The 115,343-nt window shown below is 67.3% G+C and carries 97 protein-coding genes and 4 pseudogenes (2 of these 101 running past the window's edge); 45 read left to right on the top strand and 56 right to left on the bottom strand.

Annotated elements, in window-relative coordinates:
* The 3 genes in view from MKAN_RS11640 to MKAN_RS11630 are tightly spaced (at most 44 nt apart) and all read right to left on the bottom strand, a layout consistent with a single transcriptional unit that may run on beyond the window.
* Positions 1–490: the 5' portion of an MBL fold metallo-hydrolase gene (locus MKAN_RS11640; protein WP_023368484.1), read on the bottom strand. It extends 431 nt beyond the left edge of the window; the window shows 490 of its 921 coding nt (coding positions 1–490); its start codon is at positions 488–490; the stop codon falls past the left edge of the window.
* Positions 490–1,248, bottom strand: a complete 759-nt coding sequence (locus MKAN_RS11635; protein WP_023368483.1) for a LamB/YcsF family protein — start codon at positions 1,246–1,248, stop codon at positions 490–492. Before MKAN_RS11635 ends, MKAN_RS11640 begins: the two co-directional genes overlap by 1 nt.
* A gap of 44 nt (positions 1,249–1,292) precedes the next feature.
* Positions 1,293–1,991 carry a sensor domain-containing protein gene (locus MKAN_RS11630; RefSeq protein WP_371686088.1) on the bottom strand — a complete coding sequence of 233 codons (699 nt, stop codon included), beginning with the start codon at positions 1,989–1,991 and terminating at the stop codon, positions 1,293–1,295.
* 185 nt (positions 1,992–2,176) lie between these two features.
* Here MKAN_RS11630 and MKAN_RS11625 point away from each other — a divergent pair, with 185 nt between their 5' ends.
* The gene (locus MKAN_RS11625) at positions 2,177–3,256 is read left to right on the top strand and encodes an Rv3575c family transcriptional regulator (RefSeq protein ID WP_023368481.1); all 1,080 of its coding nucleotides are present in this window, start codon (positions 2,177–2,179) and stop codon (positions 3,254–3,256) included.
* 2 nt (positions 3,257–3,258) lie between these two features.
* Here the strand turns inward: MKAN_RS11625 and kstR are convergent, their stop codons facing one another.
* Positions 3,259–3,858 (bottom strand): cholesterol catabolism transcriptional regulator KstR, encoded by a 600-nt coding sequence (kstR, locus tag MKAN_RS11620; protein WP_160937500.1) that lies wholly within the window; start codon positions 3,856–3,858, stop codon positions 3,259–3,261.
* Between the two features lie 281 nt (positions 3,859–4,139).
* On the opposite strand from kstR, the gene MKAN_RS11615 reads away from it, so the two are divergent.
* The 4 genes from MKAN_RS11615 (at position 4,140) to MKAN_RS11600 (ending at position 9,602) form a co-directional block, all read left to right on the top strand.
* Positions 4,140–6,281, top strand: a complete 2,142-nt coding sequence (locus tag MKAN_RS11615; RefSeq protein WP_023368479.1) for an acyl-CoA dehydrogenase family protein — start codon at positions 4,140–4,142, stop codon at positions 6,279–6,281.
* Between the two features lie 128 nt (positions 6,282–6,409).
* Positions 6,410–7,075, top strand: a complete 666-nt coding sequence (locus tag MKAN_RS11610; protein ID WP_023368478.1) for a fasciclin domain-containing protein — start codon at positions 6,410–6,412, stop codon at positions 7,073–7,075.
* Between the two features lie 91 nt (positions 7,076–7,166).
* On the top strand, positions 7,167–8,921 hold the full coding sequence (locus MKAN_RS11605; RefSeq protein WP_023368477.1) for a cytochrome c biogenesis protein DipZ: 1,755 nt from the start codon (positions 7,167–7,169) through the stop codon (positions 8,919–8,921).
* Positions 8,922–9,026: 105 nt separating this feature from the next.
* Positions 9,027–9,602: a fasciclin domain-containing protein gene (locus MKAN_RS11600; protein ID WP_036394478.1), complete on the top strand. Its 576-nt coding sequence runs from the start codon at positions 9,027–9,029 to the stop codon at positions 9,600–9,602.
* Between the two features lie 247 nt (positions 9,603–9,849).
* Here MKAN_RS11600 and MKAN_RS11595 read toward each other — a convergent pair.
* The 3 genes and pseudogenes from MKAN_RS11595 to MKAN_RS11585 form a co-directional block, all read right to left on the bottom strand.
* Positions 9,850–10,122, bottom strand: a pseudogene (locus tag MKAN_RS11595) (flavin monoamine oxidase family protein).
* A 218-nt stretch (positions 10,123–10,340) separates the two neighbouring features.
* A complete protein-coding gene (locus tag MKAN_RS11590; protein WP_023368474.1) occupies positions 10,341–11,210 on the bottom strand; it encodes a phytanoyl-CoA dioxygenase family protein in 870 nt (289 codons plus the stop codon).
* On the bottom strand, positions 11,179–11,814 hold the full coding sequence (locus MKAN_RS11585; protein WP_042313598.1) for a TetR/AcrR family transcriptional regulator: 636 nt from the start codon (positions 11,812–11,814) through the stop codon (positions 11,179–11,181). Before MKAN_RS11585 ends, MKAN_RS11590 begins: the two co-directional genes overlap by 32 nt.
* A gap of 153 nt (positions 11,815–11,967) precedes the next feature.
* Here MKAN_RS11585 and MKAN_RS11580 point away from each other — a divergent pair, with 153 nt between their 5' ends.
* Both MKAN_RS11580 and MKAN_RS11575 read left to right on the top strand, forming a co-directional pair.
* On the top strand, positions 11,968–13,464 hold the full coding sequence (locus MKAN_RS11580) for an NADP-dependent isocitrate dehydrogenase (RefSeq protein ID WP_023368472.1): 1,497 nt from the start codon (positions 11,968–11,970) through the stop codon (positions 13,462–13,464).
* A complete protein-coding gene (locus tag MKAN_RS11575; protein WP_023368471.1) occupies positions 13,461–13,748 on the top strand; it encodes a hypothetical protein in 288 nt (95 codons plus the stop codon). Before MKAN_RS11580 ends, MKAN_RS11575 begins: the two co-directional genes overlap by 4 nt.
* A 443-nt stretch (positions 13,749–14,191) precedes the next feature.
* On the opposite strand, the gene MKAN_RS11570 is transcribed toward MKAN_RS11575, so the two are convergent.
* Positions 14,192–14,734 (bottom strand): hypothetical protein, encoded by a 543-nt coding sequence (locus MKAN_RS11570; protein WP_023368470.1) that lies wholly within the window; start codon positions 14,732–14,734, stop codon positions 14,192–14,194.
* Between the two features lie 39 nt (positions 14,735–14,773).
* Positions 14,774–15,859, bottom strand: a complete 1,086-nt coding sequence (locus MKAN_RS11565; protein WP_023368469.1) for a ferredoxin--NADP reductase — start codon at positions 15,857–15,859, stop codon at positions 14,774–14,776.
* Positions 15,860–16,038: 179 nt separating this feature from the next.
* Between MKAN_RS11565 and hsaA the strand changes: the two genes are divergently transcribed.
* From hsaA to MKAN_RS11530, 7 genes are all read left to right on the top strand, one after another.
* Positions 16,039–17,223 (top strand): 3-hydroxy-9,10-secoandrosta-1,3,5(10)-triene-9,17-dione monooxygenase oxygenase subunit, encoded by a 1,185-nt coding sequence (gene hsaA, locus MKAN_RS11560; RefSeq protein WP_023368468.1) that lies wholly within the window; start codon positions 16,039–16,041, stop codon positions 17,221–17,223.
* Positions 17,223–18,101, top strand: a complete 879-nt coding sequence (hsaD, locus tag MKAN_RS11555) for a 4,5:9,10-diseco-3-hydroxy-5,9,17-trioxoandrosta-1(10),2-diene-4-oate hydrolase (RefSeq protein WP_023368467.1) — start codon at positions 17,223–17,225, stop codon at positions 18,099–18,101. Before hsaA ends, hsaD begins: the two co-directional genes overlap by 1 nt.
* Positions 18,098–19,000 (top strand): iron-dependent extradiol dioxygenase HsaC, encoded by a 903-nt coding sequence (gene hsaC / locus MKAN_RS11550; RefSeq protein WP_023368466.1) that lies wholly within the window; start codon positions 18,098–18,100, stop codon positions 18,998–19,000. The genes hsaD and hsaC overlap by 4 nt, the downstream gene beginning before the upstream one ends.
* A gap of 2 nt (positions 19,001–19,002) precedes the next feature.
* A complete protein-coding gene (gene hsaB / locus MKAN_RS11545) occupies positions 19,003–19,566 on the top strand; it encodes a 3-hydroxy-9,10-secoandrosta-1,3,5(10)-triene-9,17-dione monooxygenase reductase subunit (RefSeq protein ID WP_023368465.1) in 564 nt (187 codons plus the stop codon).
* Between the two features lie 381 nt (positions 19,567–19,947).
* Positions 19,948–21,129 carry an EspA/EspE family type VII secretion system effector gene (locus MKAN_RS11540; RefSeq protein WP_036394481.1) on the top strand — a complete coding sequence of 394 codons (1,182 nt, stop codon included), beginning with the start codon at positions 19,948–19,950 and terminating at the stop codon, positions 21,127–21,129.
* A gap of 80 nt (positions 21,130–21,209) precedes the next feature.
* Positions 21,210–21,527 carry an ESX-1 secretion-associated protein gene (locus MKAN_RS11535; RefSeq protein WP_023368463.1) on the top strand — a complete coding sequence of 106 codons (318 nt, stop codon included), beginning with the start codon at positions 21,210–21,212 and terminating at the stop codon, positions 21,525–21,527.
* Positions 21,528–21,602: 75 nt separating this feature from the next.
* A complete protein-coding gene (locus tag MKAN_RS11530; RefSeq protein ID WP_051404531.1) occupies positions 21,603–22,229 on the top strand; it encodes a hypothetical protein in 627 nt (208 codons plus the stop codon).
* A gap of 561 nt (positions 22,230–22,790) precedes the next feature.
* Here MKAN_RS11530 and MKAN_RS11525 read toward each other — a convergent pair.
* Complete coding sequence (locus MKAN_RS11525; RefSeq protein WP_036394621.1) at positions 22,791–26,039, bottom strand: Kelch repeat-containing protein; 3,249 nt, start codon at positions 26,037–26,039, stop codon at positions 22,791–22,793.
* A 313-nt stretch (positions 26,040–26,352) separates the two neighbouring features.
* Here MKAN_RS11525 and MKAN_RS11520 point away from each other — a divergent pair, with 313 nt between their 5' ends.
* Entirely contained in the window at positions 26,353–26,727 is a 375-nt protein-coding gene (locus tag MKAN_RS11520; RefSeq protein ID WP_023368460.1) for a BlaI/MecI/CopY family transcriptional regulator, read from the top strand.
* A gap of 212 nt (positions 26,728–26,939) precedes the next feature.
* Positions 26,940–27,668 (top strand): M56 family metallopeptidase, encoded by a 729-nt coding sequence (locus MKAN_RS11515; protein ID WP_225722887.1) that lies wholly within the window; start codon positions 26,940–26,942, stop codon positions 27,666–27,668.
* Here the strand turns inward: MKAN_RS11515 and MKAN_RS11510 are convergent.
* The 3 genes from MKAN_RS11510 to MKAN_RS11500 form a co-directional block, all read right to left on the bottom strand.
* Entirely contained in the window at positions 27,631–28,533 is a 903-nt protein-coding gene (locus tag MKAN_RS11510) for a cytochrome c biogenesis CcdA family protein (RefSeq protein WP_023368458.1), read from the bottom strand. The genes MKAN_RS11515 and MKAN_RS11510 overlap by 38 nt on opposite strands.
* Entirely contained in the window at positions 28,530–29,081 is a 552-nt protein-coding gene (locus MKAN_RS11505) for a redoxin domain-containing protein (protein WP_023368457.1), read from the bottom strand. The genes MKAN_RS11510 and MKAN_RS11505 overlap by 4 nt, the downstream gene beginning before the upstream one ends.
* A 263-nt stretch (positions 29,082–29,344) precedes the next feature.
* Positions 29,345–29,953, bottom strand: coding sequence for a mycothiol-dependent nitroreductase Rv2466c family protein (locus MKAN_RS11500; protein WP_023368456.1), 609 nt, complete (start codon positions 29,951–29,953; stop codon positions 29,345–29,347).
* 104 nt (positions 29,954–30,057) lie between these two features.
* Between MKAN_RS11500 and MKAN_RS11495 the strand changes: the two genes are divergently transcribed.
* The gene (locus MKAN_RS11495; RefSeq protein ID WP_036394484.1) at positions 30,058–30,909 is read left to right on the top strand and encodes an arylamine N-acetyltransferase family protein; all 852 of its coding nucleotides are present in this window, start codon (positions 30,058–30,060) and stop codon (positions 30,907–30,909) included.
* A gap of 92 nt (positions 30,910–31,001) precedes the next feature.
* Here MKAN_RS11495 and MKAN_RS11490 read toward each other — a convergent pair whose 3' ends face one another.
* From MKAN_RS11490 to fadD3, 5 genes are all read right to left on the bottom strand, one after another.
* A complete protein-coding gene (locus MKAN_RS11490) occupies positions 31,002–32,168 on the bottom strand; it encodes a pyridoxal phosphate-dependent aminotransferase (RefSeq protein WP_023368454.1) in 1,167 nt (388 codons plus the stop codon).
* Positions 32,165–33,115: an acyl-CoA dehydrogenase IpdE2 gene (gene ipdE2, locus MKAN_RS11485; RefSeq protein ID WP_023368453.1), complete on the bottom strand. Its 951-nt coding sequence runs from the start codon at positions 33,113–33,115 to the stop codon at positions 32,165–32,167. Before ipdE2 ends, MKAN_RS11490 begins: the two co-directional genes overlap by 4 nt.
* Before the next feature lie 61 nt (positions 33,116–33,176).
* Positions 33,177–34,136, bottom strand: coding sequence for an acyl-CoA dehydrogenase family protein (locus MKAN_RS11480; RefSeq protein WP_023368452.1), 960 nt, complete (start codon positions 34,134–34,136; stop codon positions 33,177–33,179).
* Positions 34,133–35,266 (bottom strand): acyl-CoA dehydrogenase family protein, encoded by a 1,134-nt coding sequence (locus MKAN_RS11475; protein ID WP_023368451.1) that lies wholly within the window; start codon positions 35,264–35,266, stop codon positions 34,133–34,135. The genes MKAN_RS11480 and MKAN_RS11475 overlap by 4 nt, the downstream gene beginning before the upstream one ends.
* Positions 35,267–36,817, bottom strand: a complete 1,551-nt coding sequence (gene fadD3 / locus MKAN_RS11470; protein ID WP_023368450.1) for a 3-((3aS,4S,7aS)-7a-methyl-1,5-dioxo-octahydro-1H-inden-4-yl)propanoate--CoA ligase FadD3 — start codon at positions 36,815–36,817, stop codon at positions 35,267–35,269. It abuts the gene before it with no gap.
* 81 nt (positions 36,818–36,898) lie between these two features.
* Between fadD3 and ipdE1 the strand changes: the two genes are divergently transcribed.
* Together ipdE1 and ipdF are read left to right on the top strand one after the other, a co-directional pair.
* On the top strand, positions 36,899–38,056 hold the full coding sequence (ipdE1, locus tag MKAN_RS11465) for an acyl-CoA dehydrogenase IpdE1 (protein WP_023368449.1): 1,158 nt from the start codon (positions 36,899–36,901) through the stop codon (positions 38,054–38,056).
* Positions 38,053–38,841, top strand: a complete 789-nt coding sequence (gene ipdF / locus MKAN_RS11460) for a (5R,7aS)-5-hydroxy-7a-methyl-1-oxo-2,3,5,6,7,7a-hexahydro-1H-indene-carboxyl-CoA reductase (RefSeq protein WP_023368448.1) — start codon at positions 38,053–38,055, stop codon at positions 38,839–38,841. The genes ipdE1 and ipdF overlap by 4 nt, the downstream gene beginning before the upstream one ends.
* 496 nt (positions 38,842–39,337) lie before the next feature.
* Here ipdF and MKAN_RS11455 read toward each other — a convergent pair whose 3' ends face one another.
* Together MKAN_RS11455 and MKAN_RS11450 are read right to left on the bottom strand one after the other, a co-directional pair.
* On the bottom strand, positions 39,338–40,993 hold the full coding sequence (locus MKAN_RS11455; RefSeq protein WP_036396062.1) for a PPE family protein: 1,656 nt from the start codon (positions 40,991–40,993) through the stop codon (positions 39,338–39,340).
* A gap of 277 nt (positions 40,994–41,270) precedes the next feature.
* A complete protein-coding gene (locus MKAN_RS11450; protein ID WP_023368445.1) occupies positions 41,271–42,923 on the bottom strand; it encodes a PPE family protein in 1,653 nt (550 codons plus the stop codon).
* Between the two features lie 197 nt (positions 42,924–43,120).
* On the opposite strand from MKAN_RS11450, the gene kstR2 reads away from it, so the two are divergent.
* Positions 43,121–43,723, top strand: a complete 603-nt coding sequence (kstR2, locus tag MKAN_RS11445) for a TetR family transcriptional regulator KstR2 (RefSeq protein ID WP_023368444.1) — start codon at positions 43,121–43,123, stop codon at positions 43,721–43,723.
* 1 nt (position 43,724) lies between these two features.
* Positions 43,725–44,873: a steroid 3-ketoacyl-CoA thiolase FadA6 gene (gene fadA6, locus MKAN_RS11440; protein ID WP_023368443.1), complete on the top strand. Its 1,149-nt coding sequence runs from the start codon at positions 43,725–43,727 to the stop codon at positions 44,871–44,873.
* A gap of 257 nt (positions 44,874–45,130) precedes the next feature.
* Here the strand turns inward: fadA6 and MKAN_RS11435 are convergent.
* A pseudogene (locus MKAN_RS11435) lies at positions 45,131–46,219 on the bottom strand (PPE family protein); the annotation flags it as partial.
* 349 nt (positions 46,220–46,568) lie between these two features.
* On the opposite strand from MKAN_RS11435, the pseudogene MKAN_RS29620 reads away from it, so the two are divergent.
* Positions 46,569–46,793: pseudogene (locus MKAN_RS29620) on the top strand (DUF559 domain-containing protein); the annotation flags it as partial.
* A gap of 49 nt (positions 46,794–46,842) precedes the next feature.
* On the opposite strand, the gene MKAN_RS11425 reads toward MKAN_RS29620, so the two are convergent.
* The 10 genes from MKAN_RS11425 to echA20 all read right to left on the bottom strand — a co-directional run bounded on the left by MKAN_RS11425 (position 46,843) and on the right by echA20 (position 55,976).
* Positions 46,843–47,583 carry a hypothetical protein gene (locus MKAN_RS11425; RefSeq protein WP_023368440.1) on the bottom strand — a complete coding sequence of 247 codons (741 nt, stop codon included), beginning with the start codon at positions 47,581–47,583 and terminating at the stop codon, positions 46,843–46,845.
* Positions 47,580–48,227 carry a SatD family protein gene (locus MKAN_RS11420; RefSeq protein WP_023368439.1) on the bottom strand — a complete coding sequence of 216 codons (648 nt, stop codon included), beginning with the start codon at positions 48,225–48,227 and terminating at the stop codon, positions 47,580–47,582. Before MKAN_RS11420 ends, MKAN_RS11425 begins: the two co-directional genes overlap by 4 nt.
* Positions 48,228–48,291: 64 nt before the next feature.
* Entirely contained in the window at positions 48,292–50,325 is a 2,034-nt protein-coding gene (locus MKAN_RS11415) for a fatty acid desaturase (protein WP_023368438.1), read from the bottom strand.
* Between the two features lie 107 nt (positions 50,326–50,432).
* Positions 50,433–50,792, bottom strand: coding sequence for a DoxX family protein (locus MKAN_RS11410; RefSeq protein WP_023368437.1), 360 nt, complete (start codon positions 50,790–50,792; stop codon positions 50,433–50,435).
* An 18-nt stretch (positions 50,793–50,810) separates the two neighbouring features.
* Positions 50,811–51,449: an NAD(P)-dependent oxidoreductase gene (locus MKAN_RS11405; protein WP_023368436.1), complete on the bottom strand. Its 639-nt coding sequence runs from the start codon at positions 51,447–51,449 to the stop codon at positions 50,811–50,813.
* 441 nt (positions 51,450–51,890) lie between these two features.
* Positions 51,891–52,373 (bottom strand): MarR family winged helix-turn-helix transcriptional regulator, encoded by a 483-nt coding sequence (locus tag MKAN_RS11400; RefSeq protein ID WP_023368434.1) that lies wholly within the window; start codon positions 52,371–52,373, stop codon positions 51,891–51,893.
* A gap of 81 nt (positions 52,374–52,454) precedes the next feature.
* Positions 52,455–53,525 carry a (3aS,4S,5R,7aS)-5-hydroxy-7a-methyl-1-oxo-octahydro-1H-indene-4-carboxyl-CoA dehydrogenase gene (gene ipdC / locus MKAN_RS11395; RefSeq protein WP_023368433.1) on the bottom strand — a complete coding sequence of 357 codons (1,071 nt, stop codon included), beginning with the start codon at positions 53,523–53,525 and terminating at the stop codon, positions 52,455–52,457.
* Positions 53,522–54,277 carry a cholesterol ring-cleaving hydrolase subunit IpdB gene (gene ipdB, locus MKAN_RS11390; protein WP_023368432.1) on the bottom strand — a complete coding sequence of 252 codons (756 nt, stop codon included), beginning with the start codon at positions 54,275–54,277 and terminating at the stop codon, positions 53,522–53,524. The genes ipdC and ipdB overlap by 4 nt, the downstream gene beginning before the upstream one ends.
* Entirely contained in the window at positions 54,274–55,152 is an 879-nt protein-coding gene (gene ipdA / locus MKAN_RS11385) for a cholesterol ring-cleaving hydrolase subunit IpdA (protein WP_023368431.1), read from the bottom strand. The genes ipdB and ipdA overlap by 4 nt, the downstream gene beginning before the upstream one ends.
* Before the next feature lie 71 nt (positions 55,153–55,223).
* Entirely contained in the window at positions 55,224–55,976 is a 753-nt protein-coding gene (echA20, locus tag MKAN_RS11380; RefSeq protein ID WP_023368430.1) for a (7aS)-7a-methyl-1,5-dioxo-2,3,5,6,7,7a-hexahydro-1H-indene-carboxyl-CoA hydrolase, read from the bottom strand.
* A gap of 85 nt (positions 55,977–56,061) precedes the next feature.
* On the opposite strand from echA20, the gene MKAN_RS11375 reads away from it, so the two are divergent.
* From MKAN_RS11375 to MKAN_RS11360, 4 genes are all read left to right on the top strand, one after another.
* Positions 56,062–56,829, top strand: coding sequence for an SDR family oxidoreductase (locus tag MKAN_RS11375; RefSeq protein ID WP_225722936.1), 768 nt, complete (start codon positions 56,062–56,064; stop codon positions 56,827–56,829).
* Between the two features lie 18 nt (positions 56,830–56,847).
* Complete coding sequence (locus tag MKAN_RS11370; RefSeq protein ID WP_023368427.1) at positions 56,848–57,753, top strand: SDR family oxidoreductase; 906 nt, start codon at positions 56,848–56,850, stop codon at positions 57,751–57,753.
* A 53-nt stretch (positions 57,754–57,806) separates the two neighbouring features.
* Positions 57,807–58,472: a hypothetical protein gene (locus tag MKAN_RS11365; RefSeq protein WP_023368425.1), complete on the top strand. Its 666-nt coding sequence runs from the start codon at positions 57,807–57,809 to the stop codon at positions 58,470–58,472.
* Between the two features lie 152 nt (positions 58,473–58,624).
* A complete protein-coding gene (locus tag MKAN_RS11360; protein WP_023368423.1) occupies positions 58,625–61,222 on the top strand; it encodes a PE family protein in 2,598 nt (865 codons plus the stop codon).
* A gap of 261 nt (positions 61,223–61,483) precedes the next feature.
* Here the strand turns inward: MKAN_RS11360 and MKAN_RS11355 are convergent, their stop codons facing one another.
* Genes MKAN_RS11355 through MKAN_RS11345 form a run of 3 tightly spaced genes read right to left on the bottom strand, consistent with a single transcriptional unit; the run spans position 61,484 to position 63,506 of the window.
* Positions 61,484–61,939: a nitroreductase family deazaflavin-dependent oxidoreductase gene (locus MKAN_RS11355; protein ID WP_023368421.1), complete on the bottom strand. Its 456-nt coding sequence runs from the start codon at positions 61,937–61,939 to the stop codon at positions 61,484–61,486.
* A gap of 20 nt (positions 61,940–61,959) precedes the next feature.
* Positions 61,960–62,346 carry a DUF8021 domain-containing protein gene (locus MKAN_RS11350; RefSeq protein ID WP_023368419.1) on the bottom strand — a complete coding sequence of 129 codons (387 nt, stop codon included), beginning with the start codon at positions 62,344–62,346 and terminating at the stop codon, positions 61,960–61,962.
* A complete protein-coding gene (locus tag MKAN_RS11345; protein ID WP_023368417.1) occupies positions 62,346–63,506 on the bottom strand; it encodes a steroid 3-ketoacyl-CoA thiolase in 1,161 nt (386 codons plus the stop codon). The genes MKAN_RS11350 and MKAN_RS11345 overlap by 1 nt, the downstream gene beginning before the upstream one ends.
* A gap of 220 nt (positions 63,507–63,726) precedes the next feature.
* On the opposite strand from MKAN_RS11345, the gene MKAN_RS11340 reads away from it, so the two are divergent.
* From MKAN_RS11340 to MKAN_RS11315, 6 genes and pseudogenes are all read left to right on the top strand, one after another.
* Positions 63,727–65,028, top strand: coding sequence for a cytochrome P450 (locus tag MKAN_RS11340; RefSeq protein WP_023368415.1), 1,302 nt, complete (start codon positions 63,727–63,729; stop codon positions 65,026–65,028).
* Positions 65,028–66,023, top strand: a pseudogene (locus MKAN_RS11335) (acyl-CoA dehydrogenase family protein); the annotation flags it as partial. The gene MKAN_RS11340 and the pseudogene MKAN_RS11335, both read left to right, overlap by 1 nt.
* A gap of 233 nt (positions 66,024–66,256) precedes the next feature.
* Complete coding sequence (fadE29, locus tag MKAN_RS11330) at positions 66,257–67,420, top strand: acyl-CoA dehydrogenase FadE29 (RefSeq protein WP_023368411.1); 1,164 nt, start codon at positions 66,257–66,259, stop codon at positions 67,418–67,420.
* Positions 67,417–68,364 (top strand): bifunctional MaoC family dehydratase N-terminal/OB-fold nucleic acid binding domain-containing protein, encoded by a 948-nt coding sequence (locus tag MKAN_RS11325; RefSeq protein WP_023368409.1) that lies wholly within the window; start codon positions 67,417–67,419, stop codon positions 68,362–68,364. The genes fadE29 and MKAN_RS11325 overlap by 4 nt, the downstream gene beginning before the upstream one ends.
* On the top strand, positions 68,361–68,762 hold the full coding sequence (locus MKAN_RS11320) for a MaoC family dehydratase (protein WP_023368407.1): 402 nt from the start codon (positions 68,361–68,363) through the stop codon (positions 68,760–68,762). The genes MKAN_RS11325 and MKAN_RS11320 overlap by 4 nt, the downstream gene beginning before the upstream one ends.
* Positions 68,762–69,922: a lipid-transfer protein gene (locus MKAN_RS11315; RefSeq protein WP_023368405.1), complete on the top strand. Its 1,161-nt coding sequence runs from the start codon at positions 68,762–68,764 to the stop codon at positions 69,920–69,922. The genes MKAN_RS11320 and MKAN_RS11315 overlap by 1 nt, the downstream gene beginning before the upstream one ends.
* Positions 69,923–69,951: 29 nt before the next feature.
* Here the strand turns inward: MKAN_RS11315 and MKAN_RS11310 are convergent, their stop codons facing one another.
* On the bottom strand, positions 69,952–71,658 hold the full coding sequence (locus MKAN_RS11310) for a PE family protein (RefSeq protein ID WP_023368403.1): 1,707 nt from the start codon (positions 71,656–71,658) through the stop codon (positions 69,952–69,954).
* Positions 71,659–71,669: 11 nt separating this feature from the next.
* On the opposite strand from MKAN_RS11310, the gene MKAN_RS11305 reads away from it, so the two are divergent.
* A complete protein-coding gene (locus MKAN_RS11305) occupies positions 71,670–72,509 on the top strand; it encodes a hypothetical protein (protein ID WP_023368402.1) in 840 nt (279 codons plus the stop codon).
* Positions 72,510–72,572: 63 nt separating this feature from the next.
* Here the strand turns inward: MKAN_RS11305 and MKAN_RS11300 are convergent, their stop codons facing one another.
* Together MKAN_RS11300 and kstD are read right to left on the bottom strand one after the other, a co-directional pair.
* Positions 72,573–73,433 carry a MaoC/PaaZ C-terminal domain-containing protein gene (locus MKAN_RS11300; RefSeq protein WP_023368398.1) on the bottom strand — a complete coding sequence of 287 codons (861 nt, stop codon included), beginning with the start codon at positions 73,431–73,433 and terminating at the stop codon, positions 72,573–72,575.
* Between the two features lies 1 nt (position 73,434).
* The gene (kstD, locus tag MKAN_RS11295) at positions 73,435–75,129 is read right to left on the bottom strand and encodes a 3-oxosteroid 1-dehydrogenase (RefSeq protein WP_036396071.1); all 1,695 of its coding nucleotides are present in this window, start codon (positions 75,127–75,129) and stop codon (positions 73,435–73,437) included.
* Between the two features lie 83 nt (positions 75,130–75,212).
* Here kstD and MKAN_RS11290 point away from each other — a divergent pair, with 83 nt between their 5' ends.
* The 3 genes from MKAN_RS11290 to dmpG all read left to right on the top strand — a co-directional run bounded on the left by MKAN_RS11290 (position 75,213) and on the right by dmpG (position 78,313).
* Positions 75,213–75,998, top strand: a complete 786-nt coding sequence (locus MKAN_RS11290; RefSeq protein ID WP_023368394.1) for a 2-keto-4-pentenoate hydratase — start codon at positions 75,213–75,215, stop codon at positions 75,996–75,998.
* A gap of 339 nt (positions 75,999–76,337) precedes the next feature.
* A complete protein-coding gene (locus MKAN_RS11285) occupies positions 76,338–77,276 on the top strand; it encodes an acetaldehyde dehydrogenase (acetylating) (protein ID WP_023368393.1) in 939 nt (312 codons plus the stop codon).
* Complete coding sequence (dmpG, locus tag MKAN_RS11280) at positions 77,273–78,313, top strand: 4-hydroxy-2-oxovalerate aldolase (RefSeq protein WP_023368391.1); 1,041 nt, start codon at positions 77,273–77,275, stop codon at positions 78,311–78,313. Before MKAN_RS11285 ends, dmpG begins: the two co-directional genes overlap by 4 nt.
* On the opposite strand, the gene MKAN_RS30435 is transcribed toward dmpG, so the two are convergent.
* Positions 78,303–78,581: a hypothetical protein gene (locus MKAN_RS30435; RefSeq protein ID WP_133163558.1), complete on the bottom strand. Its 279-nt coding sequence runs from the start codon at positions 78,579–78,581 to the stop codon at positions 78,303–78,305. The genes dmpG and MKAN_RS30435 overlap by 11 nt on opposite strands.
* Before the next feature lie 347 nt (positions 78,582–78,928).
* Between MKAN_RS30435 and MKAN_RS11275 the strand changes: the two genes are divergently transcribed.
* Genes MKAN_RS11275 through MKAN_RS11265 form a run of 3 tightly spaced genes read left to right on the top strand, consistent with a single transcriptional unit; the run spans position 78,929 to position 81,998 of the window.
* Positions 78,929–80,068: a hypothetical protein gene (locus tag MKAN_RS11275; protein WP_023368387.1), complete on the top strand. Its 1,140-nt coding sequence runs from the start codon at positions 78,929–78,931 to the stop codon at positions 80,066–80,068.
* A 2-nt stretch (positions 80,069–80,070) separates the two neighbouring features.
* Positions 80,071–80,853, top strand: coding sequence for an SDR family oxidoreductase (locus MKAN_RS11270; protein ID WP_023368385.1), 783 nt, complete (start codon positions 80,071–80,073; stop codon positions 80,851–80,853).
* Positions 80,853–81,998, top strand: a complete 1,146-nt coding sequence (locus MKAN_RS11265; RefSeq protein ID WP_023368383.1) for a sulfotransferase family protein — start codon at positions 80,853–80,855, stop codon at positions 81,996–81,998. The genes MKAN_RS11270 and MKAN_RS11265 overlap by 1 nt, the downstream gene beginning before the upstream one ends.
* A 212-nt stretch (positions 81,999–82,210) precedes the next feature.
* Here MKAN_RS11265 and MKAN_RS11260 read toward each other — a convergent pair whose 3' ends face one another.
* On the bottom strand, positions 82,211–82,660 hold the full coding sequence (locus MKAN_RS11260; protein WP_023368381.1) for a hypothetical protein: 450 nt from the start codon (positions 82,658–82,660) through the stop codon (positions 82,211–82,213).
* 5 nt (positions 82,661–82,665) lie between these two features.
* Positions 82,666–83,826 carry a 3-ketosteroid-9-alpha-monooxygenase, oxygenase component gene (locus tag MKAN_RS11255; RefSeq protein ID WP_023368378.1) on the bottom strand — a complete coding sequence of 387 codons (1,161 nt, stop codon included), beginning with the start codon at positions 83,824–83,826 and terminating at the stop codon, positions 82,666–82,668.
* Positions 83,827–83,941: 115 nt separating this feature from the next.
* On the opposite strand from MKAN_RS11255, the gene MKAN_RS11250 reads away from it, so the two are divergent.
* Positions 83,942–84,466 carry a gamma carbonic anhydrase family protein gene (locus MKAN_RS11250; RefSeq protein WP_023368376.1) on the top strand — a complete coding sequence of 175 codons (525 nt, stop codon included), beginning with the start codon at positions 83,942–83,944 and terminating at the stop codon, positions 84,464–84,466.
* A gap of 107 nt (positions 84,467–84,573) precedes the next feature.
* Here the strand turns inward: MKAN_RS11250 and MKAN_RS11245 are convergent, their stop codons facing one another.
* From MKAN_RS11245 to MKAN_RS11215, 7 genes are all read right to left on the bottom strand, one after another.
* Complete coding sequence (locus MKAN_RS11245; RefSeq protein WP_023368374.1) at positions 84,574–85,422, bottom strand: NHL repeat-containing protein; 849 nt, start codon at positions 85,420–85,422, stop codon at positions 84,574–84,576.
* Between the two features lie 227 nt (positions 85,423–85,649).
* The gene (locus MKAN_RS11240; RefSeq protein WP_023368372.1) at positions 85,650–86,021 is read right to left on the bottom strand and encodes a hypothetical protein; all 372 of its coding nucleotides are present in this window, start codon (positions 86,019–86,021) and stop codon (positions 85,650–85,652) included.
* A 34-nt stretch (positions 86,022–86,055) separates the two neighbouring features.
* The gene (locus MKAN_RS11235; RefSeq protein WP_036396057.1) at positions 86,056–86,466 is read right to left on the bottom strand and encodes a nuclear transport factor 2 family protein; all 411 of its coding nucleotides are present in this window, start codon (positions 86,464–86,466) and stop codon (positions 86,056–86,058) included.
* On the bottom strand, positions 86,463–87,344 hold the full coding sequence (locus tag MKAN_RS11230) for a TIGR03619 family F420-dependent LLM class oxidoreductase (RefSeq protein ID WP_036396074.1): 882 nt from the start codon (positions 87,342–87,344) through the stop codon (positions 86,463–86,465). The genes MKAN_RS11235 and MKAN_RS11230 overlap by 4 nt, the downstream gene beginning before the upstream one ends.
* Before the next feature lie 5 nt (positions 87,345–87,349).
* On the bottom strand, positions 87,350–88,537 hold the full coding sequence (locus MKAN_RS11225) for a thiolase domain-containing protein (protein WP_023368366.1): 1,188 nt from the start codon (positions 88,535–88,537) through the stop codon (positions 87,350–87,352).
* Positions 88,537–89,601, bottom strand: coding sequence for a thiolase domain-containing protein (locus MKAN_RS11220; protein ID WP_023368364.1), 1,065 nt, complete (start codon positions 89,599–89,601; stop codon positions 88,537–88,539). The genes MKAN_RS11225 and MKAN_RS11220 overlap by 1 nt, the downstream gene beginning before the upstream one ends.
* Positions 89,602–89,616: 15 nt before the next feature.
* A complete protein-coding gene (locus MKAN_RS11215) occupies positions 89,617–90,609 on the bottom strand; it encodes a Zn-ribbon domain-containing OB-fold protein (RefSeq protein WP_023368363.1) in 993 nt (330 codons plus the stop codon).
* Positions 90,610–90,655: 46 nt separating this feature from the next.
* Between MKAN_RS11215 and MKAN_RS11210 the strand changes: the two genes are divergently transcribed.
* Positions 90,656–91,687 carry an LLM class F420-dependent oxidoreductase gene (locus MKAN_RS11210; protein WP_023368360.1) on the top strand — a complete coding sequence of 344 codons (1,032 nt, stop codon included), beginning with the start codon at positions 90,656–90,658 and terminating at the stop codon, positions 91,685–91,687.
* Positions 91,688–91,738: 51 nt separating this feature from the next.
* Here MKAN_RS11210 and MKAN_RS11205 read toward each other — a convergent pair whose 3' ends face one another.
* A complete protein-coding gene (locus tag MKAN_RS11205) occupies positions 91,739–92,458 on the bottom strand; it encodes an acetoacetate decarboxylase family protein (RefSeq protein WP_023368358.1) in 720 nt (239 codons plus the stop codon).
* Positions 92,459–92,486: 28 nt separating this feature from the next.
* Between MKAN_RS11205 and MKAN_RS11200 the strand changes: the two genes are divergently transcribed.
* The gene (locus tag MKAN_RS11200) at positions 92,487–93,692 is read left to right on the top strand and encodes a cytochrome P450 (protein ID WP_023368356.1); all 1,206 of its coding nucleotides are present in this window, start codon (positions 92,487–92,489) and stop codon (positions 93,690–93,692) included.
* A gap of 70 nt (positions 93,693–93,762) precedes the next feature.
* On the opposite strand, the gene MKAN_RS11195 is transcribed toward MKAN_RS11200, so the two are convergent.
* Both MKAN_RS11195 and MKAN_RS11190 read right to left on the bottom strand, forming a co-directional pair.
* A complete protein-coding gene (locus MKAN_RS11195) occupies positions 93,763–94,602 on the bottom strand; it encodes a hypothetical protein (RefSeq protein WP_023368354.1) in 840 nt (279 codons plus the stop codon).
* Between the two features lie 104 nt (positions 94,603–94,706).
* Positions 94,707–95,441: a crotonase/enoyl-CoA hydratase family protein gene (locus tag MKAN_RS11190; RefSeq protein WP_230589257.1), complete on the bottom strand. Its 735-nt coding sequence runs from the start codon at positions 95,439–95,441 to the stop codon at positions 94,707–94,709.
* A gap of 100 nt (positions 95,442–95,541) precedes the next feature.
* Here MKAN_RS11190 and MKAN_RS11185 point away from each other — a divergent pair, with 100 nt between their 5' ends.
* Entirely contained in the window at positions 95,542–97,230 is a 1,689-nt protein-coding gene (locus MKAN_RS11185) for an acyl-CoA synthetase (RefSeq protein WP_042312186.1), read from the top strand.
* A gap of 277 nt (positions 97,231–97,507) precedes the next feature.
* Here the strand turns inward: MKAN_RS11185 and MKAN_RS32565 are convergent, their stop codons facing one another.
* On the bottom strand, positions 97,508–100,159 hold the full coding sequence (locus MKAN_RS32565) for a hypothetical protein (protein ID WP_051404530.1): 2,652 nt from the start codon (positions 100,157–100,159) through the stop codon (positions 97,508–97,510).
* 602 nt (positions 100,160–100,761) lie between these two features.
* Positions 100,762–108,603: a PE family protein gene (locus MKAN_RS11170; protein WP_023368346.1), complete on the bottom strand. Its 7,842-nt coding sequence runs from the start codon at positions 108,601–108,603 to the stop codon at positions 100,762–100,764.
* A 341-nt stretch (positions 108,604–108,944) separates the two neighbouring features.
* Between MKAN_RS11170 and MKAN_RS11165 the strand changes: the two genes are divergently transcribed.
* Together MKAN_RS11165 and MKAN_RS11160 are read left to right on the top strand one after the other, a co-directional pair.
* Positions 108,945–109,784, top strand: coding sequence for an amidohydrolase family protein (locus MKAN_RS11165; RefSeq protein WP_023368344.1), 840 nt, complete (start codon positions 108,945–108,947; stop codon positions 109,782–109,784).
* Complete coding sequence (locus MKAN_RS11160; protein WP_023368342.1) at positions 109,781–111,328, top strand: acetolactate synthase large subunit; 1,548 nt, start codon at positions 109,781–109,783, stop codon at positions 111,326–111,328. The genes MKAN_RS11165 and MKAN_RS11160 overlap by 4 nt, the downstream gene beginning before the upstream one ends.
* Before the next feature lie 27 nt (positions 111,329–111,355).
* Here the strand turns inward: MKAN_RS11160 and MKAN_RS11155 are convergent, their stop codons facing one another.
* From MKAN_RS11155 to MKAN_RS11140, 4 genes are all read right to left on the bottom strand, one after another.
* Complete coding sequence (locus MKAN_RS11155) at positions 111,356–112,066, bottom strand: serine hydrolase (protein ID WP_036395460.1); 711 nt, start codon at positions 112,064–112,066, stop codon at positions 111,356–111,358.
* Positions 112,067–112,118: 52 nt separating this feature from the next.
* Positions 112,119–113,624 carry a long-chain-fatty-acid--CoA ligase FadD17 gene (fadD17, locus tag MKAN_RS11150; protein ID WP_023368338.1) on the bottom strand — a complete coding sequence of 502 codons (1,506 nt, stop codon included), beginning with the start codon at positions 113,622–113,624 and terminating at the stop codon, positions 112,119–112,121.
* 72 nt (positions 113,625–113,696) lie between these two features.
* The gene (locus MKAN_RS11145) at positions 113,697–114,794 is read right to left on the bottom strand and encodes an acyl-CoA dehydrogenase family protein (protein ID WP_023368335.1); all 1,098 of its coding nucleotides are present in this window, start codon (positions 114,792–114,794) and stop codon (positions 113,697–113,699) included.
* A gap of 16 nt (positions 114,795–114,810) precedes the next feature.
* A protein-coding gene (locus MKAN_RS11140; protein ID WP_023368333.1) for an acyl-CoA dehydrogenase crosses the window boundary here: on the bottom strand, positions 114,811–115,343 show its final stretch. It continues 649 nt past the right edge of the window; only the last 533 of its 1,182 coding nucleotides appear in the window; its start codon lies off the right edge, out of view; the stop codon is at positions 114,811–114,813.

The following is a 115,343-nucleotide window of genomic DNA, read 5'->3' as shown; positions in this document are numbered from 1 at the left end:
CCCCGGGAAATCGGTCCGGCGGGCAATGGTGCGACTCGACCAGCGTGACGTCGTAGGCGCCCAGCTCGATCGGCTGCCCGGGGATCGCCACCACCAGCCGGTCCTCGGCGAGCCCGTAGCCGCGCCCGACGTTGGCCGCCGACTCGCCCCCGACCAGCTGCGCGCCGGTGCGGTCGGCTACGAGTGCGGAATCCATCGCGTGGTCGATGTGGGTGTGCACCGGGATGACGGCCGCAAGCCGCGACACCTTGGCGCGGGCCAGGCAGCCGTCCACCCGCGCCGGCGACGGCGCCACCTTGGCCGCGGCCACCTGCGCCAGCCCGGGCCGGGAGAAGTAGCCGTCGGTCAGCAACGCCGACGAGCCGTCGTCGAGCAGCAGCGTGCTCACACCCATCCAGAGCACCGACAACGGCGAATCCGGCTGGGCCGCAGGGACGCTGAACCGGCTGGAATAGCTGGTCAGGTCGGGACGACCGAGTTTCAGCCGCATCAGCAGAACGCCTTGATCTCGGCGCCCGCTGCCGCCAACCGGTCTCGCACCGCGGTCGCAATCTGCACCGCGCCCGGCGAATCTCCGTGCACACAAAGCGATTCCACGGTGATGGGCAGGGGTGTGCCGTCGACCGCGGTGACTGCGCCGGTGGCCACCATGGCGACCGCGCGCTCGGCGATCGCCGTGGGGTCGGCCAGCACCGCGCCGGGTTCGCGGCGGGAAAGCAGCTGCCCGCCAGGCGTATACGCGCGATCGGCGAACGCCTCGGCAACAGTGCGCAGGCCGAGGCGGCCGGCCTCTTCGAAAAACACCGAACCCGTCATACCCAGTACCGGCAGCGCCGGGTCGACCATCCGCACCGCAGCCGCCACGGCGGCCGCCTGCTCGCGGTGGGTGACGATCGTGTTGTACAGGGCGCCATGGGGTTTGACGTAGGACACCGTTGAGCCGCCGGCTTGGGCGATGGCCTGCAGCGCGCCGATCTGATACACGACTTCGGCAAGCAGGTCCTCGGGGTCGACGTCGATAAAACGCCTGCCGAACCCGGACAGGTCGTGGTAGCCGACCTGGGCTCCGATCCGCACGCCGCGCTCGGCGGCCGACCGGCAGACCCGCAGCAGTCCGGCCGGGTCTCCGGCGTGGAAGCCGCACGCCACGTTGGCGCTGGTGACGATCTCGAGCATGGCGTCGTCGTCACCCAGCTGCCAGGCGCCGAATCCTTCACCGAGGTCGGCGTTGAGGTCGATGGAAGCCACCCACCCAGCTTATTGCGGGATGGCGGCGACCGAGCGGGGCCCGGTCAGTGCCGAGCCGCCTTCGCCGCGATCTGCTCGGCGATGTGGACTGCCGCCGAATCCTTTTGACTGTAGGCGCACGTCGCCACGTCGACGGAGACGTTGTTGCGGATGGTCAGAGCACGCTGGCAGGCCCAGCCGTCGCCGCCTTCCTGCAGTTGCGAGGCGCTGAGCGTGTCGTTTTCGGTGACGACGTCAGTGACCGTCCACACGGTGGTGGGCTCACCCGGAGCGACATCGTCGAACCGGCGATTCGAGCAGCTTTTCCAGCTCTGCACCGACGTGTTGTAAAACGCGGCGGCATCGTGAGCGGTGGGGAAAGCGACGACCGCCTGAATGGCGTAGTGCTGGCGATTCTTCGAATCGTCGACGCTGTCGTCGAGCCGCTGGCCGCGCACCGCGGTCCAGCCGCTGCCGGCGTACACGGTGTCCTGCGCCGGACCGTCCACCGCGAGGCAATTCTTGTCGGTGACGTTCTGGCTCCAATCCCACATCGCCTTGGCCCGGTACCACACCTTCATCGACGTCGCACCCAGCTCGGTGTTGACCTGGCTCACGTCGAGCAGCAGCTCGTCAAGCGCGTTCACCGATATCGGGGTCTGAATCGGTCCCGACGTGTCGGCCGCCACGGCGTTGCCGTCGACGATGCTGGTGCAACCGGCGACGAATATGCACGCACCGGCCAGCGCGGCGAGCGCGACCATCTGTTGGCGCACTGTTTCTCCCCCTCGGGAACCTTGCGACGCCTGAACCCGGCTGCGCCGGCGCCGCGCCGACCGCCTCCGGACCAGGTGCGACCAGCATAAAGGCCGGGACGTCGAGGCCGCGCGAGCCCTCGGCGAAACGGCCGCGTGGCCGCGCCGACGGAGCCGCTGTAGCCTCACCGGACGTGGGCCCCTCACCTCGCCGGCGGGCGACTCTGGCGTCGCTTGCTGCTGAGCTCCAGGTGTCGCGCACCACCATTTCGAATGCGTTCAACCGGCCGGATCAGCTTTCCACCGAACTGCGGGAGCGGGTGCTGGCCACGGCTAAACGGATGGGTTACGCCGGACCCGACCCGGTGGCGCGATCGCTGCGGACCCGCAAAGCCGGAGCCGTCGGCTTGGTGATGGCGGAGCCGTTGACCTACTTCTTCAGCGACCCGGCGGCGCGCGATTTCGTGGCCGGGGTCGCGCAATCGTGCGAGGAACCGGGGCAGGGCCTGCTGCTGGTCGCCGTCGGCGCCAGCCGCAGCCTGGAGGACGGCACGACCGCCGTGCTCAACGCCGGGGTGGACGGCTTCGTCGTGTATTCGGTGTGTGACGACGATCCCTACCTGCAGGTGGTTCTGCAGCGGCGGTTGCCGGTTGTGGTGGTCGACCAGCCGAAGGATCTGGCGGGAGTGTCCCGGGTCGGCATCGACGACCGGGCGGCGATGCGCAAGGTCGCCGACTATGTGCTCGGGCTGGGGCATCGCGACATCGGGCTGCTGACCATGCGGCTGGGCCATGACCGGCGCCAGGGCCTGGTCGACGCGGAGCGGCTGCAGTCGCCGGCTTTCGACGTGCAGCGCGAGCGCATCATGGGCGTATGGGATGCGATGACGGCCGCCGGCGCCGACCCGGATTCGCTGACCGTGGTGGAAAGCTACGAACACCTGCCGACCTCGGGCGGTGCCGCCGCCAAGGTGGCGCTGACCGCCAACCCGCGGATCACCGCGCTGATGTGCACCGCCGACATCTTGGCGCTGTCGGCCATGGATTACCTTCGCGGACACGGCATTTACGTGCCGGGGCAGATGACCGTCACCGGATTCGACGGCGTGCCGGAAGCGATCAGCCGCGGGCTCACCACGGTGTCGCAGCCGAGCCTGCAGAAGGGTCGACGGGCCGGTGAACTGCTGCATCAGCCACCGCGGTCCGGTCTGCCCGTCGTCGAACTGCTCGCCACCGAGCTGATCCGGGGCCGTACCTGCGGGCCCCCCGCTTAGGCTTAGGCGCTCTCCTGGCCACCGAGCAATAACCGCACGGCGAGGTCCAGCCGCTTGCTGACGTCGGTGGCCGACGCGCGGCGGGTCAGCCACGCAAGCAGATTCGACAACCACACATCCGAGATCACCCGGGCGATGTGGTACTGATCCTCGGTCGGTTCACCGTCGGCCATGGCGCGGGCGAACATGGAATCGATGAGCTTCTCCACGTGGTCGACCTCGCTGGCCGCCGAAGCGTCGGCGAAGACGTAGGCACGCGTCATTGCCTCGGTCAGCAACGGATTGCGCTGCATCGCGCGATTGAGCTTGCCGACCATGAAGCTCAGCCGCTGATATGAAGTGCCGCCGGCCAGCGCCGAGCGGTCGGTCTTGGCGTCGATGCGGCTGAATTCGCGGCCCAGCGCGGACACCAGCAGATGCACCTTCGACGGGAAGTAGCGGTACAACGTGCCGACTGCGACATCGGCGCGATCGGCGACCGCGCGCATCTGCACCGCCTCGTAACCGCCCTTCGACGCGATGGCCATGGTGGCATCCAGGATGCGCTTGCGACGCTCTCGCTGTGCCTCCGAACCCAACTCGGACTCAGCCAATACCGCCACGTTCATGACCTCGCGTGGTTGCGTGTCAGAAACGCGGCCCGGACTGGTGTTCGCTGCAGACATGTAACGCGCAACTCCTCTCCCGGGCGGTTCGTCGCCAAACGATACGCATGCTGTGCGTGAATTTCCCACCTCCCGGTCGCGGGGACAACGTCGTGTACTGGCCTAATAGGTGTCGACTTGACGGTTGATCATTTTCACTATTAGAACACGTTCTAGTGGCTTTGAATGTTCCTCGGACGTTTCCGGCCGAGTGATTTTCACGACGGGAAGGGCTGAAGGTGGTAGCGACCGTCACCGACGAACAATTCGCGGCTCGCGAGTTGGTGCGCGACTGGGCTCGCACTTCGGCTTCCGGAGAGGCTGCGACGGCGGCGAGCCGCGCCATGGAAGCCACCGAGCACGGCGACCCCGACGCGTGGCGACCGGTGTTCGCGGGCCTGGCCGAATTGGGGCTGTTCGGCGTTGCCGTCCCAGAGGATCGCGGCGGCGCCGGCGGCAGCATCGAGGACCTGTGCGCCATGGTCGAGGAGGCGGCCAAGGCTTTGGTGCCGGGACCGGTGGCGACCACCGCGCTGGCCGGCCTCATGGTGTCGGATCCCGAATTGCTGGCGGGGCTGGTCACCGGCGAACGCGTCGCCGGGCTCGCGCTGGAAGCCGATGTGCACTTCGACGCCCAGACCCGACGAGTATCGGGCACGGCTCCGTGGGTACTGGGCGCCGTCGCCGGCGCGGTGGTGCTGATGCCGGCCGAGGGCAGGTGGCTACTGGTCGATACCGCCGGCGACGGTGTCCAGCTGGAGCCGTTGCGGGCGGCCGACTTCTCGCGGCCGCTGGCGAAAGTGGTGTTGACGTCGGCACCGGCCACCGTGATCGCAGACTCCCGGGAGCGCGTCGAGAACCTGGCCGCCACCCTGCTGGCCGCCGAGGCCGCGGGAGTGACCCGATGGGCACTGGACACCGCGGTGGCCTACGCCAAGGTTCGCGAGCAGTTCGGCAAGCCGATCGGCAGCTTCCAGGCCGTCAAGCACCTGTGTGCCGAGATGCTCTGCCGAGCCGAGCAGGCCGAGGTGGCCGCCGCCGACGCGGCCCGGGCCGCTGGGGAAGCTGGGGACCCCGACAACCGCCAGTTCGCCATCGCGGCCGCGGTGGCCGCCGGCGTCGGTATCGCCGCCGCCAAAGCCAACGTCAAAGGCTGCATCCAGGTGCTCGGCGGCATCGGCTGCACCTGGGAGCACCATGCGCACCTGTACCTGCGCCGGGCCCACGCCAACGGCCGTTTCCTCGGTGGTGCCGAGCGCTGGCTGCGCCGCATTGCCGCGCTGACCCGCGACGGCGTTCGCCGCCGGCTGACCGTCGACCTGGCCGGGGTGGAAGAGCTGCGCCCCGAGATCGCCGCCGCGGTCGCCGAAGTCGCGGCGTTGCCGGAGGAGAAGCGACAGGCGGCCCTGGCCGATGCCGGGCTGTTGGCGCCACACTGGCCGCCGCCGTATGGACGCGGCGCATCCGCGGCCGAGCAGTTGCTGATCGATCAGGAGATGGCGGCAGCCGGCGTGGTGCGGCCCGACCTGGTGATCGGCTGGTGGGCGGCGCCGACCATTCTCGAGCATGGCACGCCCGAACAAATCGAGCGCTTCGTGCCGGCCACCCTGCGCGGCGAATTCCTTTGGTGCCAGCTGTTTTCCGAACCTGGCGCCGGTTCCGACCTGGCGTCGCTGCGCACCAGGGCGATGCGCACCGAAGGCGGTTGGCTGCTGACCGGGCAGAAGGTGTGGACGTCCAAGGCGCACCTGGCCAGGTGGGGGGTGTGCCTGGCGCGGACCGACCCGGACGCTCCAAAGCACAAGGGCATCACCTACTTTCTGGTGGACATGACGTCGCCCGGGATCGAGATCCGGCCGCTGCGGGAGATCACTGGCGACGCCCTGTTCAACGAGGTCTTTCTGGACAACGTGTTGGTGCCCGACGAGATGGTGGTCGGCGCGGTCAACGACGGCTGGCGGCTGGCACGCACCACGCTGGCCAACGAGCGGGTGGCGATGGCCAGCGGTACCGCGCTCGGCAACCCCATGGAGAAGCTGCTCGAGGTGCTGGCCAAGACGGAGCCCGACGTCGCGCAGCAGGATCGGCTGGCGAGGTTGATCGTCATTGCTCAATGTGGTGCGCTGCTGGATCAGCGCATCGCCCAGCTGGCCGTCGGCGGTCAGGATCCGGGCGCACAATCCAGCGTGCGCAAACTCATCGGGGTCCGCTACCGCCAGGCGCTGGCCGAATTCATGATGGACCTCTCCGAGGGTGGCGGCCTGGTGGAAAACCAAGCGGTCTACGACTTTCTCAACACCCGCTGCCTCAGCATCGCCGGCGGTACCGAGCAGATTCTGCTCACGCTGGCCGCCGAGCGGCTGCTTGGCCTGCCGCGTTAAATACCCGTCGCCGCCGCTTCGCGGATCTCGCACCCATCGCACCCGTCCGGGGCGGCCGTGTCTCCGAATGGCTTATGTCCGACAGGAGCGGCACACGGCCGTCTGGTGACGAAGGAGTCGAAACGCACATGATGAACGCTTGGGCCCGAACGGTCGCGGCAACTAGCCTCGCGGCGATCGCAATCGGAGGTTTCGCGGCTTGTTCGAGCAACAAGTCGGCCAGTGGGCCATCGATGAGCAGCAGCGCGCCGACCAGCATGGCGGCGCCCGCGTCGACCACGGGGATGGCCGATCCGGCGGCTGACCTTATCGGTACCGGCTGCCCGGAGTATGCCAAGCAGAATCCCAGCGGTCCCGGTTCGGTTGCCGGGATGGCGCAGGATCCGGTGGCGACGGCGGCGTCGAACAACCCGATGTTGACGACGCTGACGTCGGCGCTGTCGGGCAAACTGAATCCGAACGTGAACCTGGTCGACACCCTCAACAGCGGCCAGTACACGGTGTTCGCGCCCACCAACGCGGCCTTCGACAAGCTGCCGGCGGCCACGATCGATCAGCTCAAGACGGATTCAGCGCTGCTGAGCAGCATCCTGACCTATCACGTGGTGCAAGGTCAGGCGAGCCCGAGCAAGATCGACGGCACGCACACGACCCTGCAAGGGGCCAACGTGACCGTGACCGGTCAGGGCAACGACCTCAAGGTCAACGGTGCCGGGCTGGTATGCGGCGGCGTTCACACCGCCAACGCGACCGTGTACATGATCGACACGGTCCTGATGCCGCCGAACCAGTAATTTCGGCGACGCGGGAAAGCCCGGCCTCGGCCGGGCTTTCTTCGTGGTGTGCCTGGCCAATCCGGTCGTGGGTCGGCACCGAATACCAAACATGTTGACACTTGCGCTGGTTGGCTTTGTCGGAGGCCTCGTCACCGGTATATCACCGTGCATTCTCCCGGTGCTGCCGGTGATATTCTTCGCGGGCGCGCAGCACGGCGGCCCAGAGTTGGCAGCGCGGAACGAATCTGGCGGCGACGTCGCTGTAGCGACGAAGCCGCGACGCGGGCTTTCGGAAACGTTGCGCCCCTACCGGGTGATCGGCGGCTTGGTATTCAGCTTCAGTGTGGTCACTTTGACCGGCTCGGCATTGCTGTCGCTGCTGCATCTACCGCAGGACGCGATTCGCTGGGTCGCGTTGGTCGCATTGGTCGCGATCGGGCTGGGCCTGATGTTTCCCACGGTCGAGCAGCTGCTGGAACGGCCGTTCTCGAGGATCCCGCAACGGCAGGCCGACAACCGCCGCAGCGGGTTCGGCCTCGGTCTGGCGTTGGGCGTGCTCTACGTTCCCTGCGCGGGACCCGTGCTGGCCGCGATCGTGGTGGCCGGGGCTACGGCGCAAATCGGTGTCGGCACAGTCGTTCTCACACTGGCGTTCGCGGCCGGCGCGGCGCTGCCGTTGTTGTTCTTCGCGCTGGCCGGCCAGCGGGTGGCCGAGCGGGTGAGCGCTTTTCGACGTCGCCAGCGGGAAATCCGGGTCGTTGCGGGCATTGTGACGATCCTGCTCGCGGTGGCGCTGGTGTTCAACCTGCCTGCGGTACTGCAACGTGCCATTCCCGACTACACCAGCTCGTTGCAGGACAGGCTGGGCAGTGATCAGCAGATCCGGGAAAAGCTCAACCTCGGCGGCATCGTCAACGACCAGAACGCGCAGCTGTCGAATTGCAGCAACGGCGGTGCGGAACTCGAAAACTGTGGCAGTGCACCAGATCTCAAAGGAATCATCGGCTGGCTGAATACCCCTGGCGACCAACCGCTCGACCTGAGATCGCTGCGCGGCAAGGTGGTCCTGGTCGACTTCTGGGCCTATTCATGCATCAACTGCCAGCGGGCCATCCCGCACGTCGTGGGCTGGTACAACGCCTATAAAGACCAGGGGTTCGAGGTCATCGGGGTCCACACACCGGAGTACGCCTTCGAAAAGGTGCCGGGCAACGTCGCCAAGGGCGCCGCCGACCTCGACATCAAATACCCGGTCGCGCTGGACAACAACTACTCCACCTGGACCAACTACCGGAACCGGTACTGGCCCGCGGAGTATCTCATCGACGCCACCGGCACGGTGCGACACATCAAGTTCGGCGAAGGCGACTACGACGTGACCGAGAACCTGATCAGGCGGTTGCTCGCCACCGCGCACCCCGGGGTCAAACTCCCGGCGCCGGTGGACGCGACCGATCTTACGCCGCAGCAGCAAACCACTCCCGAGACGTACTTCGGGGTGGGCAAGGTGGTCAACTACGGCGGCGGCGGTCAGTATGACGAAGGCTCGGCGACATTCGACTATCCACCAAACCTGGCCGCGGACAGTTTCGCGCTGCGCGGGCCATGGTCGCTGGACTACCAGGGGGCGACGGCCGAAAGCGACGAGTCCAGTATCAAACTCAACTACCACGCCAAGAACGTCTACGTCGTGGTCGGCGGAACCGGAACCCTCGCAGTGACCCGGAATGGCCAGACCACCACGGTGCCGATCAGCGGGCCGCCGACGTCGCACCACATTGTCGCCGGCGACGGCGTCGAGAGCGGCACATTGGAGGTGCGCCCCGGAAAAGGGCTGCGGGTGTACTCCTTCACCTACGGCTGATTTCGATCATCGGCCATCCAAGACCGCCACAGTTCCGAATTACCAATGTCAGGCATGAACAGATGGCATACCGCCATCGACAATCCCCGAAGGAGCCGATAAGCGATGAAAAGTTCAATGGCAGCAACAGGTTTGGTAGCAGCGGCTGTTGTGGGTCTGGCGGTTGCCACCTCGCCGACTGCGGCGGCAGCCGATCTGGTGGGGCCGGGGTGTGCGGATTATGCGGCCGCCAACCCCAGTGGCCCGGCGTCGGTGGAGGGAATGTCGCAGGTTCCGGTGGCGGTGGCGGCCTCCAACAACCCGATGCTCACGACGTTGACCTCGGCGGTGTCCGGCCGGCTCAACCCGCAGGTGAACCTGGTCGACACGCTCAACAATGGGCAGTACACCGTGTTCGCGCCGACCGATGCTGCATTCGGCAAGCTGCCGGCGTCGACCATCGACCAGCTCAAGTCCGATTCAAACCTGTTGAGCCGCATCCTGACCTACCACGTGGTGCAGGGCCAGCTCAGCCCGGCGAAGGTGGTCGGCCCGCACAAGACCCTGCAGGGAGCTAACGTCACGGTCACCGGCCAGGGCAACAGCCTGAGTGTCAACAACGCGGGTGTGGTCTGCGGCGGGGTACCCACCGCGAACGCGACGGTGTACCTGATCGACACGGTGTTGATGCCACCGGCGTAGTTGCGCCGCAGCAACCCGCCCAGCATTGCTGATGGGATACCCGGCCAGGAACTCGACTATGTCGCTTCCTGGCCGGGGTCCGCCAGCTGTACGACCAACGCGACGACGGCGAGCACACCAGTTCATCGATCCTCCAATTCCCTTGAGTGGATCGGTGATCCAACGCTGACCCAGCGGCCGCAGACCCCCGGCTCGGTGCCGCCCCTTGCGGTTCACCGTGCCTGCGGTCGGTCGAGTAAGCGCACTCTCAAACCGCAGCGAGGATCTCCTCGGCGGCGCGGCGGCCGGAGGTGATCGCGCCATCCATGTAGCCACTCCACACCTCGGCCGTCTCCGCTCCGGCCCAGTGGATACGGCCGACCGGCGCAGCCAGCGCCTTGCCTTACTGAGTCAGTGCGCCGGCACTGAGACGGCCACCGTAGCTACCTCGTGTGAATTCCTCTGCAGCCCAGTCTTGTTCGACGATGTCGAACGGCTCAGCGGCTTGCGGCCCGAAATACTTCACCAGCGAATCGATCACGAGCTTGTGGCGCTGCTCGGTCGGCAGCTCCGCCGCCTCGCGGGCGTGGGCGGCGGAATCGCAACCACCACGTGGCCGGCCCTGATGTTGCCGGTCTGGCCGGCGTCGGCCCCACCCACTGGCCGCCCATCTCGACGGGTACGCCGTTGCTTAGAAACCCGTGGCCAATCAATTTCCGCGGTCAGGAGTCGAGGCCGGGGTCTCGGCTGGCGGACTAATCAGAGACTGGCGCAACCGGCGGGCTGCTCGAGCAACCGACGCGGATGCTGGCCGTCGACGGCCCCGACAAATGGGGGATGGATGCTGTAGCCAAGCATGCGTTGGATATCCGCGGAGACCACTTTGGCAATGTCGGTCGACACCGACAGCGTGAAGGCTTCGAGTGGTCGCAGCCAGGGTTGACAGTATTGTGCGGTCACTGCCAAGCGGGCGGCCTCGGTATTGTTCGCACCGCCGCCGTGCCAGAGGGTTCCCAGGAAGAAGATGCACGAGCCGGCCGGCATGATGACGGACTTGCGGATATCGGTGGGAGTCGGCCGGCGGTCATCCCAGCGATGACTGGCGGGAATCACCACGGTGGCGCCGTTGGCTGCGGTGAAATCATCGATGGCCCAGATGGTGGCCGCTCCCAGCGCGGGCCGGGGCCGGGGGATTGGGTAAAAGGCATCGTCGAAGTGCAACAGCTGGCTGGATTCGCCTGGCTGAATGTTGATGACCTGCAGCGCAGAGAGCAGGTAATTGGGCATCAAGAGCCGGTCGAGAACGGCCAGGGGTCGTGGATGATCCACCAGCCGGTCGCATACTCGGGTCTTGGACAAGACGCTATACAGCCGCTGCGTACGGTGTCCCTCAAACGAGTTGCGCCCGTGGTAGCCGAGCATCGGGGCCAGCGCGTCGCGGATTTTTCGACATTCGTTGTCGCTCAACAGGTTTTCCCAAATTACGTAGCCGTCGCGGGACAGCGCTGCCAGGTCTGCGTCAACCAGGTCGCTTTCCACCGAGGCGCCGGCGCTCGGCGTCCAGCGGTACCGTCCGGCCAGGTCGCCGGTCAAGTCGTCAAGCGTTGAAATGTCGCGCTTCGCGCTCATGTTCCCAGATCCCTTCGATGGCAAGGCCGACAGCGCCGGCCACGAACACCCACACCTGTTCGGCAACCTCGTCGGCGGGCGGGCGGGGCGATCGGCTTAGGGCGACGGTGCCCATGGCATGGACACCGGACAACGTCGCGACGGCCAGCAGATGCGGGTCCCGGTCGGCCGGCAGCTCACCGAGGCGCTGAGCGTGCATGATGTTGTGCGCGGCGACGTCGGCCAGCTCCTGCAACAAGCGCGCGTTCTCGGCGACAACCGCGCCGTCGCCCAGCGGCCCGCCCAACATCAGCGGCGCTAACGGTTCGGCGTAGAGAAACGCCAACCAGTCACGAATGCGCCGGCGCTCACGTCCCGCCCAGGTGGGTGCGTCGTAGCTGCGGAGCGTGACGGCGGCGCCGAGCCGCTGATAGAAATCCTGAACCAGCGCGATCAGCAATCCGGACCGGGTGCCGAAATACCGGTACGGCAGACCGGCACTGACTCCCGCCCTGCGCGCGACGGCGGCAACTTCCAGCTCGCCGGTTTCCGCCCACTCTGCAACCGCGGCGTCCAGCAATGCCTGCTGTGTTGCCGACGCCCTCGATGTCGTGCCCACCGGCATGTGACCCAGCATAAGTTGAGTTCAGCTCAACTACTAGGCGTGATTCTGGTGCCGGCCCGACGCAGTTGTGGACTTTCTATGAAGTGTATTACACGTTTTTAATTACAGGTTATTATTTTCATATTAGCCCACCGAGTCGGGAGCACCGCAACCATGACTACCGAATGCCGCGTATCTGACCCGTCCGAGCCGGTAAGCGAGCCGGCTACACCGAACGCGGCGCCGGTCACGGTCGCCCACGGCGACGGCATCGGACCCGAGATCATGCGGGCGACATTGGACGTACTTTTCGAAGCCGGCGCCCGGTTAGCCATCGAAGAGGTGCAGATCGGCGAGGCGGCCTACCTGCGCGGTCAGAACTCCGGCATCGAGCCGGAGGCTTGGGAATCACTGCGGCGTACCCGGGTGTTCCTGAAGGCCCCGATCACCACGCCCCAGAGCGGGGGATTCAAGTCGTTAAACGTCACCGTACGTAAGACCCTGGGACTTTATGCCAACGTCCGGCCCTGCGTGGCCTACGCCCCGTTTGTGCCGACCCGCCACCCGGGCATGGATGTGGTGGTCGTACGGGAGAACGAAGAGGATCTCTACGGCGGCATCGAGCACCGCCAGACCGACGAGGTCACCCAATGTCTCAAGCTCATCAGCCGGCCCGGCTGCGAGCGAATTTGCCGCTACGCCTTCGAATACGCCCGCCGGCATGGCCGGTCCAAGGTCACCTGCTTCACCAAGGACAACATCATGAAGCTGACCGACGGGCTGTTTCACCGGGTATTCGACGAAGTGGCCGGGGACTACCCCGACATCGCCGCCGAGCACTGGATCGTCGACATTGGCGCCGCGAAGCTGACCGACAGTCCAGAAAACTTCGACGTGGTGGTGATGCCTAACCTGTACGGCGACATCCTCTCGGATGTCGCCGCCCAGATCGCCGGTTCGGTGGGTATGGCGGGATCGGCGAACATCGGCGATGACGTCGCCATGTTCGAAGCCATTCACGGGTCGGCACCGCGTCGAGCCGGTCAGGACGTCGCAAATCCGTCAGGCCTATTGCTCGGCGCGGTGATGATGTTGGTGCACGTCGGTCAGGGCGACGTCGCCGCCACGGTTCACAACGCCTGGCTGACGGCCCTCGAGGCGGGGGCGGCGACCTATGACATCGCAGGGCCAGGGCGGGCGCCGTTGGGAACCCGTGACTTCGCCAAGGCGGTGATCGCTCATCTCGGCCACCGCCCGCAGCGGCTCGCGGCAGTTGACTACCCCATCGTCGAACGCCGGCCGCCTGCTCCTCCGCACCCGGTGGTACGGGCGAAGAAGACCCTCGACGGAGTCGATGTGTTCCTGCACGCATCGCATGCTCGCCCGGACGGTCTGGCCGCCGCGTTGGTCTCGGCCGCTGGAGACGGCTGGCTGCGGCTGCAGATGATCACCAACCGTGGTGTGAAGGTGTGGCCGGACGGATTCCCCGAGACTTTTTGCACAGATCACTGGCGGGCGCGGTTTCAGTCTCCCTTCCCCGGAGCGGCCGCACCCAGCCACATACTGCAGTTGCTGCACCACCTGTATCGCGCCGGATTCGACGTCATCAAGACCGAGGGGTTGTATCGGTTCGACGGCCAACCCGCCTATTCGCTGGGCCAGGGGCAATGACGTGTATTACCGATTTTCGCGAAGTGCTGACCGGGAGGCTTGTCCATGACGATGGCACCTCCGCCAATCGGGACGAAGCCGTCTTCGGCGATCCGCAGGCCTTTGACATTCAACGCCACCCCAACCCGCACCTCTCCTACTTCGGGTCCTACTTCGGGTCCTACTTCGGGTCCTACTTCGGGTCCTACTTCGGGATGGGTGGTTTTCGCGCCGTGCTTGAGCATATAGGCCGCGCCGCGGGACTACACTTTCCGCCGCGCGCCGGTAGTTCAATAGTGAAGTGACGCAACATAGTTCGCAACATCAATACCGGGTATGTTTCGCGGAATTAACTGTTGCTGACGACGTCTCGGCGCGCGGTGGCGGCCGTGTTTGCTGGGCATGCGCAGGCGTATCAGACGCTAAGCGCTCAGGCGTCGGCCGCCGCCACCTACGCCGCCGCCGCCACCGGAAGTTGTTCGGCGCCGGCGGCAACGCCGGCAATGGCGGAAACGCGTGGTTGTTCGGCAAGCCTCGGACGACGCCGTGATAAGTCCCCGGGCCGCGGCTGCTCATAGCGATCCGACGGCCCGCTCATCATTCACGGGCACATGACGCACGAGTCTGCAATCAGAGCGTCCAGTCTGCGCCCAGGGTGCTGCCGACCGCGATTTCGTCGCGCTCAGCGCAGGATGAAACCCGACGCCGCGCCACTGCTCCTCATGCGTTGCGGCGGCCGGCAACAGCGCTACGAGAAATTCGTCTGCGCGCAGGTGCTGGGCGAGGTGAGGTTGACTCCGGAGTAGACGACCTGGATGTGCGTGCACACGATGACGCCCGCGTTGGTACTTGGCTGGCCGGTCGACCAACTGGTCGAGTCGATGACGCCGGTCGTCTGATACTTGTCCGGCGGGCCTTCGCCGAAGTAGACGGTCGTGATCACGTCCGAGCCGCCCGCCTTCATCACCCGCTCGAACTGGCCGGTGGCGTGGGCGTCGAGGTAGGTCAGCCGGTTCGTCGGCCGGATCTCGGTGGTTTGGCGGGCCCACAGATCGGGGGGGAACCCGGTCACGCCGTCGGGTGTGCGTAAGTCGGCGCCGGCGACGAAGTCGCAGCTGCCGTTCGGGTGGCAATTCACAAAGGTATGTGTCTCGAGCTGAGTCGTGTCATCGACCGGGAACAACGTGGTGGCCGTGTTGCTGGCCGCCTGCGATTGCGGGGCGGGCGCGACGGCGAGTAGCACCCCGGTGATCGCCGCGACTATCGGAGCGCCCGGCAGTAGCCGCTTCATCTCGCATCCTTCCGCCCGGATGAAACCTAGCCCCCGCGACTATTCGTCGTAGGTCACTTCTACCGAATCAGATTCCGGATGAGATTGACAGGCCAAAATCAGCCCGTCGTCGAGGTCCTGCTGCTCCAGCACGTCGTTGACTTCCATGCTGACTTTGCCGCCGCGCAGTGTGCAGGCGCAGGCGCCGCAGTGGCCCTCGCGGCAGGAGAACGGCGCGTCGAGACCGGCGGCCAGGAGCACGTCGAGCAGCTTGGCGTTGCGCGGCCAGGACACCGTGTGGGTTTCACCGTCGAGTTCCACCACCGCGGTTGCCGGCGGCGCAGTGTCGTCGCCGCCGACATCCGCTAGTTTCACCGCCGCGAACGGATCGGAATCCAGCGATTTGAACACTTCGATATGCACCTGTGGGGCAGGAACTTTCAGTGTCACCAGGGCCTCGCGCGCGGCGTCCATGAACGGGCCCGGTCCGCAGATGAAGACCTGCCGTTCGGTACAGGGGGCGGCCAGGTTCGCCAGCGCGGTGGCGCTCGGCAGCCCTTGCAGCGACTCCAGCCAGTGCACGACGGTGAGGCGGTCGGGATACTTGGCGGTCAGCTCGCGCAGCGCGTCACCGAAGATGACCGAGCGGTCGTCGCGGTTGGCGTAGACCAGTGTCACCTGTCCGCAGCCTTGCGCCAGCGCCGACTTGCAGATCGACATGATCGGCGTGATCCCGCTGCCGGCTGCCAACAGCAGAAAATCGTCGTCGAGCGTCTTGGGCACGAAGGTGCCTGACGGCGCCAACACGTGAATCCGCATGCCGGGGTGCGCGTGGTCGCACAGCCAGTTCGACGCGTATCCGTCAGCCGTTCGCTTGACCGTGACGGTGAGCGCGTCGTCGGTGAACGGCGAGCTGCATAACGAGTAGCAGCGGGCCACCGAGCCGGTGCGGTCGCTGGGAACGCGCAGCGTCAGGAACTGGCCGGGTGCGTAGCGCAGCCGCTCGGCCGGGATCTGCGGATCGTCCGGCCCGTCCGGCACCGCGAACACCAGCGAGCGTGCGTCGTCGGTTTCGACGACGACCTCGGCGAGCTGCAGTTCCAGGACGTGGCTGCCGAGTGGTTCGTCAGGGATTGCCTCGGTCAATACCCTGCCTCTCTGTAACCTCTCTGTGTGTCTCAACTAGAACATGTTATAGAAAACTGGATTCGCACCGCTACCAGCCGCAGGAATACCCTGCTCGACACAAATCGGAACGTGTTCTAGTCTTTTTCTAAGTCCACTCCGGTCGTCGAACAGGCCGCACTCCCAGGAGGCAAACGTAAGTGACGTCCATTCAACAGCGTGATGCGCAGGCGGTATTGGCTGCCATCGATGATCTGCTTCCGCAGATCCGGGAGCGCGCTCAGGCGACCGAAGACCTGCGGCGGTTGCCCGACGAGACTGTCAAGGCACTCGAGGAAGCCGGTTTCTTCACCCTCCTGCAGCCGCAGCAGTGGGGAGGACTGCAGTGCGATCCCACGTTGTTCTTCGAGGCCACCCGCCGACTGGCCAGCGCCTGCGGTTCCACCGGCTGGGTGAGTTCGATCATCGGCGTGCACAACTGGCATCTGGCGCAGTTCGACCAACGGGCCCAGGAAGAGGTCTGGGGCGAAGACCCCAGCGTGCGGATCTCGTCGTCGTACGCCCCGATGGGCGCCGGTGTCGTGGTCGACGGCGGCTACCTGGTCAACGGGTCATGGAACTGGTCGTCGGGCTGCGATCACGCCACCTGGACATTCGTCGGCGGCCCGGTGATCAAGGACGGCCGGCCGGTCGATTTCGGCAGCTTCTTGATCCCGCGCACCGAATACGAGATCAACGACGTGTGGTACGTGGTCGGCCTGAAGGGCACCGGCAGCAACACCCTGGTGGTCAAGGACGTGTTCGTGCCGCGGCACCGATTCCTGTCCTACAAGGCGATGAACGACCACACCGCCGGCGGCCTGCAGACCAACACCGCCGCCGTCTACAAAATGCCTTGGGGCACAATGCATCCCACCACAATATCGGCGCCCATTGTGGGCATGGCCTACGGTGCCTACGCGGCGCACGTGGAACACCAGGGCAAGCGGGTGCGGGCGGCATTCGCCGGGGAGAAGGCCAAGGACGACCCGTTCGCCAAGGTCCGCATCGCGGAGGCGGCCAGCGACATCGACGCCGCCTGGCGCCAGCTGATCGGCAACGTCGGTGACGAATTCGCGTTGTTGTCCGCCGGCAAGGAGATCCCGTTCGAGCTGCGGGCCCGGGCCCGCCGTGACCAGGTGCGTGCCACCGGGCGGTCGATCGCCTCGATCGACCGGCTGTTCGAGGCGTCCGGCGCCACTGCGCTGTCCAACGAGGCTCCGATTCAACGCTTTTGGCGTGACGCGCACGCCGGCCGGGTGCATGCGGCCAACGATCCGGAGCGGGCGTACGTGATCTTCGGGAACCACGAGTTCGGGTTGCCGCCCGGCGACACCATGGTCTGATGACGGCGACGACGCAGGAAGTCACCTTCGAATCCACGTCGCGCTTCGCCGAAGTCGACGTCGACGGACCGCTGAAACTGCACTACCACGAGGCCGGTGTCGGCAACGACCAGACGGTGGTGCTGCTGCACGGCGGCGGGCCGGGCGCGTCCAGCTGGACCAACTTCGCCCGCAATATCGCGGTGCTGGCCAAGCATTTCCACGTGCTGGCCGTCGACCAGCCCGGATACGGCCACTCCGACAAGCGGGCCGAGCACGGGCAGTTCAACCGCTATGCCGCCACCGCTCTCAAGGGGCTCTTCGACCAGCTGGGGCTGGGTCGGGTTCCGCTGGTAGGTAATTCGCTGGGCGGCGGCACCGCGGTGCGGTTCGCGCTGGACTTCCCCGACCGCGCCGGACGCCTGGTGCTCATGGGCCCGGGGGGGCTGAGCATCAACCTGTTCGCCCCCGACCCGACCGAAGGGGTGAAGCGGCTGGGGAAGTTCTCGGTCCAACCCACCCGGGAAAACCTCGAGGCGTTCCTGCGGGTCATGGTCTACGACCAGAAGCTGATCACTCCCGAGCTGGTGGATCAGCGTTTCGAACTGGCCAGCACGCCGGAGTCGTTGGCGGCTACGCGGGCGATGGGAAAGTCGTTCTCCGGGTCCGACTTCGAGCTCGGCATGATGTGGCGCGAGGTGTATCGGCTGCGTCAGCCGGTGCTGCTGATCTGGGGCCGCGAGGATCGGGTCAACCCGCTCGACGGTGCGCTGGTCGCGCTGAAGACCATTCCCCGTGCGCAGCTGCATGTGTTCGGGCAGTGTGGACATTGGGCTCAGGTGGAGAAGTTCGACGAGTTCAACAAGCTGACGATCGATTTCCTGGGAGGTGCCAAGTGAGCATTCGGTCGCTGGGCTATCTGCGCATCGAGGCCACCGACATGGCCGCCTGGCGCGAGTACGGTCTCAAAGTGCTTGGCATGGTCGAAGGCAAGGGCAGTGTCGAGGGGGCGCTGTATCTGCGGATGGACGACTTTCCCGCCCGGTTGGTGATCGTGCCGGGTGAGCGGGACCGGTTGGACGAGGCCGGTTGGGAATGCGCGAATGCCGCAGGGCTGCAGGAGATCCGCGATCGGCTCGACGTGGAGGGCACGCCGTACAAGGAAGCGACCGCCGCCCAACTGGCGGATCGGCGCGTGGACGAGATGATCCTGTTCTCCGATCCGTCGGGTAACCCGCTGGCCGTCTTCCACGGCGCCGCGCTTGAACATCGCCGGGTCGTCAGTCCGTACGGGCACAAGTTCGTCACCGGCGAGCAGGGGTTGGGTCACGTGGTGCTGACGACTCGTGACGACGCCGAGGCGCTGCACTTCTACCGCGACGTGCTCGGCTTCAAGCTGCGTGACTCGATGCGGCTGCCGCCGCAGGTGGTCGGCCGGCCCGCCGAGGGACCGCCGGCCTGGCTGCGCTTCTTCGGCTGCAATCCCCGCCATCATTCGTTGGCCTTTCTTCCGTTGCCGACACCGTCTGGCATCGTGCACCTGATGGTCGAGGTCGAGAACTCCGACGACGTGGGCCTGTGCCTGGACCGGGCGCTGCGCCGCAAGGTGCCCATGTCGGCGACGTTGGGCCGGCATGTCAACGACCTGATGCTGTCGTTCTATATGAAGACCCCCGGCGGTTTCGACGTCGAATTCGGTTGCGAGGGAAGGCAAGTCGACGACGAAAATTGGATCGCCCGGGAGAGCACCGCGGTCAGTTTGTGGGGGCACGACTTCACGGTAGGCGCTCGAGGCTAGCCATGTCGGCTCAGATCGACCCACGCACGTTCCGCAGCGTGCTGGGTCAGTTCTGCACCGGAATAACGGTGATCACCACCATGCACGACGCCGTGCCGGTCGGTTTCGCCTGTCAGTCATTTGCGGCATTGTCCTTGGAGCCGCCGCTGGTGTTGTTCTGCCCCACCAAGGTGTCGCGGTCCTGGAAGGCCATCGAGGCAACCGGCCGGTTCTGTGTCAACGTGCTGACCGAGAAGCAAAAGCACGTATCGGCGCGATTCGGCTCGAAGGAACCCGACAAATTCGCCGGGATCGACTGGCATCTCTCCGAACTCGGGTCGCCGATCATCGACGGGTCGCTGGCTTACATCGACTGCACGGTTGCCTCGGTACATGACGGTGGGGATCACTTCGTCGTGTTCGGCGCGGTCAATTCCCTGTCGGAAGTCCCTAAGATCAAGCCGCGGCCACTGCTGTTCTACCGCGGGGACTACACCGGCATCGAGCCGGACAAGACCACGCCGGCGCAGTGGCGAGACGACCTCGAAGCGTTCCTCACCACTACCACCCAGGACACCTGGCTCTAGGCCCTTCCGCGCTGGGCAGCGGTGATGCCGGCCTGAAACCGATTCCGTGCCGATGGCCGGACAGCCGTGGCGGCATTCGGCCGGCGACGCGACCCACGATTAATGTCAACCAGACTTGACTAACGTCGTGGGTAACTGTAGCCTTTGTGTCGGGTAGGAGTCGCCACAGCCCGTCGGCCCGTAGCGCCAAACCGGTTCGACACCATGGTGATTCCCCACTGCCGTTCGATTGCCGCAGGGCGCCCCGGCGGCGTGTGATTGTGAACGGGTTCGTCTGCAGTGTTACGGAGTGTTGCCGCATGCGTCGATCGCAGTCAGGGGCCAACGGCGCCCCCGCCTTCAATGCTCACCCCGTCGGATCAAGGTGTGTGAGGACATAAAATGGGTGCACTTGTCATCCTCAATTCCACGATAAGTTTTATCGAGTCCCTGTATATGACACTTGGTGTCGGAACCCCGGTCACCGGAGAGGTATTCGACACCAGTTCCTCGACGTTCCGCGAGGCAATCGAAACGCAGGCGTCGGCCGTTTTGAGTGACAACTGGGTCGGCACTGCGGCCGAAAAATATTCGGAGAAGAGCAAAACTCTTCAGGACGCCGAGCAGATTATGGCTGACGTCGACTATATTACCGGAACACTGGTCTCGGACCAGGCTGAGGCGGTCGAAAAGGCGCGTAAGACTCTCAAGAAGTGGATAAATTTCCTCGAGGACTGCAAGCCCTATGCTAAAGCGCTTTACAACGCCATCGTCACCATACCCGACTCGTACGTCTTCCAGGCCGCGGTTTCTGCCGTCGCCATGACGGCTGTCGGCATCGCCTTGTTGGAATTACTGCTCACGACGTTTGAAAACGCCGAAAAACTAGTCGAACGTATCGAAGAAATAGTCGAGCTGTTGGTGCAACTGCCGAGTGACTTCACCGAAGACCTGGCTGCGCTGTTGGAAGGCTTGCTCTCCGGCATGGAGTCCGAAATTTCCGACCTCGTCTCCGATGTGGTCTCCGATGTGGAATCCGAGGTGAGCCAGATTGTCTCTGAAGTGAAATCCGAAGTCAGCGAGGTTGTCTCGGCGTTGAAGTCGGAAATATCCGATTTGTCTTTGTCCGACCTGTCCTTGTCAGATTTGTCTTCACTGTCGGACTTGTCTGCTTTTTCCTCCTTGTCTTCCTTGATGTCGGTGTCCGGCCTGACTTCGTTGTCCGGTTCGACCGCGTTGTCTGACTTGACCTCGTTGCCGGGCTCGAGTGCGTTGTCGGGTTCGACCGCATTGTCCGACGTGGCCGCGTCGTCGGGTTCGGCCATTTCGCCCGGGCTATTGACTCGGTTTGCCGGCTATACCGGCTTGCCGGCATCCGGCCAGACAACCGGTCAGCTGGGTGCGTTGGGCAAGCTGGCCGACGAATCGTCGCAGAGCCCGCAAGCCGGCATGCCTCCGGGCCTGGTGCGCCGCTCTACGAAGGAGGCCGAGGGTCAGAAAGGTGCGGCCGCGGGTGCGGCCGGTGCGGAACGTGCACCCGTCAGTGCGGCCGGGTCCAAACCGACTCAACAGCGCAGCCTTTGATGCGATCGGCCGTCGAACATCAGGCTCGGATGCCGGAAAGCAGTCGGAAGCATCACTATTCAGCGTGAGGAGAATTCGCCGTGTCCGATTCGTTAGCCGTCAACCCGGAATTTCTTGGCGTGCTCGCAACCGCGCAAGACCAAGCGGCAACATATGTCCAGTCCGCGACGGAAGCGGTCGCAGGCATCGGCGAAGATGTTGAGACAACCCACGGTTCGTATACGTCGAAGTTCAATACCACACTGACAGCGCTGGTGACCATCCGCAACTCCGTGGGCACCAGCCTGTACACACTTGCCGGTGAGGTTGCCTCGAATCTGCGTATCGCAGCCAAGGCCTATAGCGAAGCCGACGATGTCTTGGCGAAGGTTGTCGAGAGGATCAAGTTTTCCAGCTGAGCACGTTCAATTCCCTTGCGGCAGTTGTCAACGATGTTGTCGACCTCGCCACTAGCAATCCGAAAGGACCCGATGATGGAGCGGCCCAGCACCGACGACTACCTCGATGATCTGACCACCCTGGATATGTACGGGCGCCCAAGGCGCCAAGAGCCGACTGGCTGCCATACCCACGATCTGATGAGCTGGTCCGCAACCGATGACTGCCTCGATGATCTGTCCACCCTGGATTTGTACGGCCGCCCGAAACGCCGGGTTTCCACCGGCGGCGGCATTCCCGGTGAAACACCGGTCGAGGCCGAGATCGCCGATATCGATCCAGAGGCGCTTGCGCCCTTGGCCGAGACGACGGCAGAGCATGAGTCCGGCCTGGTGTCGGTGGCCAATCCGCAAGGGACCGTGTCGGTGTCGACCGATATGGGTGGCAGAATCCATCGGGTCGAGCTGTCCACGGGGGCGACAAGCATGCGGGAGCAAGAACTCGCCGACGAGATCGTGGTCATCGCGCACCTCGCGCGGCAACGGGCCCGGTCCGCCCAATACACGCTGCTGCTCGACACCTTGGCCGAAACGCCCCTTCAGGACCCGGAAAGTCGGCCCGCCCTAATGGAATTCGTGACCAAAGCCACGAGGGTCGCGACACCGGAAGAGGCCGCCGCAGCCGAAGCGAAGGTGTTTGCGACCCGGTATGCGCGGTATTGACGGCCTTAGGGCGGTGCTGATCTAGCCGACGCGCTCCGCGGAGCCACTGCGCGCCGCAGTCGCATCGTTCACATAGGCCTCGGGCTGGGCCGGTACCCGGTTTGCCCACTTTGTAGCGGCAAAAGCAGGCGTGCAACGGATTTGTCGCTAAGCGTTCGGGGGGCTCCGCGGCTGGTGCGCCGGATGTGTGGCCGGCTTGACGCTCACGGTTTCGAGTGCGCTCAGACGGTCTCGAGTGTGCCCTGATGGCGCCGAGCGTGCCGTCAGGGCGGCCGATCGTGGACGTGTCCGCCCGATATCCACAGTCAAAGCCGTCACCGCACACTCGACGCCGCGGCCATGCCAGTCGTCCCGGTGAGCACGTGAGTCGTCCCCCGAACTCGAAACACCCGCCATCACACGAGGTTTGACCGAGGTTGCGGGGGCATCGACGTGCCGGAAACAGACGCCGCCTGCACACATGCTGTACGTGGTGACCGAGCCGAGAGGGAAAGCCGTTGTCGGCCGGATCACATCGCCCCGGCAACCGCCACCTCACAACCGCCCGCGAAGCGACGGCCGCTACATGAAGTCGAGGGCCTCGACGCTGGCGATGGGGCCTTCGTGGGTGGGCCGGTCCGCGCCGCCGATGCAGTACACGGTGTTGCCCACGGTCGCGACAACCTCGGCGTGCCGCGGGGTCGACAGCGCAGGCAGCGTGCTCCACTTTCCGTCTGCGATGTCGTACATCTCGACGACTCCCAGCACTCGCGTCGGCTCCTCGCCGCCGACCACCACGATTCGCCCGTCGATGAACGTGGCGCCGTAACTTCCGCGCGGGGTGGGCATGCCCACCAACTTGGTCCATTTACCCGATTGCGGGTCGAACCGTTCGAAGGCCGCGGAGTTCTTGTCGGCCGACAGGAACCGCCCGCCGATCGCATACACGTAAGTGCCGTCCGACACCGCAGCCAGATGCTCGCGGGGCGTTGGCAGGTCGGGCGCGTCGTGCCACGAACTGCCGTCGAAAACCTCGGTCTGCGCGACGAGCTGCTTGGCGTTTTGGCCGCCGACGACGACGAGCTTGTCACCAACCACCGCCGCTGCCGCCGCCGCCCGAGCGTGGCTGAGGCTCGGCAACTCCACCCAGCTGTTCCCGCGCAAGGCGAACACCTTGTTGGAAGCATCCGCGAGGTTTTCGCTCGCACCGCCGAGCACAACCACCTCGCCCCGGTAGGTTGCCGCCGTCGCGTGGTGCAACCGGATGGGCAGCGGCGGCCCGGGTTGCCAGGCGCCGGCGTGCGGGTCGTAGCTCTCGACGGTCGTGAGCCCAACGCCTTCCCGCACGCCACCCATAATCCAGATCTTGTTGTCCAGTACGGTCCACGCCATCATCAGCCTGGCCGTCGGCGCGTCCGGCAACGTCCGCCACTGCGCCGCCGGCTGGATCTTGCGCGCGGGCAGCTTCAGCATCTCGGCCGACGAGGTCGCCTGGTCGTCGCCCGCGCCGGTCGAGCCGCCGATCGCATACACCGACTTCTCGACCGTGTCGACCGCCATCCCGTGCCGTGCGGTCTCCATATCGGGCAAACCGGCCCATGTTCTGGTCATCAGATCGAACACAGCCACGCTCCTGAGGACCTGTCCCGCCGACATCCCGCCGGCCGCCACCAGGCGTCCATCGGTGATCGCGGCGCCGAGGTCACTGCGTGGTTGCGCCAGCTCGGGCAGCGGCGTCCAGGTTTTCGCGGCCGGATCGTATGCCTCGACCGTCGCCAGGTCGGACCTCGCGTCGTTGCCGCCCACGGCGTACACCAGCTTTCCGTCCGAGGCCGCGGCCAGCATCTGTCGCGGTGTCGGTATCGGGGCGCCAAGGGTCCAGGAGTTGCCGTCGAAGACCTCGGTTGTGTTCAGCAGTGCGCCGTTGGCGTCCACCCCGCCGGTGACGACGATGCGGTCTCCCACCGCCGCCGCGGCCGCGGCTGCCCGGGGCTGCAACAGGTGCGGCAGCTCCACCCAGCGGCTGTTGACCACACGCCAAACTTGGTCGGTGGCAACCTTTTTGGAGCCCTCGGTGCGCCAGCCGCCCAGCACGATGGGGTTGCCCTGCCAGGTCACCGCCATCGCGTGCTGAACCGGAACCGGCAAGTCGTCGCCGCCCTTCCAGCTGTCGATCACGGGGTCGTAGCCCTCGTGCAGACCGGTGACGGTGCCGTCGGCCCGAACCCCGCCGAAGATCCAGATCGTGCCGTCGACTTGGGTGGTCGCCGCCGCATCGCGGGCGACCCGCGCATTCGTGATCGGTTTCCAGTGAACGGGCGCCTGGGTGCTCGGTTGGCTGGAGGCGGTCTGGTGGGCGCCGTTGTCGCGCGATGCCACCAGAAAGACTCCGCCGGCCACCAACAGCACCACGGCGATGGCCGCCGCCGCGGTCAACAGGATGCGGTTGCGCTTCTTGTCCGGCTCGGCGAACCACGACGCCACCCGTCCCCGCGGCGGCTTCCATACGGCGGGCCTGTCAGGCGCGGCCGGACCCGCCGCGCTTTCTTGCCCCGGACCGTTCGGCGGCTCGATCGGAGGGGTGGCGCCGGTCCATTCCGCGGGCCGCCGGGGCGACTCCGCCGTGCTCGACGGGGCCCGAAGCTGCGCCTGGGTGTCACCGAGGTGCCCGGCCCGAAAGGCGGTGTCTGTTCTCGGTGATCGCTGGTGATCGTCGGACTGGGACGGCAGCAACGAGGACGGCCCTTGCCCCGCGGCGCCGGGCGGTTGGATCGCCGCGGCGGCGCCCGCCTTGGCCGCGGGCTGGGGAGCCTTGAGCGGAACGGTCGAAGACGTGCGCAGCGGCACCTGAGCCTCCGGGCTCAGTATCGCGGGCGATACCGGAGGCGTTTCGGGGACATCCGTTGAGGTATCGGTGCTGCGCGCACGCATGTTGGTGATCGCCATCGACGCGGGCTTCAAGCCGTTGCGGCGCTGCGCCGCCTGCAGCTCACGGCCGAGTTCGGCGGCCGACGCGGGCCGTTCGGCCGGGTCGATGGACATCGCCTTCTCGATCGCCGAGCACACCGCATCCGGGATTCCGTCGGGACGCAGGTCCGGAACCCCGGTGGAACTGATCCGCAGGTATTGCGCGACGAGGTCTTCGCCCTTCTTGCGTTCGTGTGCGGCGCTGCCCGCGATCAGCGCATAAAGTGTGGCGCCCAGCGAGTAGACGTCGGCGACGACCGTCGCCGGATTACCGGTCATCACCTCGGGCGCGGTGTAGTCGATTGTGCCGGAGAAGAACCCGACCGCCGTTTCAAAGCCGCCCTCGATGTGGGCGATCCCGAAGTCGGTCAACTGCGGCTCGCCGTAATCATTGACCAGGACATTCGCCGGCTTGATGTCGCGGTGCAAGGTGCCGGCCCGGTGCGCGGTTTCCAGTGCCCCGCACAATTTCACGCCGATCTCCAACGCCTCCGGCCAGGGGATCGGCCCCTCCCGGCGCAACCGTACCGCCAGCGAATCCGCCGCGTAGTAGGGCATCACGATGTAGGGCCGGTCGCTTTCGGTGATGCCGACCCGCAGGATGTTGACGATGTTCGGATGCCCCGAGAGCCCGCCCATCGCGTAGCCCTCACGCAGGAAACGTTCCCTGCTGTCGTCGTCGAAATGCGACGGCAGCACTTTGACCGCGACATTTCGTCCCAGCGCCGTCTCGCGACAGCGGTACACCACCCCGGCGCCGCCTCGAGCCACCTGGCGCGCGTCCTCGAATCCGGCGCCGGCCAACTCCGCGGCGATCCCGCTCTGTGCGGGTGCCGAGCCGGCAGCCCCCGGGTCTTCAGCCATGTCTTGGCGCTCTACCTCCATGCCGTGAGAGTCGCGAGTCAAGCGTAGCGAATATGACCTCATGGGCATACTGTTCGGTGGCAATCGTTGCCGAATCGCTTTCGCCGGGTGGCTGCCTTCCGGCATCCCCGGGGCAAGCAGTGCCGGTCGATCGGCGACACCGCGCCTTAGCGCTCGCTGAAATCGGTTGTGGTGCCGGTTACGCGAGAATTGCCCACTGCTCAGCGGCTTTTCGGGCGGCTCTGCGCGAGCCGCGAGAGATGTGGCTACTGTTGTAGCCGTCGACAATTCCAAGGGTACGAGAGAGAAAGCTGTGCAGGTTCGGCGTTTCGGCGAGCTCGAGGCGGTGATCATGGACCGCGTGTGGAACCGCGGCGAGGTCGTCACCGTGCGGGATATTCTTGACGACTTGGCGCATGACCGCCAGATCGCCTACACGACGGTTATGTCCACCATGGACAACTTGCACCGCAAAGGCTGGTTGCAGCGGGAACGGGTGGGCAAGGCTTTCCGCTATTGGCCGACTATGACCCGCGAGGAACATTCGGCCAGATTGATGCGTGATGCTTTCGATACCGGGGGTGATTCGGACTTGGTGCTGACGTTTTTTCTCAAGCAGATGGACGAGGATGAAGCGGCGCGGGTCCGCGACGCGCTGCGCCGTTTCATTGATCGGCAAGAATCGTGAACGCGGCTCTTTTGTTGCTCCTTTATGCGTCGATGTTGACGTGGCTCGGCCCCCTCCTGCTGCGACGTGTCACCGGCACGGGTGTGCGCCCTCAGCTTGCCGTGGCTTGCTGGCTGACAGCGGTGGTTGCTGCGGTTGCAGCGTGGTTGGCTGCGCTCGTGTTCCTTTGCGCCGCAGTGCTCTACAGCATCTGGCGCCACAGGGAACCAACTTTGTGCTTCAAGGCGTTAGGGGTCACCGGCCAGCTGGGATTGCCGCACGCAATTGCGTCGGCCATGGCGATCTGTCTGTCGTTGGCCAGCCTGCTGGCCACCACCGTCGTCAGCTGGCGCGTCGCATATCAGTGGCTGCGGCAACGATCACGCAGTCTCCTGCACGCATCTACTGCTCGGGTGATCGGCGGCGGCGGTAACAGGTATGGCCGGCCTGACCTGGTAGTTGTTCCGGCGCCGCATCCCGCTGCCTATTGCGTTACTGGCCGCCCCGACTCTGTCGTGGTGGTCACCACCGCTGCCCTGGACCGGCTCGACGAGCCGCAGCTGGCGGCTGTGCTGGCGCACGAGTACGCTCACCTGGCCGGTCGCCATCACGAGCTGCTCATGGTGCTGCGGGCGATTGCTGCGAGCTTGCCGCGATTAACGCTGTTTTGCACGGCAGCGGAAATGGTGGCGGACTTGCTGGAGATGTGTGCTGATGATGTCGCGGTGCGACGTCACGGGAAGATGGCATTGCTACGCGGACTGCTGGCGTTGTCGGGGGCGCCGCCGGCGATGGCGTCGACGGCGCTCGGCGCGGCGGGCACCGCCACGCTGGCCCGCGCGAGCCGGCTCACCAACCCGATATCGCGCCGCAGGCGTTTGCATGAGCGGGTAATTCTCGCTACGGCAATTGGTTTTGCGGTAATCACTCCCTTGGCGCTGGGGCTTGTCTGTCATCTGTGACGATCGCATTGCGGTTCGGGGCGCGCCATCGAACGAGGGTATGCCAGCCCACTCCCACGGCGACCAGCGCAGCCAAGGCGCCCACGAGGGACCATGGGCTCAGCCCGTCGACCAACTGAATCAGCCGGTCCTGCACGGCGTTAGCGGCCCCGATCACGGGGTCGTCGGCTTCGGCATTGGCAAAATACAGCCGCAGTTCGTAGTAGCCGTAATACGTGACATATAGCCCAGTCAGCAGCACGATTACGCCGACTATTCGGCCTACGTAGGGCAGAACACGGCGAAACGCCGCGGTGGCCGCGGAGCCGGCCAGGGCAACCGTCAGCGCTGCCACCCCCACCGTGATCGTCATTCCGCCCGCGTACGCGACGAAAGCCAGCACGCCCGAAAGCACGGCGCCCTGTCTGAACGTGGTGCTGATGACGGCGAGAAACGGTGCAACCGTGCACGAAAGTGACGCAATCGCGTAACCCACGCCGTAGCCGTACATGGAGGTCAGCCGCGTCGTCGGAGTACCACCCGCGCGTTTCGGCAGGATGAGACTGACGTCCTTTCCGGCCAGCAGCCAGACAGCCAACGCCACCAGGAGGACCCCGATGACCACGGTGGCAAACGGCAGGTACCTTTGGGCCGACGCGATCACCGGTGCGACGAGTAGCCCGAAAATGCCGAAGACCGTCAGGAATCCGACGGACATTCCCGCGGTCGCGGCGCCGGCGCGGACCAGGGCTGTCGGACGTGAGACTCCCTGACTACCGGCGATCACCAAGCCCAAATAGCTTGGCAGGAAAGCAAATCCACATGGATTCAGGGCAGCTACCAGTCCGGCGCCCAGGGCAAAGCTCAGTGCTGTGGTATCGATCACCGGCTGACCAGCCCGTCGACCCGCTCGTTCAGTTCCGACTGAGTCAGCGAACCTTTGACGACGTCGACGTCGCCGTTGGCGCTGACGAACGCCCACGCCGGTTGCTGCGTTACGCCGAATCTGGTCCAGACCACCCCATCGGTATCGGCTAACTGAGTGAAACCGCTCAATTGGTATTTGTCTACGAAACCCTGCATCGCCGAAACCTGGTCGCGCGCGGCTACCCCCACGAACGTCACACGCGGGTGCGCCGCGGCGACGTCCGCCGCGATCGGTGCTTCATGCTGGCACTTTGGGCACCAGGGCGTCCAGAACCACAACACCACGGCTCTTCCCGCCAAACTGTCACCCGAAAACGTATGCCCATCAATTGTTTTGGCGGTGAACTGCAGTTGGGCAGGTACGCGTGCGCTCGGGCCGGCGGGTCTGCTGGATGACGACGCCGGCGTATTGGCCGGATCAGATCGTGCCCCGGAAGAGCCGCAGGCTGTCACGATCGTCGCGGCAGCAGCAGCGACGGCAAGCGAGGCGATCAGGTGCCGTGGCATGGTGATCCCTTTCCGTCGAATTGGCGAGACTTCGCGGTCGGCAGTCACCAAAATACTACCTACGTACGTAGATAGTAGTTAGGGCCCCGTTGATGCTGCTGCTGCTAGGTCCGCCGCGGATGCCACAAGCGCTTGGGGGATTGGTTCGGGTGACCTGGGCACCACTGCGATTCCGGCACCGCCGCGCGAACCTGATCGACGTGCGCGCCGCAACCGGCCCACGTCACTTTCCCGCAGGTGCGGCACCTCACGGCGTGGCACATTCAGCGAGCCTCCTCGAGAACGGGCGGCCCCTGATAAGGCCGCTGCAGCACGGCGAATTCGGGCGTGGTCGCGGCGGTGAGGACGGCCTCGAGCAGGCGGATGCCGTCGTCGCTGCCGGGTATCCCGGTCAGCACCGGTCCAAAGAACCCGCGCCCGTCGACCGCGATGATCGGGCTGCCGGCCGAGCCGCCCAGTGCGTTCTGGCTGGCTTGGTGCGCGCGCCTGGCGGCCTCGTCGAGGGCGCTGTCGTCAAGCGATTCGACCAGCGATTCGTCAAGTCCGCATTCGGCCAGCGATTTGCGGACCTCATCGGGCGACATCTCTTTCCCACGCACATGGATACGGGCGCCGACCGAGTCGTATAGCCGCGCGAATGCGTCCGGCCCATGTTGGCCGGCGACCGCGGCGAACAGCCGACCGAGCCGTCGTGACCGATCCATCATCTGCTGCTGTTTCGGGTTGAGGTCGTTGCCCTCGTTGAGTACGGCCAGGCTCATCTGCCGCAGCGTGACCGGTGTGTCCGTCTTGTGCGCGGCATCGAGCAGCCATCGCGAAGCGGCCCAGGCGAATGGGCATACCGGATCGATGTAGAGCTCGACGTCAGCCACTGGCTCCTCCTTCTGCAGCTTTCCCGATGTCGGGCGAACTGACGCAATGATACCCCCTTGGGTATATGCTGTCGAAGTCGTGCGCCGGCCAGCAAAATGGCTCTATGACGCTGGATCTCAACACGTACTTCGAACGCATCGGCTATCGCGGTCCTACCGAACCCACCTTGGCGGTGCTGCGGGCGGTGGTGAGCGCCCATACCCGGGCGATTCCGTTCGAGAACCTCGATCCGCTGATGGGGGTGCCGGTCGACGACTTGAGCCCGGAATCGCTGATGGACAAGCTCGTCCACCGGCGCCGCGGCGGTTACTGCTACGAGCACAACGGTCTGATCGGTGAAGTGCTGGCCGAACTCGGATTTCGGCCGCGGCGGCTGGCCGGGCGGGTGGTGTGGATGGCGCCGCCGGATGCGCCGCTGCCGGCACAGACGCATACCGTGCTCGCGGTGACTTTTCCCGGTTCGGACGGTCCGTATCTGGTGGACGTCGGTTTCGGGGGCCAGACGCCGACGTCGCCGCTGCGGCTGCAGACCCGATGCATCCAGCAAACGACGCATGAACCGTATCGGCTCGACGACCGCGGCGACGGGCTGGTGCTGCAGGCGCTGGTTCGCGACGAGTGGCAGCCGCTCTATGAATTCAGCACGGTCAGCCGGCCGCCGATCGACCTGAAGGTGGGCAGTTGGTTTGTCTCGACGCACCCGTCGTCGCATTTCGTCACCGGCTTGATGGCTGCCACCGTGACCGACGACGCGCGGTGGAACTTGACGGGCCGGATCCTGGCGGTCCATCGAGGCGGCCGGACCGAGAAGACCGTGCTGGAGGACGCGGTCGCGGTTGTCGACACGCTGAGCGGGCGCTTCGGGATCAACGTGGCCGATCTCGGCGAACGCAGCGCCCTCGAAGCCCGCATCGACCAAGTCTGTTTCGGGGGCGGGCGAAGGGCGACTGCATAGCACGACCGCTGACGGCGGCAAACCCGTTGTGCGCCTCGATTTGTCGCTGATAGCGGGGCTAACGGGGCACCTGCTGAGCACCGGCCCAACACCTAGCGGCCCGGCAGCCAGGACCGCATTCGGCGCAGAGCTTCTTCGATGTCGCTGGTCGGCCCGGCGAACGACATCCGGACAAACGAGTTGCCCCGCGAAGTGTCGAAGTCCACGCCTGGTGCGATCGCCACACCGGTGTCGGCCAGCAACCTCGAGCAGAAGGCCAACGAGTCGGTGGTGAAGTCCGAGACATCGGCGTAGACGTAGAACGCGCCGTCGGTGGGTGCCAGCCGGTCAACCCCGATGCGACGCAGGCCGTCGAGCAGCATCGAGCGGTTGAGCGCATAGTGCCGCAGATTGTCGTCGGCTTCTGCGGTCGCCTCGGGGGTGAACGCCGATACCGCGGCAATCTGCGACAACACCGGCGGGCAGATGGTGAAGTTGCCGGTGAGGCAGTCGACCGCCCGGCGCAGCTCCGTCGGCACCAGCAGCCAACCGAGTCGCCAGCCAGTCATTGCGTAGTATTTGGAAAAGCTGTTGACCACCACCGCGTTTCGTGAGGTCTGCCAAGCGCAGCTGGTCTGCGGTGCCCCTTCGTACACCAGGCCGTGATAGACCTCATCGCTGACCAGCCGGACCCGGGATTCGTCGCACCACGAAGCGATCGCCGACAGCTCCGCGGGCGGGATTACGGTGCCGGTGGGATTGGCCGGGCTGGCCACGACCAGCCCCTGCACCGGCGGGTCGAGTTCGGCGAGCATCTGCACGGTGGGCTGAAACCGGGTCGCGGGCCCGCACGGTATCTCCACCACTTCACATCCCAACGCCGACAGGATGTTTCGATAACACGGATAGCCGGGGCTGGCCATCGCGACCCGGTCGCCGACGTCGAAGCATGCCAGGAAGGTGAGCAGGAAGCCGCCCGAAGAACCGGTGGTGACCACCACGGCGTCGGGGCCGACCGTGATGCCGTGCTGGCGCTCGTAGTCCGCCGCGATCGCGGCACGCAGCTCCGGAATGCCCAGTGCCACCGTGTATCCCAGTTGGTTGAGGTGCAGGGCGGCGGCCGCCGCGGCACGTACCGGTTCGGGCGCACCCGCGCTGGGCTGACCTGCCGAGAGGTTGACCAGATCGCCGTGGGTGCGCTGGCGCTCGGCGGCCGCCAGCCAGACATCCATCACGTGAAACGGCGGAATGCCCGCGCGCCGGGCAACACGATGGGTCATGGTGCGGGGAGCACCTCGGACTCCAACTGCCGCAGCAAGTTTCGTGGCGAATCCAGCAGGTGCGTACTGCCGTGTGCCCGTTTGAAATACAGGTGCATGTCATGCTCCCAGGTGATCGCGATGCCACCGTGCAACTGGATGCCCTCGGCGGCCACGGCGCTGAGCGCTTCGCAGGCAGCGAGTCGTGCGGTGGCCGCATTGGCGGGTGTGGGTTCATTGCAGGCGTCGGCGACGACGGATCGCGCCGCGGCGACCATCACATACAGATCGGCCATCCGATGCTTGAGTGCCTGGAAGCTGCCGATCGGGCGACCGAATTGCACTCGGCTCTTGGTGTATTCGACGGTCAGCTCCAGGCAGCGTTCGGCGGCGCCGATCTGCTCGGCGGCCAGCAAGACTGCCGCCGAGTGGGCCAGCCCCGGGTCGGCGCCGATCGTCCGGGTTTCCTGCGGCTGCATGCGGGCCAGCCGGCGGGTGGGATCCATGGTGGCGACGGGCTGCGCGGTGAAGCGAGTCCACCTGCTCAGTTGGCCGTCTATCGCGGCGACGACGACGTCGGCGATGTCACCGTTGACCACGAAGTCGGGGTCGAGGACCAGCGCGCCGATCGAGGTGCCCTCGGCGAGCCGGGTGAGCGTCTCGGCGTCCGGCTCGGGCGCGGCCAGCAGAGCCAGTTCCGCCAGCGTGGTGCCCAGCAGCGGGGAGGGCACCAGCGCCCGGCCCAGTTCTTGCAAGACCGTCGCCGCGTCGGCCAATTCGCCGCCGGCGCCGCCGAGCTCCTCGGGGACGACCAGGACGGCGGCGCCGACTTGTTCGCACAGCAGCCGCCACAGGGCCTCGTCATAGCCGCGGCCGGATCCCATCGCCGCTCGCACCGCGGCTGGACTTGCGTGCTTGGCCACCAGGGCGGCCACGGTCTCGCGCAGCATCTCCCGCTCGTCGGTCATGAGCTCCGCTCCTCTCCCCCGCAAGCGGACGGTACCCCCACCGCGTCGTCGCCGGCGCGGGTCATAACGCCTCCAGCACTCGCCGCCGATGTACCTCCGGTGTACCCCAGGCCGACCGCAACGCCTGCACCTTCAGCAGCCACAGCGACAGGTCGTGTTCCTGGGTGAATCCGATAGCGCCGTAAGTCTGCAACGCCGAGCGGGCCGCCAGCAGACCCGCCTCACCCGCGGCCACCTTGGCGGCGCTGACGTCGCGAGGCTGCAGCGACAACGCCGCGCCGTAAACCAGCGGACGCGCCAGTTCGACTGCGATGTGGACGTCGGCGAGTTTGTGCTTGATCGCCTGATATGAGCCGATGACCCGGCCGAACTGCGTCCGCTGCTTGGCATAGTCGACGGCCGCGCTCAGCAGTGCTTCGGCGGCACCTACCAGTTGTGCCGCCGTAGCCAGTACGCCGAATTCGTAGGCGCGCTTGATGTCTGCTTGCCAGGCTTGGACGTTTGGGCCGGCCGCCGCCACGTCGTAGAGGTGACGGCTGGGGTCGACGGACGCATGGCGCTGGCCCGGCGTGCCTTCGGCGACACCGGCCTCACCGGCCAGTAACACCAGACCGGCGGTGTCGGCGTCGACGGCGCGCGGCACCTGCGGTGGTAGTGCGACGGTGGCGATCAGCTCACCGGCGGCCAGGCCGGCGCAGCGCTCGGCCTGATCGTCATTGGCGAGCAAAACCGGTGCAACGGCGATGGATTCGGTGACCGGGCCGGGCACACACCAGCGGCCGAGCCGTTCCAGCGCGACCACCAGGTCCACCGGATCGGCTGCCAGACCGTCGAACTTCTCCGGCACGTTGAGTGCGGTGACGCCAAGGTTGGCCAATTGCTGCCACACCTTGCGGCCGGGCGCCGCATCGCCCGCCGACCAGGCGCGAACCGCGCCGGGCAGATCCGCTGCGCCCAGTGCCGCGTCGATGCTGGCGGCGAAATCACGTTGTTGTTGATCAAGCGCAAAGTCCACGGTCACTTCTTCTCTCGTGGCAGGCCCAGCAGCCGTTCCGAAATGATGTTGCGCTGGATCTCGTTGGTGCCCGCATAGATTGGTCCGCCCAGGGCGAACAACAGGCCGTCGGTCCACGGGCCGGCCAGTTCTGCGTCTGCGGCCAGGATGTCCAGCGCGGTTTGATGCAATTCGACGTCGAGCTCGGACCAGAACACCTTGGTCACCGACGATTCGGCGCCCAGCTCGCCGCCGCCGGCGAGCCGGGTGACCGTGCCGAAGGTCTGCAGCCGATAGGCCTGCGCCTTGATCCACCCGTCGGCGACGCGGTCGGCGAATTCCGGTGGGGAGCCGTTGACCTTCCACAGTTGCACCAGCCGCTCGGCCACCGCCAGGAAGCGGGCCGGGCTGCGCAACGACATGCCGCGCTCGTTGCTCGACGTGCTCATGGCCGCACGCCAACCGTCGTTCGGGGTGCCGATGACGTCCTCGTCGGGCACGAAGACGTCGTCGAGAAAGATCTCACCGAAGCCGGTATCGCCGCCCAATTGCACGATGGGCCGCACCGTGACGCCCGGTGCCTTCAAGTCGAACATGAAGTAGGTCAGGCCGCGATGCCGCTCGGCCGACGGATCGGACCGAAACAGCCCAAAGCCCATGTCGGCGAACGGCGCCCGTGAGCTCCAGATCTTCTGACCGTTGAGCAGCCAGCCGCCCTCGGTCTTGGTGGCGGTGGACCGCAGTGAAGCCAGGTCGCTGCCGGACTCGGGCTCCGACCAGGCCTGGGCCCAGATCTGCTCGCCGCTGGCCATTTTCGGCAGAATTCGGTCCAGCTGCTGCTGAGTGCCGTGAGCGAACAGGGTCGGCGCCAGCATCGAGGTGCCGTTGGCGCTGGCCCGACCCGGCGCACCGGCGCGGAAGTACTCCTCCTCGAACACCACCCAGTGCAGCAGCGGCGCATCGCGGCCGCCGTACTTTTTCGGCCAGGTGATCACCGACAGTCCTGCGTCGAACAGTACCCGATCCCAAATCCGATGCTGGGCAAAGCCTTCCGCGTTGTCGTAGGACTTCGTCGGGATCGAGTCTTCATTGGCTGACAGAAACTCGCGCACCTCGGCCTGAAAGGCCAGGGTTTCCTCATCGAATGCCAGGTCCATTCACGCCAACTCTCGCAGTTGTGATTTGACCACCTTGCCGCCGGCGTTGCGGGGCAAGGCATCGACGAACCGCACCGATCGTGGTGCCTTGAAGTTCGCCAAATGTTCACGGGTGTAGGCGATCACCGTCGCTTCGTCGAGGTTGGCCCCGGGCCGGGGCACCACGAAGGCTCGGCCGACTTCGCCGAGGCGCTGGTCGGGAACACCGATCACCGCGGCGTCGGCCACTCCGTCCAACCGGGCCAGCACCTGTTCGACCTCGGCGGGGTAGACGTTGAATCCACCGCAGATGTACATGTCCTTGAGCCGGTCGGTGATGCGCAGGTTGCCGGCCTCGTCGACGGCACCGATGTCGCCGGTGTGCAACCAGCCGTCGGAGTCGATGGCGGTCGCCGTTGCCTCCGGGTCGTCGAGATAGCCCAGCATGACGTTGGGCCCGCGCAACAGCACTTCTCCTGTCTCAGAGCCGGTTTCGGCATCGATACGCAATTCGAAGCCGGCAAACGGCCGCCCGCAGGTGGTGGCGACGGTCACCGCGTCGTCGTCGGGGCGGCACATCGTTCCCATGCCGTTGGCCTCGGTCAGGCCGTAGGCGGTCAACACGATGTCGATGTCGAGTTCGGACTGCATGCGTTCCACCAGCACCACCGGCACGGTGGCCGCGCCGGTCACCGCGAACCGCAGCGAGGTCAGGTCGTAGTTGCGGCGCGCCGGATGGTCCAGCAGGGTCTGGTAGATGGTGGGCGGTCCGGGCAACACCGTGATGCGGTGCTGCTCGATCGCCTGCAGGGTCCGCAGCGGATCGAACGTCAGGTGCGGGATCAACGTCGCCCCGGTCTGCAGGCAGGCCAGGATGCCGGCCTTGTATCCGAAGTTGTGGAAGAACGGGTTGATGCACAGATAGCGGTCGTCGCCGGTGATCTTGCCGTTGGCGGCCCACGACGCCGAGGCTGCGAGCGATTGCCGGTGCGCACAGAGCACGCCCTTGCTGCGGCCGGTGGTGCCGGAGGTGAACAGGATGTCGCTGACGTCGTTGGGCGTGACGGCGGCCGCGCGCAGCTCGACGGCCTGGGTGTCGGTGCCTTGAGCGATGAACTCGTCCCAGGTGCCGCGGACAGGATCGTCGGCCTCGATCGGAATCCGCACGATGTGCCGAAGCGCGGGCAGTGCTTGAGAGTTCAGATCCAGGCCGGCGACCCGGTCGGCGCCGAGGAACCGGCCCATCGCGAACAGCACCGGCGCCCGCGTGCGGCTCAGGATGTCGCCGGCCTCTTCGGCGGTGTAGCGGGTGTTCAGGGGCACCATGGCCGCCCCGGCGTGATGTATCGCCAGGCAGGCCACCACCCAGTGCCAGGTGTTCGGCGACCAGATGGCCACCCGATCGCCGGGCTCGACTCCCAGTGCGATCAGCGCCGACGCGGCCCGGTGCACCTCGGCACGCAGGGTGGTAGCCGTGAAGCTCCGGTCGTCGGTGATCAAGACGTCGTGGTCGGGGAACATGCCCGCGAGACGATCCAGTGCCGCGGGCACGGTACGCGGATCGTCGGTCATCGGATGCTCCTCTAAGCGGCACGCGGCGCCCTTCACCAGCGGCCTAACAAAGCAAGTGCTTGGTAGGTTAGCCTACAGGTCATGCAGGACGTCGAGGAGTTCCGGGCCGAGGTCCGCCGATGGCTCACGGACAATCTGGTCGGCGAATTCGCAGCTCTCAAGGGACTCGGCGGGCCGGGACGCGAGCACGAGGCGTTCGAAGAACGCCGGGCATGGAATCAGCATCTTGCGGCCGCCGGGCTCACCTGTTTGGGCTGGCCGGTCGAACACGGTGGACGGGGACTGCCGACCGCGCACCGGGTGGCGTTCTACGAGGAGTACGCGCGCGCCGACGCTCCGGTCAAGGTCAACCACTTCGGCGAAGAGTTGCTGGGGCCGACCCTGATCGCGTTCGGGACGCCCGAACAGCAGCAGCGCTTCCTCCCGCGCATTCTCGACGTCACCGAGTTGTGGTGCCAAGGCTATTCGGAGCCGGGTGCGGGCAGTGACCTGGCCAACGTTTCGACCGCCGCGGAGCTCGACGGCGACCAGTGGGTGATCAACGGCCAGAAGGTGTGGACGTCACTGGCGCACCTGTCGCAGTGGTGCTTCGTGGTGGCGCGCACCGAGAAGGGCTCCAAGCGGCATGCCGGGCTGTCGTATCTGCTGGTGCCGCTGGATCAGCCCGGGGTGCAGATCCGGCCGATCGTCCAGATCACCGGCACGTCGGAGTTCAACGAGGTGTTCTTCGACGACGCGCGCACCGACGCCGGCATGGTGGTGGGCCGGCCGGGCGACGGGTGGCGGGTTGCGATGGCGACGCTGACATTTGAGCGCGGCGTGTCCACGCTGGGCCAGCAAATCGTCTATGCCCGCGAGCTTTCGCGGTTGGTCGAGCTCGCGCAACGCACCGGCGCCGCCGATGACCCGTTCATCCGGGAGCGGCTGACCCGGGCGTGGACCGGACTGCGGGCGATGCGCAGCTACGCGCTGGCCACCTTGGAAGCGCCGGCCGTCGAGCAGCCCGGTCCGGACAACGTGTCGAAGTTGTTGTGGGCCAACTGGCATCGCTCGCTCGGGGAGCTGGCGATGGATGTGGTGGGCAAGCCGGGCCTCGCGTTGACCGACGGTGAATTCGACGAATGGCAGCGGCTGTATCTGTTCACCCGGGCCGACACCATCTACGGCGGTTCCAACGAGATTCAGCGCAACATCATTGCCGAGCGGGTGCTCGGCTTGCCGCGGGAGGTCAAGGGATGAATTTATCCGTCGCGCCGAAAGAGATTCCCGGACATGGACTTTTGGACGGCAAAGTGGTGGTGGTGACCGCGGCTGCGGGTACCGGCATCGGCTCGGCCACCGCGCGCCGCGCGCTTGCCGAGGGGGCCGACGTGGTGATCTCCGACCACCATGAGCGACGGCTGGGGGAGACCGCCGCCGAACTGGCCGCGCTGGGCCTCGGCCGGGTCGAAAGTGTGCTGTGCGACGTGACGTCCAGTGTGCAGGTGGATGCCCTCATCGACTCGACCACCGCACGGATGGACCGACTCGACGTGCTGGTCAACAACGCCGGCCTCGGTGGCCAGACGCCGGTGGCGGACATGACCGACGACGAGTGGGACCGCGTCCTCGACGTCTCCCTGACGTCGGTGTTCCGGGCCACCCGGGCCGCGCTGCGTTACTTCCGCGACGCCCCGCACGGCGGAGTGATCGTCAACAACGCCAGCGTTCTCGGCTGGCGAGCCCAACACTCGCAGGCGCACTATGCCGCCGCCAAAGCGGGCGTGATGGCGCTCACCCGTTGCAGTGCAATAGAAGCCGCCGAGTACGGGGTTCGGATCAACGCCGTCTCGCCCAGCATCGCCCGGCACAAGTTCCTGGACAAGACCACCTCGGCCGAACTGCTGGACCGGCTGTCCGCCCGAGAGGCGTTCGGCCGTGCCGCCGAACCCTGGGAAGTCGCGGCCACCATCGCGTTTCTGGCCAGTGATTATTCGAGTTACCTTACGGGCGAGGTTATTTCGGTGTCGAACCAGCACCCGTAGGCGGGTTGGTGATCGGGGGACGTCGCACGTGCTCACCGTATCGGCTGCCATGCCGCCGCTCGAGTGTGCGGTGGCGGCTTTGACTGTGCAGGTAGGGCGGTAACGTCCACGATCGGCCGCCCTCACGTCGCAGTCGGCGCCGCCAGCGCACACTCGGCGCCATCAGCGCACAGTCGGTGCCTCCAGCCGCCGACCCAACCGCACCAGCACGCGATTTCCCTCTCCCACACCGGGGCGCAGCCACACAACCGCTCCTAGCGACAATGTCGGCGTGTGCGGCGCAGCCAAGCCATTGTCTCGAGGAGGGTGCGTCGCGCGTCTTGTAGCAGTGCTCGAAGGGGTTCAGCCCGCTGTCGCCGCACCGGCCTGATAGCCCGGCATCGCCGAGACGCCGGCCGCCCGCGTCACCTCGTACTGCCAGGCGGATAAGGCATCTCGAATCATCATGACCCTGCGCGCCGATAGCCGATTCGGGATGCCCGGCCGATCTGTCCGGCTACGTCAGTTGTTTCAACAGTTGGTCGATACTGAACAAGCCAGACAGAGCGGTGCCGGTGTTGAAGAAGCCAGTGTCGAAGCCGCTCACCGTGGGGCCCGTACTCGGGACGCCGGCGTTGCCGATGCCGGAGATAGCACCGTTGAATACTGATCCTCCGCTGGCCTGGTTGAAGAAGCCCGAGATGGCGCCGGCGGCAGTGCCGGTCGCAGAGTTGAAGAAGCCCGAGACACCATCGCCGGTGTTGTTGAAACCGGAGTTGACCAGGCCGCTGTCGGTGGTCGACCCGATGCTGGTGTTCACATCGCCCGAATTCCAGAAACCGGTGTTGGTCTCGCCCGAGTTGCCGGAGCCGGTGTTGCCGTCGCCCGAATTCCACGAGCCCGTGTTGAGGGTCCCGCCGTTCTCGAAGCCGGTGTTCAATTCACCCGAGTTGAAGAGGCCGGTGTTCAGCAAGCCGCTGTTGCCGAGGCCGAAGTTGCCGATGTAGGAGTTGAAAAGGCCGACGTTGCCGACGCCTGCGTTTCCGATGCCGAAGTTGCCTGGGCTGGTGGACGGCGTCGGGCTCGCGTTGAAGATGCCCACGTTGCCGTTGCCGGAGTTGAAGAAGCCGATGTTGTTGGTGCCGGAGTTGCCGATGCCGATGTTGCCGCTGCCGGAGTTCAGCAGGCCGGGCAGGTTGATGCCGACCTGATTGTTGCCGGTGAGCCCGATCCCGATGTTGTTGTTACCGGTGTTTCCGAAGCCGAAGTTGCGGATCCCGTTGTTGCCAGCGCCGAGGTTTCCGATGCCGGTATTGCCGCCGCCGATGTTCTCGTTGCCGATGTTTCCGACGCCGACGTTTCCATTTCCGAAGTTGCCCATGCCCAGGTTCACACCGGGATTCGAACTGGTGGCGGGCTCGCCGGTGTTGCCGAAGCCGATGTTTTGGTTGCCGAAGTTCCCGCTGCCGAAGTTGTTGTTGCCCTGGTTTCCATTGCCGATGTTTCCGCTGCTCGCTATGGCGGAGCTGCCGTTGCCGCTGCCGACGTTTCCGCTGCCGGTGTTTCCGCTACCGACGTTGGCGGTGCCGGTGTTGCCGTTGCCGATGTTGCCGGTGCCGCCCTTGTTGCCGATGCCGATGTTGGGTAAGAGCGCCAACAACTGCTCGAAGGGGTTCAATCCGGCGGCGGCTGCCGCCGCGCCGGCCTGATAGCCCGTCATCGCCGAGACGTCGGCGGCCCACATCGCCTCATATTGGGCCTCGGCGGCGGCGATCGCCGGGCCGAAGAGCCCCAGGAAATTCGAACGGACCAGTTGCACGAACGCATTGCGGTTGGCCGCCACCGACAGCGGATGAATCGTGGCCGCCTGCGCCGCTTCGAATGCGCCGGCTACCGTCTGTGCCTGGGCCGCTGCTCCGGCGGCCTGCGCCGACGCCGCGCTCAGCCACCCCGCGTACGGCGCGGCCGCGGCCGTCATCGCCGCCGACGCCGGGCCCTGCCAAGCCTGACCGACCAGCCCCGAGGTCACCGACGCAAACGAATCCGCAGCTGCCCCAAGTTCATCGGCCAACCCGGCCCACGCCGTAGCCGCCTGCAACATCGGCGCCGAACCGGCACCGTTGAACATCAGCAACGAATTGATCTCGGGCGGCAGCATCGGAAAATTGACCATGTCGACCTCCAACACGTTTCCACTCGGCCGCCCCCGACGCGACCGATCACCTAATGGAATCGAGCAATTCACGGATGCTACGCCAATTGCGCGGTGGAGAAGGGGTTTTCAGGCAAGCCGGCCGGCCTTGGCGTCGTTGATCGGCGAGATCGATGCGCGCGGCGCTTTGGGTCTGTTACGACTCTCCGGGTATTCTGGGTCGCCAACGCCAGTTGGATGGCGTTAAGTCATTGCAGCCCAAGAGAAGCTACGGAAACCCCGTCGCCTACCGGCTTCGTTACGGCAACAACCGGCTCAAATTGAAGATGCCCGATACGGCAGTGCCCACGTTGAAAAAGCCGGAGTTCCTGCCGCTGATCGTGGGACCCAGGACGCCCGGGATGCCGGTGTTTCCGATGCCCGAGGTCACGCCGCTCTGCCCGGTGCCGCCGCTGGCCGTGTTGAAGAAGCCCGACATACGGCCCGGCGTGCCACCGCCGGTGGCGGTATTGAAGAATCCGGAGCTTAGGGTTCCGGTGTTGTTGAAGCCCGAGTTGGTGAGGCCGGTGTCGGTAGTCGACCCGAAGCCGGTGTTGACGTTGCCGGAATTCCCGCTGCCCGTATTGAAGCTGCCCGAATTCCCGCTGCCCGTATTGAAGCTGCCCGAGTCCCAGAAGCCGGTATTGAGGTCGCCCGAGTTGCTGAAGCCGGTATTCGCGGAGCCCCCGTTCCCAAAGCCAGTGTTGAGTTGGCCGTTGTTTCCGAAGCCGGTATTGCCGGCGCCCGAATTTCCGATACCGAGGTTGCCGCTGCCGGAGTTGCCGAAGCCGAAGCTGTTCAGATGACCGGGATTGGTGGTATTGCTTCCGGTGTTGAAGGCGCCGATGTTGCCGTTACCGGAGTTGAAGAAGCCGATATTGTTGGTGCCGGAGTTGCCGATGCCGACGTTGCCGCTGCCGGAGTTCAACAGGCCGGGCAAGTTGATGCCCACCTGATTGTTGCCGGTGAGCCCGATCCCGATGTTGTTGCTACCGCTGTTGCCGAAGCCGAAGTTGCCGCTACCGGTGTTGCCGCCGCCGATGTTGTTGCTGCCGGCGTTGCCGCCACCGATGTTTCCGTCTCCGTTATTGCCGAAGCCCCAGTTGGTGTTGCCGACGTTACCCATGCCCACGTTATGGCCGGGATTCGGGCTGGTGGCGGGGTTGCCGATATTCCCGAAGCCGATGTTGCCGTTATAGCGGTTTCCCGCACCGAAGTTGCCGTTGCCGATGTTGCCGCTGCCGGTGTTGTCGTTGCCCCGGTTGCCGCCGCCGATGTTGCCGAAACCGCTGTTGCCGCTGCCGAGGTTTTGGCCGCCGGTGTTGCCGCTGCCCAGGTTGGCGTTGCCCTTGTTGCCCAGGCCCACACTGGGCAGGCCGGCCAGAAACTGTTGCAGGCTGGCCGGCAACGGGATCAGCGATGCCGCCGCTGACGACGCCCCGGAGTGATACCCGAACATCGCCGCCACGTCCTGGGCCCACATCTGCTCATAGACGCTTTCGGTCGCCGCGATCGCCGGCGCGTTTTGCCCCAACAGGTTCGACATCACCAACTGCACGAACACATTTCGGTTGGCCGCCACCGCCACCGGGTGAATCATGGCCGCGTGTGCGGTCTCAAAGGCGGCCACCACCGCCTGGGCTTGCCCGGCCGCTGCGGCGGCCTGAGCCGAGGCGGCGCTGAGAAATCCCGCATACGGAGCCGCCGCGGCGGTCATCGCCGCCGCGGCCGGACCCTGCCAGGCCTGCTCCGCCAGGCCCGCGGTCACAGACGCAAACGACTCCGCCGCCGACTCCAATTCGCCGGCCAAACCGTCCCAGGCCGCCGCGGCCGAAAGCATCGGCGCAGACCCGGCACCGCCGAACATCCGCAACGAATTGATCTCCGGCGGCAACACCGTGAAATTCGTCATCTGACCTCCATGGACAGGCATCAAGCGTCGGCTACGCCGGGCAACGCCAGAACACTACGACGACGACACGCGTCACCGGCGGGTTTCGCCCGAACTGCCCGAACAGGCATGCGCGAATGTGAGAAGAAACCCTTCCGGTCGAACACGCAGCGCGGACCTCGTTGGCCGAGCAAGCGCTTGGTTGATAGTCTGGTCGGATGGACCGAGTGGCCGGTCAGGCTATTAGCCGGCGAGACGAGTTGCTGGAGCTTGCCGCGGCAATGTTCGCCGAGCGCGGCCTGCGCGCCACCACCGTGCGCGACATCGCCGACGGTGCCGGCATTCTCTCCGGCAGCCTGTATCACCATTTCTCCTCCAAGGAGGAGATGGTCGACGAGCTGCTGCGCGGGTTCCTCGACTGGCTGTTCAATCGCTACCGCGAAATCGTGGACACCGAGCCCAATCCGCTGGAACGGCTCAAGGGGCTGTTCATGGCGTCGTTCGAGGCAATCGAGCATAGGCACGCCCAAGTCGTCATCTACCAGGACGAAGCGCAGCGACTGTCGTCGCAGCCCCGGTTCTCCTATCTCGAGGACCGCAACAAGCAGCAACGCAAGATGTGGGTGGAGGTGCTCAAGCAAGGCATCGCGGAGGGCTACTTCCGGCCCGACCTCGATGTCGACTTGGTCTACCGCTTCATCCGGGACACCACTTGGGTGTCGGTGCGCTGGTATCAGCCCGGCGGACCGCTCACCGCCGAGCAGGTGGGTCTGAACTACCTCGCCATCGTTCTTGGCGGGATCACGAGAGAAGGAGTATGACATGCCCGAGGCGTACGTCGTTGAGGCCGTGCGGACAGCGGTCGGCAAGCGCAATGGAGCACTCGCGGGCGTGCATCCGCTCGACCTGGGGGCCGGCGTATTCCGAGGCTTGTTCGAGCGCGTCGACGTCGACCCGGCCGCGGTCGAGGATGTGATCGTCGGTTGTGTGGACGCCGTCGGCGGACAGGCCGGCAACATCGGCCGGCTGGCGTGGCTGGCCGCGGGGTATCCGGAAGAGGTTCCGGGTGTCACCGTCGACCGGCAATGCGGTTCCAGTCAGCAGGCGATTTCCTTTGGGGCGCAAGCGATTATGGCGCAGACGGCCGACATCATCGTGGCCGGCGGAATCCAGAACATGAGTCAGATCCCGATCTCTTCGGCCATGGAGGTCGGCAAGCAGTTCGGTTTCAGCTCGCCGACTGCCGAGTCGAAGGGGTGGCAGCACCGCTACGGCGACGAGGAGATCTCGCAGTTCCGCGGCGCCGAAATGATCGCCGAGCGGTGGAACCTGTCCCGTGAAGAGATGGAGCGGTTCGCGCTCAGCAGCCACGAGCATGCGCTATCCGCAATCAGGGCAGGGCATTTCGACAACGAGATCGTGGCGGTGGGCGACTTCCGCCTCGACGAGGGACCTCGTGAGACATCGCTGGAAAAAATGGCCGGACTGCCGACCCTCGTCGACGGCGGCCGGCTTACCGCCGCGCTGGCCAGCCAGATCTCCGACGGCGCCAGCGCGGTGCTGCTGGCGTCCGAGCGAGCCGTCAAGGACCACAACTTGACCCCGCGGGCGCGTATTCACCACATCAGTGCACGCGGTGCCGATCCGGTGTTCATGCTGACAGGCCCGATACCGGCCACCCGCTATGCGCTGGAGAAGACCGGGCTTTCCATCGACGACATCGACGTCGTGGAAATCAACGAGGCGTTCGCACCGGTTGTCTTGGCCTGGCTCAAGGAAATCAAGGCCGACCCGGAAAAGGTCAATCCCAACGGCGGTGCGATCGCGCTGGGTCATCCGTTGGGAGCCACCGGCGCAAAGCTGTTCACCACCATGCTCAACGAGCTCGAGCGCGTCGGTGGTCGATATGGGTTGCAGACCATGTGCGAGGGCGGCGGCACGGCTAACGTGACGATCATCGAGCGCCTGTAGCCTGCGGGGCGCCGACTGTTAACCACGCGACGCTTCGTGGGACGCACGCTCGGCGCTCGGCGTCGCCACGGCAATGCGCCCGCTTGCGGCCACGGGACGTCGAGGGTTCTGCGAACCAGTTGTCCCACAACGGCTTTGACACCCATTCCTGGCTGAGCAGCGCCGGCAATGGACGTGATCGGTGGCGACCAACCGCCCGCGAGGCATGCGGGCACGCGATCGACCGGGGAAACTCAGCGGGGGAAGGCGAACTGGACGCCGGTGCCTGGGATGCCGATACCCACCATGTTGTCGCCGGTGATCCCGTAGCCGATGTTTTGGTCCCCCAGGTTGAAGCCGCCGATGTTTCCGTTCCCCTGGTTGTTGAAGCCGACGTTGCTGTTCCCGTAGTTGCTGAGGCCAATGTCGTTGCTACCGATGTTGAGGAAGCCCGAATTGCTGTTGCCGGTGTTCCACCCGCTTGCGAAGCCGAGCAAGCCCGCGTTGCCGTCGCCCACGTTGCCGATGCCCGAGTTGCCGACGCCGTTGTTGAAGGCGCCGACGTTGCCGTGGCCGAAGTTGCCCGCGCCGAAGTTTCCGTCGAAGGTTGTCTTGGCGTCATACCTTTGGCCGTTGGGCGCGCAGTAGCCTTTGTCCGGGGTGTTGTTGCCAACGCCGACGTTGTTGTCGCCTTTGTTGTAAGCGCCGACGTTGTGCTGGCCGTTGTTGAAAATGCCGAAGTTTCCGACGCCGCTGTTGAAGAAGCCCACGTTGTCCCAGCCGAGATTGCCGAAGCCGAGGTCCGCCGCCGCATTCGCCGCCGCATTCGCGGCCAGCCCCGGCAGGTTCTGCAGCGCCTGCGCCGGCGACGCCAACTGTGCAGCTGCCGCTGACACGCCACCGTGATATCCCACCATCGCGGCCACGTCCTGCGCCCACATCTCCTCGTACTGGAATTCGGCGGCCGCAATCGCCGGCGCGTTGAAGCCAAACAGGTTGGACATCACCAACCGCACGAATGTATTGCGGTTGGCCGCCACCAGGAGCGGATGGATCATCGCGGCTTGGGCCGCCTCAAACGCGCTGACCACCGCCTGCGCTTGTCCGGCGGCATTCGCGGCTTGGGCCGAAGCTGCGTTCAACCAGCCGGCATACGGCGCCGCGGCAGCCGCCATCGCCGCTGCCGCCGGGCCCTGCCACGCCTGACACGCCAGTGCAGAGGTCACCGACGAAAATGACCCCGCCGCGGCCTCCAGCTCCTCGGCCAGCCCGCTCCATCCGGCCGCAGCCTCGAGCATCGGCCCTGAACCGGCGCCGCAATACATTCGCAACGAATTGATCTCCGGTGGCAACATCATGAAATTCATGATTGTGGACCTCCACGCTCAGAGTGATTTTACGTAGTGGGGCTGGCCCTATACCCGTGAGAATACGACGACTCGGAGCACTACTTCGGGTATTGCCGAAAATCGTCATTCTCAGCCGCACGGCGAAGGTCTTCTCGGCGAGTACGCCCCTCGGGGCGCCGAGTGTGAACCACGCGACGCTTCGTCGGCGTGTGTCGAGTCGCGGAGTGTACAGTCGGCGGGCTGTCGGGGTTGTCGGTGGGTGCTGTCAGTCGCCCATGAGCGAACCCGATTGGCCGTTCTTGGGTGCAGCGGCATCTGCCGCGGCGGCCATTCCGGAGCGGGCCATGCGCGCGATGTACGAGCGCGCCGCATCGATAAGGGTTATGAGGAGTTGCGGGTGGGCATCGAGTACGACGGGCCGCAGCACTGGACCGACCCCGAGCAGCGCGACCGGGACATCGACCGCTATACCGCATTGCATGACCTGGGCTGGACGATTATCCGGGTCAGCAACAAGCTGCTGCGTTATCGGCAGGGCACGTTCATCGGCCGCGTGGTTGCGGCCATGCAGGCAGCCGGATGGCGCCGATGAGCCGCCGAGCGTGAAATCCGTGACGCGTCAACGCGTCAATGTCAACCGCTTAGCGCGTGGCCAGGATCAAGGCCATACCCCCGAGGGCTAGCAACCAACTCGCGAAGCTGCCCACCAAGAAGTATTCGGTCACCTCGTCTATGCCAACCTCCCCATTGCGGCCCTTCTGCGCGCTCAGTTCGGGAAACCGAATAAGACCCTTCGCCGCAACGACCGCCCCGGCGGCCCCCACCTGCCCGCCCAGGCCGAGGCTGAGGATCAGCAGGCGCTCCATGGGACCCAGCACCCGGCCGCCCTTCAGCTTGTCCGAGGGCTGCGGCTGACCTGCCGGACGCACGGCTCCCACCGCGCCGAGCACTAAGCGGATCAATTGATTGCCGGTCGCCAGCTGGAGCAGCACCACGCCGACGACCATCAGCAGCCGAGTGGGCGTGACGGTGCCCAACGGCAGGGCCACCCAGTGAGCCCAGCGGGCGGCAACGCCACCCGCGTGAGATCCCAACCCGGACAGGATGATGAGCACCGCAAGAGCGACCACCATGACGGTCAGCGCGGGACGCTGGTGCCTGCCGGTGCGCTCGCTGCGCAGGCACGACACCTCCCAGGCCACCGCCGCCAGCACCGCCAACCCCAGGGGCACGATGTCGCGGGCGTGCCACAGCCCGCACAGCGCCGCGCAGGCCACGACCACCGCCGGTCCGGTGACCAGCGGCGGCCACACCGCCCTCGATAATCGCCGCCAGCCGTCGGCGATGCCGACGGCGATCAGCAGAACAGCGACGGCGCTCACGTGATGCTCCGAAGATATTGGGACGCAAGGATAATCAGGTCCAAACCGGCACGGCTTGTGCGCTGGGACACCGCCGACGCGCTGATACCCTCGGCCACGGCGAGTTCCTTCTTGGTCAGCCCGTCCATCAAACCCCTCACAATCCGCAATGACCTTTCATCGAGCGATCCAAGCAGATGGTCCCGACAAATCAGGGCCGCGTTGACCGCCGCGACATCAGAGCGGGCGTTATCCGGCGCCCGAAATGTGGTCCGCACCAGCGCAAAGCCGGGCCGCTGCTGGATGTCGGCGGTATGCCTGATGGCGTCTCGCGCTGCCCACCACGCCGGGCCGTCCTGGATCCCAGCGTCCGAGTCGAGGATCGTAATCGCGCCCCACCCGATCCCGAAACGGACGTCGACCTCGGGTGCCAGCAGCAACCGCACTCGCATGGCGGCGTCGATGGCAGCGCCGACGGTAGGGTAGCTGCCCTGGAACTCGTCGCCGACGGTGAACGCCGGTGCGTCGATGCTGCCGTCGGCGACCTGCTGCAAAGCCGTTGCGGTGCGTCTGTGCAGCGCCGACCGGTCAGCGGCACGGCGGGACCCGACGACGTCGCCAATCACCGTGGCCCGAAGTAAAGCGTGATTCTTCAGACTATCCATTTGAAGATAATAGCTTAACCTTTAAAGAGTTAAGCTATTAACTAAATAAGTATCCCGGGAAATGCTAGCGGTCGTAGTCGACGGATACGAACGGTGTGGTCGGGTGCGACTGGCAGGTCAAGATATAACCGGCGTCCAGCTCGGCCTGGCCGAGAGCGAAGTTGTGGTCCATCTCGACGTTGCCGTCGATCAGCTTGGCCCGGCAGGTTCCGCACGCGCCGCCCATGCAGGCGTACGGTGCATCGTCGCGTACCTGCAACGCCCCTTCCAAAATCGAGTCACCAGGCACCAGGTCGAACGTCGCGGTCTGTCCGGACAAAGTGAAGGTGACGGTCGCAGCTTCGTACGAACGTTCGGGGGCCTCGGACGTGTCGTAGCCGTAGAACAGCTCGAGGTGAATGTGTTCGGGGTCTACGCAATGTTCGACCAGCGACTCGCGGACCGCGACGGTCATTTCCATCGGGCCGCAGATGAACCACTCGTCGACGCTGTCCGGCTGCAGGTTGCCGGTCAGCCACTTGTTGAGCTTTTCCGCGTCGATGCGGCCCCGCAGTTCGGGAGTGTGCAACGGCTCGCTGGACAGCACATGCAGCACCTCCAGGCGGTCGGCGTAGCGTGATTCCAGGCGGTCGAGCTCCGCCCGGAACATCGTCGATTCCCTGGTGCGGTTGCCGTAGATCAGCGTGAACCGGCTCTCGGTCTCGATCTCCAGCGTCGTCGCCAGGATGGACAGCACCGGGGTGATCCCGCTGCCGGCCACCAGGCCCACGTAGTGCTTGCGGTTCAGCGGGTGCAGCGGGGTGCCGAACCGGCCGGTCGGAGTCATCAGCTCGAGCACGTCGCCGGCCTTGAGGTCGTTGGCCACGAACGTCGAAAAGGCGCCTCCGGGAATGTGTTTCACGGCGATCCGCAACTGAGCACGGGTGGCCGGAGCGCAGATCGAGTAGTTGCGCCGAACTCCCCGCCCGCCTTCTTGGCCGACAGAGTCGGTACGCACGGTCACATGCTGGCCCGGCTCGAAGCGGAACGCATCCTGCAGCGCTTCGGGTACCGCGAAAGTCACCAATGTGCTGTCGGCGGTGATGGGGTCGACCGAGGCGACCGGGATGCGGTGCAACACCGCGTGAGGGGAGCTGGACCGGGCCGGCATCCGCACCGGCAACAGCTTGGCGAGCCGGCCGTTGAGCTGTTTCCACTCCCGGAACTCGTCCGGATTCAGTTGCTGGCCAAAGACTGTCGAGATCGCCGCATTGCGCTCCAGGTAGGCCTCCTCGTTGCGCTTCCACGTCCGCAGGTACCGGTAGAACGGCACCGACGGGTGCAGATGGTGCACCAAGTGGTAGTTCTGCGACAGCAGCACCGGGGTGAACAGCCACTCTGCGCCCACGCGGTTGCGGGTAGCCCGGTACCGGTTGGTGCGCTGGGTGTCCTCCAGCCCGTGGTGGGGCAGCCAGTCGAACCACCATGCCAGCACGGTGAGTCCGATGCGCTGCGGGATCAGGAACACCACCGCAAGGGTCCAGAAATTTCCGGTGGCGATGGCGACGGCAAGGCCGGCCATGCTCAAGGTGAACATCACCAGCGTCTCGGCGACTTCGGCGACGGGTCGACTGCGGGCCCGGGGCAGGTAGTACTTGAGGTAGAAGTATTCGACCATCGGCCAGCGCAGCGGCAGCAGCCACGGCGAGCCGTGCGACGCGAACGTGTCCGGGTCCTGTTCGTCGTCGTTGGAGTGCCGGTGGTGCTGGATGTGGATGTACCCGAACGACGGGAAGGCGACCACCGGCCCGACAAAAAGCCACGCCAGTCGTCCGAACAACCCGTTGACCCAGCGGGTCGAGCTGATCGAGTAGTGCGACGCGTCATGCACGACGGTGAACATGACGAAGGTCACCGAGGCATTGATTGGAATTGTCACCCAGAACGGCAACCATCCGTTGATGTAGCCGACCGTCGACAGCACGAAAGCGGTCAACGCGGCCAGGAAGATCCCGACGGTTGGCACCGCGAGCCTGGGTACCGACTCCCCGGGATCGGGCAGGGCATGGTGGGCGGACGAGTCGGACGCCGCTTGGTCTACTGTGCCGATGGTCGACATAGCTGAAGTAGCGTAGTCGACACGCGTCAACTACTCCACCGGCGCGGATCCGGCCGGCTGACGCGCGGTCGGCGATATTGCCGGGGTCTTCGCAGATCAGCCGCAATTCACGGCCCGTTGAGCACCAACGCCAGCGATGTGACGTTGAGCGTCAAGAAGCCGATGGCGAGGGCGAACTGGGGGCTGTAATCGCGGGCGAGCAGGTGTGTGTAGATGGCGCACACGAAGAACAGGACGAGCCCGACAGCCGCGGCGACACCGACCGGCCGCAGGCCGGCCAGGCCAACCGCCAAGCCGATCGCGCCGGCGGTCTTCAGGGTGCCGATGGGGAAGGTGAGCCACGACTCGGGGACGCCGGCCCTGGCCATGCCGGGAAGTATCGGCTTGAAGTGAAGGAGAGCGGCTACCCCGGAAAAACCGTTTGCCGCGACAGCGCTCAGAGTGACAGCGACATAGGTGGGTGTCATGGGCGGAATTCCGTTCTGTTAGTAGGCGATACCAATGGCCTGCCGCACCGTCGCGGATTGATCCAGCGCGGTCAGCATCAGGTGCGCGACGTCGGCGCGAGATATCCCCGAGCCGCGAGGGACGTTGCCGCCCAACACCGTCCGATAGCTTCCGGTCAGCGGCTTGTTAGTGAGTTTAGGTGGCCGCACGATGGTCCAAGCTATGTGGCTGCGCCCCAACTCGGCTTCCATCTCGGCAAGGTCGGTATAGACGCTGCGCAGCACCGTGGTCAGGATCGGCAGGACCACCGCTCGCGTGAGCAGACTTTCGCCGGGGGGCACCGGCCCGACCGGAGCCGCACTCACCGCGACCAGTCGCTCGACACCGGTGGCCTGCATGGCGCGCACGATGCTGCGGGTACAGGTGGCGGCCACCGCAGTGTCTTTTCGGCCGCGCGGGCCGACCGCGGACAGCACCGCGTCGCTTCCCCGCAGCGCTGGCCGCAGTAGCGTTGGTTCTTCCAGTCCCGGTACGGTGCTTACCGACAGCCCCGGGCTGCTGATCGGCAGTCTGGCGGCATCACGAACCACCGCATTGACGGCATGACCGCGCTGCAGCGCTTGTGTTACCAGGTGCTTGCCAACGCCGCCGGTGGCGCCGAAGACGGTGATCTTCATCTGGCCTCCAAGGGATTACGGTTCTCGATGCGCTCGAGATCGGAACGCTCTGCCTATAGACTATCACTAATTGTGACGATCACAAATGGTGCATTAACAACCGAAGGCACTTGCACACGATTAGGGCATCACCAAATGTGACGATCATCAGAGATGCGTACCTGCCGGACGAGTTATGGAACTGGTGATCTTCAGAGGGAACGGCCAGACGGGTCGTCTGGTGACCGCGCTGGCGCTGGCCGCGGGACACCACGTCACCCTCCGTGACACGCCGGCCGCTGGAGTTCCGGAGCGCGGTTGACGCTGGCTGCTGCCGATGCGCGCGATGCACGGGCGGTCACGCCGATTGTGCAAGACGCTGACGCGATGGTCTCGGTACTAGGTACCAGGCTGGTTGCGCACCTGGCTGCCCGATAGCTGGCAGCATCCGATGGGTAACCGTTAACCGCGGTCAGACATTCGAGGGTGAACTCCTGGGATGAGTCCGGCTCCGGCGGCCATGCGCTGCAAGAGCTTCCGGAGCGTGGCGCGTTCGTTGGCCGACAGTGCCGCAGACATCTCTTCGTCGAGCTCCCGACCCGATTCGTCGAGAGTCGGGAGCAGGCGACGACCCTTGTCGGTCAGGGTAACCGCGAATGCGCGCCGGTCGTCGGGGTGCCGCAACCGCTTGACCAGCCGCCTGCGCTCCAGGTCGTCGATGACGGTCACCATCACGTTGCGGTGGATCCCCAATCGCGCTGACAGCTGGCGCTGAGATTGACCGTCGTCGGATGCCAGCGCCAACAGCACCGCATAGGACCGCGGTTCCACTCCGGTGGGAGCCAGTCGGCGATGAAACTCCGCATCACTATAGGAACCCAGTTGCGAGAGGAGAAACGCAACGCGCTGGTCCAACGCGGTAATGCCCAACCGACTTTCAGCCACTTGTCAAGGTTAGCGCCCAACTTGAGCGTCAGCGTGCATGATAATCATGCAAACTGTGTCGAGGACTGGCCGAAGATGCTATTAGTCTGCGACCAACGCCGATGCTGCCCGCAGGCGTGCGACGGCGTCACGCACGATCGTCTCGATCAGTTCCGCGCACGACGGCAAATCGTCGAGAATCCCCGCCACCTGACCGGAGGCCAGCACGCCCGCTTCGGTGTTGCCGTCGACCAGGCCGGCCTTGAGCAGCATCGGGGTGTTGGCCGCCATCACCACCTGCGACCAGGTCAATTCCTTGCCGTGGCGCATGGCCAGGCCGTCGCGGATCATCGATCGCCAGCTCATCCGCGACATCTTCTTGAATTTGGCGGCGTTTCGCACCGCAGCGGTGAAACCCCTTACCCGCGAGCCGCTTTCCAGCTTGTCGACCAGACCGGTGCGCAGCACCCGGTGCGGCATGCCGTCGACGCGGGTGGTGACGACGGTGCTGTCCAGTGCGGCCTGAAGATAGCGCTGTTTCACCGCGTCGGGCACGGTGGAATCCGACGTCAGCAGAAACCGGGTGCCCATAGCAACCCCAGCCGCGCCATAGGCCAGCGCTGCGGCCAGTCCGCGCCCGTCGAAAAAACCGCCCGCGGCGATCACCGGAATGCCGGTGCCCTGCACGGCGTCCAGGACCGACGGCAGCAATAGCGTGGTCGGCACCGGTCCGGTGTGGCCGCCACCTTCGCCGCCCTGCACGATCATCGCGTCGGCTCCCCAGGCTGCGACCTTGTGGGCGTGTTTGGCCGCGCCGATCGACGGGATGACCACTGCGCCGGCCTCTTTCAGCCGGGCAATCAACTCGGGTTTGGGCGCCAGGGCGAAGGAGGCGACCTTGACGCCCTCGCGGATCATCAACTCGACGCGGTCCGGCGCGTCGGTGGCGTCGGCGCGGATGTTGACCCCGAACGGCTTGTCCGTGGCGGCCTTGACTTTGCCGATGGCAGTCGCCAATTCGTCCAGGGTCATGGTGGCCGACGCCAGGATGCCGAGGCCGCCCGCGTTGGCCGTGGCCGACACCAGTCGGGCACCTGCGACCCAGCCCATGCCGGTCTGCACCACCGGATGCTCGATGCCGACCAGCTCGGTGAGTGGGGTGCGCAATCTCACGATCGAATTTCTTTGTCGCGCAGCGACTTCGGGTCGATAGCTGCGCGGATCAGGCGCAGCTCGTCATCGGTCGGCAGCCGGGATTCGCCGGTGTCGCCGAGACCGTGCACCTCGAATGAGGTGGCTTCGCGGACGTCGTCGGGCGATACCCCGGGATGCAGGGACACTGCGCGCATGGTGTGGTCCGGGCCCCCGAAGTCGAACACGCCGAGGTTGGTCACCACCCGGTAGACGTTGACGAACCGGAATGCCGGATTGCCGGGGTCGACCTTGTCGTAGCCGATGCCGGAGACCACGTCGACGGCGTCGACGAACACCCGCTTCGAGTGGTTGCCGACCCAATAACTGGTGGCGTGATTGATGGTGTTGCCGGGCGAACCGCGGACCCCGAACATCTGCCGGGTCGGGTGCTGCAGCGGCCCGAACGCTGAGATGTTTTGATTGCCATAGCGGTCAACCTGGTTGGCGCCCATCACCACATGCCGTCGGCCCCAGGCCAGCGTCTCGAACACCCGGCCGAACGGCATCCAGCCTTCGACGGCGCCGGTCTTGCCGAGCGGGGGGGTATCGGCGAGCAGTTGTGCCTCGCCGTCGGTGAGCAGGATGTCCGGGGAGAAGGTCAGCCGCGCCAGCCGCGCCCCGACCGAGGCCATGGTGGTCATCGGGCTTACCATGATCTCGCCCGCGTCGCGGAACAATTCGGCGCAGGCGACCACGCAGATGTCGGCTCGACTGATCACTTCTGCGGTCATGAAGATGCTCCAAACTCGCGTACCGCGGCCTGGTAGTCGTCTTCGCCGCCGGAAAGGTAGGTGGCGACGAACTCCCGCCAGCCGTCCTCTGTCGACGCCGCCTCGGCATAGTGCCGCTGGAACTTCTCGTCACGGCCGTAATCCGGTGCGGCGGTGGTGAAGTGGGCCCCGCCAGGCGCTTCGACGACTGCGTCGACCATCATCCGGTTGACCAGCAGGGCCTGCGGCGGAACGGCTTTGACCAGCTCCTCGGTGGAGACGATGCGTTCGACCGACAGAAACCGCTTCTCGGCGGCCATCAGAAAGAGGTCGTCGAAGTAGGGATCGATGCCGGTGTAGGCCGCATTGCCGTGGCAGTCACCGAGGTTGAGGTGGGCGAAGGCGGCGTCCAGGCGCAGCGCCGGCATGGCGATAAGGGTTTCGTGCCCGCCTCCGGGGGCCGGGTAGGGACTGGTCACGGTGGCCAACTCGCCCTCCCAGAAGTCAGGAACCGAGCTGCCCAGGCCGGCGCGGATCGGCAGGAACGGCAGCCGCTGGGCGGCCGCCTGCAGCCCGCACCGCAGCATGCCTTCGTCCATTTCCCGGGCCTCGATGGCGCCGCTGGTCCGGGCCTTGGCGAACCAGGGGTCGTAGAACGGCGGCGAGTCCAGCGAGACGAACCCGTAGCAGACCCGCTTGACTTTCCCGGCCGCACACAGCAGTCCCAGATCCGGTCCGCCGTAGGTGACCACCGTGAGGTCGGTGACATCGCTGCGCAGCATGGCGCGCACGAAAGCCATGGGTTTGCGCCGCGAACCCCAGCCGGCGATGCCGATGGTCATGCCGCTGCGCAACTGCGCGACGGCGTCGTCGAGCGTGGTTCTCTTGTCGAGCACTATGCGCCGCTCTCCCCCGCAAGAGGGTGGTTCCCCCACCTCATCGTTACCCCTTTCATGGTCGCCGGCGGCTATGACTTCCTCACGAATGCGTCGCGGTGCTCGTCGGACACCCCCGCCAGGTTGAGCTCGAAGGTAAAGCCTTGTTCCATGCGGTAACTCGAGTTGACCCGTTGCACGTCGATGAAGTTCAGCGCCTCTTTGGCGGCGCGGATTACCCGGGTGTCCTTGGCGGCGATGTCACGCGCCACCCGTAGGGCCGCCTCGTCGAGTTCGGCGCGGGGCACCACCTCGTGCACCGAGCCGAAGTGATGCAACGTGGCGGCGTCCACCGTGGTGGCGGTAAAGAACAGCCGCCGCATCATGTGCTGCGGCACCAGCCGCGACAGATGAGTGGCGGCACCGAGCGCCCCGCGTTCCACCTCCGGCAGCCCGAACCTGGCGTCGTCGGAGGCCACGATGACATCGGAGTTGCCGACTAGACCGATGCCGCCGCCCACACAGAATCCGTTGACGGCGGCGATCACCGGCACCGCGCACTCGTAGACGGCGCGGAACGCGGCAAAGCAGCCGCGGTTGGCGTCGATCAGTGCGGTGTACCCCTGAGAAGCTCGAGTCCGTTGCATTTCCTTGATGTCCACACCGGCGTTGAAGCCGCGGCCCTCGGCGCGCAGGATCACCGCGTGGGTTTCGGGGTCGGCGCCCGCGGCCGTGATGGCCTCGGCGAGTTCGAACCAGCCGCGTGACGGGATGGCATTGACGGGCGGGTAGTCGACGGTGACCGCGACTATGCCCGGCTCGAGGGTGGCGCATGTGATTGTCAATTGGCACTTCCTGTCGGGAACCCGGGTACCTGAGCAAGCACTTGCTTGGTACGCTAGCACAGTGACCCGTGCCGAACGAGGCCCTCTGGCTGGAGAAGCTGTCAATCTGGGGCTGGCCGGGCGGGTGGTGTTGGTGACCGGCGGCGTTCGCGGAGTAGGCGCCGGTATCAGCGCGGTCTTCGCCGAACAGGGCGCGACGGTCATCACCTGCGCGCGACGAGTCGTCGAAGGCCTGCCGTATGAGTTCCACGCCTGCGACATTCGCGACGAGGATTCGGTGGGCCGGATGATGGGCGCCATCGCGGAACGGCACGGCCGCCTCGACGTGTTGGTCAACAATGCGGGAGGGTCGCCCTACGCCCTGGCGGCCGAGGCGACGCACAACTTTCACCGCAAGATCGTCGAGCTCAATGTGCTTGCACCGCTGCTCGTTTCGCAGCAGGCTAACGCGCTGATGCAAGAGCAGGAGCGCGGTGGGTCGATCGTGAACATCTGCAGTGTCAGCGGTCGCCGTCCCACTCCGGGTACCGCTGCATACGGGGCGGCCAAGGCCGGGCTCGAAAACCTCACTGCCACACTGGCAGTGGAATGGGCTCCGCAGGTCCGGGTCAACGCGGTGGTGGTCGGCATGGTCGAGACCGAACAATCCGGGCTGTTCTACGGAGACGCCGAGTCGGTGGCCCGAGTCGCGGCCACGGTGCCATTGGGCCGGCTGGCAAAACCCACCGACGTCGGATGGGCCGCAGCGTTTTTGACGTCCGACGTGGCGTCGTATATCAGCGGCGCCACGCTGGAGGTGCACGGCGGCGGCGAGCCGCCGCCGTATCTGGCCGCCTCGAGCGCCAACAAGTAACCAGTAAGGAGCAAAGGTATGGGCCTGGTTGACGGCCGAGTCGTCATCGTCACCGGAGCGGGCGGCGGTATCGGTCGCGCGCATGCGCTGGCCTTCGCGGCCGAGGGCGCGCGCGTGGTGGTCAACGACATCGGGGTGGGGCTGGACGGTTCGCCCGCAGGCGGCGGCAGCGCGGCGCAGGGCGTGGTCGACGAGATCACCGCGGCCGGTGGCGAAGCCGTCACCAACGGATCCGACGTCTCCGATTGGAACCAGGCGGCCGGCCTGATCCAGACCGCCGTCGAAACTTTCGGTGGCCTCGACGTTTTGGTGAACAATGCCGGCATTGTGCGCGACCGCATGATGGCCAACACCAGCGAGGAGGAGTTCGACGCCGTCGTCGCCGTGCACCTCAAGGGCCACTTCGCCACGATGCGGCATGCCGCGTCATATTGGCGGGGACTGTCCAAGGCAGGGAAAACTGTTGACGCCCGGATCATCAACACCAGCTCCGGTGCGGGCCTGCAGGGCAGCGTCGGACAGGGCAACTACAGCGCCGCCAAGGCGGGCATCGCGGCGATGACGCTCGTCGGCGCCGCGGAGATGGTCCGCTACGGCGTCACCGTCAATGCCATCGCACCGTCGGCCCGTACTCGCATGACCGAGACCGTCTTTGCCGAGATGATGGCCAAGCCCGACGAGGGTTTCGACGCGATGGCGGCCGAGAACATCTCCCCGCTGGTGGTGTGGCTGGGCAGCGCCGAATCCCGCGATGTCAGCGGAAGGGTGTTCGAGGTCGAGGGCGGCATCATCCGGGTCGCCGAGGGGTGGGCACATGGCCCGCAGGTCGACAAGGGCGCGCGATGGGATCCCGCCGAGTTGGGGCCCGTGGTCGCCGACCTGCTGGCCAAGTCGCGGCCACCGGTTCCGGTGTACGGGGCCTGACTGAGTTTTAGGCGGTACGGCCCGACTAGCCGGCCCGCGATATTTTGCTTCGCATGGATGAAGCCGTGGCACGATCGCTCGGCGAGTTGGCTCGTCCCGGCGGCCTCTCGGCCGTCTTTTGCGCCGGCGCCTCGCCGCTGGGCCACCGGTGGGAGCTCCGCGGAACCGATAACGTTCTGCTGGCCCGTACCGCCCGAGTGCACAGCGGCGGCAAAGCGGCGCAGAAGTTCTGGAAGCTCGTGACTTTGACGGGCATGGACGTCGGCAACGACATCCACGTCGAGGTGCGCGGAGCGGGCGGCGCGGTCTTGGGCCGGATCAGCTCGATCAACGAGAAGCCCGCTCCAGCGACGCTCAGTGATCCCGACCGGCGGCAAATCGCCAAGACCGTCCGCAAGAAGGACGATGTGACCGTATTCGGGTCCGACGACAGCGTGCTCGCTCACCTGGTCTGCGACGGCGATGGGCCCTGGCCGGTGCTCGACCGTGCAGCCGTTGTGGTGGGCCGGTTGGTTGGCGGCGAGCCGGGACCGTCGCTCAGGCCGGAGCTTCTCGAGTCGTTGTTGTTCCCCCGGGAAGCGATCAATTCGGCGGCGTACAAGCAGAGTCAGCATCTGGGGCTGCGCCGGGTGACGCGCTACACGTTCCTGCCGACGACCGGCAAGACGCCGTCGTTACCGCTGGCGTTGCTTCCGCTGATGGCCGGACTCACCTACTGAGTTATTTGCGGCTGCAGTACCTACGAGACGCCGGAAATCCTGGCGAAGTCCAGGACGTGCTGCTTTCGCCGCGATACGGTGCGTCTTTTACCGACCATGTCGCGGGTGCTCGGACACCAGCAGGGATGTCATGACCCATCGGGAGGTGTCAGATGTCGACTTTGATCGCGGTGCCCGAGATCCTGGATTCGGCCGCAACGGATCTGGCCAGTATCGCTTCGACGCTCAATGCCGCGGATGTGTCCGCGGCGGCACGTACCACGGGGATCTTGGCGGCAGCTGAGGACGAGGTCTCGGCCGCGATCGCGGTGCTGTTCTCCAGCCACGCCCAGACGTACCAGGCGGTCAGCGCGCAGGCGACGGCGTTTCACCAGCAGTTCCTGCAGGCGTTGACCGCGGGCGCGGCGGCCTATGCCGGTGCCGAGGCGGCCAACGCTTCGCCCCTGGCGCAACTGCTTGCCGCGGTCAACGCGCCGGTCCAGGCGCTGACCGGGCGCCCGCTGATCGGAAACGGCGCCAACGGCGCCCCGGGCACCGGCGCCAACGGGGCGCCGGGCGGTTGGTTGCTCGGTGACGGTGGTGCCGGCGGGTCCGGTGCGCCCGCAACGATCTCCACACCCGGCGGCGCCGGTGGCGCGGGTGGGGCCGCCGGATTGCTGGGCTCCGGCGGGGCCGGTGGAGCCGGCGGCAGCTCAGCGTTTGCCGGTCAGGCCGCGGGGGCCGGCGGCGCCGGCGGGGCCGGCGGGTGGTTGTCGGGCAACGGGGGTGTGGGCGGCGCCGGTGGAGCGGCCGTATCGGCGGCGGGGAAGGCCGGTGCGGGCGGGATCGGTGGGGCCGGCGGCTTGCTGGGTGCCGGTGGGGCCGGCGGTGCGGGTGGAACGAGCGTTGGTATCAGCGGCGGTGACGGCGGGGCCGGTGGGGCCGGCGGGGCCGGCGGGCTACTCGGCGGGCTGGTCGGCGCCGGTGGCGGGGACGGCGGGGCCGGTGGCTTCGGTCTCACGGCCGGGGGCGCGGGAGGCCGTGGTGGCGACGCGGGCCTATTCGCCGGACCCGGCGGCGCCGGCGGCGCCGCCGGCGGCAGCCTCAAAGCCGGCACCGGAGCGATCGGCGGCGACGGCGGGAGCGCCGGCTTCCTGTTCGGCAGCGGCGGCATCGGTGGGGACGGCGGATTCAGCGCCGTCGGCGACGGCGGGGCGGGCGGGCGCGGCGGCAATGCCGGCTTGCTGTTTTCCAGCGCCGGATCAGGCGGAGCCGGCGGGTTCAGTGGCGGTGGCATCGGCGGGGCCGGCGGGGCCGGCGGGGTCGGTGGACTGCTGGGTTGCGGCGGCATCGGCGGCGCCGGCGGCTACGGCAGCACTACCGGCGGTCACGGCGGCGACGGCGGCACCGCCGGCCGCCTGATAGGCATCGGCGGCGCGGGTGGGGCCGGTGGCGAAGGCGGAACGACCGGTGGCGACGGCGGAGCCGGCGGCAACGCCGTGCTGGTCGGCAACGGCGGCAACGGCGGCAACGGCGGGACCGGCCCGACCCTCGGCGGCAACGGCGCCGGCGGCACTGCCGGACTGCTGTTGGGCGCCAACGGCACCAACGGCCCGAATCCCGCCACGCCACTGCCGCCGGTGCGACAGGCTGTGCTCAATGCGATCAACGCGCCTGCCGAGGCGCTGACCGGGCGCCCGCTGATCGGCAACGGCGTCAACGGGGCCCCGGGCACCGGAGCCAACGGCGCGCCCGGCGGATGGTTGCTCGGCGACGGCGGATCCGGCGGGTCCGGGGCGGCGGACATAGGCCAAGACGGCGGGACCGGCGGGGCCGGCGGGCTGTTGGGCTCCGGGGGCGCCGGTGGAGCGGGCGGAAGCTCCTCGACGGGTAACGGCGGGGCCGGCGGGACCGGTGGAGCCGGGGGATGGTTCTCGGGCAACGCCGGCGTCGGCGGGGCCGGTGGACCCGCAACGGGATTCGGGCCCACCAAGATCGGCGGGGCCGGCGGCAGCGGCGGTGTCGGGGGGCTGTTGGGCGCCGGTGGGGCCGGCGGTGCCGGTGGATTCAGCCTGGGCGGCGTCGGCGGGGCCGGTGGGACGGGCGGCGCCTCCGGATCGCTTGCCGGGTTGGTCGGAGCCGGCGGCGGTAACGGCGGGAACGGCGCGTTCGGCCACGCCACCGGGGGTGCCGGTGGAGCCGGTGGCAACGCCGGCCTGGTCGGCGGGCCCGGCGGGGCCGGTGGAACCGGCGGGGTTGGCGTCGTCAACGGCGGTCACGGCGGGGACGCCGGCAACGCCGGCCTGCTGTTCGGCAGCGGCGGGCTCGGTGGGACCGGCGGAGTCGGCGTGGGCGGCAAAGGCGGGGCCGCAGGTCACGGCGGCGATGCGGGTCTGCTGTTCTCCAGCGCCGGGCCTGGCGGGACGGGCGGCTTCGGCGGCTCGACCGGCGGAGCCGGGGGCAGCGGCGGCAACGCCGGCCAACTCGGCTGCGGCGGTATCGGCGGAGCCGGCGGGTTCGGCACCATCACCGGCGGGACCGGTGGCACCGGTGGCACCGCCGGGCGGCTGGTGGGTGTCGGTGGTGCCGGTGGCGCCGGCGGCGACAGCACGACGACCGGCGGCGACGGCGGCGACGGCGGCAATGCGGTGCTGATCGGGAACGGCGGCAACGGCGGTAACGCCGGGACCGGCCCGACCACGGGTGCCGGCGGGACCGGTGGCACCGGCGGGAACCTGTTGGGCGTCAACGGGTTTGACGGGTTGACGTAGCCGGCCGGTTGCCGGCGCGACGTTCTTTGTCCGGGTTCTCGGCCCACCCGCCAGGACTCCGCCCGCCACTGCGGTTGTCGCGGGTAGCTGGGCACAACGAATGTCCTTGGCCGACGGGGACCTGTGCGGCGCAAGTGACTACGACGTGCGCCAGAAGGCGCGCCCGTCACTGCTGGCACAGTGGTCGTCGGCACGGCGAGGACTGCCGACGTGGCCACCTCAACGCGACAACCGGCCGATGCGGCCCGCCGCGCCCGGTCGCTAGGGCTCGCAGACCACGATCGGGATGGTCCGGTCGGTCCAGGACTGGTAGTCCTCGTAGGTCGGATACATGTCGACCAACTGCCGCCAGTACTTGGCGCGCTCTTCGTCGGTGGCGTCGCGCGCGGTGAGATCGAGAATTTCCTTTTTGATCTGCACCGAAACCTTGGGGTTGGCCTTGAGGTTGAGGTACCACATCGGATTCTTGTCGGCGCCGCCCTTGGAGGCGGCGACGATCACCCGGTCGCCGTCGCGCAGGAAGTACAGCGGACTGACCCGTGGCTGGCCGGTCTTGCGGCCGGTGGTGGTCAGCAGAGCGACCGGGATCTTCTGGAAGGTGCCACCGAGGCCCTCGCCGCCGTTGCGTCGATACATCCAGGTATTGAGGCGCGACATCCACTTGATCAGAACATCGGTGAACGGCGAATTCAGAAACCTCGGCGGCGACTTCGGCATGACGACATCCTACGGGCGCGCTACCGCTGAATGAACGGGCGAAAGCGCACGACGATGTGCGCGATCTCGGCCTTCCCGCTGGGGCTATCGGCGGGAATCACGAACGTCTCGTTGACCCGTGAGGCAATCCGCCGCCCGGCGAAAGCGGCCTTGGTCAGCACGTCGTAGGTCGCATGCACCTCGTCGCCGACGATGCGATAGTCCGGTGGTGTCGCATCGGCGATCACCCGGTACTGAAGCCCGCGGTTGAGGCTGCGCCGCAGGTGAGCGCCGGAAAACCCGTTCTTGACACCCTGCTCGACCCGGGTGCAGCCGGGCGCGAACGGCACCTTGTCGGCATCATGGCTGACCAGTGCGTCGATGTAGGCCTGCGCCGCGGCGACGCGGTCTTCGTCGGAGACCGCCATCAGATTCTTTCGATGATGGTCCCGGTGGACAGGGCACCGCCGGCGCACATGGTGATCAGCGCGGTGCTTTGGTCCGTGCGCTCCAGCTCGTGCAATGCGGTGGTGATCAGCCGGCTGCCGGTGCACCCCACCGGATGGCCCAATGCGATCGCACCGCCGTTGACGTTGACCCGATCCATGTCCGGCTCGTGGACCCGCGCCCAGGACAGCACCACGGAGGCGAACGCCTCGTTGATCTCGGTGATGTCGATGTCGCCCATCTTCATGCCGGCCTTTTCGAGCACCTTCGCCGTCGACTGCACCGGACCGTCGAGGTGGTAGTAGGGCTCCGCGCCGACGAGCGCCTGGCTGACGATCCGGGCGCGCGGCTTCAAGCCGAGTGCCTTGGCCTTGTCTTCGTCCATCCACAACACTGCGGCCGCGCCGTCGGAGATCTGCGATGACGTGCCCGCGGTGTGAATGCCGCCTTCCAGCACCGGTTTCAGCTGGCTCAGCCCCTCCATGGTGGTGTCCCGCAGGCCCTGGTCGCGGGTGACCATATGGCGCTCGCTGGTGGGTTGCTTTTGCTCGTCGAGCACCGGCGCCTCGATGGGCGAGATTTCCCGGTCGAAACGGCCCTCGTCCCAGGCGCGCTTGGCGCGCAATTGCGACTGGAACCCGAAGACATCGATGTCCTCGCGGGTGATGCCGCGGCGCTTGGCGATTCGCTCAGCGGCCTCGAACTGGTTGGGCATGTCGATGTCCCACGACTCGGCCCGCCAGTTGCGGTCCGGCCCCGCGTTGGCCCCTAAGCCGACCCGGCTCATCGCCTCGATTCCGCAGGCGATGCCGACGTCGATCGCGCCGGCCGAGATCAGCCCGGCGATCAGGTGATTGGCCTGCTGCCCGCTGCCGCACTGGCAGTCGATGGTGGTGGCGCCGACGTGGTCGGGCAACCCCACAGTCAACCACGCGGTGCGGCTGATGTTGTTGGACTGCTCCGCGAATTGGGTCACGCAGCCGCCGATGACCTGTTCGACGTCTCCCGCATCGATCCCGGCCTTGTGCACCAGTGCCTTCTGCACCGCTCCGAGCAGCTCGGTGGCGTGCAGACCTGACAACCACCCATTTCGCTTGCCGATCGGGCTGCGTGTGGCCTCGACGATTACCGGGTTACCCATGGAGCCAGGCTAGAACACGTTTCATTACTATGACAAGCGACGATGCGTCGGTGCCTTTTGTATGCGGTGAAGGCATGTTTTACTGGCAATAGAGCATCACTAGGACAACTAGTGACTATGAGTTGTCCTAGTTGTCCAGGGATCGCCTGGCGCGAGCTAGCGCACGCTAGCGCAAGTTGGCGCACGTTGGTCAACGAAGACTGCAGTTAGGAGAACTACTGTGCCTTGCCCCAATGTCCCACCTGGGTTCGATTTCACCGACCCCGACATCTACGCCGAGCGGCTCCCGGTCGCCGAATTTGCCGAACTGCGGGCGTCCGCACCGATCTGGTGGAACGAGCAGGCACCCGGCCACGGCGGCGGCTACCACGACGGCGGCTTCTGGGCGATCACCAAGCTCAAGGACGTCAAGGAGGTGTCGCGGCGCAGCGACGTGTTCTCCAGCTACGAGAACACCGTGATCCCGCGTTTCCACAACGACATCGCGCGCGAGGACATCGAGGTGCAGCGGTTCGTCATGCTCAACCAGGACGCACCCCACCACACCCGGTTGCGCAAGATCATCTCGCGCGGGTTCACGCCGCGGGCCATCGGACGCCTGGAGGCCGAACTCAACGAGCGTGCCCACAAGATTGCCAAAGCGGCAGCGGCCGAGGGTTCCGGCGACTTCGTCGAGCAGGTGTCGTGTGAGCTACCGCTGCAGGCCATCGCGGGTTTGCTGGGTGTGCCACAGGAGGATCGCGGGAAGCTGTTCCACTGGTCGAACGAGATGACCGGCACCGAAGACCCGGAATTCGCGCATGTCGACCCGAAGGCGTCCTCGGTGGAGCTGATCAGCTACGCCATGAAGATGGCCGAGGACAAGGCCAAGAATCCGGGCGACGACATCGTGACGCAGCTGATTCAGGCCGACATCGACGGTGAAAAGCTCTCCGACGACGAGTTCGGCTTCTTCGTGGTGATGCTCGCCGTGGCCGGCAACGAGACCAGTCGCAATTCCATCACCCAGGGCATGATGGCGTTCGCGGACCACCCCGACCAGTGGGAGCTGTACAAGAACGAGCGTCCGGAGAGCGCCGCCGACGAGATCGTCCGCTGGGCCACTCCGGTCACCTGTTTCCAGCGGACCGCGCTGCAGGACTACGAGTTGTCCGGCGTGCAGATCAAGAGGGGCCAGCGGGTGGTGATGTTCTACCGCTCGGCGAACTTCGACGAAGAGGTCTTCGAAGACCCCTACACGTTCAACATCTTGCGCAACCCCAACCCGCACGTGGGCTTCGGCGGCACCGGCGCGCATTACTGCATCGGAGCCAACTTGGCCCGGCTGACCATCACCCTGATGTTCAACGCCATCGCCGACCACATGCCGGACCTGAGGCCCATCTCAGCGCCGCAGCGGCTGCGGTCGGGCTGGCTCAACGGCATCAAGCACTGGCAGGTCGACTACGCCGGCAAGTGCCCGGTAGCCGCCAGTGCGCCCAGTGCGGTGGCGGGCGGCGTCTCGAGTTCCGTGGCGCGGTAATGGACTTCGATCTCACCGCGGAACAGCAGGCGGTTGCCGATGTGGTCACGTCGGTGCTGCAGCGGGATGCCTCCTGGGCTGCGCTGGTCGACGGCGGAGTGACGGCACTGCCGGTGCCGGAACGGCTCGGCGGCGACGGGGTGGGGCTGCTCGAGGTGGGGACCGTCCTGACCGAAGCCGGCCGGCACGGTGCCGTGACACCGGCGCTGGCAACGCTGGGCTTGGGTGCGGTGCCGCTGCTTAATCTGGCCACCGCTGAGCAGCAGGACCGTTACCTGGCCGGGGTCGCCAAGGGGTCGGTGCTGACCGCGGCACTCAACGAGCCGGGCGCCCCGCTGCCCGACCGGCCGTCCACCAGTTTTGCGGGTGGCCGGCTGTCGGGCACCAAGATCGGTGTCGGATATGCCGGGCATGCGGAGTGGCTGATCGTCACCGCCGACAGTGCCGTCGTGGTGGTGTCGCCGAAGGCCGAGGGTGTGCAGTTGGCCCGCACGCCGACGTCGAACGGCTCGGATGAGTACACGGTGACGTTGCGTGATGTGGCCGTTGCCGATTCCGATGTGCTGGTGGGCGCTTCGCCGCACCGGGTCAACCAGTTGGCTTTGGCGATGCTGGGTGCGTATGCCGACGGGCTGGTGGCCGGAGCGCTTCGTCTGACCGCCGACTACGTGGCCAACCGGAAGCAGTTCGGGAAGCCACTGTCTACTTTCCAGACCGTGGCCGCGCAGCTCGCCGAGGTCTACATCGCTTCGCGCACTATCGATCTGGCGGCGAAGTCGGTGATCTGGCGGCTCGCCGGAGGTCGTGACGCCGATGACGAACTCGACGTGCTCGGATATTGGTTGACGTCTCAGGCGCCACCGGTGATGCAGATCTGTCACCACCTGCACGGGGGCATGGGAATGGACATCACCTATCCGATGCACCGGTATTACTCCACGATCAAAGACCTGACGCGATTACTGGGCGGGCCGTCGCATCGTCTCGAGCTCGTGGCGATCGCAAGCGCGGCGCAGCCGGGCGCGGCGGGTCGCCAGGCAGAGAAACCCGTGGCGATCGCAAGCGCGGCGCAGCCGGGCGCGGCGGGTCGCCAGGCAGATGACCCCGTGGCGATCGCAAGCGCGGCGCAGCCGGGCGCGGCGGGTCGCCAGGCAGAGAAACCCGTGGCGATCGCAAGCGCGGCGCAGCCGGGCGCGGCGGGTCGCCAGGCAGAGAAACCCGGAGTGCAATGTTCATCGACCTGACCCCGGAGCAGCGGGAGCTGCAATCCGAGATACGGCAATACTTCTCGAATTTGATCTCGGCCGACGAGGCCAAGGAGATGGAGAAGGACCGACATGGCGCCGCGTATCGTGCCGTGATCCGGCGGATGGGCCGCGACGGCATGCTCGGCGTCGGGTGGCCAAAGGAGTTCGGCGGCCGCGGTTTTGGTCCGATCGAGCAGCAGATCTTCGTCAACGAGGCGCATCGGGCCGACGTGCCGCTGCCCGCCGTGACGTTGCAGACCGTCGGACCCACCCTGCAGGTGTACGGCAGTGAGATGCAGAAGCAGAAGTTCCTGCCGTCGATCCTGGCGGGTGAGGTGCACTTCGCCATCGGCTACACCGAACCCGAAGCCGGCACCGACCTGGCGTCGTTGCGGACAACGGCCGTGCGTCAGGGCGACGAGTACATTGTCAACGGCCAGAAGATCTTCACCACCGGAGCCCATGACGCCGATTACATCTGGCTGGCATGTCGGACCGACCCGGAAGCCGTTAAACACAAAGGCATTTCGATTCTGATCGTCGACACCAAGGACCCCGGCTACTCGTGGACGCCGATCATCTTGTCCGATGGAGCCCACCACACCAACGCCACCTACTACAACGACGTCCGGGTGCCCGTCGACATGCTCGTCGGTGCGGAGAACGGCGGCTGGCGGCTGATCACCACCCAGCTCAACAACGAGAGAGTGATGCTGGGTCCGGCCGGCCGCTTCGCCAGCATCTACGACCGGGTGCGTGCCTGGGCGTGCAAGCCGGGCGCCGACGGTGTCGCGACCATCGACCACGACGATGTCAAGCGGGCACTCGGCGAGATCCACGCGACATGGCGGATCAATGAGTTACTCAATTGGCAGGTCGCTGCCGCCGGTGAGGACATCAACGTGGCCGATGCCGCGGCTACGAAAGTCTTTGGCACCGAACGTGTTCAGCGTATCGGTCGGCTTGCCGAAGAGATCGTCGGCAAATACGGGAACCCGGCCGAGCCGGACACGGCCGAGCTGCTCGAGTGGCTGGACTCCCAGACCAAACGCAATCTGGTGATCACCTTCGGCGGTGGCGTCAACGAGGTCATGCGAGAGATGATCGCCGCCTCCGGCCTCAAAGTGCCAAGGGTGCCTCGATGACCGATATCCGGGAAGCCGTCACACAGATCAAGGCGGCCGGCAGCAGTAAGCCGCGCGCCGCCCGGGACCCGGTGAACCAGCCGATGATCAACAACTGGGTGGAGGCCATCGGCGACCGCAACCCCATCTACGTCGATGACGACGCCGCCCGGGCCGTCGGCCATCCGGGGATTGTCGCGCCACCGGCGATGATCCAGGTCTGGACGATGTACGGGCTTGGCGGGCAACGACCCAAGGACGACCCGCTGGGTCCGGTCATGAAGCTGTTCGACGACGCCGGCTATATCGGTGTGGTGGCCACCAACTGTGAGCAGATCTATCACCGGTACTTACGGCCGGGCGAGCAGGTCACCATCACCGCCGAGCTCGGTGACGTCGTCGGGCCCAAGCAGACCGCGCTCGGGGAAGGCTGGTTCGTCAACCAGCACACCGTCTGGCGCGTCGGCGACGAGGACGTCGCCGAGATGGATTGGCGTATTTTGAAATTCAGGCCCGCTACGACGCCTGGCGTCGCGGTCCCTGATGATCTGGATCCCGATGCGATGATGCGGCCGTCGTTGTCGCGTGACACCGCGTTCTTTTGGGAAGGTGTTGCGGCTCACGAGTTGCGCATCCAACGACGGCCCGACGGCACGCTGCAGCATCCGCCGGTTCCGGCGGTGTGGCAGGAGCCTTCCGCGCCGATCGATTACGCAGTGTCCAGCGGTCGCGGCGTGGTGTTCAGCTTCGTGGTGCACCACGCACCCAAGGTGCCAGGCCGCATAGTGCCTTTCGTGATTGCGCTGGTAGAGCTGGAGGAAGGCGTGCGTATGCTGGGTGAGCTGCGCAACGTCGACCCGTCACGGGTGGAGATCGGAACGCCGGTTCGCGCAATGTATATCGATTTCCCAGCTGGTGACTCCGGCCCGGAGTGGACCCTGTATGCCTGGGAGCCGGACGCATGAGCGCCCCGGTTGTGGCTGTGGGTACGCAACTGCCCGAGCTGAAACTGTATGGCGACCCCACGTTCATCATCTCGACGGCGTTGGCCACCCGTGATTTTCAGGACGTCCACCATGACCGGGACAAAGCACAGGCCAAAGGCTCGAAGGACATCTTCGTCAATATCCTTACCGATACCGGGCTGGTGCAGCGTTACGTCACCGACTGGGCGGGGCCGTCGGCGCTGATCAAGTCGATCGGGTTGCGGCTCGGGGTGCCGTGGTACGCCTACGACACGGTGACGTTCGCCGGTGAGGTGACCGCTGTCGACGACGGCGTGATCACGGTGAAGGTGTTGGGCCGCAACAGCCTTGGTGACCATGTGATCGCTACGGTGAAGCTGACGATGGGGGATGCCTAGTGTTGTCCGGTAAGGCCGCCATCGTCGGCATCGGCGCCACCGACTTCTCGAAGGACTCCGGCCGAAGCGAACTGCGGCTAGCGGCCGAGGCGGTGCTGGATGCGCTGGACGACGCCGGTCTGACTCCGGCGGACGTCGACGGGCTGACCACGTTCACGATGGACACCAACACCGAGATCGCGGTGGCACGCGCGGTGGGCATCGGTGAGCTGAAGTTCTTTTCCAAGATCCACTACGGCGGCGGGGCCGCGTGCGCGACCATCCAGCACGCGGCGATGGCCGTCGCAACCGGGGTGGCCGACGTGGTGGTGGCGTACCGCGCATTCAACGAGCGGTCCGGCATGCGGTTCGGCCAGGTGCAGACCCGGCTCACGGCCAACGCCGACTCGACCGGCGTGGACAATTCATTCTCGTATCCGCACGGGCTTTCGACGCCGGCGGCCCAGGTCGCCATGATCGCCAGGCGCTACATGCACCTGTCCGGTGCGACCAGCCGGGACTTCGGCGCGGTGTCGGTGGCCGACCGCAAGCATGCGGCCAACAATCCGAAAGCTTACTTCTACCAGAAGCCGATAACCATTGAGGACCACCAGAATTCGCGGTGGATCGCCGAGCCGTTGCGGCTGCTGGACTGCTGCCAGGAGACTGACGGGGCGGTAGCGATCGTGGTGACGTCGGCTGAGCGGGCACGGGACCTCAAGCAGCGCCCCGCGGTCATCGAGGCGGCCGCACAGGGCTCCAGCCCAGACCAGTACACCATGGTCAGCTACTACCGGCCCGAACTCGACGGCCTGCCGGAGATGGGCTTGGTGGGCCGGCAGCTGTGGACGCAATCCGGCTTGAAGCCTGCCGACATCCAGACCGCTGTGCTGTACGACCATTTCACCCCGTTCACCCTGATTCAGTTGGAGGAGTTGGGATTCTGCGGCCGCGGCGAAGCCAAGGACTTCATCGCCGACGGCGCCATCGAGGTAGGGGGACGTCTGCCGATCAACACCCACGGCGGCCAGCTCGGCGAAGCCTACATCCACGGAATGAACGGCATCGCCGAAGGAGTGCGCCAACTGCGCGGCACGTCGGTGAACCCGGTGCCCGACGTCGAGCACGTCCTGGTTACCGCGGGGACGGGCGTGCCGACGTCCGGTCTGATTCTCGGCTAAGAGCCTGGAAAGACCCGCGCCGCAGTCGATTAGGCCGGCAGAACGATGCCGGCGGCCTGGCCCAGGATGATCGCCTGGCCCCCGGGAGCCACGTAGCCGCCGGTGGGACCGTAGATCCCGTACATCGGGCTGGTCGGGCTCGCCCCGGCCCAGATGTCGTTGATCCAGCCCGAAGACAGCGTGTATACCGCCGCGGTGGCGCCGGGCGGGGAGAAGCCGGTGAGCAGCTGGGCGGCGAAGTCGATGATCGGGTTTCCGCCCAGCATCGAGTCGACATGCGAGCCGTTGACAATCTCGACCCCGACGAACTGGTTCGGGTACAGGCTGACCAGTTGATTGGTGGTGCCACCGAAGGCGTTCCACGGCTGGGGTGGCGCGGCCACCACATAGACGGGGACGCTGGCCGACTGCAGGTTGGCTACCGCAGCCCCAAAAGCTGTGGCATTGTTGGCGACTCCGTCGAACATCACCACACCCTTCAGGTGGTTGGTGGCCGTCCCGAGGTTCGCGAGGTAATCGCCGCCGGCGATCGTGGCGAGCCCGCCGCCGGCGGAGTGTCCGGACAGGATGAAATCCTGCGGCAGCGTGCCCAGGTAACCGGCCTGGTTCGCACTGATGTTCAGCGCTGTCTGGCTACCGAGGAACAACGAGGCCACGCCTTGCTGCATCTGCGGGCTGCCGATCCATAGGCCGAACGGCAACGGAATTGACGGCACGGTGGGAACGACCACGACGCTGTTGGTCTGCTGCGCCAACTGGACGGCCAGCGGCTCGTAGAACCAGCCAATTGCCCCGAAGCCGTGCTGCAGGTAAATGGTTCCGGTGGCGTTGACCGAACCGTCGGCCTGGGTGGGGAAGTACCAGTGTGCCGGGGCGGGGTAGTTGAACTGAGGAATCGTAATGCCCAGGAAGGAGGACGGGCCAATCGGAATCTGCAGGAAGGAGAACCCCGACTTGACCCCGGTCACCCCGTTCGTGGCCGGAGCGGCGAGGGCTTGGGTGGCGGCGTAGTTCACCGCCCCGGACAGGCCCGCCTCGTTGGTGGCCGTGCTGAGCAGCGTGCTGGGCTGAGTTGCGCCGACGGCCCCGCTGGCGCTGCTGGCCTCGAGGCTGCTACCGAACAGCGGACGTCCGATCAGCCGCTCAACGGGCGCGAAAATCCCCAGGCGCTCGGCGGTTTGCAACAGCGCCCGCAGCGGCGAAATATTCGCGGCCTCGGCGGCCGCGTACGCGGCCCCAGCCGCAGCCAACGCACGCACGAACTCGGCGTGAAACCGCGACGTTTGGACGGTTAGCTGCTGAAACTCTTGGGCGTAGCTGCCAAAAAGACTCGCGATCGCCGCCGACACCTCGTCGCCGGCCGCCGCGATAATTCCCGTCGTCGAGGGCGCCGCCGCAGCGGCGGCCCCCTTGATCGCCTCCCCGATCCCGGTCAAATCCCCCGACGCTACGGCGATAGCCTCGGGTGCCGCGATCACGTACGACGGCATCGGCCGCTCCAATCCCCGGTGGCCCGACAACGTCAGGACAGCTAGGAAATGGTACCCAGGTTCTCGAAGGCCGATGGCCAGTTTGATGCCCTGCCGTAGCGCCGAGCGTGACGCTGCAGTCACGCCGGACTCCGAATGTGACTGCAGCGTCACGCTGGCGGTGGTGTGGGTGATGCGGGGCGGTGCGTGCAGCGTCACGCTGGCGGTGGTGGGGTGCTGGGCGGCGGTGTCGGTGGCCGCTGGCAAACTCCACGCCCATGGGGGAACCCTTTATCGGCAGTGAGGCAGTGGCCGCCGGCATCGCGTCGCATAGCGAGTTGCGGCGTCGCTATACGCGGGTGTTTCGCGATGTCTACGTCAGTGAAGGTACCGAATTAACGCATGCGCTTCGGGCCCGCGCGGCGTGGCTTTGGTCCAGACGCCGTGGGGTCGTCGCTGGTTTCGCCGCCGCAGCGTTGCATGGCAGTAGATGGGTGGACGAGGACCGGCCCGTCGACATCATTCATGACAACCGGCACCCGCTGCCGGGCCTGCAGATCTGGGGCGACCGGCTAGAAGCGGACGAGATCGAACTGATCGATGGCATCCCCGTCACCACGCCTGCTCGCACAGCCCTTGACCTTGCGTGCTGGCACCCGATGACGACCGCGGTGGCGGCCCTCGATTCCCTTGCCCGTGCGACAGAATTCAAGTTGGCCGACGTCGAGTTGCTCGCGGCTCGATATCGCGGGCGTCGTGGGTTGGAGCGTGCTCGTGTCGCGCTCGACCTCCTCGATGCGGGCGCGCAATCACCTAAGGAAACGTGGCTGCGGCTGGTGTTGGTGCAAGGAGGTTTACCGCGGCCGCAAACGCAAATTCCGGTGCTCGATGAGTTTGACGATGCCATTGCGTACCTCGATATGGGTTGGGAGGACATCAAAGTTGCGGTCGAATACGACGGCGAGCAACATCGCAATGACCGCAGGCAGTACACCTGGGATGTTCGGAGGTTGGAGTTGGTCGAGCGGCGCGGCTGGATCTTGGTCAGGGTGGTCGCGGGTGATCGGCCCGCCGATATTCTTCGCCGCGTTCGTAGCGCCCGCGCGCGTCGAATGTGACGCTGCAGTCACCCGCGGGCTCGAACGTGACGTTGCAGTCACGCAGCGGGCGTCAGTGCGGAGCTAGGCGGGCACCAGCTCGATACCGCTGAGCACAACGGTGTTGTCGCGCGACGGCGCGACAACACCGGCAACGATGCGGCCCTGGTCTTTCCACATGTTGACCTGAAGCGTTTCGCCGGGGTACGCCACGCCCGCGAAGCGGGCGCCGTAGGCGGTTACCGCCGTGGCGTCAGCGTCGAGCAGCGCGTCGGTGATGGCCTTGCAGGCCATGCCGTAGGTGCACAGCCCGTGCAGGATGGGCGCGGGAAAGCCTGCGGCAGCGGCGAATTCGGGGTCAGAGTGCAGCGGATTACGATCACCGCACAAGCGGTAGAGCAGCGCCTGCTGCGGCAGCACCGGCATCGCGACCTGCAGATCGGGTGCCCGCTCCGGCGGGGCGTCCGAGGTTGACGGCCCGCGTTCGCCGCCGAATCCGCCCTCGCCGCGGGCGTATATCGAGCGTTTCTGCGTCCACAGCAGTTCGCCGTCGGGTGTGGTCACCCTCGTCTCGCTCCAGATCACCGCGGCCTTGCCCTTGTCCCAGATATCGGTGAACCGGGTGACGGCGCGCGCGGAGCCCGACGGCGGCAGCGGCCTGGGTACTTCCACGCGTTCGCTGGCGTGCAGTACCTTGCTCAGTTCGATGTCGATGCCGGGGAACCGGACGGTGGGCGGTTTGGTGGCGTGGAAGGTGGCGGCTACGGTGGCGAAAGTCGGCAGCACCTGCGGGGTGTCGTCGACCAGGTACCGCAGCTCGCGCGGGTCCGTTGGGTTCGACCCGGCGCCCAATGCCAGTTGGTAAAGCTGGACATCGCTACTGGCCCAAGTGAATTCGACCGGATCCAGTTCGGCGTTCAGGGCGACTTCGACATCGATCGGCATGTTAGCGCTCGCCAGCGATATGCAGGGCGGCCAGGTAGCCGAAGGTCATCGCCGGCCCGATGGTGCCGCCCGGGCCGGGGTAGGTGTGTCCCATCACCGGCGAGCTGACATTGCCTGCGGCATAAAGACCGTCGATGATGCTGCCGTCGTCGCGGAGCGCACGTCCGTGGACGTCGGTGCGGATACCGCCTTTGGTGCCCAGGTCTCCCGGAACCATCTTCGCGGCGTAGTAGGGTGCGTGCCGGATCTCGCCCAAGTTCGGATTGGGCTTGTTGGTCGGGTCACCGTAGTAACGGTCGTAGGCGCTTTCCCCGCGGTGGTAGTCCGTGTCGACGCCGGACCGGGCAAAGCCGTTGAAACGCTGGACCGTCGCGATGAATTGGTCAACCGGGAGGCCGGCCTTGGTGGCCAGTTCCTCCAGCGTCTCGGCCTGGATGATCACGCCCGAATCCAGCCACTTACGCGGAATGCGTTGGCCCGGTTGCAGTCCGGCAAAGATATAGCGGTCCCGGTACTGCTGATCGAACACCAGCCAGGCGGGAATGTTCTCACCCGGTCCGGGACCCTGCCCGTACTTGCCGCCGTACATGTGGTGGCAGGCCTCGACGTACGGCATCGATTCGTTCATGAACCGGTTGCCGGACATGTTGACGATGATGGAACCCGGCGAGTTGCGCTCTGATAACGCGAACCATGGCTTACCCACCAGCGGCACCGTCGGGCCCCACCACGCGTCGTCCATCAGATCCAGTGCCGCGCCCAGCTTTTCGCCGGCGACAATGCCGTCGCCGGTATTCGCCTTGGCGCCGACGGTCCATTCGGTAGTGATGGGCGCGCGCTGGTATTTCACCCGCATCTGCTCGTTGTGCTCGAAACCGCCGCAGGCCAGGATCACGCCGCGCCGGGCCCGGATCAGCCGCGGCTCAGCAGCTTCGGAGGCATCAGCATCGCGGACGTAGATGCCGCGGACCACGTCCTCCTCGACGTAGAGGTCGGTGAGCGCGGTGTTGAGCAACACCGGTACCCCAGCCTGACGCAGCCCGATCCGCAGTGGGCCGATCAGGGCGCGGCCCATGCCGACGAGGTTTTTGCCGGTGGCTTTGGCCAACATGGTGCGGGCGCCGACCTTCAGGCTGCGCAACACGCCGCGGGGGTGGCGCTTGAGCTGGTTCAGGCGCACGTAGTCCTGTTGCATCACAACTACATTCAGCGGCACCTTACCGTAAGGAGGTTCCAGCGTGGCTTCGTCGGGACCGAGCTTGCGGGCATTGAACGGCTTCGGCTCGATCGAGCGGCCGCTTGGGAGGCCGCCGGGTGCCTCGGGGTAGTAGTCGGAATAGCCTGGTACCCAGCACATTTTCAATGGCGTGTGCTTCAGCACGAACGACAGCATCTGGGGCCCGTGCTCGAGGTAGGCGTCGATGCGCTCCGGCTCGACCCCGCTGGTCGACACATCACCGATGATGCCGTGCAGATAGGTGCGGGCCGCTTCGGAGCTGTCGCGGACGCCGGCGCGCTTGAGCACCTCGTTGTTGGGAATCCAGACGCCGCCGCCGGAGCGCGCGGTCGATCCGCCGTAGTGCGCGGCCTTCTCGACGACTACTGGCGAGAGACCGCGATGCGCGGCGGTCAGCGCTGCCACCATACCGGCGCCACCGCTCCCGACCACGACGACGTCGTAGTCCTGTGCTGTCATGTAGAACACGTTATAGAATTGCCGGGGTCGGGCGCTACTGACCCGGTCACCATGAGGTAGGCAAGACGAGGGGACTTCGGTAAATGCTCACTGTTGCGACCCGCGACGAGCTGGCCGCCGAGTTGGCGCAAGCTGAGCGCAGCCGTGAGCCGATCGCTCCGCTGACCGCCGCCCACCCTGACATGGACGTGGTCGACGCCTACGAGATCCAGCTGATCAACATTCGTCAGCGGGTCGCCGAGGGCGCCCGGGTGCTGGGCCACAAAGTTGGGCTGTCGAGCAAGGCCATGCAGCAGATGATGGGTGTCGACGAGCCGGACTACGGGCATCTGCTGGACGAGATGCAGGTGTTCGAGGACACGCCGGTCAAGGCGGCCAGATACCTGTATCCGCGCGTCGAGGTCGAGGTGGGTTTCATCTTGGCGGGGGACCTGCCGGGCGCGGACTGCACCGAGGACGACGTGCTGGCCGCGACCGAGTCCCTGGTGCCGGCGATCGAGTTGATCGACACCAGGATCACCGACTGGAAGATCGCGCTGTGCGACACGATTGCCGACAATGCGTCGTCGGCGGGCTTCGTGCTGGGTGCGGCGCGGGTGTCGCCCGCCGATATCGACGTCAAGGCCATCGACGCGACGCTGATCCGCAACGGTGAAGTGGTCGCTGCGGGCCGCAGCGATGCGGTGCTGGGCAATCCGGTCACTGCCGTGGCCTGGCTGGCCCGCAAAGTGGACAGCTTCGGGGTTCGGTTGCGGCAGGGCGACATCGTATTGCCCGGATCCTGCACGCGCGCCATCGACGCCCATGCCGGCGACGAATTCGTCGCCGAGTTCGCCGGGCTGGGGTCGGTGCGGTTGTCGTTCGAATAGAGCAGCGATCGCAAGCGCGGCAGGGCCGGGCGCAGCGGGTCGCGAACATAGGGTTAGGAGCGATCGCAAGCGCGGCAGGGCCGGGCGCAGCGGGTCGCGAACATAGGGTTAGGAGCGATCGCAAGCGCGGCAGGGCCGGGCGCAGCGGGTCGCGAACATAGGGTTAGGAGCGATCGCAAGCGCGGCAGGGCCGGGCGCAGCGGGTCGCGAACATAGGGTTAGGAGCGATCGCAAGCGCGGCAGGGCCGGGCGCAGCGGGTCGCGAACATAGGGTTAGGAGCGATCGCAAGCGCGGCAGGGCCGGGCGCAGCGGGTCGCGAGCAAAGGATGAGGAGCAACATGCCGTCCAAGGCAAGTGTCGCGATCGTGGGGTCGGGCAACATCAGCACCGACTTGCTCTACAAACTGTTGCGGTCGGATTGGCTGGAACCGCGCTGGATGGTGGGCATCGACCCGGAGAGCGAGGGCCTGGCCCGCGCCCGCAAGCTGGGGCTGGAGACCACCCACGAAGGGGTTGACTGGCTGCTGGCGCAGTCCGAAAAACCGGACCTGGTGTTCGAGGCCACCAGTGCCTACGTGCATAAGGCCGCCGCACCGAAGTACGCCGAGGCCGGAATCCGTGCCATCGACCTGACGCCGGCAGCGGTGGGCCCGGCGGTGATCCCACCGGCCAACCTGCGCGAACACCTGGACGCCCCGAACGTCAACATGATCACCTGCGGGGGGCAGGCGACCATTCCGATCGTGTACGCCGTGAGCCGTGCGTTGGTCGAAAAAGGAGGGGTGCCGTATGCGGAAATTGTGGCGTCGGTGGCTTCGGTGTCGGCGGGACCGGGCACCCGGGCCAACATCGACGAGTTCACCAAGACCACGTCGCGGGGTGTGCAGACGATTGGCGGGGCTGCGCGCGGCAAGGCGATCATCATCCTGAATCCGGCCGATCCGCCGATGATCATGCGCGACACCATCTTCTGCGCGATCCCCGAAGACGCCGACCGCGACGCGATCGCGAAGTCCATCCGAGACGTGGTGGCCGAGGTGCAGACGTATGTGCCGGGCTACCGGCTGCTCAACGAGCCGCAGTTCGACGAGCCGTCGCTCAACTCGGGCGGCCAGGCCGTGGTCACCACGTTCGTCGAGGTGGAGGGCGCCGGGGACTATCTGCCGCCGTATGCGGGCAACCTCGACATCATGACCGCGGCGGCCACAAAGGTGGGCGAGGAGATCGCCCGCAAAAGCAAAGATGTGACTCTTTCGGCTACGGGAGGCACGCGATGACCAGCATCTGGGACGTCCGCATCACGGACACGTCGCTGCGCGACGGCTCGCACCACAAGCGTCACCAATTCACCAAAGAGGAGGTCGGCGCCATCGTGGCGGCCCTGGATGCCGCCGGGGTGCCGGTGATCGAGGTGACCCACGGGGACGGGCTGGGCGGATCGTCGTTCAATTACGGCTTTTCCAAAACTCCCGAGCAGGAATTGATCAAGCTGGCGGCCGAGACGGCCAAAGAGGCGCGGATCGCGTTCTTGATGTTGCCCGGGGTGGGCACCAAGGACGACATCAAAGAGGCACAGGACAATGGCGGGTCGATTTGCCGGATCGCCACCCACTGCACCGAAGCCGATGTCTCCATCCAGCATTTCGGGCTGGCTCGTGAATTGGGTCTGGAGACCGTCGGGTTTTTGATGATGGCCCACACGATTCCCCCGGAGAAGCTGGCCGCGCAGGCCCGCATCATGGCCGACGCCGGTTGCCAGTGTGTCTACGTCGTCGACTCCGCCGGCGCGTTGGTGCTCGACGGGGTGGCCGACCGGGTGTCGGCGCTGGTCGCCGAACTCGGGGAGGACGCCCAAGTCGGTTTTCACGGCCACGAAAACCTCGGCCTGGGGGTGGCCAACTCGGTGGAGGCGGTGCGTGCGGGCGCCAAGCAGATCGACGGCAGCGTGCGGCGTTTCGGCGCCGGCGCGGGCAACGCCCCGGTCGAGGCGCTGATCGGGGTGTTCGACAAGATCGGCGTGAAAACCGGCATCGACTTCTTCGACATCGCCGACGCCGCCGAAGACGTGGTTCGCCCGGCCATGCCCGCGGAGTGCCTGCTGGACCGCAATGCGCTGATCATGGGGTATTCGGGGGTCTATTCGAGTTTCCTCAAGCACGCCGTTCGCCAGTCCGAGCGCTACGGCGTGCCGGCGTCGGCGCTGCTCTACCGAGCCGGTCAGCGCAAGCTGATCGGCGGCCAGGAAGACCAGCTGATCGACATCGCTTTGGAAATCAAACGCGAACAAGAAAACGGCGCGGTTGTCACGCATTAGCGCCGTTAATTTCAACACGGGTAATAGCAACTCGGGCCTCCAAAATGCGGGCAACACCGTGTCGGGTTTCCAGAACTCGGCCACCGCGGTGGCGTCGGCCGGCTTCGGAAACCGGGCCACTAACGACGCTGGTGTCGGAAACTCGGGCAACAACAGTAGTGGACTCTTCCACACCGGTATACGAGTCTCGGGCGCCTTCAACACCGGCTTCCAGCAGTCCGGCTTCGGAAATTGATGCCGCTAACGAAACCCGCTCGTTGATGATCATTGATTGCGCTCCGCAGGTTAGCCGTTTATTGATCGGATTTGGCGGCGTAGGAGAAAGGCCGCTGATCGCCTTGGCATTGCGTGGCCTGCGGCCGCGGGCCGCCAGATGCTTCCATGGCTCGCTTGACCCGGCGCCAACAACGCCCCCTAGTCTTTGGGACCTGACTTCCTACCGGGAAACCCGGCTCGGCCGGCGCCCGCCGCCCAGCGCCCGCGCTCCTAACGACCAGCCGATTAAGTCAATGGCCGCGCTCAAGCGGATACGCTTGAGATGGCCTTCGGGTGGTCAGAGCTAGGGCAAATGTTCGCCATTGACTCAAAATAGGAACACGTTCTAGCGTCGAGGTCGTGTTCGCTAGTCCCTTTTCTGGCCCGCTGACCGAGGCGATCGCCGAAGCCGAGAAGCTGGTGGAAGCCGCCCCACACATCGAAACCGAAGCCGACCTGCTGGAAGGACTGCAGTACCTGGCCGGCTGCGTCGCGAGTTGCATGCATCTGGCCTTCGACTACGAACGTGACCATCCGTTCCTGCAGTCGGGCACCGGACCGTTCACCAAAATGGGGTTGGACAACCCCGACACCCTGTACTTCGGCACCCGCGTACAGCCCGACCGCGACTACGTGGTCACCGGCCGGCGCGGAACCACCACCGACCTGAGCTTCCAGGTGCTCGGCGGCGAATACACCGACGACAACGTGCCCGCCAGCCAGATTGCGTTCGACGACCGTGAACTCGACATCGCGCCGGACGGCACCTTCCACTGGCAGCTGCGCCCGACCAGTCCCGGGCAGCTGGTGATCCGCGAGGTGTATGGCGACTGGTCGCAGCAACGCGGCACGTTAGCGGTCTCACGGCTGGACACCGCCGGCACCGCGCCACCGCCACTGAGCCGCCAGACCATCGAAAAACGTTACGCGACAGCGGGCAAGCAACTGGTGAACCGGGTGAAAACCTGGTTGCAATTCCCCCAGTGGTTTTACCTCAACATCCCGGTCAACACCATGGTGGCGCCTCGGCTGACGCCGGGGGGCCTGGCTACCCAATACTCGTCGGCCGGTCACTTCGAACTACGGCCAGACCAAGCCCTGGTGATCACCGTGCCGGTGAGCGATGCCCCTTACCTGGGTTTCCAGCTGGGTAGCATGTGGTACATCTCGCTGGACTACATCAACCACCAGACCTCGCTGAACAACAGTCAGGCCCAGGCGGATCCGGACGGCAAGGTCCGCATTGTGGTCGCCGACCAGAATCCCGGAGTGACCAACTGGGTGGAAACGGTCGGCCATCGACGCGGTTTCCTGCAGTTCCGTTGGCAGCGGGTGTCGCGGCAGCTCACCGAGGCCGACGGTCCGACCGTCGAACTGGTGAACTTCGACGCGATACCGGCCAAGCTGCCGTATCTGGAGCACAACAAGATTTCCGAAGACGACTGGCGATCGCGAATTGCGTTGCGTCAGCGGCAGATTGCGGCCAGGATGCTGGGGTAACGATGACAGGGATGCTAGCCGGAAAAATCGTCGTCATCAGCGGTGTCGGGCCGGGGCTTGGGACCACGCTGGCGCACCGGTGTGCGCGCGAGGGCGCCGACCTGGTACTGGCGGCCCGCAGCGCCGACCGGCTCGACGACGTCGCCAAGCGGGTCATCGACACCGGCCGCCAAGCCATCGCCGTGCGCACCGACATCACCGACGACGATCAGGTCAACAACCTCGTCGACGCCACATTGGAGGCGTACGGCAAGATCGACGTCCTGGTGAACAACGCTTTCCGGGTGCCGTCGATGAAACCTCTGGCGGAAACCACGTTTCAGCATATCCGTGACGCGATCGAACTCAGCGCACTCGGGGCGCTGCGGCTTATCCAGGGCTTCACCCGGGCACTCGCCGAAACCCACGGCTGCATCGTCAACGTCAACTCCATGGTGTTGCGGCACTCCCAGCCCAAATACGGCGCCTACAAAATGGCCAAGGCCGCGCTGCTGGCGATGTCGCACTCGCTGGCCACCGAACTCGGGCCGAAGGGCATTCGCGTCAATTCCGTTGCGCCCGGATATATCTGGGGTGACACCCTGAAAGGTTACTTCCAGCACCAAGCCGGCAAGTACGGCACTTCGGTGGAACAGATCTACCAGGCCACGGCGGCGAACTCCGATCTCAAGCGACTGCCGACCGAGGACGAGGTGGCGTCGGCGATTCTCTTCCTGGCCAGCGACCTGTCCAGCGGCATCACCGGACAGACCTTGGACGTCAACTGCGGGGAGTACCACAGCTGATGGGCGATCGCACCGATGTCGGAACCGTAGAGGAACTGCACGCCTCGGCCACGAAGTTGGTCGGACTCGACGATTTCGGTTCCGACGACGACAACTACCGGGAAGCTCTGGGCGTGCTGTTGGACTCCTACCGGCGCGATGCCGGGCTTACGGTATTGGGCAGCAAGATGAATCGCTTCTTTTTGCGGGGCGCGCTGGTGGCCAGATTGCTGTCCGAAGCTGCGTGGAAGCAGTACCCGCAGTACGCCGACGTCGCCATCGAGCGGCCGATCTTTGTCACCGGGCTGGTGCGCACCGGCACTACCGCACTGCATCGGTTACTGGGCGCCGACCCGGCCCACCAGGGTCTGCACATGTGGCTGGCCGAGTTCCCGCAGCCACGACCGCCCCGCGACACCTGGGAGTCAAACCCGTTGTACCGACAGCTCGATGACCAGTTCACCCGACACCACAAAGAGAATCCCGGGTATACCGGCTTGCATTTCATGGCCGCCTACGAACTGGAGGAATGCTGGCAGCTGTTGCGCCAGTCGCTGCATTCGGTGTCCTACGAGACGTTGGCGCATCTGCCGGGCTACGCCTCGTGGCTGTCGCAGCAAGACTGGACGCCGGCATATCGTCGGCATCGCCGTAACCTTCAGCTGATCGGACTCAACGATGCCGAAAAGCGTTGGGTGCTCAAGAATCCCAGCCATCTGTTCGCGCTCGATGCGTTGATGGCCAGCTATCCCGACGCGCTGGTGATACAGACTCACCGGCCGGTGGAGACGATCATGGCGTCGATGTGTTCGTTGGCGCAGCACACCTCTGAGGGATGGTCGACGGTGTTCGTCGGGGCGCAGATCGGCGCTGATGCGATGGACACGTGGTCGCGCGGACTGGAGCGGTTCAACGCCGCTCGGGCGCAGTATGATCCGGCCCAGTTCTACGATGTCGACTACCGCGATCTGATTGCCGACCCGCTAGGCACGGTCGCTGCCATATACCGGCACTTCGGGTTGACGCTGACCGAGGAAGCCCGACAAGCCATGGCGAAGATCCACGCCGAGAGCCAGACCGGTGAACGAGCGCCCAAGCACACTTACGCGCTGGCGGACTACGGGCTGACGGCTGAAGCGGTCAAGGAGCGGTTCGCGGGGCTGTGATTCGGTGCCGGCATGTCGTACCGGTCACGACTGTCACAGGAGTCTCTGTGTGTGTGGGGACCGGTACTCAATATGCCTGCCTTTCAGCGACTGTGACGTCAGCGCGGCAGGCCACGACGTGTTATCGCTGAAAGGTGGGCACAACGGCGATCATCCCCGCAAGCGGCCACTGTGGCCTATGTGACTAACGCTGAGGCCCCCGCCGCGAGTGCTCAGTCCTGATGTTCCTCGGTCAGATAGCCCTCGGCGATGGCGTGGTCGATGCTGTCGCTCATCTTCGGACAGGCCTTGGTGCGTGCGGTGTCGCCGCCGGACGCCCGCACTTCGGCGAAATGTGCGCAGCGCTGCACGGCCTCGGTATTCCATTGCACCGCCGTATGGCCCGGCCCGTGCCGTTTGACCGTGACGGTGACGTGGCAGAATCGGCAATCCACCGGCTGTAGGCCGCCGGTCAGATAACGTTCACGGTCGGCGCGGCTGGCTTCCCGTACCGCGGCGGCGCGTTGTGGGTCGTTGGCGAAATCCCATGCTTTGGAGGACGATCGGCGTGCAGCGTGTTCGTCGGATGCCACGCGGTGGTCATGGTGTCCCCCGCGCAGCAGCAGCATCGAACGGGCCAGCCGATCGACGTCGGGAACCTGTTGATCGTCGGGCGGGCTCATGACAGTCAGTGCTGCTCGGCGGGCACGTCGTCGGCGAGTTTCCTTGCGTCCAGGTTTCTTTGGACCTCGGCCCTCCAGAACTCGTTGGCCCGGGTGGTGTCTACCTCCATCTCGAAGCGCTCCACCATTTCGGGGGTGACATCGGCAGCATCTACGTAAAACTGCTCATACCAGCGACGCATCTGATAGACCGCACCGTCCTCCTCGACCAGCAGCGGGTTCGCGATTCTGGTTTTGTGCTTCCAGATCTCGACGTCCTGCATGAACCCCATGCTGACGCCTTCGGTGAACACCCGCGACAGCTTGTCGGTCATCTTCTCGTCCATCCCCTTGGGCTTTTCGACGATCACACCCCATTGCAACACGAACGAGTCCTGAGTCACCGGGTAGTGGCAATTGATCAGGATCGACTCGGACTTGTAGCCGCTGTAGCTATTGTGCAGCCAGTTGATCATGAACGAAGGCCCGAAATAGGACGCCTCGGAATCCAGGTGGGCTTCGCCGTACGCGGTTCCCAGACCCTCGACATCCGGGCGACCCACGTTGTGCAGATACTGCGAGGCGATGTGGCCCTCGAAGACGTTCTTGAAGTACGTCGGCAACCCGAAATGGATATAGAAGAAGTGGGCCATGTCGGTGACGTTGTCGATGATGTCGCGGCAATTGGACCCTTCGATGAGGATGCGGTTCCACCGCCAGTCCGTCCATTCGTCGCTGGCGGCCTCGGGAATGTCGGGGATCCTGACCGCCGGGTCCGGCGGGTTGCCTTCGTGGTCGTGCCAGACGAAGAGCAGGCCGCCGCGCACGTCGGTCTCCCAGGACCGGGTGCGCGCGGTTTTGGGAGTGCGCTTGGCGTATGGCACCAGCTTGCAGCGGCCGTCGCCGCCCCAGCGCCAGTCGTGGAACGGGCAGGCGATCTCGTCGCCCTTGATGGTGCCCCCGGACAGGTCGCCGCCCATGTGACGGCAGTAGTTGTCGAGGATCTTCAGGTCGCCGTTCGAGTCGGCGAACACCACCAGCTTGGTGCCGAACGCTTCCACCCCGTGCGGCTCGCCGTCCATAAAATCCTTGGCGACACCGAGGCAATGCCAGCCCCGCGCGTACCTGGTCGGCAAGGTTCCGGCATCGATCTCCCGGACGCCGACGCTACTTGTGCCGGTACTCACGTTGTCACCTCCACATCACTGACCACTAACTAGAACACGTTACAGTTTTGAGGCCGGTGAGTGCAACGACGGCGCGCCTGGCCACCGCATATGCATGGTGCGGTATATGTAAACGATGCCGCTATACACATTCGAGGGCCGCTCCCCGCGCGTCGATCCCACCGCGTTTGTAGCCCCCACTGCGACGCTGATCGGCGATGTCACCGTCGAAGCGGGAGCGTCGGTTTGGTACAACGCCGTGTTGCGAGGCGACTACGCGCCGGTCGTGGTGCGCGAAGGCGCCAATGTTCAGGACGGCTCGGTGCTGCATGCGCCGCCGGGTATCCCGGTCGATATCGGTCCCGGCGCGACCGTTGCTCACCTGTGCGTCATCCATGGGGTGCACGTGGGACAAGAGGCGTTAATTGCCAACCACGCCACCGTTCTGGACGGCGCGGTGATCGGCGCGCGCAGCATGGTGGCGGCGGGGGCGCTGGTGGTGGCGGGCACCCAGATTCCAGCCGGCGTCCTGGCGGTCGGAGCGCCGGCCAAGGTGAAGGGGCCGCTGGAAGGAACGGGTGCGCAGATGTGGGTCAACCTCAATCCGCAGGCCTATCGCGACCTCGCCCAGCGGCATCTGACCGGGCTGGAGCCTATCTAGCTGCACTTGCTGCGGACGCGGAGCGCGAAGTGCGCGGCGCTTGAATCGGCGCGCCGAGTAGCCCTATCGGGTTTCACGGTCGGCCAGGCCCAGGGCAGCGAATCACATTAGTTTGTCGACAGTTTCACCACGCGTTTGTGAAAGTCGGTCACATAGACGTTGCCCGCATTGTCGACTGCCACGCCGTAAGGGAAGTTGAGGTCGGTGAAGGGCAGCGTCGATGGGGTGTTCGAGCCGGCCTCCAGCTTCAACACCCGGTTGTTGTTCAAGTCTGCGACGTAGACGCAGCCGTTGTGGTCCACCGCCACACCGTGAGGAAAGTTGAGTTCGGTAAAGGGAAGGTAGACCGGGGTGGTCCCACCAGCGGCAAGCTTTGCCACGCGGTTGTTTTCGCTGTCGGTGACATAAACTGCGCCGGCGTCGTCCACTGCCGTGCCCAACGGGTGACGAAGGCCGATGAACGGCAGCTCGATGGGATTGTTCGAGCCGGCAGGCAGTTCCAGTACGCGGTTGTTGCCGGAGTCGGCCACGTACACGGTGCCGTTGCGGTCTACCGCAACGCCATGGGGAGAACTCAGGCCGGCGAAAGGCAACTCGGCCGGCGCGGGGGAGCCCGCCGGCAGCTTGAGTACCCGGTTGTTGTATGCGTCAACTAGGTAAATGCCGCCGCTGACGTCCAGTGCCAAACCAGCCGGGCGATTGAGGCCGGTGAACGGCAACTCGGATTGCCTATCGGAGCCGGCTGGCAGCTTCAACACCCGGTTGTTGCTTGAGTCGGCGACGTAAACATCGCCCTTACCGTCCACCGCCACCCCGTCGGGATCTCCTACCTCGAACGGCAGCACGACCTGCTTGGGAGCGGGCGGAACGGTCGACCGACCGGCCTGGCTGGGCGCGCCCTCCTTTGACGAGGTATGGAAGAAGCCCAAGTGCCCAACAGCTGCGAGGATGGCCACAAGGACTATGGCGACGCCAGCGATAGCCAGGGTGCGCTGGTTCAACCGCCTGTTACGCCTGGATTCCCTTGCATCCACAGCCAGCTCCCTCACCAGCATTTTGATCGCGACACCTGGACACTACCCGGATGCGCGATACCCATAGCGCAAGTTGAGTTCGGCAGCCCTGGCGGGACTCGAGCCGACGGCACCAAGCCGAGCGTCGGCAGATGAACTGCCGACCGGTGTCAGGCCTTGGCGCTGACTTCCGCGATCAATGCATCGGGGTCGGTCACACTGACATACAACGTTTTCAGCGTGACGGGCACGCCCATGACCTTTGCCCTCGTGGGCGGGTCGACGGTCAGCTCGACGATGCCCTTGGAAGATCCGTTGACCAGCCAGCGGCCCCGGAACCCGTGCGCACCCCAGGAGTACACCCGCTCGTTGTTCGGCTTGGCGTCTTTGATGGACGCCAAGGGGATCTCGGCGTTGAAGCCCCAGCCGAACTTGACGCGCAAGGTGCCGCCCTGGACGCGCACCTCGCTGTGCTTCGGCCCGCAGCCGAGCGGCACCGAGAAGGGGAGAAACCAGCGCTCGTACCGCAGTTCAGTAGGCACGCCTGAGAGTGTAGGCGTGACGGCGACGCTTGACCTAGGCTTTTTTGGCCGTTGCGGCGGCGCGCTCCATTTCCCAGTACGCCCGCAGGGCCACCAGCTGGCCTGCGGCGTTGGCCTTGTAGGTGAACACCCCTTCGGTGGTGATCTGGTAGCCGCCCATGGTGGTCAGGATGTGGCCGACGTTGGCTTCCTCGTCGCCGCACTGGAAGGTGTCGCGAAAGAAGAACTCGATGCTGGTGGTGGGCGCAATCACCTTGTCCCAGAACGTCGATATCGCGTCGCGGCCGCGGTGGCCCTTGCCTTCGGGATCGAAAGCCGATGGCCCGATGGGGTCTTCGACGACGGCGTCCTCGGCGAAGACCGCCAGCCAGGCCTGCTTGTCCTTGGCCATTACCGCCTCGCGGGATCGCCTCCCGGCCTCGTGCGCGGGGTGCGTCTGGGTCATGTGTCCTGCCAGCCGGAGTGGATATAGGTGTCCGCGAAGCGCTTCATCGAGTCCTGCTTTTTGTCGAGCGGCGCGTCGAAGCCCAGGCCGTCGAAAACCCACGGCATGACGATATTGTCGGTGACCCCCATCTCGGCAAGCTCGCGATGACCGTCGACCCCGAACTTGTCGATACAGACCGCCTGGATCTCGAACGGCTGCTCGGCCCGGCCGTATTCGGCGCGCAGTGCTGTGAGCCGGCCGATGGTTTCGGCCAGTTGCGCGCCGGTCATCATCGCGGTGGACCAGCCGTCACCGACGCGGGCGGCCCGTTTGAGTGCCACGTCGGTGTGCCCGCCGACATAGAACGGCACCGGTTGGCTGGGGGCCGGGCTCATCTGCAGGCGATCGAAATCGAAGAATTCGCCGTGGAATTCGACCATGCCGCCGCCGAGCACCAGCTTGATCACCTCGATCATCTCGTCGACGCGCGCGCCGCGGCGCTTATACGGCACCCCGCACCATTCGAACTCCTCGGGCGCCCAGCCGATTCCGACGCCGAACCCGAAGCGGTTGTTGGTCACGTTGGCCACCGAACCGACCTGGCGGGCCAGCAGCAGCGGCTGGCGAGAGCCGAGCTTCAACACGTGGGTGTAAAACCGCAGCGTCGAGGTGACCGCGCCCATCGCCGCGGCAGCCACCAACGGGTCGACCCACGGAGTGTTCTCGTCCCACATCCGCGACCCGTCCGGGGTATAGGGGTAATCGGCGGCCGCCTTCTCCATGTGGAAAAGCGAATCCGGTAAGGCGATCGAGTCGAACCCGACCTCCTCGGCGGTCTTGGCGATGCCGATCAGCTGGTCGATCGGCCCCATCGCGATGCTGCAGGTGTACTTCATCCGGGTCATGGCGTGACCGGCTTTCCAGAGCCGACGACCCACATCGAGTAATACTGCGAGCCACCGCCGTAAGCATGGCCCATGGCTTTGCGCGCATTCGGCACCTGGTGGTCGCCGCCCTTGCCCATCACCTGGATGGCGGCCTCCGCGAAGCGGATCAGACCGGAAGCGCCAATCGGGTTCGAGCACAGCACGCCGCCGGAGGGGTTGACCGGCAGCCGTCCGCCGATGGCGGTTTCCCCGGCTTCGGTGAGTTTCCAGCCCTCGCCCTCGGCGACAAACCCGAGGTTTTCCAACCACATCGGCTCGAACCAGGAGAACGGCACATAGATTTCGGCGGCATCGATTTCGTCGATCGGGTTGGTGATACCCGCCGCCCTCCACAGCGCGGCGGCGGCATCGCGTCCGGCCTGCGGGCTCACCTGGTCGCGACCGGCGTACGCCAGCGGTTCGGTGCGCAGCGCGGTGGCATGGATCCACGCCACCGGCTGGCCCTGCGCCACCTTTGCGTCGGCGATCTCCTCGTTACCGATCACCACGGCGCAGGCCCCGTCGGAGGAGGGGCAGGTCTCGTCGTAGCGGATGGGGTCCCACAGCATGGGTGACTCCATCACCTTCTCGAGGGTGATATCGGGCTGCTGCAAGTGTGCCAACGGATTACGGCTGCCGTTGAGCCGGTCCTTGACCGCCACCATGGCGCCGATGTGCGTCGGGGCCCCGGAGCGACGGATGTAGGCGCGCACGTGCGGCGCGAAGTAGCCGCCCGCCCCTGCGCCCACCGGCTTGATGAACGGAATCGGAATCGACAGTGCCCACATGGCATTGGACTCCGACTGCTTTTCCCAAGCCATGGCCAGCACCCGGCGGTACTTACCGGACTGCACCAGGCTGGCCGCCACCACCCCCGTGGAGCCACCGACCGAACCCGCGGTGTGCACCCGGATCAGCGGCTTGCCGGTGGCGCCCATGGCGTCGGCCATGAACAGTTCCGGCATCATGACGCCTTCGAAGAAGTCGGGCGCCTTGCCCACCACGACGGCGTCGATGTCGTCGAAGGTGGAACCGGAATCCTCCAGGGCTCGGTCGATGGCCTCGCGAACCATGCCGTTCATCGAGACGTCGTGGCGCTTGGCGACGTATTTGGTCTGACCGGTGCCCAGGACCGCGGCCAGGTATGCTCCTGCTCCGGCCATCAGTTGTTCCCTTCCATCACGGCGACCAGGTTCTGTTGCAGCGCAGGCCCACTGGTGGCGTGCGCCAGCACTCGCCGGGCCGAGCCGTCCCAGATATGTTGGGCGGCAAAGCCGATCCGTTCCAGACCGGCGACGAACATGGGGTTGGCGGCCAGCGCACCGCCGGAGGGATTGATCTTCGTCGCCCCCGGCAAGTTGATGGCATCCGCGAGGATCAGCTGCTGATGGGTGAACGGCGCGCAGATTTCGGCCACTTCGATATTGCGGGTGTGACCCTTCGTGGCCGCCCTAGCCGCGGCTCTGGTCGACGGCGATTCGGTGAGGTCGCGCACACCCAGCGACGGCGACTCGATGCGATGTTCGATACCTGTTATCCAGGCCGGGTTTTCGCGCAACTCGCGGGCGCGGTCATCGGCGGCGAGGACGATCGCCGCGGCGCCGTCGGTGATCGGCGCAATGTCGTGGCGGCGCAGCGGGTCGGCGAAAAACGGCCGGTCCAGCAAGTCGTCGATGCTGATCGGCGGCTCCACGGAATCCACCCGGCGCGCATTGGCGAACGCGTCGAACGCCACCCGCGCCATCTGCAGTTCGTTCCACTTGCCCGAATCCAGCCCAAGGCGGGCCTGTAATCCGGCCATCGACACCGAATCCGGCCACAGCGGCGCGACGGTGTAGGGGTCGGTCTGCCGCGACAGCACGCGCCGCAGGGTTCCGGCGGAGGACTTGCCGAAGCCGTACACCAGCGCCGTGTCGACCTCGCCGGTCAGGATTTTGATGTAGGCCTCATACAGCGCCCACGCGGCGTCCATCTCGACGTGCGATTCGTTGATCGGCGGCACGGCGCCGATCGAGTCGATCGCCGAGATGAATGAAAAGGCGCGTCCGGCAAGGTAATCGGACGAGCCGGAGCACCAGAAGCCGATGTCGGCCTTGGTGATGCCCAGTTCTTCGTACAGCCGGGCAAAGCACGGCATCAGCATCTCGACGCCGTTGGTGGTGCCGTCGGTGCGGCGGACATGCGGTGCGTGGGCGAAGCCGACCACCGCGACATGGCGAGCGCTCATCTGCAGTTAGACCCTTTACAGGTGGTGTTTGTAGGTGTCGTACTCGGCGTCCGGTTCTCCCGTCGGCCGGAAGTACTCGATGTTGTCGATGCCAAAACCCCACTGCTCGCGCGGTTTCCACACCGCCTCCACGCGCATCCCCATCCGCACCTCGTGCGCGTCGACATCGGCAACCAGATGCAGGAACGGGATGTCCGCGCCGTCGAGCAGCACGTAGGCCGCCACGTAGGGCGGCTTGATGCGCTGACCCTGGAATGGGATGTTGATGATCGCGAACGTCGTCACCGTGCCCTTGTCCGGCAGCTCGACGAACTCGGTGGTCGGCTGGCCGGTGGCCGGGTCGGCCCCGTGGGGCGGGAAATAGACTTTTCCCTTTTCGCCGGTGCGGGCGCCCAGGAGCTTGCCCTCCGCGATGGCCCGCAGGTATGCGCTCTCCTCGTGGGATGCGGTGTGCTGGATGGTCATTTCGATCGGGGTGATGACCATGGTCACCGGCTCCTGGTCGCCTGTCGCTTCCGGAACAGGTTCTTGTTCGTCGCCTGGCGCGAAGTAGGCGATATCGGTAATGGCGCCCTGGGGCTCGTCGGCCCAGTGCACGTGTACCCGGGCGCCGGTGCGGATCTTGTCCGGCTCGCCCGCATCTACGGCGTGCATCAGCAGCGTGTCGGCGCCGTCGAGTTTGATCAGCGCCCAGGCAAACGGGCGGTCCAGTGGCTGGCCTTGCAGCGGCTCCGGCTGCCAGGTCCAGGATGCGACGGTGCCGACATCCGACACCGGTACCATCTCGGTCAGCGGTTCGTAGGTCACCGGGTCGTATTCGGCGGGTGGCACGTGCACCCGGCCGTCGGATCCGCGAACGCCCAGAATGCGGCACTCACGCAGTGCGGTGAAGAACTGACCGAGGATGGGACCCACCGAACGGGTGTAGTCGAACGACAACGTCAACGGCGCGGAGAGGGGCGGCTCATGATGATCGATCAAGGTCGGGCCGCTCGAGCTGGCTGTCACGCCTTCGAGTAGAACAGGTTCTAACTATGGTCGCAAGGAGGCAAGGATGAAGCTGGGCCTACAGCTGGGGTACTGGGGCGCTCAGCCTCCGGAGAACGCCGCGGAACTCGTCGCCGCGGCCGAGGACGCCGGGTTCGACGCCGTGTTCACCGCCGAGGCGTGGGGCTCGGACGCCTACACCCCGCTGGCCTGGTGGGGTTCGGCCACGCGGCGGGTGCGGCTGGGCACCTCGGTGGTCCAGTTGTCCGCGCGCACCCCGACGGCGTGCGCGATGGCGGCGCTGACGTTGGATCATCTGTCCGCTGGCCGCCACATTCTGGGGCTCGGCGTCTCCGGCCCACAGGTGGTCGAGGGCTGGTACGGTCAGCCGTTCCCCAAGCCGCTGGCCCGCACCCGGGAGTACATCGACATCGTGCGCCAGGTCTGGGCTCGCGAAAAACCGGTGACCAGCGACGGCCCGCACTATCCGCTGCCGCTGACCGGCGCGGGGACCACCGGGTTGGGCAAGGCGTTGAAGCCCATCACCCATCCGCTGCGTGCCGACATCCCGATCATGCTGGGTGCGGAGGGGCCGAAGAACGTGGCACTGGCCGCCGAGATCTGCGACGGCTGGCTACCGATTTTCTATTCGCCCCGGATGGCCGGCATGTACAACGAATGGCTCGACGAGGGATTCGCCCGCCCAGGCGCCCGGCGCAGCCGTGCGGATTTCGAGATCTGCGCGACGGCGCAGATCGTCGTCACCGAGGACCGCGCGGCGGCGTTCACCGGAATCAAGCCGTTCCTGGCCCTCTACATGGGCGGGATGGGCGCCGAGGACACCAACTTCCACGCCGATGTCTATCGCCGGATGGGCTACGCCGAGATCGTCGACGACGTGACCAAGCTGTTCCGGTCCGGGCGGAAGGACGAGGCCGCGGCGGTGATTCCCGACGAGCTGGTCGACGACGCCATGATCGTCGGCGACCTCGACTACGTGCGTAAGCAGATCGTGGCGTGGGAAGCTGCCGGCGTGACCATGATGGTGGTCAGCGCCCGCAGCGTTGAGCAGGTCCGCGACCTTGCCGGGCTGGTTTGACGACCGTTCTTGCCAGGCGATTAGAACACGTTCTAGATTGACCGGATGGGTTCAGAGGGCGTGCGCGTCGCCGAAGGTCATCTCCACGTTGGCCGCCGATTGCGACGCCAGTGCCCGCTTGGGCAGGCCCAGCGAGGCGAGTTCCTTGGCGTAAGGGTGGTCACCGAGGCGCATCCGGGCGCCGCCGAGCCGGGCCCGCAGGCCCGATATCTTCATCTCCCACGGGATTTCCCGGGTGACACCGTCTTGGTGGGAATAGGTTTTCAGCGTTTGCGTGCCTCGGGTGGGGAGCCGGAGTCCGTTGCCGAACTCGATGCCGGCAATGAGCTGCCCGTCGGCGCTGACGTCGAAGCCGAATTTGGGGCCCTCGCGAACGTTGAAGTCCGCCATGATCTTCGGGAAGCCCCAGATGGTGCGGCCCGCCTCGAGGGTGAACGACTGGTCTACGGGCAGGTGGTGGATGAACGCCGCGGCTCTGCCGAGGGCGCGGGGTCCCCGGGCTCGTCGGGCTTGGGAGCCGGGCGGATTGACCATGACCGCGGTGCCGTACTCGTGGTACTGGCCGAGGTCGCCGTCGACGTAGCGCACCAGCATCTGCATCACGATCGCCTTGCCGGGCAGATATTCGCACACGCTAAGCCCGCTGTAGTCGATGAGTTTTTGGGTCGGCGCGGCGGGCACCGAGAACATCGCGGAGTGCATGTCCGCTTTGCGGATTCGGACCGGCATGGTGAGCACCGTGCCGGCGATGGTGTGTTGCGAGACAGCCATGACGCTCACTGTAATGCGGAGGACTGGCATGACTGAAGCCATTGGTAGGCCTGACGTCGATTTGACCGACGGCACCTTCTACGCCGACCATGAGGCACGCGCCGCGTACCGGTGGATGCGGGCGCATCAGCCGGTGTTTCGGGACCGCAACGGGCTGGCCGCGGCGTCGACGTATCAGGCGGTGATCGACGCCGAACGACAGCCCGAGCTGTTCTCCAACGCCGGCGGCATCCGCCCCGACCAGCCGGCCATGCCGATGATGATCGACATGGACGACCCGGCACATCTGTTGCGGCGCAAGCTGGTTAACGCCGGCTTTACCCGAAAGCGGGTGAAGGACCGCGAAGGCTCCATTGCCGCGCTGTGCGACACGCTGATCGACGCGGTGTGCGAACGCGGTGAATGCGACTTTGTGCGGGACCTTGCCGCGCCGCTGCCGATGGCGGTGATCGGCGACATGCTCGGGGTGCGCCCGGAGCAGCGCGACATGTTCCTGAGGTGGTCCGACGACCTGGTGACGTTCCTGAGTTCACATGTCTCGCAAGAGGATTTCCAGATCAGCATGGATGCCTTTGCGGCCTACAACGACTTCACCCGCGAGACCATTGCGGCGCGTCGTGCGGAGCCGACCGAGGATCTGGTCGGGGTGCTGGTGCGCTCCGAAGTCGACGGCGAGCGGCTCAGCGACGATGAGCTCGTCATGGAGACGCTGCTGATTCTGATCGGCGGCGACGAGACCACGCGGCACACGTTGAGCGGGGGAACCGAGCAGTTGCTGCGCAACCGGGATCAGTGGGACCTGTTGCAGCGCGACCCGTCGTTGCTGCCGTCGGCGGTGGAAGAAATGCTGCGCTGGACGTCGCCGGTGAAGAACATGTGCCGAATGCTCACGGCGGATACGGACTTTCATGGCACCGCGTTGCGGGCCGGCGAGAAGATGATGCTGTTGTTCGAGTCGGCGAATTTCGACGAGGCGGTGTTCGCCGAGCCGGAGCGCTTTGACATACAGCGAAACCCGAACAGCCACTTGGCATTCGGTTTCGGCACCCACTTCTGCATGGGCAATCAGCTGGCGCGCTTGGAGTTGTCGCTGATGACGGAGCGGGTGCTGCGGCGCCTGCCCGACTTGCGGCTGGCGTCTTCGGATGCGTTGCCGCTGCGGCCGGCGAACTTCGTCAGCGGCTTGGAGTCGATGCCGGTGGTGTTCACCCCGACGGCGCCGGTTCGGGGCTGAGTTCGTATTGGGTTGCGTTGCGCCGAACGTGAAGTCAGCGTGAGATTTTGGCCGATTTTTCACGCTGACGTCACGCTCGACGAGCCCAGGCGGCTGCGACGCGCCGTAGGATGCCGCCCGGCACATCCTCGACCGTGACCCGCACGACCATCCAGCCGAGGTCGGACAACGCTTCGAAACGTGCGATGTCCTTGTTGAATTGCCGGCGGTCGGTGCGATGATGGTCGCCCTCGTACTCCACTGCGACTTTGATGTGCTCCCAACCCATGTCGAGTAACGCGACAATCTCCCCGTAGTCGCCGTACACCGCCATCTGCGTCTGCGGCGCGGGATACCCGGCGTCGATGAGCAGTAACCGCAGCCACGTCTCCCGTGGCGACTCCGCGCCCGCGTCGACGAGCTTGAGTGCGCTTCGGGCGCGCCGGATGCTGCGGCGCCCCTTATATCGTTCGGCGAGTAACTCGGCGTCGCCGACCTGCAGGTTGGTCGCCCTGGCGAGCGCGTCGATGGCAGCAACCGCCTTGCCGACGGGATGCCGGCAGGCGAGATCGAAAGCGGTGCGGGCCGGGGTGGTTGCCGGCATGCCGCGGACGAGTTGGATCTCGTCGTCGGCGACGCGGCTGGACCAGGTGAGGATGCCCCTCGGGGGACGGCGGTGGTCGTAGAGCAATTGGGCTGGCGCTCGATGGTCGACCCATTTGGCGCCGAGCAGGGCCGAAGCTGAGTGGCCGCCGACGACCCCTCGGCGTCGTGACCACAGCCAGGCGGCATGGGCGCGTGTCGTGGCGGTGAGATCGGTGCCGGGCGGGACGTACACGTCGGGATGGACCGCGACGTATCGGCTACGCAGCCGGTACGGGGTCAGCGCACCCGTGGCGATCGCTTCGCTGCCGATGAAAGGTCCGGTCATGGGGTAGCAGTGTGGCGTGGGGTGCCGACAAGGCCGCCGAGCGTGTTCTGGCTGTCACAACGCGGCCGTCATTTTCGCGCTGACAGCACGCTCGGCGAAGGAGATCAGCGGTTCTGGAAGTTGGGTCTGCGCTTCTCGGCGAACGCCTTCGGGCCTTCCTTGGCGTCGTCGGACAAAAAGACCTTGATGCCGATCTGGGTGTCGATCTTGAACGCGTCGTTTTCGGCCATGCCCTCGGTCTCGCGGATGGTCCGCAGGATTGCCTGCACGGCGAGCGGACCGTTGTTCTCGATGGTTTCCGCGATTTCGAGGGCTTTGGTCAGCGCCTGCCCGTCGGGAACTACGTATCCGATCAGGCCCATCTCCTTGGCCTGGGCGGCGGTGATGTGGCGTCCGGTCAACAGCAGGTCGCAGGCCACGGTGTAGGGGATCTGGCGGGGTAGGCGCACGGCCGAGCCGCCCATCGGGTACAGGCTCCACTTGGCCTCGGAGATGCCGAACTTGGCGCTTTCGCCGGCGACCCGGATATCGGTGCCCTGCAAGATCTCGGTGCCACCGGCGATCGCGGGGCCCTCGACGGCGGCGATCAACGGTTTGGTCAGCCTGCGCCCTTTCAGTAGGGCGTCGATGCGTGACGGGTCGTAGCTGCCGTCCTTGAACGACTCACCCGGCGGCTTCTTGGTTGCCGCCTTGAGGTCCATCCCGGCGCAGAAGTAGCCGCCGGCGCCGGTGAGGATGGCGCACCGGATGTCCGGATCGTTGTCGACGCGGTCCCAGGCCTCGACCATGATCTGCATCATTTCGCTGCTCAGCGCGTTCCGGGCGTGCGGCCGGTTCATGGTCACGACCAGCGTGTGACCGCGCTGCTCCACCAACGCGTCCGGACCCGTGTGTTCGTTTGCTGAAGCCTGGGGCACGATTACCGCCTCTCGGTCGACAATGGGTCTGAACTTGTCAAGAAATGTAACACGTTCTAGTTTGGGGTCCGTGGCCCTGAATATTGCCGATCTCGCTGAGCACGCCATCGACGCGGTGCCTGACCGGGTAGCGCTCATCTGCGGAGATGAGCAACTGACATACGCCCTACTCGAGGAGAAAGCCAACCGCCTGGCGCACTACCTGCTCGATCAGGGAGTGCAGAAGGGCGACAAGGTCGGACTCTACTGCCGCAACCGCAACGAGATCGTCATCGCGATGCTCGGCATCGTCAAAGCCGGCGCCATTCTGGTCAACGTCAACTACCGCTACGTCGAGGGCGAGCTGCGGTACCTCTTCGACAATTCCGACATGGTTGCGCTGGTTCACGAGCGCCAGTACTGCGACCGGGTCGCCAACGTGCTGCCGGACACCCCCAACGTCAAGACGGTCCTTGTGGTGGAGGACGGTAGCGAGGCCGACTTTGAGCGCTACGGGGGAGTGGAGTTCTACGCCGCGCTGGAGCAGGGCTCGCCGCAGCGTGACTTCGGTGAGCGAAGTGCCGACGACATCTACCTGCTGTATACGGGTGGTACCACGGGCTTCCCGAAGGGCGTGATGTGGCGCCACGAAGACATCTACCGCGTGCTGTTCGGCGGAACCGACTTTGCCACAGGAGAATTCGTCAAGGACGAGTACGACCTGGCTAAGGCTGCCGCCGCTAACCCGCCGATGGTTCGCTATCCGATTCCGCCGATGATCCACGGCGCCACCCAATCTGCCACCTGGATGTCCATCTTTTCCGGCCAAACCACTGTTCTGGCACCCGAATTCAACGCCGACGAGGTATGGCGCACGGTTGAGGACCGTAAGGTAAATCTATTGTTCTTCACCGGTGACGCGATGGCCCGGCCGTTGCTGGATGCGCTTGACAGAGAACATGATTACGATCTGTCTTCGCTGTTTCTGTTGGCCAGCACCGCCGCTCTCTTCTCGCCCAGCATCAAGGAGAAACTGCTTGAGCTGCTTCCGAATCGGGTAATCACCGACTCAATTGGGTCGTCGGAGACGGGGTTTGGCGGTACCAGTATCGTCGCTGCAGGCGCTTCCCAGAACGGCGGCCCGCGAGTCACCATCGACCACCGGACCGTGGTCCTCGACGAGGACGGCAACGAAGTTCAGCCCGGCTCCGGGGTGCGTGGCATGATCGCGAAGAAGGGCAATATTCCGGTCGGCTATTACAAGGACGAGAAGAAGACCGCCGAGACGTTCAAGACCATTAACGGTGTGCGGTATGCGATTCCGGGTGACTACGCCATGGTCGAGGCCGACGGAACCGTCACCATGCTGGGCCGCGGCTCCGTGTCGATCAACAGCGGCGGTGAGAAGATTTATCCCGAAGAGGTCGAGGCTGCGTTGAAGGGTCATCCCGACATCTTCGATGCTCTGGTCGTCGGGATACCCGATCCCCGCTACGGCCAGCAGGTGGCGGCCGTGGTGCAGGCCCGGCCCGGGTGCCGTCCGTCATTGGCCGAGCTGGACGGGTTCGTTCGCGGTCTGATCGCGGGATACAAAGTGCCGCGCAGCCTTTGGTTCGTCGACGAGGTGAAGCGGTCACCGGCCGGTAAGCCGGATTACCGGTGGGCCAAGGAGCAGACCGAAGCGCGACCCGCCGATGAGGTGCGTGCCAGTCAGGTTGCTACTGGGGCCTGATTTTGGGCTAGGTCGGCGGCGGCCGTGCACGGGCTGGGGCGGCTTGCGCAGCGGTAGGTCCGTTCGGCCATGGGCGAAGCCACGTTTCGACATGGCTGCGTGCAGCCGAGCCGCGGGCCGGCAGCGTGGTGGCGCAACGCTGGTCGACTGGCCGACTGCACCGCGCGTGATCTAACCGACGTTGAGCGGCGGCGCGGGCGGCTCGGCTAGCCATGACGTCACACTCTGGCGGTCGGTCGCCGGCACCCTCGCCACCTCACCGCTGATGTAGCTGGGCTCAGGCGGGGCCTCCGTCGCCGCCGTCGCCTCCGGTGCCGCCTTTGCCGCCCTTTCCTCCGGTGGTACCCACCGGAGGTAGGCCGGGCCCGCCGGCGGTACCGCCGGTGCCGCTGAGGCCGCCGCCACCACCGCCGGTGCCGCCGGTCCCGCCGGTGCCGCCGGTCCCTCCGGAACCGCCGGTGCCACCCTTGCCGGTGCCGCTGCCCTTGCCGCCGGCGCCGCCGTCGGCGCCGTTGCCCCCGTCGCCGCCCTTGCCGCCGGCGCCGGCGGCGCCGCCGTTGCCCCCGTCGCCGCCGTCGCCGCCGTTGCCGCCGGTGCCGCCGTTGCCGCCGTCGTTATTGCCGGCGCCGGCGTTGCCGCCGGTCCCGCCGGTTCCCGCGTTGCCGCCGGCGCCGCCGGCGCCGCCGCTGCCGCTGCCGCTGCCGCTGCCGCCTAGGCCACCTTTGCCGCCGTCGGCGCCGTTGCCGCCGGCGCCACCGTCGCCGCCGCCGCTAGTGGTGCCGCCGAGGCCGCCCTTACCGCCGCCCCCGCCCTGGCCGCCGTTGCCGGCGGCGCCGCCACTGCCATTTCCGCCGGTTGCGCTGCCACCGTTGCCGCCGGTGCCAGCGATACCGCCGGCGCCGCCCTGGCCGCCGATGCCCTTGCCCCTGCCGGCACCACCGTCGCCGCCGATGCCGCCGTTGCCGCCGAGGCCGCCCTGGCCGCCCGAGCCGCCGTCAGGCGCGTTGCCGCCGGCACCGCCGGCGCCGGCGGTGCCGCCCTTGCCGCCGTTGGCGCCGGCGCCGGGGGTACCGACGTTGGTGCCGCCTAGGCCGCCGGCGCCACCGTTGCCGCCGTTGCCCGCGTTGCCGCCGTTGCCGCCGCCGATCCCGAGAGTGCCGGCGCCGCCCGCGCCGCCGTCGCCACCCTTGCCGCCTTGGCCACCCAGGCCACCGGCCGTGGGGTTGTTAGCCGTGGCGCCGGCGCCGCCCTTGCCGCCGCTGCCGCCGAGGCCACCGTCGCCGCCATTGCCAGCGGTGCCGCCGTTGGCAGCACCACCGGCGCCTCCGGCGCCCCCGGCGCCGCCCTGGCCACCCTGGCCGCCGGTGGCAGGTGCGACGGCGGCGCTGCCTTGGCCGCCGCTGCCGCCCTTTCCGCCGTTGCCGCCGTTGCCGCCGGTGCCCGCGGTGCCGGCGCTACCTCCGCCGCCGCTACCGGCGAGGCCGGCTGTTCCGGCGGCACCGCCGTCGCCGCCCTTGCCGCCGTCGGCGCCGTTGCCGCCGGTGGTGCCGGTGTTGTTGCCGCCGTTAGCGCCGCTGCCGCCGTCGCCGCCGATGCCGCCCTTGCCGCCGCTGCCTGCCGTGCCACCGTTGGCGGCGCCGCCGGTGCCGCCCTGGCCGCCGGCGCCGCCCTGGCCGCCCTTGCCGCCGGCGACGGGTGCGGTGGTGGAGTTGGTGCCGGTGCCGCCGGCACCGCCCTTGCCGCCGTTACCTCCCAGGCCGCCATCGCCGGCGGTGCCCGCGGTTCCGGGGGTGGAGCCGATGCCGGCCTTGCCGGCATCCCCACCTTGGCCACCTTGGCCGCCCTGGCCACCGGCCTGGCCGGTTACCCCCGGGGTGCCGCTATCGGCGCCGTTGCCTCCGGTGCCGCCTTGGCCGCCGGTGCCTCCGTTACCGCCCTGGCCGCCGCCACCCTGGATGCCGGCGGTGCCGGTGAACGCGTTACCGGCGGCCCCGCCGGTGCCGCCCTGCCCGCCGGCGCCGCCTTGGCCGCCGGTGCCGCCGGTCGCCCCAGCGGCTACCGCGGCGGTGTAATCGGCTCCGTTGCCGCCGGTGCCGCCCACACCGCCGGTGCCGCCGTCACCGGCGGTGCCATCGGCGCCGATGGTGGAGCCGAAGCCGCCCTGGCCGGCATCCCCACCCTGGCCACCGGTGCCGCCCTGGCCGCCGGCCTGGCCCGCGATGGCCGGGTTGGTGCTGTCGGTGCCGGTGCCACCCTGGCCGCCCGTGCCGCCGGTGCCGCCGGTGCCGCCCTGGCCGCCGCCACCTTGGGTGCCGGCGGTGCCGGTGAACGCGTTACCGGCGGCCCCGCCGGTGCCGCCCTGGCCGCCGGCGCCGCCTTGGCCGCCGGTGCCGCCGGTCGCCCCGGCGGCTACCGCGGCGGTGTAATCGGCTCCGTTGCCGCCGGTGCCGCCCACACCGCCGGTGCCGCCGTCACCGGCGGTGCCATCGGCGCCGATGGTGGAGCCGAAGCCGCCCTGGCCGGCATCCCCACCCTGGCCACCGGTGCCGCCCTGGCCGCCGGCCTGGCCCGCCACCGCCGGGTTGGTGCTGTCGGTGCCGGTGCCACCCTGGCCGCCCGTGCCGCCGGTGCCGCCGGTGCCGCCCTGGCCGCCGCCACCTTGGGTGCCGGCGGTGCCGGTGAACGCGTTACCGGCGGCCCCGCCGGTGCCGCCCTGGCCGCCGGCGCCGCCTTGGCCGCCGGTGCCGCCGGTCGCCCCAGCGGCTGCGGTGCTCAGGTTGTCGGCTCCGTTGCCGCCGGTGCCGCCCACACCGCCGGTGCCGCCGTCACCGGCGGTGCCATCGGCGCCGATGGTGGAGCCGAAGCCGCCCTGGCCGGCATCCCCACCCTGGCCACCGGTGCCGCCCTGGCCGCCGGCCTGGCCCGCCACCGCCGGGTTGGTGCTGTCGGTGCCGGTGCCACCCTGGCCGCCCGTGCCGCCGGTGCCGCCGGTGCCGCCCTGGCCGCCGCCACCTTGGGTGCCGGCGGTGCCGGTGAACGCGTTACCGGCGGCCCCGCCGGTGCCGCCCTGCCACCGGCCCGCCTTGGCCGCCGGTGCCGCCGGTCGCCCCAGCGGCTACCGCGGCGGTGTAATCGGCTCCGTTGCCGCCGGTGCCGCCCACACCGCCGGTGCCGCCGTCACCGGCGGTGCCATCGGCGCCGATGGTGGAGCCGAAGCCGCCCTGGCCGGCATCCCCACCCTGGCCACCGGTGCCGCCCTGGCCGCCGGCCTGGCCCGCCACCGCCGGGTTGGTGCTATCAGCACCGGTGCCACCCTGGCCGCCCGTGCCGCCGGTGCCGCCGGTGCCGCCCTGGCCGCCGCCACCTTGGGTGCCGGCGGTGCCGGTGAACGCGTTACCGGCGGCCCCGCCGGTGCCGCCCTGGCCGCCGGCGCCGCCTTGGCCGCCGGTGCCGCCGGTCGCCCCAGCGGCTACCGCGGCGGTGTAATCGGCTCCGTTGCCGCCGGTGCCGCCCACACCGCCGGTGCCGCCGTCACCGGCGGTGCCATCGGCGCCGATGGTGGAGCCGAAGCCGCCCTGGCCGGCATCCCCACCCTGGCCACCGTTGGCCGCCCTGGCCGCCGGCCTGGCCCGCCACCGCCGGGTTGGTGCTATCAGCACCCGTGCCACCCTGGCCGCCCGTGCCGCCGGTGCCGCCGGTGCCGCCCTGGCCGCCGCCACCCTGGGTGCCGGCGGTGCCGGTGAACGCGTTACCGGCGGCCCCGCCGGTGCCGCCCTGCCCGCCGGCCCGCCTTGGCCGCCGGTGCCGCCGGTCGCCCCAGCGGCTACGCGTGCTCAGGTTGTCGGCTCCGTTGCCGCCGGTGCCGCCCACACCGCCGGTGCCGCCGTCACCGGCGGTGCCATCGGCGCCGATGGTGGAGCCGAAGCCGCCCTGGCCGGCATCCCCACCCTGGCCACCGGTGCCGCCCTGGCCGCCGGCCTGGCCCGCCACCGCCGGGTTGGTGCTGTCGGTGCCGGTGCCACCCTGGCCGCCCGTGCCGCCGGTGCCGCCGGTGCCGCCCTGGCCGCCGCCACCTTGGGTGCCGGCGGTGCCGGTGAACGCGTTACCGGCGGCCCCGCCGGTGCCGCCCTGCCCGCCGGCGCCGCCTTGGCCGCCGGTGCCGCCGGTCGCCCCAGCGGCTACCGCGGCGGTGTAATCGGCTCCGTTGCCGCCGGTGCCGCCCACACCGCCGGTGCCGCCGTCACCGGCGGTGCCATCGGCGCCGATGGTGGAGCCGAAGCCGCCCTGGCCGGCATCCCCACCCTGGCCACCGGTGCCGCCCTGGCCGCCGGCCTGGCCCGCCACCGCCGGGTTGGTGCTATCAGCACCCGTGCCACCCTGGCCGCCCGTGCCGCCGGTGCCGCCGGTGCCGCCCTGGCCGCCGCCACCTTGGGTGCCGGCGGTGCCGGCAAACGCGTTACCGGCGGCCCCGCCGGTGCCGCCCTGCCCACCGGCCCCGCCTTGGCCGCCGGTGCCGCCGGTCGCCCCAGCGGCTGCGGTGCTCAGGTTGTCGGCTCCGTTGCCGCCGGTGCCGCCCACACCGCCGGTGCCGCCGTCACCGGCGGTGCCATCGGCGCCGATGGTGGAGCCGAAGCCGCCCTGGCCGGCATCCCCACCCTGGCCACCGGTGCCGCCCTGGCCGCCGGCCTGGCCCGCCACCGCCGGGTTGGTGCTGTCGGTGCCGGTGCCACCCTGGCCGCCCGTGCCGCCGGTGCCGCCGGTGCCGCCCTGGCCGCCGCCACCCTGGGTGCCGGCGGTGCCGGTGAACGCGTTACCGGCGGCCCCGCCGGTGCCGCCCTGCCCGCCGGCCCCGCCTTGGCCGCCGGTGCCGCCGGTCGCCCCAGCGGCTGCGGTGCTCAGGTTGTCGGCTCCGTTGCCGCCGGTGCCGCCCACACCGCCGGTGCCGCCGTCACCGGCGGTGCCATCGGCGCCGATGGTGGAGCCGAAGCCGCCCTGGCCGGCATCCCCACCCTGGCCACCGGTGCCGCCCTGGCCGCCGGCCTGGCCCGCCACCGCCGGGTTGGTGCTGTCGGTGCCGGTGCCACCCTGGCCGCCCGTGCCGCCGGTGCCGCCGGTGCCGCCCTGGCCGCCGCCACCCTGGGTGCCGGCGGTGCCGGCAAACGCGTTACCGGCGGCCCCGCCGGTGCCGCCCTGCCCGCCGGCCCCGCCTTGGCCGCCGGTGCCGCCGGTCGCCCCAGCGGCTGCGGTGCTCAGGTTGTCGGCTCCGTTGCCGCCGGTGCCGCCCACACCGCCGGTGCCGCCGTCACCGGCGGTGCCATCGGCGCCGATGGTGGAGCCGAAGCCGCCCTGGCCGGCATCCCCACCCTGGCCACCGGTGCCGCCCTGGCCGCCGGCCTGGCCCGCCACCGCCGGGTTGGTGCTATCAGCACCCGTGCCACCCTGGCCGCCGGTGCCGCCGGTGCCGCCGGTGCCGCCCTGGCCGCCGCCACCCTGGGTGCCGGCGGTGCCGGCAAACGCGTTACCGGCGGCCCCGCCGGTGCCGCCCTGCCCGCCGGCCCCGCCTTGGCCGCCGGTGCCGCCGGTCGCCCCAGCGGCTACCGCGGCGGTGTAATCGGCTCCGTTGCCGCCGGTGCCGCCCACACCGCCGGTGCCGCCGTCACCGGCGGTGCCATCGGCGCCGATGGTGGAGCCGAAGCCGCCCTGGCCGGCATCCCCACCCTGGCCACCGGTGCCGCCCTGGCCGCCGGCCTGGCCCGCCACCGCCGGGTTGGTGCTGTCGGTGCCGGTGCCACCCTGGCCGCCCGTGCCGCCGGTGCCGCCGGTGCCGCCCTGGCCGCCGCCACCTTGGGTGCCGGCGGTGCCGGTGAACGCGTTACCGGCGGCCCCGCCGGTGCCGCCCTGGCCGCCGGCGCCGCCTTGGCCGCCGGTGCCGCCGGTCGCCCCGGCGGCTACCGCGGCGGTGTAATCGGCTCCGTTGCCGCCGGTGCCGCCCACACCGCCGGTGCCGCCGTCACCGGCGGTGCCATCGGCGCCGATGGTGGAGCCGAAGCCGCCCTGGCCGGCATCCCCACCCTGGCCACCGGTGCCGCCCTGGCCGCCGGCCTGGCCCGCGATGGCCGGGTTGGTGCTGTCGGTGCCGGTGCCACCCTGGCCGCCCGTGCCGCCGGTGCCGCCGGTGCCGCCCTGGCCGCCGCCACCTTGGGTGCCGGCGGTGCCGGCAAACGCGTTACCGGCGGCCCCGCCGGTGCCGCCCTGGCCGCCGGCCCCGCCTTGGCCGCCGGTGCCGCCGGTCGCCCCAGCGGCTGCGGTGCTCAGGTTGTCGGCTCCGTTGCCGCCGGTGCCGCCCACACCGCCGGTGCCGCCGTCACCGGCGGTGCCATCGGCGCCGATGGTGGAGCCGAAGCCGCCCTGGCCGGCATCCCCACCCTGGCCACCTTGGCCGCCCTGGCCGCCGGCCTGGCCCGCGATGGCCGGGTTGGTGCTGTCGGTGCCGGTGCCACCCTGGCCGCCGGTGCCGCCGGTGCCGCCGGTGCCGCCCTGGCCGCCGCCACCCTGGGTGCCGGCGGTGCCGGCAAACGCGTTACCGGCGGCCCCGCCGGTGCCGCCCTGCCCGCCGGCCCCGCCTTGGCCGCCGGTGCCGCCGGTCGCCCCAGCGGCTACCGCGGCGGTGTAATCGGCTCCGTTGCCGCCGGTGCCGCCCACACCGCCGGTGCCGCCGTCACCGGCGGTGCCATCGGCGCCGATGGTGGAGCCGAAGCCGCCCTGGCCGGCATCCCCACCCTGGCCACCTTGGCCGCCCTGGCCGCCGGCCTGGCCCGCCACCGCCGGGTTGGTGCTATCAGCACCCGTGCCACCCTGGCCGCCGGTGCCGCCGGTGCCGCCGGTGCCGCCCTGGCCGCCGCCACCCTGGGTGCCGGCGGTGCCGGTGAACGCGTTACCGGCGGCCCCGCCGGTGCCGCCCTGCCCGCCGGCCCCGCCTTGGCCGCCGGTGCCGCCGGTCGCCCCAGCGGCTACCGCGGCGGTGTAATCGGCTCCGTTGCCGCCGGTGCCGCCCACACCGCCGGTGCCGCCGTCACCGGCGGTGCCATCGGCGCCGATGGTGGAGCCGAAGCCGCCCTGGCCGGCATCCCCACCCTGGCCACCGGTGCCGCCCTGGCCACCGGCCTGGCCCGCCACCGCCGGGTTGGTGCTATCAGCACCCGTGCCACCCTGGCCGCCCGTGCCGCCGGTGCCGCCGGTGCCGCCCTGGCCGCCGCCACCCTGGGTGCCGGCGGTGCCGGCAAACGCGTTACCGGCGGCCCCGCCGGTGCCGCCCTGCCCGCCGGCCCCGCCTTGGCCGCCGGTGCCGCCGGTCGCCCCAGCGGCTGCGGTGCTCAGGTTGTCGGCTCCGTTGCCGCCGGTGCCGCCCACACCGCCGGTGCCGCCGTCACCGGCGGTGCCATCGGCGCCGATGGTGGAGCCGAAGCCGCCCTGGCCGGCATCCCCACCCTGGCCACCGGTGCCGCCCTGGCCACCGGCCTGGCCCGCCACCGCCGGGTTGGTGCTATCAGCACCCGTGCCACCCTGGCCGCCCGTGCCGCCGGTGCCGCCGGTGCCGCCCTGGCCGCCGCCACCCTGGGTGCCGGCGGTGCCGGCAAACGCGTTACCGGCGGCCCCGCCGGTGCCGCCCTGCCCACCGGCCCCGCCTTGGCCGCCGGTGCCGCCGGTCGCCCCAGCGGCTACCGCGGCGGTGTAATCGGCTCCGTTGCCGCCGGTGCCGCCCACACCGCCGGTGCCGCCGTCACCGGCGGTGCCATCGGCGCCGATGGTGGAGCCGAAGCCGCCCTGGCCGGCATCCCCACCCTGGCCACCGGTGCCGCCCTGGCCGCCGGCCTGGCCCGCCACCGCCGGGTTGGTGCTATCAGCACCGGTGCCACCCTGGCCGCCCGTGCCGCCGGTGCCGCCGGTGCCGCCCTGGCCGCCGCCACCCTGGGTGCCGGCGGTGCCGGTGAACGCGTTACCGGCGGCCCCGCCGGTGCCGCCCTGCCCGCCGGCCCCGCCTTGGCCGCCGGTGCCGCCGGTCGCCCCAGCGGCTACGGTGCTCAGGTTGTCGGCTCCGTTGCCGCCGGTGCCGCCCACACCGCCGGTGCCGCCGTCACCGGCGGTGCCATCGGCGCCGATGGTGGAGCCGAAGCCGCCCTGGCCGGCATCCCCACCCTGGCCACCGGTGCCGCCCTGGCCGCCGGCCTGGCCCGCCACCGCCGGGTTGGTGCTGTCGGTGCCGGTGCCACCCTGGCCGCCCGTGCCGCCGGTGCCGCCGGTGCCGCCCTGGCCGCCGCCACCTTGGGTGCCGGCGGTGCCGGCAAACGCGTTACCGGCGGCCCCGCCGGTGCCGCCCTGCCCACCGGCGCCGCCTTGGCCGCCGGTGCCGCCGGTCGCCCCAGCGGCTACCGCGGCGGTGTAATCGGCTCCGTTGCCGCCGGTGCCGCCCACACCGCCGGTGCCGCCGTCACCGGCGGTGCCATCGGCGCCGATGGTGGAGCCGAAGCCGCCCTGGCCGGCATCCCCACCCTGGCCACCGGTGCCGCCCTGGCCGCCGGCCTGGCCCGCCACCGCCGGGTTGGTGCTATCAGCACCCGTGCCACCCTGGCCGCCCGTGCCGCCGGTGCCGCCGGTGCCGCCCTGGCCGCCGCCACCTTGGGTGCCGGCGGTGCCGGCAAACGCGTTACCGGCGGCCCCGCCGGTGCCGCCCTGCCCACCGGCCCCGCCTTGGCCGCCGGTGCCGCCGGTCGCCCCAGCGGCTGCGGTGCTCAGGTTGTCGGCTCCGTTGCCGCCGGTGCCGCCCACACCGCCGGTGCCGCCGTCACCGGCGGTGCCATCGGCGCCGATGGTGGAGCCGAAGCCGCCCTGGCCGGCATCCCCACCCTGGCCACCGGTGCCGCCCTGGCCGCCGGCCTGGCCCGCCACCGCCGGGTTGGTGCTGTCGGTGCCGGTGCCACCCTGGCCGCCCGTGCCGCCGGTGCCGCCGGTGCCGCCCTGGCCGCCGCCACCCTGGGTGCCGGCGGTGCCGGTGAACGCGTTACCGGCGGCCCCGCCGGTGCCGCCCTGCCCACCGGCCCCGCCTTGGCCGCCGGTGCCGCCGGTCGCCCCAGCGGCTACCGCGGCGGTGTAATCGGCTCCGTTGCCGCCGGTGCCGCCCACACCGCCGGTGCCGCCGTCACCGGCGGTGCCATCGGCGCCGATGGTGGAGCCGAAGCCGCCCTGGCCGGCATCCCCACCCTGGCCACCGGTGCCGCCCTGGCCGCCGGCCTGGCCCGCCACCGCCGGGTTGGTGCTGTCGGTGCCGGTGCCACCCTGGCCGCCGGTGCCGCCGGTGCCGCCGGTGCCGCCCTGGCCGCCGCCACCTTGGATGCCGGCGGTGCCGGTGAACGCGTTACCGGCGGCCCCGCCGGTGCCGCCCTGGCCGCCGGCGCCGCCTTGGCCGCCGGTGCCGCCGGTCGCCCCGGCGGCTACCGCGGCGGTGTAATCGGCTCCGTTGCCGCCGGTGCCGCCCACACCGCCGGTGCCGCCGTCACCGGCGGTGCCATCGGCGCCGATGGTGGAGCCGAAGCCGCCCTGGCCGGCATCCCCACCCTGGCCACCGGTGCCGCCCTGGCCGCCGGCCTGGCCCGCCACCGCCGGGTTGGTGCTATCAGCACCCGTGCCACCCTGGCCGCCCGTGCCGCCGGTGCCGCCGGTGCCGCCCTGGCCGCCGGCACCCTGGGCCGCTCCGATGCCGCCGCCGACCCCGCCGGCACCGCCGGCGCCGCCGGCAAATCCGGTACCGCCGGTAGCGCCGGAGCCGGGGGCGGCGTCCGTGCCGGCAGCGCCAGCGCCACCATGGCCTCCGGTGCCGCCGGCGCCGCCGATGGCTGTACCGCCCGCCGCTCCAGCGGAACTAAAAATGAGGCCAGACGCGCCCCCGACACCGGCCTGCCCGGGTGTGCCGCCGGTACCGCCGAAGCCACCAGCACCGCCGACACCGGCGGCAGCGGCGTCACCACCGGTACCACCGGTTCCTCCGATGCCGCCCTGGCCGGCTAGACCACCGTGTCCGCCGTGGCCGAACAGGAACGCACCTCGCCCGCCGGCGCCGCCGTCGCCGCCAGCTCCTCCGGTTCCGCCAGTACCCCCGACAGCACCGCCATTCGCGCCGGTCCCGCCGGCCCCACCGGCGCCACCGGCGCCACCAGCGCCGCCCCCGCAGAAAATCCCACCGTTCCCGCCGGCACCACCATGCCCGCCGGCCCCGCCATTGCCACCAGGGCCGGCGTCGAGACCTGCACCGCCGGCGCCCCCGGCACCAGCAGCACCAAACAGCAGCGCGGCGCGACCGCCCGCGCCGCCGTCACCGCCACCGTGGCCACCAACGCCGCCGGCGCCCCCGCGACCCCACAACCAGGCGCCGTCACCCCCGGCACCCCCGTTGCCGCCACCGTCTCCGCCCGCGCCACCGGCCCCGCCGCCACCGAACAACACCTCGCCGGCCCCGCCGGCCCCGCCGGCCCCGCCGCCGTTTCCGCCGGCGCCGCCGGCCCCGCCGCCGCCCCACAAGAACCCGCCATTGCCGCCGGCCCCACCGGTGCCACCGCCGTCGCCACCTGCGCCGCCGGGCCCGCCAGCACCGATCAGCCATTCTCCGCGGCCGCCCGCGCCGCCGGCGCCGCCACCGATTCCGCCGACACCGCCGGCCCCGCCGCCGCCAAACAAGAACCCGCCGTTGCCGCCCGCCCCACCGGCGCCTGCACCGGTCCCGCCGATGCCGCCTTGGCCGCCGAAGCCCAGCAGCCACCCGCCGTTGCCTCCGGCCCCGCCGTTGGCGCCCATTCCGCCGGCGCCACCGGTGCCGCCGTTGCCCCACAGCCCCGCTGACCCACCGGCGCCACCGGCCTGCCCTGGCGCCCCAGCTGCACCATTGCCGCCGCTGCCGAACAAGATGCCGCCGTCCCCGCCGGCGCCGCCGGGAACCGTCGCATCGGCGCCGTTGCCGATCAGCGGTCGGCCCAGCAACAGCTGGGTCGGCGCGTTCACGAGATTGAGCACATCCTGCTCGAGGGTTTGCAACGGTGACACGTTGGCGGCTTCCGCGAAGGCGTAAGCCCCCGCACCCGAATTCAAGGCCTGCAAAAAACGGGCGTGAAACGCCGCCGCCTCAGCGCTGATGGCCTGGTATTCCCGGCCGTAGGCGCCAAATAGTTCCGCAATGCGTGCCGACACCTCATCAGTGGCCGCGGCCAGCACCTCCGTCGTCGAGGTCGCCGCGGCTGCATTGGCCGCACCGATGGTTGAACCGAGAGTGGTCAGATCCTCGGCGGCTGCGGCGACCATGTCGGGGGAGACGAGCACGTATGACATGACGGAAGCTCCAACCGTTTGAGGAAATGTCGGCAACTACCACCCCCCGCGGCGTCGCTAGGTCGGCATTCTATCTACCGCACGTCTAATAAATCCGCCGTTTTTAGTCGATTGGTATGGTAACTGTGGCCTCTAGCCGAGTATTAGTTTTTGCCGTATAAGCGGTCCGGCTTCCCGCCCTTGAAACGTCGCGAAATAGTGACCGTAAGAATCTGTCGCCAAGATCGACGTTCGCGCAGCCGGAGGCGGTCGGAACCCGATAACGGCCGACGGGATCGGCGCGGTGGACAGGACTGCCGCCGGTCGAAAACATCGGCAAAGCGTCTACAGTTCGAAGCGCGATGACGATCGATGTGTGGATGCAGCACCCGACCCAGCGGTTCCTGCGCAGCGACATGTTGGCCTCGCTTCGGCGCTGGACCGGTGGGTCCATACCCGATACCGAAATCCCAATCGCGGCAACCCTTGCAGCAATGGACGCAGCCGACGTCGACCTCGGCGTGCTCAGCGCGTGGCGTGGTCCCAACGGCCTGGACCTGATTTCCAACGATGAGGTCGCCGCATGGGTCGCCGCGCACCCGGACAGGTTTGCCGGCTTGGCCACGGTCGACCTGGACCGTCCGATGGCGGCGGTTCGGGAACTGCGGCGCCGAGTGCGCGACGACGGTTTCGTCGGTCTGCGAGTGGTGCCCTGGCTGTGGAACGCGCCGCCCACCGACCGTCGCTACTACCCGTTGTTCGCCGAGTGCGTGGAGCTGGCCATGCCGTTCTGTACCCAGGTCGGCCACACCGGCCCACTGCGGCCATCGGAAACCGGACGCCCGATTCCCTACATCGATCAGGTGGCGCTGGACTTCCCTGAGCTGGTGATCGTGTGCGGGCATGTCGGCTATCCGTGGACCGAGGAGATGGTCGCGGTGGCCCGCAAGCACGAAAACGTCTACATCGACACCTCCGCCTACACCATCAAGCGGCTGCCGCACGAACTGGTGAGCTTCATGAAAACCGGTACCGGACAACGCAAAGTCCTGTTCGGCACCAACTATCCGATGATCGCCCACCCGCATGCCCTGACGGGCCTCGACGAATTGGGTCTCAGCGACGACGGCCGACGAGACTTCCTGCACCGCAACGCCGAACGCGTCTTCACAGGGCTGACCCGAGGAAAGGTGGAAACATGAACGGCGCCGAGGCACTGATCAACACCTTGGTCGACGGCGGTGTCGACGTGTGCTTCGCCAATCCGGGCACTTCGGAGATGCACTTCGTGGCCGCACTCGACACCGTTCCGCAAATGCGAGGCATATTAACGCTTTTCGAAGGTGTGGCGACCGGTGCGGCCGACGGCTACGCGCGTATCGCGGACCGGCCGGCGGCGGTGCTGCTGCACTTGGGGCCCGGGCTGGGCAACGGTCTGGCCAACCTGCACAACGCGCGTCGCGCGCGGGTGCCGATGGTGGTCATCGTCGGTGACCACGCGACCTATCACAAGAAATACGACGCCCCTTTGGAATCCGACATCGATGCGCTGGCGGGCACGGTGTCGGGATGGGTGCGCCGCACGCAGGCCGCCGCTGGCGTCGGAATCGATACCGCCGACGCGGTCGCCGCCACCCGGTTGGGCCCGCAGATCTCGACGCTGATCCTGCCCGCCGATGCCTCCTGGTCGGAGGGCGCCGCGCCGGCTGCACCGGTTCTGGGGCGGCCGGCGCCGGCCGGTAAGGACCTGGTGTCGGTGGCCGACGTATTGCGCTCCGGAGAACCCGTGATGTTGCTGATCGGCGGGGACGCCACCCGCGGCCCGGGGTTGGCCGCGGCCGCGCGGATCGCCGAGGCCACCGGGGCGCGCTGGCTGTGCGAGACGTTTCCGACCCGGCTGGAGCGCGGCGCCGGCGTGCCCGCCGTGGAGCGCCTCGCATATTTCGCGGAAGCCGCGACGGCGCAGTTGGACGGGTCCAAGCATCTGGTGCTGGCCGGCGCCAAATCGCCGGTGTCGTTTTTCGCCTACCCAGGCATGCCCAGCGATCTGGTGCCGGCGGGATGCGCCGTGCATCTGCTCGCCGAGCCCGGGGGAGCGGCGGACGCCCTGGTCGCACTGGCCGACGAGTTGGCACCCGGCACCAGCGCGCCGGTGGCGGCCGCGTCGCGTCCGCAACTTCCGACGGGTCCGCTCACGTCGGCGTCGGCGGCCGAAGTGATCGGCGCGCTGATGCCCGATCGGGCGATCGTCGTCGACGAATCCACCACTTCGGGTCTGATGCTGCCACAAGCCACCGCCGGGGCGCCGGCCCATGACTGGCTGACGCTGACCGGCGGGGCAATCGGCTACGGCATCCCGGCGGCGGTGGGTGCCGCGGTCGCCGCTCCCGATCGTCCGGTGCTGTGCCTGCAATCCGACGGGTCGGCGATGTACACGATTTCGGGGTTGTGGACCCAGGCGCGGGAAAACCTCGACATCACCACCGTCATCTACAACAACGGCGCCTATGACATCCTGCGAATCGAATTGCAGCGCGTCGGCGCCGGATCCGCTCCCGGACCCAAGGCGCTGAACCTTCTCGACATCTCGCCCCCCAGAATGGATTTCGTCAAGATGGCCGAGGGCATGGGTGTTCCGGCGCGGCGGGTCACCACCTGTGAGGAGTTCGCCGACGCCCTGCGTTCCGCCGTCGCCGAACCCGGACCGCACCTGATCGACGCGCTGGTGCCGTCACTGTTGGGATAACAGCGGACGGCATCGGCACGGGACTCGTCACTGCCCGGTCAGCCCGCGAAAATGGTTGACGAGCCAATCTGTCATCCGGTTGAGCACATCCACTCCGCTGTCGAACTTCGCTGTCCGGGCTGCCAACGCCACGCCCGCATACCCGGATTCGGTAGGGAAGAACCCGAATTGCCGTACCAGATAGTCACCGTCGCTGCCCGGTCCCCAACCGCCTTTTGCGGCAACACTTTTGTCAGCCAGCCCCCAGCGATGATCGCTGCAGAGCTGGCGCATCAAATCGGTGACGCCGACGGCGTCGGCGAGACCGGGCAAATGCGCCGCGAACTGTGCTTGCCTGTCCAGCGGCCACCGCGTTTGCCCGAATGCCGTGAACCCCGGCCGGAGCCGCCGGGGTTCGACCACGGTGTCCGCGTCGCCGGCCTCTCGGAGCACGGTTTGCACCCGCCGCGCCGCGTCGGGTGGATCTCCCAGTTGCAACCACAGCAACTCCGCGGCGACATTGTCCGATTCGGTGATTGCCTTGACCGCAAGGTCTTTCGCACGGCTGCGGTCATGACGTAGAGCAGCGATCGCCAACGGAACTTTGATCGTTGACCAAGCAACGCCGGTCGACCATCGGCCCAACGTATACGTCTCGGTTCGACCCGGTGCGGCGACGGCAAGCCCGATCACCCCGGGCACGGCGGCAGCGAATTTTTCGAAGCTCTGGTCGAGTTCCGGGTTCCGCTCGCTGGTCATGGGCACCATTGTCGAAGGCGTACCTGCGAGTTGGCGACCCCCCGGGAACCGCCTATCGCCGTATCGGCCACACCGGATCACCGCAGTCGACACCGTCTGCCGAAAGTTGGCGCTTGAGCACCTTGAAGGTCATGGTGCGGGGCAGCGTCGCGCTCACCCGGACGTACGACGGCCACTGCTTGGGCCCGAGGTCGGGCTGTTCGGCCAGAAAAGCCCGGAACGAGTCGACGTCGAAGTCGACGCCGGACGCCATCACCACCGCCGCCATCACCTGGTCACCGACCACCGGATCGGGTACCGGATAAACCGCTACCTCGACGACTCCGGGGTAACGCAGCAGCACCCGTTCGATCGGTGCCGTGCCGAGATTCTCTCCGTCGACTCGCATCCAATCACCCAGCCGCCCAGCGAAATAGGCATAGCCGGCTGCATCGCGGTAGGCCAGGTCGCCGCTGTGGTAGACGCCGCCGGCCATGCGCTCGGCGGAGGCGGCGTCGTCGTTGTAGTAGCCCTCGAAGCGACCGGGACCGGCGATGTTGACCAACTCGCCGACGACGCCCGGTGGGCACTGTTCGCCGGTCTCGGGGTCGACGATCCGAATACCCTCCGGCAGCGGTCCGAGCGCACCGGCCGGAGTGCCGGGTGTGCGGCTGATCGCCACGCCGCCTTCGGTCGAGCCGAATCCGTCGATGACCACACAGCCGAATCGGCGCGCGAACCGCTCGACGTCGCCGGGCACCCCTTCGTTGCCGTACACGGCCCGCAGCGGGTTATCGGCGTCGTCGGGCTGCTCGGGTGTGGCAAGCACGTAAGACAACGGTTTGCCGACGTAGTTGGCGTAGGTCGCGCCGTAGCGGCGCACGTCCATCATGAAGCCGGAGGCAGAAAACTTACGGCGCAACGCCATTGACCCTTGGCACGCCAGCGCCACCGCCCATCCGACCAGGACCGCGTTGGAATGGAACAACGGCATCGACACGTAGCAGACGTCGTCGCGGCCCAGGCCGAAGCGCTGGGTCATGGTCACCCCGGCGATCGCCACCTTGCTGTGACTGCACTTCACTGCCTTCGGGTCACCGCTGGTGCCAGAGGTGTATATCAACATGAAAGTGTCTGTGGGTGAGGCGGATTGGAAACAGAAGTCGGCATCGTGTTGAGCCGCGACCTCTTCGGCCCATTCGGCGGAATCCACATTGACGTGGTCCAGATCACCAAGCGGCGCAACAGATTCCGAGTCAGCGAGCACGAGCTGACAGTCGGCGTGCCGGATGTCGCGGGCCAGCGCCGCGCCGCGGCGCACCGGATTGAGGCCCACCGGAACGATGCCCGACATCCCGGCCGCCACCAGCATCGCCGAGAAGAATGGGGTGTTCTGCAGCAACACCCCGACATGCGGCGGACGCCCGGGGTCCAGACGCTCACGCAGCGCTGCCGCGATAGCGGCACCGTGCCGTAGGTGATCACGCCAACTGGTGAACGAGTCCTCGAAATAAACTCCCCGGTCGGCGATGTCGACCAACGGCACGAGCAGTTGGGTGACGGTCGGGTCAGTGCTCAATGCGTCGGATTCCTCGTCTCGAGCGTGACGCCGCAGTCACGTTCGCATCCCACCGTGACGCTACAGTCACGACTAAGCGGGAGTCTCTGCCAGCTCACGCCCGATCTGGCGTAGCTGCCTGGTGGCACCGCCCAGGGCGAACTCGGTCTCCTTGGCTGCCAAAAAGTATCGATGCACCGGGTGATCGGTGTCGACACCGACACCGCCGTGCACGTGCACGATCGTGTGCGCCACCCGGTGCCCGGCGTCGGCGGCCCAGAACGCGGCCGAGGCGACGTCCAGCTCGGCCGGCAGATCTTCGGCGACCTTCCAGGCCGCCTGGGTCAGCGTCAGCCGCAGCCCTTTGACGTCGATGTAACCGTCGGCCAGCCGTTGCCCCACCGCCTGGAAGCTCCCGATCGGACGGTCGAATTGCTCTCGGGTGCGGGCATATTCGGCTGTCATCTGCAATCCGCGCTCGAGGACGCCGAGCTGAAATGCGCTGCGGCCCAAGGCATACATCGTGCGCAACCAGCTAAGGGCATCGCCGTGGGCGACCAGACGCGACCCGTCCACCGTCACACCATCCAGGGCCAGATGCCCGACGCTGCCCAGGCCGGTGGTCTGCAGGGCGGTCACGCTCACCCCCGGGTCGTCGGCTGCGACCAGCAAAACGACAGTGCCGGAGTCGGTTTCGACGGGAACCAGGAAGGCGTCGGCGACGGGCCCATAGCCCACCTGAGTGCGCGTGCCGGTGAGCCGGTAGCCCTCACCGGCCCGAACAGCCTGCACCGGACCCTCGCCCATCTCGCCGTCGAGCGCGACGGTCAAGATCTTCGACCCGCTGACCGCCGGCGCCCCCCAGCCCTGCTGCAGTTCCTCGGAGCCGAATCGGGCCAGCGCACCGGCGGCCAGCATCACCGACTCGAGATAGGGCACCGCGGCCAGCTGGTGCCCCAGCGCGACCAGCACCGCAACCTGCTCGAGCACCCCGAATCCGTCGCCACCCAGCGACGTTGCCGCCGCACTGGTCAGGATGTCGGCGCCGGCCAGCTTGTCCCACAGGTCGCGGTCGAACCGTTGCTCCAGCGCGTCCAGCTGTCGCTGATGCTGCGGGGTGCACACCGCGTCGACGATGGTGTCCACCAGACCGCCGAGGTCGGCCGCGGCTTCGGTTGTCGAGAAATCCATTGCTGTTTCAGTCCTTTCAGCGGCTGGCCCGGGGCAGGCCCAGCGCCACCATGCCGATGATGTCGCGCTGCACTTCGTTGGTACCGCCGCCGAAAGTCAGAATCAGGCACGCCCGGTGCATCCGCTCCACCCTGCCGCGCAGCAACACGCCCGGCGAATCCTGGCGCAGCGTCGCCGCGGTACCCAGCACCTCCATCAGCAGCCGGTAGGCCTCGGTGGCCAGCTCGGTCCCGAACACCTTGGCGGCCGAGGCATCGGCCGGCGACGGCGCCTCGTCCTGCGATGACGCCAGCTCCCAGTTGATCAGCTTGAGCACCTCGGCTTTGGCGTGCACCCGGGCCAGGTTGAGCTGCACCCACTCCGAATCGATGAGCCGCGCTCCGCTGGAATCCTTGGTGTTCTGCGCCCATTCGCGAACCTCGCGCAGGCACAGGAAGATCGGAGCCGACGACACCAGCGCGACCCGCTCGTGGTTGAGCTGGTTGGTCACCAGCTTCCAGCCGCCGTTCTCCTCGCCGACTCGGTTGGTCACCGGCACCCGCACGTCGG

Source organism: Mycobacterium kansasii ATCC 12478, assembly GCF_000157895.3.
GTDB classification, from domain to species: domain Bacteria; phylum Actinomycetota; class Actinomycetes; order Mycobacteriales; family Mycobacteriaceae; genus Mycobacterium; species Mycobacterium kansasii.
The sequence above is the reverse complement of the archived record's forward strand: the minus strand, read 5'-3'. Positions and strand labels throughout refer to the sequence as shown.

Coding starts and splice junctions, on each gene's coding strand:
- dmpG (WP_023368391.1), top strand. CDS start 77,273: ATGACCAGCATCTGGGACGTCCGCATCACGGACACGTCGCTGCGCGAC.
- fadA6 (WP_023368443.1), top strand. CDS start 43,725: ATGCCCGAGGCGTACGTCGTTGAGGCCGTGCGGACAGCGGTCGGCAAG.
- MKAN_RS11220 (WP_023368364.1), bottom strand. CDS start 89,601: ATGAGCGCTCGCCATGTCGCGGTGGTCGGCTTCGCCCACGCACCGCAT.
- MKAN_RS11270 (WP_023368385.1), top strand. CDS start 80,071: ATGACAGGGATGCTAGCCGGAAAAATCGTCGTCATCAGCGGTGTCGGG.
- hsaB (WP_023368465.1), top strand. CDS start 19,003: ATGTCGGCTCAGATCGACCCACGCACGTTCCGCAGCGTGCTGGGTCAG.
- MKAN_RS11455 (WP_036396062.1), bottom strand. CDS start 40,993: ATGGTCAATTTTCCGATGCTGCCGCCCGAGATCAATTCGTTGCTGATG.
- hsaD (WP_023368467.1), top strand. CDS start 17,223: ATGACGGCGACGACGCAGGAAGTCACCTTCGAATCCACGTCGCGCTTC.
- MKAN_RS11260 (WP_023368381.1), bottom strand. CDS start 82,660: ATGAGCCCGCCCGACGATCAACAGGTTCCCGACGTCGATCGGCTGGCC.
- fadE29 (WP_023368411.1), top strand. CDS start 66,257: ATGTTCATCGACCTGACCCCGGAGCAGCGGGAGCTGCAATCCGAGATA.
- MKAN_RS11405 (WP_023368436.1), bottom strand. CDS start 51,449: ATGAAGATCACCGTCTTCGGCGCCACCGGCGGCGTTGGCAAGCACCTG.
- MKAN_RS11610 (WP_023368478.1), top strand. CDS start 6,410: ATGATGAACGCTTGGGCCCGAACGGTCGCGGCAACTAGCCTCGCGGCG.
- MKAN_RS11170 (WP_023368346.1), bottom strand. CDS start 108,603: ATGTCATACGTGCTCGTCTCCCCCGACATGGTCGCCGCAGCCGCCGAG.
- MKAN_RS11160 (WP_023368342.1), top strand. CDS start 109,781: ATGAACGGCGCCGAGGCACTGATCAACACCTTGGTCGACGGCGGTGTC.
- ipdE1 (WP_023368449.1), top strand. CDS start 36,899: ATGCAGGACGTCGAGGAGTTCCGGGCCGAGGTCCGCCGATGGCTCACG.
- fadD3 (WP_023368450.1), bottom strand. CDS start 36,817: ATGACCGACGATCCGCGTACCGTGCCCGCGGCACTGGATCGTCTCGCG.
- MKAN_RS11490 (WP_023368454.1), bottom strand. CDS start 32,168: ATGACCCATCGTGTTGCCCGGCGCGCGGGCATTCCGCCGTTTCACGTG.
- MKAN_RS11585 (WP_042313598.1), bottom strand. CDS start 11,814: ATGCCGGTGGGCACGACATCGAGGGCGTCGGCAACACAGCAGGCATTG.
- MKAN_RS11190 (WP_230589257.1), bottom strand. CDS start 95,441: ATGAACCGGCCGCACGCCCGGAACGCGCTGAGCAGCGAAATGATGCAG.
- MKAN_RS11250 (WP_023368376.1), top strand. CDS start 83,942: ATGCCGCTATACACATTCGAGGGCCGCTCCCCGCGCGTCGATCCCACC.
- kstR2 (WP_023368444.1), top strand. CDS start 43,121: ATGGACCGAGTGGCCGGTCAGGCTATTAGCCGGCGAGACGAGTTGCTG.
- MKAN_RS30435 (WP_133163558.1), bottom strand. CDS start 78,581: ATGATCATCAACGAGCGGGTTTCGTTAGCGGCATCAATTTCCGAAGCC.
- MKAN_RS11165 (WP_023368344.1), top strand. CDS start 108,945: ATGACGATCGATGTGTGGATGCAGCACCCGACCCAGCGGTTCCTGCGC.
- MKAN_RS11450 (WP_023368445.1), bottom strand. CDS start 42,923: ATGACGAATTTCACGGTGTTGCCGCCGGAGATCAATTCGTTGCGGATG.
- MKAN_RS11420 (WP_023368439.1), bottom strand. CDS start 48,227: ATGGATAGTCTGAAGAATCACGCTTTACTTCGGGCCACGGTGATTGGC.
- MKAN_RS11195 (WP_023368354.1), bottom strand. CDS start 94,602: ATGACCGGACCTTTCATCGGCAGCGAAGCGATCGCCACGGGTGCGCTG.
- MKAN_RS11145 (WP_023368335.1), bottom strand. CDS start 114,794: ATGGATTTCTCGACAACCGAAGCCGCGGCCGACCTCGGCGGTCTGGTG.
- MKAN_RS11230 (WP_036396074.1), bottom strand. CDS start 87,344: ATGAAGTACACCTGCAGCATCGCGATGGGGCCGATCGACCAGCTGATC.
- MKAN_RS11600 (WP_036394478.1), top strand. CDS start 9,027: ATGAAAAGTTCAATGGCAGCAACAGGTTTGGTAGCAGCGGCTGTTGTG.
- MKAN_RS11415 (WP_023368438.1), bottom strand. CDS start 50,325: ATGTCGACCATCGGCACAGTAGACCAAGCGGCGTCCGACTCGTCCGCC.
- MKAN_RS11495 (WP_036394484.1), top strand. CDS start 30,058: ATGACGCTGGATCTCAACACGTACTTCGAACGCATCGGCTATCGCGGT.
- MKAN_RS11355 (WP_023368421.1), bottom strand. CDS start 61,939: ATGCCGAAGTCGCCGCCGAGGTTTCTGAATTCGCCGTTCACCGATGTT.
- MKAN_RS11350 (WP_023368419.1), bottom strand. CDS start 62,346: ATGGCGGTCTCCGACGAAGACCGCGTCGCCGCGGCGCAGGCCTACATC.
- kstD (WP_036396071.1), bottom strand. CDS start 75,129: ATGACAGCACAGGACTACGACGTCGTCGTGGTCGGGAGCGGTGGCGCC.
- MKAN_RS11155 (WP_036395460.1), bottom strand. CDS start 112,066: ATGACCAGCGAGCGGAACCCGGAACTCGACCAGAGCTTCGAAAAATTC.
- MKAN_RS11200 (WP_023368356.1), top strand. CDS start 92,487: ATGACTGAAGCCATTGGTAGGCCTGACGTCGATTTGACCGACGGCACC.
- MKAN_RS11325 (WP_023368409.1), top strand. CDS start 67,417: ATGACCGATATCCGGGAAGCCGTCACACAGATCAAGGCGGCCGGCAGC.
- MKAN_RS11570 (WP_023368470.1), bottom strand. CDS start 14,734: ATGAAGCGGCTACTGCCGGGCGCTCCGATAGTCGCGGCGATCACCGGG.
- MKAN_RS11360 (WP_023368423.1), top strand. CDS start 58,625: ATGTCGACTTTGATCGCGGTGCCCGAGATCCTGGATTCGGCCGCAACG.
- MKAN_RS11525 (WP_036394621.1), bottom strand. CDS start 26,039: ATGGCTGAAGACCCGGGGGCTGCCGGCTCGGCACCCGCACAGAGCGGG.
- MKAN_RS11580 (WP_023368472.1), top strand. CDS start 11,968: ATGACTACCGAATGCCGCGTATCTGACCCGTCCGAGCCGGTAAGCGAG.
- MKAN_RS11590 (WP_023368474.1), bottom strand. CDS start 11,210: ATGAGCGCGAAGCGCGACATTTCAACGCTTGACGACTTGACCGGCGAC.
- MKAN_RS11475 (WP_023368451.1), bottom strand. CDS start 35,266: ATGGACCTGGCATTCGATGAGGAAACCCTGGCCTTTCAGGCCGAGGTG.
- MKAN_RS11530 (WP_051404531.1), top strand. CDS start 21,603: ATGGAGCGGCCCAGCACCGACGACTACCTCGATGATCTGACCACCCTG.
- MKAN_RS11630 (WP_371686088.1), bottom strand. CDS start 1,991: ATGGTCGCGCTCGCCGCGCTGGCCGGTGCGTGCATATTCGTCGCCGGT.
- MKAN_RS11370 (WP_023368427.1), top strand. CDS start 56,848: ATGGGCCTGGTTGACGGCCGAGTCGTCATCGTCACCGGAGCGGGCGGC.
- MKAN_RS11305 (WP_023368402.1), top strand. CDS start 71,670: ATGGGGGAACCCTTTATCGGCAGTGAGGCAGTGGCCGCCGGCATCGCG.
- MKAN_RS11210 (WP_023368360.1), top strand. CDS start 90,656: ATGAAGCTGGGCCTACAGCTGGGGTACTGGGGCGCTCAGCCTCCGGAG.
- MKAN_RS11605 (WP_023368477.1), top strand. CDS start 7,167: ATGTTGACACTTGCGCTGGTTGGCTTTGTCGGAGGCCTCGTCACCGGT.
- MKAN_RS11320 (WP_023368407.1), top strand. CDS start 68,361: ATGAGCGCCCCGGTTGTGGCTGTGGGTACGCAACTGCCCGAGCTGAAA.
- MKAN_RS11290 (WP_023368394.1), top strand. CDS start 75,213: ATGCTCACTGTTGCGACCCGCGACGAGCTGGCCGCCGAGTTGGCGCAA.
- ipdF (WP_023368448.1), top strand. CDS start 38,053: ATGAATTTATCCGTCGCGCCGAAAGAGATTCCCGGACATGGACTTTTG.
- MKAN_RS11205 (WP_023368358.1), bottom strand. CDS start 92,458: ATGGCTGTCTCGCAACACACCATCGCCGGCACGGTGCTCACCATGCCG.
- MKAN_RS11365 (WP_023368425.1), top strand. CDS start 57,807: ATGGATGAAGCCGTGGCACGATCGCTCGGCGAGTTGGCTCGTCCCGGC.
- MKAN_RS11225 (WP_023368366.1), bottom strand. CDS start 88,537: ATGGCCGGAGCAGGAGCATACCTGGCCGCGGTCCTGGGCACCGGTCAG.
- MKAN_RS11285 (WP_023368393.1), top strand. CDS start 76,338: ATGCCGTCCAAGGCAAGTGTCGCGATCGTGGGGTCGGGCAACATCAGC.
- MKAN_RS11185 (WP_042312186.1), top strand. CDS start 95,542: ATGGGTCTGAACTTGTCAAGAAATGTAACACGTTCTAGTTTGGGGTCC.
- MKAN_RS11540 (WP_036394481.1), top strand. CDS start 19,948: ATGGGTGCACTTGTCATCCTCAATTCCACGATAAGTTTTATCGAGTCC.
- MKAN_RS11505 (WP_023368457.1), bottom strand. CDS start 29,081: ATGCCACGGCACCTGATCGCCTCGCTTGCCGTCGCTGCTGCTGCCGCG.
- MKAN_RS11410 (WP_023368437.1), bottom strand. CDS start 50,792: ATGACACCCACCTATGTCGCTGTCACTCTGAGCGCTGTCGCGGCAAAC.
- MKAN_RS11575 (WP_023368471.1), top strand. CDS start 13,461: ATGACGTGTATTACCGATTTTCGCGAAGTGCTGACCGGGAGGCTTGTC.
- MKAN_RS11235 (WP_036396057.1), bottom strand. CDS start 86,466: ATGACCCAGACGCACCCCGCGCACGAGGCCGGGAGGCGATCCCGCGAG.
- ipdE2 (WP_023368453.1), bottom strand. CDS start 33,115: ATGACCGACGAGCGGGAGATGCTGCGCGAGACCGTGGCCGCCCTGGTG.
- MKAN_RS11265 (WP_023368383.1), top strand. CDS start 80,853: ATGGGCGATCGCACCGATGTCGGAACCGTAGAGGAACTGCACGCCTCG.
- MKAN_RS11300 (WP_023368398.1), bottom strand. CDS start 73,433: ATGCCGATCGATGTCGAAGTCGCCCTGAACGCCGAACTGGATCCGGTC.
- MKAN_RS11345 (WP_023368417.1), bottom strand. CDS start 63,506: ATGGGTAACCCGGTAATCGTCGAGGCCACACGCAGCCCGATCGGCAAG.
- ipdB (WP_023368432.1), bottom strand. CDS start 54,277: ATGACCGCAGAAGTGATCAGTCGAGCCGACATCTGCGTGGTCGCCTGC.